100 protein-coding genes, 3 pseudogenes and 2 riboswitches (1 of these 105 running past the window's edge) are annotated in these 115,343 nt (G+C 61.5%); of the genes and pseudogenes, 63 read left to right on the top strand and 40 right to left on the bottom strand.

All coding sequences use genetic code 11. The features are described from left to right. From recB to G3N94_RS06125, 7 genes are all read left to right on the top strand, one after another. On the top strand, positions 1–3,785 hold the 3' portion of the coding sequence (recB, locus tag G3N94_RS06155) for an exodeoxyribonuclease V subunit beta (protein WP_205791211.1). It extends 4 nt beyond the left edge of the window; 3,785 of the gene's 3,789 nt are visible here — the last part of the coding sequence; its start codon lies off the left edge, out of view; the stop codon is at positions 3,783–3,785. Continuing rightward, the gene (recD, locus tag G3N94_RS06150; RefSeq protein ID WP_205791210.1) at positions 3,782–5,917 is read left to right on the top strand and encodes an exodeoxyribonuclease V subunit alpha; all 2,136 of its coding nucleotides are present in this window, start codon (positions 3,782–3,784) and stop codon (positions 5,915–5,917) included. The genes recB and recD overlap by 4 nt, the downstream gene beginning before the upstream one ends. 31 nt (positions 5,918–5,948) lie before the next feature. Next, positions 5,949–7,499 (top strand): hypothetical protein, encoded by a 1,551-nt coding sequence (locus tag G3N94_RS06145; RefSeq protein ID WP_205791209.1) that lies wholly within the window; start codon positions 5,949–5,951, stop codon positions 7,497–7,499. A 78-nt stretch (positions 7,500–7,577) separates the two neighbouring features. Next, positions 7,578–7,991, top strand: coding sequence for a hypothetical protein (locus G3N94_RS06140; protein WP_205791208.1), 414 nt, complete (start codon positions 7,578–7,580; stop codon positions 7,989–7,991). Positions 7,992–8,005: 14 nt separating this feature from the next. Next, the gene (locus G3N94_RS06135) at positions 8,006–8,830 is read left to right on the top strand and encodes a Sir2 family NAD-dependent protein deacetylase (protein WP_205791207.1); all 825 of its coding nucleotides are present in this window, start codon (positions 8,006–8,008) and stop codon (positions 8,828–8,830) included. 69 nt (positions 8,831–8,899) lie between these two features. Beyond that, positions 8,900–8,983: riboswitch (ZMP/ZTP riboswitch) on the top strand. 20 nt (positions 8,984–9,003) lie between these two features. Beyond that, positions 9,004–9,636, top strand: a complete 633-nt coding sequence (locus G3N94_RS06130; RefSeq protein ID WP_205791206.1) for a LysE family translocator — start codon at positions 9,004–9,006, stop codon at positions 9,634–9,636. Between the two features lie 39 nt (positions 9,637–9,675). Continuing rightward, entirely contained in the window at positions 9,676–10,635 is a 960-nt protein-coding gene (locus G3N94_RS06125; protein ID WP_205791205.1) for an alpha/beta hydrolase, read from the top strand. A 71-nt stretch (positions 10,636–10,706) separates the two neighbouring features. On the opposite strand, the gene G3N94_RS06120 is transcribed toward G3N94_RS06125, so the two are convergent. Continuing rightward, the gene (locus G3N94_RS06120; RefSeq protein WP_205791204.1) at positions 10,707–11,255 is read right to left on the bottom strand and encodes an alpha/beta hydrolase; all 549 of its coding nucleotides are present in this window, start codon (positions 11,253–11,255) and stop codon (positions 10,707–10,709) included. A 118-nt stretch (positions 11,256–11,373) separates the two neighbouring features. Here G3N94_RS06120 and G3N94_RS06115 point away from each other — a divergent pair, with 118 nt between their 5' ends. Together G3N94_RS06115 and G3N94_RS06110 are read left to right on the top strand one after the other, a co-directional pair. Further along, complete coding sequence (locus G3N94_RS06115; protein ID WP_205791203.1) at positions 11,374–11,829, top strand: Lrp/AsnC family transcriptional regulator; 456 nt, start codon at positions 11,374–11,376, stop codon at positions 11,827–11,829. A gap of 94 nt (positions 11,830–11,923) precedes the next feature. After that, the gene (locus tag G3N94_RS06110) at positions 11,924–12,205 is read left to right on the top strand and encodes an antibiotic biosynthesis monooxygenase family protein (RefSeq protein WP_205791202.1); all 282 of its coding nucleotides are present in this window, start codon (positions 11,924–11,926) and stop codon (positions 12,203–12,205) included. Here the strand turns inward: G3N94_RS06110 and G3N94_RS06105 are convergent. The 7 genes from G3N94_RS06105 to G3N94_RS06075 form a co-directional block, all read right to left on the bottom strand. Next, on the bottom strand, positions 12,198–12,761 hold the full coding sequence (locus tag G3N94_RS06105) for a hypothetical protein (protein ID WP_205791201.1): 564 nt from the start codon (positions 12,759–12,761) through the stop codon (positions 12,198–12,200). The genes G3N94_RS06110 and G3N94_RS06105 overlap by 8 nt on opposite strands. Before the next feature lie 60 nt (positions 12,762–12,821). Further along, complete coding sequence (locus G3N94_RS06100; RefSeq protein WP_205791200.1) at positions 12,822–13,376, bottom strand: GNAT family N-acetyltransferase; 555 nt, start codon at positions 13,374–13,376, stop codon at positions 12,822–12,824. An 82-nt stretch (positions 13,377–13,458) separates the two neighbouring features. Next, positions 13,459–14,418 carry a transporter gene (locus G3N94_RS06095; RefSeq protein WP_205791199.1) on the bottom strand — a complete coding sequence of 320 codons (960 nt, stop codon included), beginning with the start codon at positions 14,416–14,418 and terminating at the stop codon, positions 13,459–13,461. Positions 14,419–14,454: 36 nt separating this feature from the next. Further along, a complete protein-coding gene (locus G3N94_RS06090) occupies positions 14,455–15,009 on the bottom strand; it encodes a flavin reductase family protein (protein WP_205791198.1) in 555 nt (184 codons plus the stop codon). 5 nt (positions 15,010–15,014) lie between these two features. Then, positions 15,015–16,253, bottom strand: coding sequence for a styrene monooxygenase/indole monooxygenase family protein (locus G3N94_RS06085; protein WP_205791197.1), 1,239 nt, complete (start codon positions 16,251–16,253; stop codon positions 15,015–15,017). A 64-nt stretch (positions 16,254–16,317) separates the two neighbouring features. Continuing rightward, positions 16,318–17,106, bottom strand: a complete 789-nt coding sequence (locus G3N94_RS06080) for an SDR family oxidoreductase (RefSeq protein WP_205791196.1) — start codon at positions 17,104–17,106, stop codon at positions 16,318–16,320. Positions 17,107–17,146: 40 nt separating this feature from the next. Continuing rightward, positions 17,147–18,394 carry a dienelactone hydrolase family protein gene (locus G3N94_RS06075; RefSeq protein ID WP_205791195.1) on the bottom strand — a complete coding sequence of 416 codons (1,248 nt, stop codon included), beginning with the start codon at positions 18,392–18,394 and terminating at the stop codon, positions 17,147–17,149. A 351-nt stretch (positions 18,395–18,745) separates the two neighbouring features. Between G3N94_RS06075 and G3N94_RS06070 the strand changes: the two genes are divergently transcribed. After that, positions 18,746–19,771 (top strand): AraC family transcriptional regulator, encoded by a 1,026-nt coding sequence (locus G3N94_RS06070; protein ID WP_205791194.1) that lies wholly within the window; start codon positions 18,746–18,748, stop codon positions 19,769–19,771. A 168-nt stretch (positions 19,772–19,939) separates the two neighbouring features. Further along, positions 19,940–20,266 (top strand): hypothetical protein, encoded by a 327-nt coding sequence (locus G3N94_RS06065; protein WP_205791193.1) that lies wholly within the window; start codon positions 19,940–19,942, stop codon positions 20,264–20,266. A gap of 248 nt (positions 20,267–20,514) precedes the next feature. Here G3N94_RS06065 and G3N94_RS06060 read toward each other — a convergent pair whose 3' ends face one another. Together G3N94_RS06060 and G3N94_RS06055 are read right to left on the bottom strand one after the other, a co-directional pair. Continuing rightward, entirely contained in the window at positions 20,515–21,033 is a 519-nt protein-coding gene (locus tag G3N94_RS06060; protein WP_205791192.1) for a hypothetical protein, read from the bottom strand. 163 nt (positions 21,034–21,196) lie between these two features. Next, the gene (locus tag G3N94_RS06055; RefSeq protein ID WP_205791191.1) at positions 21,197–22,126 is read right to left on the bottom strand and encodes a LysR substrate-binding domain-containing protein; all 930 of its coding nucleotides are present in this window, start codon (positions 22,124–22,126) and stop codon (positions 21,197–21,199) included. Positions 22,127–22,237: 111 nt separating this feature from the next. Here G3N94_RS06055 and G3N94_RS06050 point away from each other — a divergent pair, with 111 nt between their 5' ends. Both G3N94_RS06050 and G3N94_RS06045 read left to right on the top strand, forming a co-directional pair. Beyond that, positions 22,238–23,152, top strand: a complete 915-nt coding sequence (locus G3N94_RS06050) for an EamA family transporter (protein WP_241021624.1) — start codon at positions 22,238–22,240, stop codon at positions 23,150–23,152. A 1-nt stretch (position 23,153) separates the two neighbouring features. Then, the gene (locus G3N94_RS06045) at positions 23,154–23,861 is read left to right on the top strand and encodes an RraA family protein (protein ID WP_205791189.1); all 708 of its coding nucleotides are present in this window, start codon (positions 23,154–23,156) and stop codon (positions 23,859–23,861) included. Between the two features lie 125 nt (positions 23,862–23,986). On the opposite strand, the gene G3N94_RS06040 is transcribed toward G3N94_RS06045, so the two are convergent. Then, positions 23,987–25,219 (bottom strand): adenylate/guanylate cyclase domain-containing protein, encoded by a 1,233-nt coding sequence (locus G3N94_RS06040; protein WP_205791188.1) that lies wholly within the window; start codon positions 25,217–25,219, stop codon positions 23,987–23,989. 292 nt (positions 25,220–25,511) lie between these two features. Between G3N94_RS06040 and G3N94_RS06035 the strand changes: the two genes are divergently transcribed. The 10 genes from G3N94_RS06035 to G3N94_RS05990 all read left to right on the top strand — a co-directional run bounded on the left by G3N94_RS06035 (position 25,512) and on the right by G3N94_RS05990 (position 36,837). Beyond that, positions 25,512–26,225, top strand: a complete 714-nt coding sequence (locus G3N94_RS06035; protein WP_205791187.1) for a DsbA family oxidoreductase — start codon at positions 25,512–25,514, stop codon at positions 26,223–26,225. 33 nt (positions 26,226–26,258) lie between these two features. Further along, a complete protein-coding gene (locus G3N94_RS06030) occupies positions 26,259–26,915 on the top strand; it encodes a DsbA family protein (RefSeq protein ID WP_205791186.1) in 657 nt (218 codons plus the stop codon). 850 nt (positions 26,916–27,765) lie between these two features. Continuing rightward, positions 27,766–28,764: an NADPH:quinone oxidoreductase family protein gene (locus G3N94_RS06025; protein WP_205791185.1), complete on the top strand. Its 999-nt coding sequence runs from the start codon at positions 27,766–27,768 to the stop codon at positions 28,762–28,764. A gap of 66 nt (positions 28,765–28,830) precedes the next feature. After that, the gene (locus tag G3N94_RS06020; protein WP_205791184.1) at positions 28,831–30,519 is read left to right on the top strand and encodes a class I adenylate-forming enzyme family protein; all 1,689 of its coding nucleotides are present in this window, start codon (positions 28,831–28,833) and stop codon (positions 30,517–30,519) included. Beyond that, positions 30,516–31,304 carry a glucose 1-dehydrogenase gene (locus tag G3N94_RS06015; protein WP_205791183.1) on the top strand — a complete coding sequence of 263 codons (789 nt, stop codon included), beginning with the start codon at positions 30,516–30,518 and terminating at the stop codon, positions 31,302–31,304. Before G3N94_RS06020 ends, G3N94_RS06015 begins: the two co-directional genes overlap by 4 nt. Before the next feature lie 136 nt (positions 31,305–31,440). After that, positions 31,441–32,817, top strand: coding sequence for an MFS transporter (locus G3N94_RS06010; protein WP_205791182.1), 1,377 nt, complete (start codon positions 31,441–31,443; stop codon positions 32,815–32,817). Next, entirely contained in the window at positions 32,814–33,713 is a 900-nt protein-coding gene (locus tag G3N94_RS06005; protein WP_241021623.1) for a MaoC/PaaZ C-terminal domain-containing protein, read from the top strand. Before G3N94_RS06010 ends, G3N94_RS06005 begins: the two co-directional genes overlap by 4 nt. Then, entirely contained in the window at positions 33,710–34,480 is a 771-nt protein-coding gene (locus G3N94_RS06000; RefSeq protein WP_205791181.1) for an enoyl-CoA hydratase-related protein, read from the top strand. Before G3N94_RS06005 ends, G3N94_RS06000 begins: the two co-directional genes overlap by 4 nt. Positions 34,481–34,495: 15 nt before the next feature. Beyond that, a complete protein-coding gene (locus G3N94_RS05995; protein WP_277398510.1) occupies positions 34,496–35,386 on the top strand; it encodes a class II aldolase/adducin family protein in 891 nt (296 codons plus the stop codon). Between the two features lie 122 nt (positions 35,387–35,508). After that, entirely contained in the window at positions 35,509–36,837 is a 1,329-nt protein-coding gene (locus tag G3N94_RS05990) for an MFS transporter (RefSeq protein WP_205791179.1), read from the top strand. Positions 36,838–37,023: 186 nt separating this feature from the next. Here the strand turns inward: G3N94_RS05990 and G3N94_RS05985 are convergent, their stop codons facing one another. The 6 genes from G3N94_RS05985 to G3N94_RS05960 form a co-directional block, all read right to left on the bottom strand. After that, positions 37,024–38,316 carry a porin gene (locus G3N94_RS05985; RefSeq protein WP_205791178.1) on the bottom strand — a complete coding sequence of 431 codons (1,293 nt, stop codon included), beginning with the start codon at positions 38,314–38,316 and terminating at the stop codon, positions 37,024–37,026. Between the two features lie 92 nt (positions 38,317–38,408). After that, positions 38,409–40,076, bottom strand: coding sequence for a cation acetate symporter (locus G3N94_RS05980; RefSeq protein ID WP_205791177.1), 1,668 nt, complete (start codon positions 40,074–40,076; stop codon positions 38,409–38,411). Continuing rightward, positions 40,073–40,393, bottom strand: coding sequence for a DUF485 domain-containing protein (locus tag G3N94_RS05975; RefSeq protein WP_205791226.1), 321 nt, complete (start codon positions 40,391–40,393; stop codon positions 40,073–40,075). The genes G3N94_RS05980 and G3N94_RS05975 overlap by 4 nt, the downstream gene beginning before the upstream one ends. A 124-nt stretch (positions 40,394–40,517) precedes the next feature. Continuing rightward, complete coding sequence (locus tag G3N94_RS05970) at positions 40,518–41,744, bottom strand: FAD binding domain-containing protein (protein ID WP_205791176.1); 1,227 nt, start codon at positions 41,742–41,744, stop codon at positions 40,518–40,520. A gap of 13 nt (positions 41,745–41,757) precedes the next feature. Further along, positions 41,758–42,228, bottom strand: a complete 471-nt coding sequence (locus G3N94_RS05965; protein ID WP_205791175.1) for a VOC family protein — start codon at positions 42,226–42,228, stop codon at positions 41,758–41,760. A gap of 587 nt (positions 42,229–42,815) precedes the next feature. Then, on the bottom strand, positions 42,816–43,538 hold the full coding sequence (locus tag G3N94_RS05960) for a TetR/AcrR family transcriptional regulator (RefSeq protein ID WP_205791174.1): 723 nt from the start codon (positions 43,536–43,538) through the stop codon (positions 42,816–42,818). 357 nt (positions 43,539–43,895) lie between these two features. Between G3N94_RS05960 and G3N94_RS05955 the strand changes: the two genes are divergently transcribed. Continuing rightward, the gene (locus G3N94_RS05955; protein WP_205791173.1) at positions 43,896–44,438 is read left to right on the top strand and encodes a 2,4'-dihydroxyacetophenone dioxygenase family protein; all 543 of its coding nucleotides are present in this window, start codon (positions 43,896–43,898) and stop codon (positions 44,436–44,438) included. Between the two features lie 39 nt (positions 44,439–44,477). On the opposite strand, the gene G3N94_RS05950 is transcribed toward G3N94_RS05955, so the two are convergent. Then, on the bottom strand, positions 44,478–45,548 hold the full coding sequence (locus G3N94_RS05950) for a LacI family DNA-binding transcriptional regulator (protein ID WP_205791172.1): 1,071 nt from the start codon (positions 45,546–45,548) through the stop codon (positions 44,478–44,480). A gap of 281 nt (positions 45,549–45,829) precedes the next feature. Between G3N94_RS05950 and G3N94_RS05945 the strand changes: the two genes are divergently transcribed. The 6 genes and pseudogenes from G3N94_RS05945 to G3N94_RS42220 all read left to right on the top strand — a co-directional run bounded on the left by G3N94_RS05945 (position 45,830) and on the right by G3N94_RS42220 (position 51,061). After that, the gene (locus G3N94_RS05945) at positions 45,830–46,591 is read left to right on the top strand and encodes an SDR family NAD(P)-dependent oxidoreductase (RefSeq protein WP_205791225.1); all 762 of its coding nucleotides are present in this window, start codon (positions 45,830–45,832) and stop codon (positions 46,589–46,591) included. A gap of 36 nt (positions 46,592–46,627) precedes the next feature. Then, positions 46,628–47,740 carry a glycerol dehydrogenase gene (locus tag G3N94_RS05940; RefSeq protein ID WP_205791171.1) on the top strand — a complete coding sequence of 371 codons (1,113 nt, stop codon included), beginning with the start codon at positions 46,628–46,630 and terminating at the stop codon, positions 47,738–47,740. 50 nt (positions 47,741–47,790) lie between these two features. Then, positions 47,791–48,753, top strand: coding sequence for a cyclase family protein (locus G3N94_RS05935; protein WP_205791170.1), 963 nt, complete (start codon positions 47,791–47,793; stop codon positions 48,751–48,753). A 239-nt stretch (positions 48,754–48,992) separates the two neighbouring features. Beyond that, complete coding sequence (locus tag G3N94_RS05930; RefSeq protein ID WP_241021622.1) at positions 48,993–50,381, top strand: MFS transporter; 1,389 nt, start codon at positions 48,993–48,995, stop codon at positions 50,379–50,381. 91 nt (positions 50,382–50,472) lie between these two features. Beyond that, a pseudogene (locus tag G3N94_RS43155) lies at positions 50,473–50,694 on the top strand (hypothetical protein); the annotation flags it as partial. Between the two features lie 103 nt (positions 50,695–50,797). Continuing rightward, positions 50,798–51,061: a hypothetical protein gene (locus G3N94_RS42220; protein WP_241021621.1), complete on the top strand. Its 264-nt coding sequence runs from the start codon at positions 50,798–50,800 to the stop codon at positions 51,059–51,061. A 586-nt stretch (positions 51,062–51,647) separates the two neighbouring features. On the opposite strand, the gene G3N94_RS05920 is transcribed toward G3N94_RS42220, so the two are convergent. The 8 genes from G3N94_RS05920 to gcvH form a co-directional block, all read right to left on the bottom strand. Continuing rightward, the gene (locus G3N94_RS05920; protein WP_205791169.1) at positions 51,648–52,082 is read right to left on the bottom strand and encodes a dihydroneopterin aldolase; all 435 of its coding nucleotides are present in this window, start codon (positions 52,080–52,082) and stop codon (positions 51,648–51,650) included. A 186-nt stretch (positions 52,083–52,268) separates the two neighbouring features. Further along, positions 52,269–53,234, bottom strand: a complete 966-nt coding sequence (gene lipA / locus G3N94_RS05915; RefSeq protein WP_205791168.1) for a lipoyl synthase — start codon at positions 53,232–53,234, stop codon at positions 52,269–52,271. Positions 53,235–53,245: 11 nt separating this feature from the next. Next, a complete protein-coding gene (gene gcvT / locus G3N94_RS05910) occupies positions 53,246–54,373 on the bottom strand; it encodes a glycine cleavage system aminomethyltransferase GcvT (protein WP_205791223.1) in 1,128 nt (375 codons plus the stop codon). A gap of 44 nt (positions 54,374–54,417) precedes the next feature. Next, positions 54,418–55,794, bottom strand: coding sequence for an L-serine ammonia-lyase (locus tag G3N94_RS05905; protein ID WP_205791167.1), 1,377 nt, complete (start codon positions 55,792–55,794; stop codon positions 54,418–54,420). A gap of 180 nt (positions 55,795–55,974) precedes the next feature. Beyond that, on the bottom strand, positions 55,975–57,228 hold the full coding sequence (gene glyA, locus G3N94_RS05900) for a serine hydroxymethyltransferase (RefSeq protein WP_205791166.1): 1,254 nt from the start codon (positions 57,226–57,228) through the stop codon (positions 55,975–55,977). Between the two features lie 350 nt (positions 57,229–57,578). Then, positions 57,579–58,109 carry an ACT domain-containing protein gene (locus G3N94_RS05895; RefSeq protein WP_205791165.1) on the bottom strand — a complete coding sequence of 177 codons (531 nt, stop codon included), beginning with the start codon at positions 58,107–58,109 and terminating at the stop codon, positions 57,579–57,581. 11 nt (positions 58,110–58,120) lie between these two features. Then, the gene (gcvP, locus tag G3N94_RS05890; RefSeq protein ID WP_205791222.1) at positions 58,121–60,991 is read right to left on the bottom strand and encodes an aminomethyl-transferring glycine dehydrogenase; all 2,871 of its coding nucleotides are present in this window, start codon (positions 60,989–60,991) and stop codon (positions 58,121–58,123) included. Positions 60,992–61,026: 35 nt separating this feature from the next. Next, a complete protein-coding gene (gcvH, locus tag G3N94_RS05885) occupies positions 61,027–61,398 on the bottom strand; it encodes a glycine cleavage system protein GcvH (protein WP_205791164.1) in 372 nt (123 codons plus the stop codon). Between the two features lie 134 nt (positions 61,399–61,532). On the opposite strand from gcvH, the gene G3N94_RS05880 reads away from it, so the two are divergent. Next, on the top strand, positions 61,533–62,399 hold the full coding sequence (locus tag G3N94_RS05880; RefSeq protein ID WP_205791163.1) for a LysR substrate-binding domain-containing protein: 867 nt from the start codon (positions 61,533–61,535) through the stop codon (positions 62,397–62,399). Between the two features lie 244 nt (positions 62,400–62,643). Here G3N94_RS05880 and G3N94_RS05875 read toward each other — a convergent pair whose 3' ends face one another. The 5 genes from G3N94_RS05875 to G3N94_RS05855 all read right to left on the bottom strand — a co-directional run bounded on the left by G3N94_RS05875 (position 62,644) and on the right by G3N94_RS05855 (position 67,309). Further along, complete coding sequence (locus G3N94_RS05875) at positions 62,644–64,311, bottom strand: cation acetate symporter (RefSeq protein ID WP_205791162.1); 1,668 nt, start codon at positions 64,309–64,311, stop codon at positions 62,644–62,646. Further along, positions 64,308–64,472, bottom strand: a complete 165-nt coding sequence (locus tag G3N94_RS42215; RefSeq protein ID WP_346778656.1) for a DUF485 domain-containing protein — start codon at positions 64,470–64,472, stop codon at positions 64,308–64,310. The genes G3N94_RS05875 and G3N94_RS42215 overlap by 4 nt, the downstream gene beginning before the upstream one ends. Positions 64,473–64,750: 278 nt before the next feature. Continuing rightward, a complete protein-coding gene (locus tag G3N94_RS05865; protein ID WP_205791161.1) occupies positions 64,751–65,977 on the bottom strand; it encodes an FAD binding domain-containing protein in 1,227 nt (408 codons plus the stop codon). A 13-nt stretch (positions 65,978–65,990) separates the two neighbouring features. Next, the gene (locus tag G3N94_RS05860; protein WP_205791160.1) at positions 65,991–66,461 is read right to left on the bottom strand and encodes a VOC family protein; all 471 of its coding nucleotides are present in this window, start codon (positions 66,459–66,461) and stop codon (positions 65,991–65,993) included. Between the two features lie 125 nt (positions 66,462–66,586). Further along, positions 66,587–67,309 (bottom strand): TetR/AcrR family transcriptional regulator, encoded by a 723-nt coding sequence (locus G3N94_RS05855; protein WP_205791159.1) that lies wholly within the window; start codon positions 67,307–67,309, stop codon positions 66,587–66,589. A gap of 381 nt (positions 67,310–67,690) precedes the next feature. On the opposite strand from G3N94_RS05855, the gene G3N94_RS05850 reads away from it, so the two are divergent. The 12 genes from G3N94_RS05850 (at position 67,691) to G3N94_RS05795 (ending at position 81,438) form a co-directional block, all read left to right on the top strand. Beyond that, on the top strand, positions 67,691–68,413 hold the full coding sequence (locus tag G3N94_RS05850; protein WP_205791158.1) for a glucose 1-dehydrogenase: 723 nt from the start codon (positions 67,691–67,693) through the stop codon (positions 68,411–68,413). Positions 68,414–68,628: 215 nt separating this feature from the next. Further along, positions 68,629–69,636, top strand: coding sequence for an LLM class oxidoreductase (locus tag G3N94_RS05845; protein WP_346778655.1), 1,008 nt, complete (start codon positions 68,629–68,631; stop codon positions 69,634–69,636). Positions 69,637–69,763: 127 nt separating this feature from the next. Then, entirely contained in the window at positions 69,764–70,675 is a 912-nt protein-coding gene (locus tag G3N94_RS05840) for a LysR family transcriptional regulator (RefSeq protein WP_205791156.1), read from the top strand. Positions 70,676–71,196: 521 nt separating this feature from the next. Beyond that, positions 71,197–72,321 carry an alkene reductase gene (locus tag G3N94_RS05835; protein WP_205791155.1) on the top strand — a complete coding sequence of 375 codons (1,125 nt, stop codon included), beginning with the start codon at positions 71,197–71,199 and terminating at the stop codon, positions 72,319–72,321. 467 nt (positions 72,322–72,788) lie between these two features. Next, a riboswitch (glycine riboswitch) is annotated at positions 72,789–72,878 on the top strand. Positions 72,879–73,027: 149 nt separating this feature from the next. Continuing rightward, positions 73,028–73,258 (top strand): hypothetical protein, encoded by a 231-nt coding sequence (locus tag G3N94_RS05830; RefSeq protein ID WP_205791154.1) that lies wholly within the window; start codon positions 73,028–73,030, stop codon positions 73,256–73,258. A gap of 193 nt (positions 73,259–73,451) precedes the next feature. Continuing rightward, positions 73,452–74,504: a low specificity L-threonine aldolase gene (locus G3N94_RS05825; protein WP_205791153.1), complete on the top strand. Its 1,053-nt coding sequence runs from the start codon at positions 73,452–73,454 to the stop codon at positions 74,502–74,504. A 695-nt stretch (positions 74,505–75,199) separates the two neighbouring features. After that, on the top strand, positions 75,200–76,297 hold the full coding sequence (locus G3N94_RS05820) for a branched-chain amino acid ABC transporter substrate-binding protein (protein ID WP_241021630.1): 1,098 nt from the start codon (positions 75,200–75,202) through the stop codon (positions 76,295–76,297). 299 nt (positions 76,298–76,596) lie between these two features. Then, a complete protein-coding gene (locus tag G3N94_RS05815; protein WP_205791151.1) occupies positions 76,597–77,547 on the top strand; it encodes a branched-chain amino acid ABC transporter permease in 951 nt (316 codons plus the stop codon). An 18-nt stretch (positions 77,548–77,565) separates the two neighbouring features. Then, complete coding sequence (locus G3N94_RS05810) at positions 77,566–78,735, top strand: ABC transporter ATP-binding protein (protein ID WP_205791150.1); 1,170 nt, start codon at positions 77,566–77,568, stop codon at positions 78,733–78,735. Between the two features lie 20 nt (positions 78,736–78,755). Continuing rightward, positions 78,756–79,529, top strand: a complete 774-nt coding sequence (locus G3N94_RS05805) for an ABC transporter ATP-binding protein (RefSeq protein WP_205791149.1) — start codon at positions 78,756–78,758, stop codon at positions 79,527–79,529. Next, positions 79,529–80,245 carry an ABC transporter ATP-binding protein gene (locus G3N94_RS05800; protein WP_205791148.1) on the top strand — a complete coding sequence of 239 codons (717 nt, stop codon included), beginning with the start codon at positions 79,529–79,531 and terminating at the stop codon, positions 80,243–80,245. The genes G3N94_RS05805 and G3N94_RS05800 overlap by 1 nt, the downstream gene beginning before the upstream one ends. An 821-nt stretch (positions 80,246–81,066) precedes the next feature. Beyond that, positions 81,067–81,438: an enoyl-CoA hydratase-related protein gene (locus G3N94_RS05795; protein WP_277398509.1), complete on the top strand. Its 372-nt coding sequence runs from the start codon at positions 81,067–81,069 to the stop codon at positions 81,436–81,438. A gap of 162 nt (positions 81,439–81,600) precedes the next feature. Here G3N94_RS05795 and G3N94_RS05790 read toward each other — a convergent pair whose 3' ends face one another. Continuing rightward, positions 81,601–82,674 carry an alcohol dehydrogenase catalytic domain-containing protein gene (locus tag G3N94_RS05790; RefSeq protein WP_205791146.1) on the bottom strand — a complete coding sequence of 358 codons (1,074 nt, stop codon included), beginning with the start codon at positions 82,672–82,674 and terminating at the stop codon, positions 81,601–81,603. Between the two features lie 543 nt (positions 82,675–83,217). On the opposite strand from G3N94_RS05790, the gene G3N94_RS05785 reads away from it, so the two are divergent. Then, a complete protein-coding gene (locus G3N94_RS05785; protein ID WP_205791145.1) occupies positions 83,218–84,111 on the top strand; it encodes a LysR family transcriptional regulator in 894 nt (297 codons plus the stop codon). A gap of 142 nt (positions 84,112–84,253) precedes the next feature. On the opposite strand, the gene G3N94_RS05780 is transcribed toward G3N94_RS05785, so the two are convergent. Then, positions 84,254–85,192, bottom strand: a complete 939-nt coding sequence (locus G3N94_RS05780) for a nuclear transport factor 2 family protein (RefSeq protein ID WP_205791144.1) — start codon at positions 85,190–85,192, stop codon at positions 84,254–84,256. A gap of 12 nt (positions 85,193–85,204) precedes the next feature. After that, complete coding sequence (locus G3N94_RS05775; protein WP_346778653.1) at positions 85,205–86,182, bottom strand: TIGR03571 family LLM class oxidoreductase; 978 nt, start codon at positions 86,180–86,182, stop codon at positions 85,205–85,207. 151 nt (positions 86,183–86,333) lie between these two features. Between G3N94_RS05775 and G3N94_RS05770 the strand changes: the two genes are divergently transcribed. The 5 genes from G3N94_RS05770 to G3N94_RS05750 all read left to right on the top strand — a co-directional run bounded on the left by G3N94_RS05770 (position 86,334) and on the right by G3N94_RS05750 (position 91,946). Next, the gene (locus G3N94_RS05770) at positions 86,334–87,311 is read left to right on the top strand and encodes a LysR family transcriptional regulator (protein ID WP_241021619.1); all 978 of its coding nucleotides are present in this window, start codon (positions 86,334–86,336) and stop codon (positions 87,309–87,311) included. A gap of 129 nt (positions 87,312–87,440) precedes the next feature. Then, positions 87,441–88,463: an LLM class oxidoreductase gene (locus G3N94_RS05765; RefSeq protein WP_205791142.1), complete on the top strand. Its 1,023-nt coding sequence runs from the start codon at positions 87,441–87,443 to the stop codon at positions 88,461–88,463. A gap of 48 nt (positions 88,464–88,511) precedes the next feature. Continuing rightward, the gene (locus G3N94_RS05760; RefSeq protein ID WP_205791141.1) at positions 88,512–89,636 is read left to right on the top strand and encodes an alkene reductase; all 1,125 of its coding nucleotides are present in this window, start codon (positions 88,512–88,514) and stop codon (positions 89,634–89,636) included. A gap of 444 nt (positions 89,637–90,080) precedes the next feature. Continuing rightward, complete coding sequence (locus G3N94_RS05755; RefSeq protein WP_205791140.1) at positions 90,081–91,196, top strand: alkene reductase; 1,116 nt, start codon at positions 90,081–90,083, stop codon at positions 91,194–91,196. Positions 91,197–91,562: 366 nt separating this feature from the next. Then, on the top strand, positions 91,563–91,946 hold the full coding sequence (locus G3N94_RS05750) for a DUF4437 domain-containing protein (RefSeq protein ID WP_205791139.1): 384 nt from the start codon (positions 91,563–91,565) through the stop codon (positions 91,944–91,946). 41 nt (positions 91,947–91,987) lie between these two features. Here G3N94_RS05750 and G3N94_RS05745 read toward each other — a convergent pair. Continuing rightward, positions 91,988–93,083 (bottom strand): annotated as a pseudogene (locus tag G3N94_RS05745) (PLP-dependent aminotransferase family protein); the annotation flags it as partial. Positions 93,084–93,142: 59 nt separating this feature from the next. Here G3N94_RS05745 and G3N94_RS05740 point away from each other — a divergent pair. After that, positions 93,143–93,595 carry a cobalamin-dependent protein gene (locus G3N94_RS05740; protein WP_241021618.1) on the top strand — a complete coding sequence of 151 codons (453 nt, stop codon included), beginning with the start codon at positions 93,143–93,145 and terminating at the stop codon, positions 93,593–93,595. A gap of 137 nt (positions 93,596–93,732) precedes the next feature. Here the strand turns inward: G3N94_RS05740 and G3N94_RS05735 are convergent, their stop codons facing one another. Further along, positions 93,733–94,641 carry a LysR family transcriptional regulator gene (locus tag G3N94_RS05735; RefSeq protein ID WP_205791137.1) on the bottom strand — a complete coding sequence of 303 codons (909 nt, stop codon included), beginning with the start codon at positions 94,639–94,641 and terminating at the stop codon, positions 93,733–93,735. A gap of 112 nt (positions 94,642–94,753) precedes the next feature. Here G3N94_RS05735 and G3N94_RS05730 point away from each other — a divergent pair, with 112 nt between their 5' ends. After that, on the top strand, positions 94,754–95,857 hold the full coding sequence (locus G3N94_RS05730) for an alkene reductase (protein WP_205791136.1): 1,104 nt from the start codon (positions 94,754–94,756) through the stop codon (positions 95,855–95,857). 108 nt (positions 95,858–95,965) lie between these two features. Here the strand turns inward: G3N94_RS05730 and G3N94_RS05725 are convergent, their stop codons facing one another. From G3N94_RS05725 to G3N94_RS05715, 3 genes are all read right to left on the bottom strand, one after another. Further along, complete coding sequence (locus tag G3N94_RS05725; RefSeq protein WP_205791135.1) at positions 95,966–96,502, bottom strand: cytochrome b; 537 nt, start codon at positions 96,500–96,502, stop codon at positions 95,966–95,968. Next, complete coding sequence (locus G3N94_RS05720) at positions 96,499–97,599, bottom strand: catalase family peroxidase (RefSeq protein WP_205791134.1); 1,101 nt, start codon at positions 97,597–97,599, stop codon at positions 96,499–96,501. The genes G3N94_RS05725 and G3N94_RS05720 overlap by 4 nt, the downstream gene beginning before the upstream one ends. A gap of 206 nt (positions 97,600–97,805) precedes the next feature. Beyond that, positions 97,806–99,008, bottom strand: a complete 1,203-nt coding sequence (locus G3N94_RS05715; RefSeq protein ID WP_205791133.1) for a 3-oxoadipyl-CoA thiolase — start codon at positions 99,006–99,008, stop codon at positions 97,806–97,808. Between the two features lie 497 nt (positions 99,009–99,505). On the opposite strand from G3N94_RS05715, the gene G3N94_RS05710 reads away from it, so the two are divergent. The 9 genes from G3N94_RS05710 to G3N94_RS05670 all read left to right on the top strand — a co-directional run bounded on the left by G3N94_RS05710 (position 99,506) and on the right by G3N94_RS05670 (position 111,642). After that, positions 99,506–100,738, top strand: a complete 1,233-nt coding sequence (locus tag G3N94_RS05710) for a CoA transferase (RefSeq protein WP_205791132.1) — start codon at positions 99,506–99,508, stop codon at positions 100,736–100,738. Between the two features lie 601 nt (positions 100,739–101,339). After that, on the top strand, positions 101,340–102,989 hold the full coding sequence (locus G3N94_RS05705; protein ID WP_205791131.1) for an AMP-binding protein: 1,650 nt from the start codon (positions 101,340–101,342) through the stop codon (positions 102,987–102,989). A 76-nt stretch (positions 102,990–103,065) separates the two neighbouring features. Next, entirely contained in the window at positions 103,066–104,199 is a 1,134-nt protein-coding gene (locus tag G3N94_RS05700) for an acyl-CoA dehydrogenase family protein (RefSeq protein WP_205791130.1), read from the top strand. A 26-nt stretch (positions 104,200–104,225) separates the two neighbouring features. Next, positions 104,226–104,993 carry an SDR family oxidoreductase gene (locus tag G3N94_RS05695; protein WP_205791129.1) on the top strand — a complete coding sequence of 256 codons (768 nt, stop codon included), beginning with the start codon at positions 104,226–104,228 and terminating at the stop codon, positions 104,991–104,993. 7 nt (positions 104,994–105,000) lie between these two features. Further along, positions 105,001–105,801 carry a 2-ketocyclohexanecarboxyl-CoA hydrolase gene (gene badI, locus G3N94_RS05690; RefSeq protein ID WP_205791128.1) on the top strand — a complete coding sequence of 267 codons (801 nt, stop codon included), beginning with the start codon at positions 105,001–105,003 and terminating at the stop codon, positions 105,799–105,801. Continuing rightward, positions 105,798–106,568: an enoyl-CoA hydratase-related protein gene (locus tag G3N94_RS05685; protein ID WP_205791127.1), complete on the top strand. Its 771-nt coding sequence runs from the start codon at positions 105,798–105,800 to the stop codon at positions 106,566–106,568. Before badI ends, G3N94_RS05685 begins: the two co-directional genes overlap by 4 nt. A gap of 174 nt (positions 106,569–106,742) precedes the next feature. Continuing rightward, positions 106,743–108,578 (top strand): acyl-CoA dehydrogenase, encoded by a 1,836-nt coding sequence (locus tag G3N94_RS05680; RefSeq protein ID WP_241021617.1) that lies wholly within the window; start codon positions 106,743–106,745, stop codon positions 108,576–108,578. Between the two features lie 409 nt (positions 108,579–108,987). Then, positions 108,988–110,502 (top strand): acetyl-CoA hydrolase/transferase family protein, encoded by a 1,515-nt coding sequence (locus G3N94_RS05675; protein WP_205791126.1) that lies wholly within the window; start codon positions 108,988–108,990, stop codon positions 110,500–110,502. A 201-nt stretch (positions 110,503–110,703) separates the two neighbouring features. Beyond that, the gene (locus G3N94_RS05670) at positions 110,704–111,642 is read left to right on the top strand and encodes a LysR family transcriptional regulator (protein ID WP_205791125.1); all 939 of its coding nucleotides are present in this window, start codon (positions 110,704–110,706) and stop codon (positions 111,640–111,642) included. Between the two features lie 78 nt (positions 111,643–111,720). On the opposite strand, the gene G3N94_RS05665 is transcribed toward G3N94_RS05670, so the two are convergent. After that, positions 111,721–112,182, bottom strand: a complete 462-nt coding sequence (locus G3N94_RS05665; RefSeq protein ID WP_205791124.1) for an Lrp/AsnC family transcriptional regulator — start codon at positions 112,180–112,182, stop codon at positions 111,721–111,723. A gap of 185 nt (positions 112,183–112,367) precedes the next feature. On the opposite strand from G3N94_RS05665, the gene G3N94_RS05660 reads away from it, so the two are divergent. From G3N94_RS05660 to G3N94_RS05650, 3 genes and pseudogenes are all read left to right on the top strand, one after another. Then, positions 112,368–113,465, top strand: coding sequence for a branched-chain amino acid aminotransferase (locus tag G3N94_RS05660; RefSeq protein WP_205791123.1), 1,098 nt, complete (start codon positions 112,368–112,370; stop codon positions 113,463–113,465). Between the two features lie 518 nt (positions 113,466–113,983). Beyond that, positions 113,984–115,105 (top strand): branched-chain amino acid ABC transporter substrate-binding protein, encoded by a 1,122-nt coding sequence (locus G3N94_RS05655; RefSeq protein ID WP_205791122.1) that lies wholly within the window; start codon positions 113,984–113,986, stop codon positions 115,103–115,105. Positions 115,106–115,207: 102 nt separating this feature from the next. Continuing rightward, positions 115,208–115,343 (top strand): annotated as a pseudogene (locus tag G3N94_RS05650) (branched-chain amino acid ABC transporter permease LivH); the annotation flags it as partial.

Here is a 115,343-nt window from a genome sequence, read left to right as displayed (position 1 = left end):
ACGCGCCGATGCCAACCCCGACCCAAGCGCCACAGCCGCTCGACCCGCTGCGCTTCCCGCTGTCCGGCCGCAGCCTGATCGAAGCCAGCGCCGGCACGGGCAAGACCTTTACGATCGCGATGCTGTACGTGCGTCTGGTGCTCGGACACGAGCCGTCGGATGCGCAACCGAAACCGCTGACGCCGCCCGAAATTCTCGTCGTCACGTTCACGGACGCCGCGACCAAGGAGTTGCGCGACCGGATCCGCGCGCGGCTGAACGAGGCCGCGGCCTGTTTCCAGGTCGCGCCCGATGCGGTGAAACCGCTCAATGCCGGCAAGACGGACCTGCTCCACACGCTGCGCAGCGAATATCCGCCCGCGGACTGGCCCGCATGTGCACGCCGGCTGCAGCTCGCGGCCGAATGGATGGACGACGCGGCTGTTTCGACGATCCACGGCTGGTGCAACCGCATGTTGCGCGAACACGCGTTCGACAGCGACAGCCTGTTCAGCCAGACGCTCGAAACGGACCAGGGCGAACTGCTGGCCGAGGTCGTGCGGGACTACTGGCGCACGTTCATGGCCCCCCTCGACGTGAGCGATGCAGCGGCCGTTGCGAAGTGGATTCCAGGCCCCCGCGCATTGCAGGCGCAACTGCGCAACCTGCTGGCACTCGCGTCGCAGTTGCCGGCCGCTGCCGCGCCCGAAGCGTCGCTGAAGGCGTCGCGCGACGAGCGCGCCATTTGCCTCGCACGCATCAAGGCGCCGTGGCATGCGTGGCCTGCCGGGATGACGGCCGTGCTCGATCACGCGCGGGATCAAGAGCATTTCAGACGCTCGAACATGCGCAAGGGCGACTGTGACCGCTGGACCGACGCGCTGCGGGAATGGGCCAACGATCCGGCAAGCGAGAAGCCGTCGCTCAATAGCGGCTGGACCAAGCTGACGCCGGGCGGACTCAAGGACGCGTGCGTGGAAGGCGCACCCGTTCCAGCGCATCCCGGGTTCGTCGCGCTCGAGACGCTGAACGCCGAACTCGACGTGCTGCCGACGGCCCGCGCCGCCGTGCTGTCGCATGCCGCGCAATGGGTGGCCGAGCGCTTTGCGGCGGAACAGGCCCGCCGCGCGCAAATGGGTTTCGACGACCTGCTGACACGCCTCGACGCGGCGCTGCACGGCCCGAACGGCAAGCGTCTGGCGGAAGTGATTCGCCAGCAGTTTCCGGTCGCGCTGATCGACGAGTTTCAGGACACCGATCCCGTCCAATACCGCATCTTCGACGCCGTGTACCGCGCGGACGCCGACACCCCGTGGCGCGCGCTGATCCTGATCGGCGATCCGAAGCAGGCCATCTACGCGTTTCGCGGCGCGGATCTCCATACGTATCTCGCCGCACGGCGCTCGTGCGACGGCCGGCTCCATACGCTCGCGAAGAACTTCCGCTCGAGCGACGCCATGGTCGACGCGACGAACCACTGCTTCGATGTGGCGGAAACGCGCGCCGGCGAAGGCGCATTCCTGTTCCGGCGCAATGGCGACAACCCCGTGCCATTCTCCGCCGTCAGCGCGCAAGGCCGTGCCGACACGTTCGTCATGAACGGCGCCGCGCCGCGGGCGTTGACCGCCTGGTGGTTGCCGCCCGCCGATGACGGCAAGCCGACGAGCAAGACCGCGTATCTGGAACGAATCGCGGCGAGTTGCGCGACGGAGATGGTGCGCCTGCTCAACCTGGGTCAACGTGGCGACGCGGGGTTTGCCCGCGACGACGGACTGCAGCCGCTGCGGCCCGCCGACATCGCGGTGCTCGTCAACAACCGCGGCGAGGCCGACGCGATCCGCGGCGCGCTGGCCGCGCGCAATGTGCGATCGGTCTATCTGTCCGACCGGAGTTCCGTGTTCCAGAGCGCGCAGGCGGCCGAGTTGCAGCACTGGCTCGCCGCGTGTGCGGATCCCGACGACGGACGGCTCGTGCGCACCGCACTCTCGACGGCCACGCTCGGGTTGAGCTGGGCGGCGCTCGACGCGCGCTTCGGCAACGAGATCGCGTGGGAGGCGTGCGTGCTGCAGTTCCGCGGCTATCACGAATGCTGGCGACGTCAGGGCGTGCTGCCGATGCTGCGCCGGTTCCTGAACGATTTCGGCGTGCCCGCGCGCCTGCTCGGCACGCATGCGGACGGCCGCCAGGGTGTGGCGGGCGGCGAGCGCATCCTGACGGATCTGCTGCATCTGGCCGAGCTGCTGCAGCAGGCGAGCGCGATGATCGACGGCCTGCATGGGCAGATTCGTTACCTCGCCGACCAGCGTGCCGCGTCGGACGAAAGCGATGCAGGCAGCGACACGGTTCAGACGCGCCTCGAGAGCGACGGCGATCTCGTCAAGGTCGTGACGATCCACAAATCGAAGGGGCTCGAATATCCGCTCGTGTTCCTTCCGTTCGCGTGCGCGCACCGCCCGGCGAAAACGACGGACATGCCGCTCAAATGGCATGACGAACACGACGCGCTGCGCGTGTCGCTGGACAGCGAAAGCGACGTGGTCGACAGGGTCGATCGCGAACGCCTCGGCGAGGATCTGCGCAAGCTCTACGTGGCGCTGACCCGCGCCTGTCACGCGACGTGGATCGGCATGGCGCCACTCGACGAACTCGAACGCACGGCGATCGGCTACCTGATCTGCGGAACGGAGCCGCTCGCGGCCGGCGAGCTGGAAAGCCGTCTGCAAACGGTGCTCGGTGCATCGGCGGCTATCGCCGTCGTTCCCGCGCCGGATCCCGGCGACGAACGATTCGCGCCGCGTGCCGAAGAAGCACGCCACGGCGCCGCGCGGCAGTCGGCGCGCGTGGTGCGCGAACCGTGGTGGATCGCCAGCTATTCGAGTCTCCGGACGACCGGGCAAAGCCATCGCGAGCACACCGCGCCGGACACGCCGGGCGAAGACGGGTTCAACGAGGCGAGCGATGCCGAGCGCGATGTCGACGACGAACAGGCTGCGCAAGCGCTGCGCGATGCGCTGATGTCGCAGGCGAACGCCAGCACGCTGCACGATTTCCCGCGCGGATCGGAGCAGGGCAGCTTCCTGCACGATCTGCTCGAGTGGGCTGCAGCACACGGTTTCGCACGGGTCGCTGACGATCGCGACGCGCTGCGCGAAGTGGTTGCGCGACGCTGCAGCGTGCGCGGCTGGGCGCGCTGGATCGAACCGCTGACCGATTGGGTCACGCAAATCGTGTCGACGCCGTTCGTGCTGACGGGCGGGCACGGGATCGAGCCGACGTCGATTGCGCTGTCGGCGCTTTCGACGTCGGTCAGTGAAATGGAGTTCTGGTTCGCGGCGCAGCACGTCGATACGGCAGCGCTCGACCGGCTCGTGTGCGCACACACGCTGGACGGGGCCGAGCGTCCGCCGCTCGAGCCCGCGACGCTGAACGGGATGCTGAAGGGCTTCATGGATCTCGTGTTCGAGCACGAGGGCCGCTATTACGTTGCCGATTACAAGTCGAACTGGCTGGGCGCCGACGATACGGGCTATACGACGGAGAAGATCCGCGCGCAGATGCTGCGTTCGCGCTACGAGCTTCAATACGTGCTGTATCTGCTCGCGCTGCATCGCCTGCTGAAGGCGCGGCTGCCGGATTACGACTATGACGAGCATGTCGGCGGCGCGATCTACCTGTTCCTGCGCGGCCTGAATGCGTCGACCCAGGGCGTATACGCCGAGCGGCCGCCGCGCGAGCTGATCGAACGGCTGGACGCGCTCTTTGCGGGCACAGCCGACATCCAACATCCTGAAACGGAAGTCCAATGAACGCGACGTTTTCCGATGCGCCGGTTGTGGCGCGTCACGACCGGGCCTCCCGCGAGCAGATGGCGCAGTTGCTTGCCGAATGGGTCGCATGCGGGTGGTTGCGTGAGGTCGATGCGGCGTTCGCGCGTTTCCTGGCGCGCGAGGCACCGGATGCGCATGCGCTGCTGCTGCTCGCCGCCGCGCTTGCGAGCCACCAGCTGGGGCGCGGTCACGCGTGTCTCGATCTGCAAGCGACGCTCGCCGATCCGGCCTTCGTCCTGTCGCTGCCGCCCGACGGCCTTGCGCCGCGCGATACCGATGTCGATGCCGAGGCAGCCGCCGTGCTTCCGTCGCACGTGTTGGCCGGTGTCACGCTCGCGCACTGGCAGGCCGCGCTTGAGCACGGCGATCTCGTCGGCGACGGGGCCGGCGCGACGCCGCTGGTGCTGACGGGCACGCGCCTGTACTTGCGCCGTTACTGGCAGTATGAGCAGAGCGTGTGCAGCACGCTCGACGAACGCCTCGCGATGTCGGCGCAGCTCGCCGATGCATTGCCCGACGACCGGCTGCGCGATGCGCTTCGCACGCTGTTCCCGCCTCGACAAGCGCAAGCCGGCGAGGCTCGCGAGCCGCGCGCCGACTGGCAGAAACTCGCATGCGCGCTCGCTGCGCGCAGCGCGTTCAGCGTCATCACGGGCGGCCCCGGCACGGGCAAGACGACAACGGTCGTCAAGCTGCTCGCGTTGTTGCAATCGCTCGCGCTGATGGCCGGCAGCGACGGGCGAGCATTGCGTATTCGTCTCGCGGCGCCCACCGGCAAGGCCGCCGCGCGCCTGAACGAATCGATCGCGGGGGCGGTCGCGCAACTGCCGCTTGACGACTTCCCGCACGGCGACGCGGTCCGCGCGGCGATTCCTGTATCCGTGACGACGCTGCATCGGCTGCTCGGCACGCGACCCGACTCGCGGCGCTTCCGGCATCACGCGGGCAATCCGCTATCGCTCGACGTGCTCGTGATCGACGAAGCGTCGATGGTCGACCTCGAAATGATGCACGCGGTGCTGTCGGCACTGCCCCCGCGCGCTCGGCTGATCCTGCTCGGCGACAAGGACCAGCTCGCGTCGGTGGAGGCGGGCGCGGTGCTCGGCGAGCTGTGTCAGCGCGCGCGTGCAGGACATTACATGCCGCAGACGCAAGCCTGGCTGCAGCAGGTGACAGGTGAACAGGTCGGCGAAGATCTCGTCGATCCGGCCGGCAGTGCGCTCGATCAGTCGATCGCGATGCTGCGTTTCAGCCACCGTTTTTCGGAGAAAAGCGGCATCGGCAAACTGGCAGAGGCCGTCAACCTGGGCAAGCCGGCCGAGGTCGCCAAGGTATGGGCGCACGGTTACGCCGATCTCGCGTTGCTCGACTGCTCGGAGAAGAACGACGCGGCGCTCGGCGCGCTGGTCGTGGACGGCGTCACCGGTGACGCTGCCGACAGCGGACCAATCGACGGGAACGGGCGGCATGGCTATCGCCACTACTTGCAGACGCTCCGCCATCAGAAGCCGTCATTCGGTGCGGACCCGGCCAGCTTCGACCGGTGGGCGAACGCGGTGCTCGCTGCGCATGGCGAATTCCAGCTTCTGTGTGCATTGCGCCGCGGCCCGTGGGGCGTCGAAGGGCTGAACCGGCGCGTCGAGCGTCTGCTTCATGCGGCGAACCTGATTGCACCCGCCGGCGAATGGTATCTGGGGCGCCCGGTGCTCGTCACGCGCAACGACTACGAGCTCGGCCTGATGAACGGCGACATCGGCATCACGCTCGCGCTTCCCGCGCCGGACGGCGAGATGCGCCTGCGTGTCGCATTTTCGGCGGGCGACGGATCGGGGCGGATCAAGTGGGTGCTGCCGAGCCGTCTGCAGGCCGTCGAGACCGTGTTCGCGCTGACCGTGCACAAATCGCAAGGCTCGGAGTTTGCGCACGCGGCGCTGGTTCTGCCCGACACGCTGAGCCCCGTGCTCACGCGAGAACTCGTGTATACGGGCATCACGCGCGCACGCCGGTTTCTGACGATCGCGAGCGCGGGCGGGCGATCGATCATCGAGCAGGCGGTGCAGAAGCGCGTGCTGCGCGCGAGCGGGCTGTCGGCCGGGTTCGATGTGCGCTGATAACCATTCCAATCGTTGAGGAAAAGTATCGATGGATCGCAATGCATTTCTTGCGCAATCTCAGGTAGCGGAGTTCGTGACCTGGCTTGTCGAGCATCTGCCGACACTGCCCGTACACTTGCGTTTTGCCCGCAGCAAGTTCGTTCCGGGCGGGCTCGATATCCGCGTGAACGGTATCGAAGCCGTGCTCGCGCAGTACTGCTGGCGCAGCATGTGGATCGATCCGGACACGGAGAGACGGATCGAATCGCAGGACTGGACAACGACGCGCGCGTCTCTTCAGCGGTTGAGCGTCATGCTGCGCGAGGCCGTCGCCAATGGCAACGACGAGCGAGCTGGCGCGGTCGCGCGCGAGATATTGCGCTGGGGCGGCGTGTTCAGTGCGATTCCGTTCATCGAGTCGAAGGTTCGGCAACGCGCATTCTGCACGTACCTGCAGTCGCTTGCGCCGCTGTTCGCGCTGGATGGCTCGCAGACGACCGACGACCTGCACACGCGCAACGTCGAGCGCTTCGACGCCGGGCTGACCAAGGTGCACGCGCTGTTCGATACGACAGGATCGCCGATCTACGACAGCCGCGTCGGTGCCGCGTTGGCGATGCTCTACGAGCTGTTTCGGCGAGATGCCGAGCGCATCGGCGCTCGATACGATCCGCTCGGGTTCCCGTCGGGACAGGCGCGCGGCGCGCAGATTCGCGATCCGGGGGATTTGGGATTCACTGCAGCGCCGCAGTTCTACACGAATCAGGTGCCGCGAGAGTGTTGGGCACGCTGGCAAGTGCGCGCGGGCTGGATCATCCGTGCGGTGCTTGAACGAAAGGCGTTGTTTGCGAGCGAACCGCACGTCGACGGTGCTGACCCGATCGCGGCGCAGAGTCATGCGTTCGAAGCCGCACTTTTCATGATCGGTTATGATATCCGGAGCGTGGCCGGTGGCAATGGCGGTGGGATCGTCGTCCCTGACGACGCGCCGATGGTACCCGACGAAGGCGGAAACTGGGTGCCGACGGGGCATCCGTTTAGCAAGGTACTGGGCGCATATTGTGCCTATCGCGAAACCAAACCGGCGAATCCCGATGCGGACGGCTTCAGGCAATGGCTCAACGCACCGACGCACGCCCCTTTGTACAACGCGTTCGTAAAGAACTTCCAGGCCTACTGTTATCCGTTCGGTGAACGGGAATTCAATCTGCACGAGCGCTCTCTCAAGGATATTCAGTCGATCGAGCGCGGTGGCGAGGACGGCCTGATCGTGGCGAACTATGCAGAGTCCGAATTTATCGCTGGTGACGAGCGCGAACAGGTTTGCGTTGTTTGCGCGGGGCTGGCCGGGTATTGCGAGCTGGTCGAAACGACGGCCGACGCGCGCAAGCAACGCCTCATCAAGTCAGGCTTCGCGGGCACGATCAATTCGGCGGGCACGCTGATATCCGTCGGACGGGGCGTCGGCCGGCATTTCGGCTTGCTGGACGAGCGGGACCGCCCGACGGCGCTGTTCTTCCGTTTCTTCGGCGACGGTTTCGACGACTTTCGCAACCGGCTGGGCGTCGACCGCGACGGCCGAGACCTCGGCCCTCGCTGATCGGCTGCGCCGCATCGGGACGGGAAATGTCCCGATGCGGTGGCAACATGACGTGATCCTTTTCCACGGAGACACGCCATGCCACGCATGATCGAGCATATCGACGCAATCGCGCGCCGCAACGCACGCGATACGCTTTACGTCACGTTCTTCGACGACCCGGCGGGCGAGCGTTCGCCGTACCACTGGCAGGACCATCCGGCACGAGCGGCGCTCGTCGCATGGCTCGACGCGCGCGGCATCGCGTGGACGGAGTGCGGCGAGGTGGCGGACGAGCGCGTGATGCGAAGCTATCGCGGATCGATCTACATCGACCTGCCGTTCGACCGCGACGACGCGACCTACCGCGCGCTCGAAGCGTTTCTCGAATATCCGGACGGTTCGCTGCGTTTCCCGCATATCTGTTTCAACGTGATCGGCCTCGACTACGCACGCAAGAACGCTCACCACGACGAGCCCGGGTTCTGGGATCGCTGGGCCGACAATTTCTGAACGGGGGCACGACCTTGAACGACCAACACGATATCCGCCGCGCGGCGGACTGGATCGCCAACGCGGACGGCATCGTCATCGCGGCGGGCGCAGGCATGAGCGTCGATTCCGGGCTGCCGGACTTTCGTGGCACGGGCGGGCTCTGGACTTCGCTTCTGCCTGCCGGAATGAGCGAGCGCGACGTCGGCTCGCTGACCCAGGGCGACTGCTTCGTCGACAGACCCGTCGACGCGTGGCGATTCTACGGGCGCGCGCTTCAGGTATGCCGGCACGCGAGCCCTCATGCCGGTTACGCGATGCTGCGGTGTTGGGCACAGCGCGCGCGTGACGGCGCGTTCGTGTTCACGAGCAACGTCGACGGCCATTTCCAGTCGGCCGGCTTCGACGAGGACAGGGTGCTCGAATGCCACGGCACGATCAACGTCATGCAATGCGGCGAACCGTGCGGCGACACGATCTGGTCAACTGGCAACACGATGGATGACGTCGACGTCGATACGCTCGATGCATCCGGTTTGCCGCGCTGCCACGGATGCGGAGGGCTCGCGCGACCGAACTTCCTGATGTTCGATGATCAGCGCTGGATCGGCACGCGAACGTCGCGCCAATGGGCGCGCATGCAGGATTGGCTCGGTTCGGTCGCGCGGCCGGTCGTGATCGAAGTAGGTGCCGGGACCGCCGTGCCAAGTGTGCGGATGTTCGCCGAATCCGTGCGCGGGCCGCTGATCCGCATCAATCTCGATGCCGGCGATGTCGCGGTCGATCGTGTCGGGGTCGGCATTCGGGGGCGGGCGCTCGCGGTGCTGAGCGCGATCGACGACGCGATGCGGGCCGTGTGATCGATCGCCGTGAGCGGGATCCCATACGTGGCCGTGGGCGTCGCGGAAACAGAAGACGTGCTAGGATCTCTGCACTCATGTGACTGGCGCATACAGATAGGGCACTATCGGGGAGCGTGAGGTTGTTGGCCGCCGCGCGCCTGGGCATTACCTGCTACCTTTGGAGATGGGTCATGCCTGATTTCACGCAATTGCTCATGTTCGCTCTTGTGGCGTTGGGGATGGTGATAACGCCGGGGCCGAACATGATTTATCTGATTTCCCGCTCAATTTGCCAAGGTAGACGCGCGGGCCTCATTTCGTTGGGAGGCGTTGCGCTGGGCTTTGTGTTCTATATGCTCTGTGCGGCATTCGGAATCACGGCTTTCGTATTTGCGGTACCTTACGCGTACGACACGCTTCGCTTTGGCGGTGCTTTGTACCTTCTGTATCTTGCCTGGCAAGCGGTCAAACCGGGCGGACGGTCCGCGTTTGCAGTGCGCGACCTACCGGTCGATACGCCAACGAAGCTCTTTGGCATGGGTTTTGTCACTAACCTGGCGAATCCCAAGATCGCCGTCATGTATCTGTCTCTGCTTCCCCAGTTTATTACGCCAGGACACGGCAGTGTCCTTACCCAATCGCTGGCGCTCGGCAGCGTTCAGATTTCGATCAGCCTCGCGGTGAATGCACTGATCGTCGTGACAGCCGGATCGATATCTATCTTCCTGTCAGGACGCCCGTCGTGGCTGTCGGTGCAGCGCTGGCTGATGGGCGGCGTTCTGACAGGTCTGGCGGTCCGGATGGCGTGCGAATCCAGGAAATAGCAACGACTCGCTCTAGCGCGTCCCGCACATCATCTACCGATGCCCCAGCCAAGCTACAAGACGGAAAGCTATTGGAAGCAGTACCAATCGTTTTTTCCCGCACATGCGCGAGTAACCGCCGCCAACGGCCCTAATGAAGAGCGGCTCCCCTGGAAAGGAGCATCGATCCATGTTGATCGATTTCCCTGCGCTGCATCGCCGCTGACGGTGATCGTCGTGCATGGAGGCGGAGGGTATGGCCGGCTGTTCGCGCCGATTGGCAAGTTGCTGCACGGCGCCGGCTACGAGGTAGTCGCTCCGGATCTACCGGGATATGGATTGAGTCAGGCGCCTGCTTCACTGGTTACTTACGAGGCGTGGACCGACTTGCTATGCGATCTGGCATCCATCGAATACCGGAACACTGGGCGGCGCGTCGTGTTGTGCGGCGGAAGCCTTGGTGGCTATCTGGCTTACCTGTGCGCTGCGCGAATGGGTGACGGTCCGATTGCTGGCGTGATCGCCACAACCCTTGCGGATCCGCGCTCGTCGCTGGTGAAACGACAGTTTGCCCGCAACGCGCTGGTGCGCCACGTCATGATGCCCCTGTTGCCCTTCTGCACCCCTCTGATCGGCAGACTGAGACTGCCCGTGAAGTGGTTTACCAAAATGGGCGCGATGTCGAACGATCCATCGCTAAACCGGCTCGTTGCCGAGGATCCTAATGGCGGCGGCGTACGTGTGCCAGTCAATTTCATGCAGTCGATTTTCGCCGTGCGGCCGGACATTGAGCCCGAGGACTTCGACCACTGTCCTGTCCTGCTGGCACACCCCGAAAACGACCGCTGGACGAATTTCGAATCGAGCCGGCAGTTCTTCGACCGCATCAAGGGCGAGAAGAGATTGGTGATGCTGGAAAACTGCGGTCACTTTCCGGTGGAGGAGCCTGGCATCGCACAACTGGAGCAGGCTTCGATCCGATTCCTGCGGGAGATTGCCGGCAACCGATCACGCTCGTGACAGCGTGACATTGGTTCGTTGTAACGGTCAGCGACGTACTCCCGCGATGATGAATCCGGGCAACTTGCCAGTCAGGTAGGGGCGCTCGCGTCAAAATTCTGCAGGAGCCGGTACCCGTCAGCCCAGTCATCCAGTTGGCTGGCGGCATTCAAATGTCCGCGTGCTCCGACGTCGAGAAATTCGCTACCCCATGTACTGGCACAGGACTGTGCATAACCGATTGCCGCATAGGGATCGTCGTTGCTCGCAACCACGATACTGGGAAATGGCAATCCTGCTGACGGTACGGGCGAGAACCCGATGCTGAAGGCGCTGGGAAAGGCTGATGTCGAAGGGTCCGGAACAGCGACGAGCAGTGCCCCTCGAATGGCGGCCGCGTGACGCGTGGCCCAATGCACCACCGCGAGGCACCCGAGACTATGAGCGACGATGATCGTATCAGGACCAAGAGCCGCCACTTCGCGATCGATTGCCGCTACCCATTCGTCGCAGACGGCGTGATCCCAGTCTTCGATCTTCATGCGGCGCCAGTGCCCCGGCTTTGCAGCCTCCCAGATACTTTGCCAGTGTGTTGCTCCCGAATTGCCGTGACCAGGCACGGTCAGAACGCGTCGACTCATGTTTAGCCTCCCTGAATGAGTATCCAGTGTAAAAGCCGATGGTCTCTATTAGAATGGCCGAACCAATGAAATCGTTGCCCACAGGCTTCGAATGCACGGAATTGACGGGTATGCACGAATGAAACCTAAGCAGGTGGAACTGGATCGACTCGACTGGCGCATTATCGAGGCGCTGCAAACGCATGCGCGCGTGACGAATACCGAGCTAGGCAAGCAGATCGGATTGTCGCAACCAGCGGTTAGCGCCCGGATCAGGCGACTCGAGGAGCAAGGCGTGATCGAAGGTTACTCGGCAAGAATCAACGCCGGGCTGGTTGGTCGCGACATCTCCGCGCTAATCCGCCTGCAAACGAATCACGCGCAGATTACGAAATGCCTGAAAGCTTTCGCGACGATGCCTGAGATCATCGAGGCTCACCGCATCACGGGCAACGATTGCTTCATTGTTCGTGTGGTAGCGGGAAGAATGAAGCAGCTGGAAACCGTCATCGACGCGCTGGCCAGATTCGGACCTGTGACGACCTCGATCGTCCTGGCAAGCTATCCGCCCAAGGCGATTGGTGAAATCAGGTAGTACATCAATATGCAGCGACACAGCGCATCGCAGCGCAAGGTATGATCCCTGTCATTCAACGACACACTGACAGGAGGAAAGCGTGATACTGGAAATGGCTCATATCGACGTACTCCCGGGAACCCAGGCGCAATTCGAAGCGGGCGTGAAAAATGCGCTGCCGTTGTTTGCCCGCGCGAAAGGGTGCGGCAGCGCGGAATTGCACCGGATCGTCGAGCACGAGACTCGCTATGTGCTGATCGTGCGGTGGGAAACCGTCGAGGATCACACGGTGCACTTCCGGCAGTCGGACGATTTCCTCGAATGGCGGCGGCTGGTCGGGGCCTTCTTCGCCAAACCGCCCGAGGCCGTTCACACGGAAGTGGCCGTCAAATAGTTGGCGCGCCGATGCCTTGAAGCCGCTCACGCAGCGATTCGAGCAGCGCGTCGACCTGGGCAATCAGGTTTTCACGGGTGCCGATCACGACCTGGATGCCGTCGCGCCCACTGTCCACGGCATGGACAGCGAAGGTATCGGTGAAGCGCCAGCCTTCGACAAAATCGCCGCGCTCGCCTCCCAGATTCTGCCATTCTCCGGGCGGCGACCGGACGAACTCGCGCAATTCGCGCTGCACGTCGTCGAAGGTGCCGTAACTGATCGGCGTGTAGCCGAATCTGGCATAGTGCGCGGCGACATGCATCTTCAGCGTGTCGATCGCCTGCGGAAAAATCTGCACGAGGCGATCGGGTGCGAGCTTGATCAGGTCGACGGGCAGCCACCATGGACCATCTTCGGCGAAGCGGTTGCGGCTATTCTCGACGAGCGCACCGCAAGCCCTGAGTTCGGCAACGGCCTCGGTGCGCGTTTCCTCGATGAGCGCAGTCGCGTCCAGCCAGAGCGTCGGCATTTCGACGATATCGGGCGTGTATCTCAGTTGCGGATGTTCGGACATGAATCGTTCTTGCTAACGTCTTGTTAACGGCGAGCGGTGTAGCGCTCGATCCGCAATCATTCACCGGCAGGCGCGCGAATATATCAGCGTGTCCGCGTCGTTGAACCGGACCGGTTCAGGGTTTGCATAGCCAGCCTTTTCGGCCACGCGAATCGACGCGACATTGCCGGGTGAGATCAGGCATACACTGTGCTCGAAGCGGTGTTGTTCATCCAGCCATGCGAGCGCGCACGTCAGCGCTTCGGTCGCGTATCCGTTGCCGTGCGCCCAGGTCGCAAGTGCCCAGCCGGCCTCCGGAATGCCCCGAATCGACGGCTCCAGCGCCCGATGGAAATCGGCAAAGCCAAGATCGCCGACGTAACGCCCGGATGCCTTCTCGCGAATCGCCCAGTACCCGTAGCCGATCAACGGCCACAGTCCCCGATACGACAGCATGCGCATCCAGGATTCCCGTGGCGTCGAAGGCGTGCCGGCACCGATATGCGCGACGACCGCGGGTTCCGTCCACATCGCCGCGAGCGCGTCGAAGTCGTCGACCGTATGAGCTGCAAGAACGAGGCGCGCGGTTTCGAGAACGGGTGCGGTGCTGACGGGGGACGGGGCATTCGTCGTCATCGTGGCTTGGGCGTGGGTTGACGGGATCGCGGCGCGTGCGCGCAGCAGCGGCTACGATACAGCAAAAGGCGCCACCCGCGCGTCAATCGAAATGGTGCACATAGCGCAGCACCATGCGCGTGCCTTGCGGCCGGTTGCGCGCATAGACCTCGAAGTACGCGTTGAACATCAGATGATCTTTCGGCGAGAAGCTGTACATCGCGCCGGGGCCGATCGCCCATACGGCTTCTCGCGTGCCGGGCACATCCTGGCCGTTTTCCTTCATGTCGGTGGTCTGGCGCAGCCAGTATCCGTTGAGGCCCAGACGCAGACCGGGACGAACCTCGTACTCGGTCGCGAAGTTCGCATGGATCGCCTGGCCCGCCTGGGTCGAGGTCACGTCCGGGCCGAGCGAAGTCGACGGACGATGGTTGGTCGCATTCCACAGATAGTGCAGGCGCCATGACACCGTCCACTTCGGCGTCAGCCAGAACGTGGCCGCCCAGTACGGATCGAACGACCAGAAATGGCTGCCCGGGTTGATCGCGCGCGACGCGTCGTATGCGCCGGTCGGCGCGATGAACTGGAATTCCACGCGCTGGGCAAAGCGCGGCCCCTGCGCGCCCATCACCGGATCGAACTGGATGAACGGACCGATCAACAGATCGCCGAAACCGGCGCGCGAATTCAGCGCCACGTTGCCGATCCCGTCGTCCGTATGCACGGACGCGACCCATGGCAGGATCACGTCGAGCCCCGGATGCAGCCCCGCGAACGTCAGCGGCGACTGATAGACGAGCTGGCTCAAGCCGGCGAACACATCGATGTCCTGCTTCGGCAGGCCGACCTTGTTGCCCGCATTGTCGTTGATGCGGCCGGCCGTGTAGTACTGCAAGTACTGGGTGCCGTACCATCCGGAGCCGGCTGGCGGCATCCCGTCGAGAAAGCTCGTCATGCCCAGGTTGACGCTCGGCAGGTCGGCCGCATCGGCCGGAGCGGTTCCGGCAATGCAAGTCGTCAGCACGAGGCCTGCGATGGCAAGCGGGCGAAAGCGGTATTTCATCTGAATCACCTCCTTCATATTTATTTGCATGACTAATTAAACGGGACAAGAAAGAGCAGGGTGAGCCGCGATCGCACGGTACTGCCCCGCGTGGAACACCAGCGGTGCCTTGCCGAACGCGTCGAATTGCTCGATCCGGCCGATGAAGATCAGGTGATCGCCGCCTTCGTACTGGCTGACGTTGCGGCAGACGAAGCGCGCGCTTGCGCCTTCGAGGCAGGGCACGCCGCCTGCGCCGGATGCCACGTGAAGCACGCCGTCGAACTTGTCGGCGTGGGGTGTCGCGAAGCGGCGCGACAGGTCGATCTGGTCGTGCGCGAGAATGTTGATCGCGAAATGGGTGGACGCGACGAAGTCCGCGCAGCTCGGCGCGGCTTTGCGCAAGCTCCACAGCACGAGGGGCGGGTCCAGCGACAGTGACGAGAACGAGTTGGCGGTGAGACCGACCTTGCGTCCGTCGGCCGCGCGCGTGGTGATCACGGTGACGCCAGTCGGAAACTGCCCGAACGCGGCGCGCAATTGCGCCGGGTCGACGGCCGGCCGGGCGGTGGCGTCGAGATCGGCCGAATCGTGCATGACGATGGTTTCCATGTCGTTCACTCCGAACGCGCACTGTGTTCGCGAATCAGCGCCGCGCACGCCGACGGCTCGAACCACCACGGCGAGAACTGGCGCGGATCGTCGAAGCCGTTGGCGATCGCCGCGGCGAGTGACGGCATGCTGCCGGCCGCGCCGAGCAGTTCGAGGATGTGCGGCGGCGGCGGTGTGAGCAGCGAGTTGGTCCAGCGCACGACGTGCTGCGCATAGGCCCAGTAGCGTTCGAAGGTGTCATGCATCCAGTCTTCGCCGAACGGCGCGGATTCACGCGAGAGGATCGCATCGAAAACCACCTTCGCGCATTTTGCGGCGTTGTTCGATCCCTGGCCGGTGATCGGGTCGTTGACCACCACGGCATCGGCCATGCCGAACACCGTGCGGCCCGACGGCAGGCGGAAGAACGGCTTGCGCACCGTCGGCGTGAAGCGCCCGGACAGCGTGCCGTTCGGGTCGGTGAGCTCGACGTCGCGGCACCGCTCGAATTCCCATGGCACATATTGCTGCAGGAACGACAGGCTTTTGTCGAGATGCTGCTCGGGCGTCTTCACGTCGGCCCAGCAGTCGAGCGGGCCGCCCGGAATGCCTTCGAACACCATGATTTCGCATGGACCGCTCGTGGTGAGCGCAGGGAACACGAAATACTCGCCGATGCCCGGCAGCAGGTTGAAGCGCACGCGCGAATACGGCTGGCTCGGTGTCATGCCCTTCACGTAGGTGAGGGCGAGCGCGCGCTGCGGGCGGCCGAACGCGCTGCGCGCGTCGTCACGGCCGAGCAGGTTGACGATTTCACCCTTGCCGGCCGCGAGCAGCACGAGATCGTGGCTACGGGCCAGTTCCTCGAGTTCGGGCACGCCGACGTCGCAGATGCGCACGTCCGCGCCACGGCACCGGACGGCTTCGAGCCAGTCAGCCATCTTGATGCGCTGGTCGACGGACTGCGCATAGCGGGTCAGCCGCGACGACCAGTCGATCGCCTTCAGGCCGTTGCGGTCCGGATGCGGCACCGCGACGCCGATGCCCTCGACGGCAGGACACGCTTCTTCCCACGTGTTCAGGCCGAGATCGCGCTCGATCTGCAGCGCGGTATGGAACATGCACTGGCTCGACATGACCTTGCCGGTGCGGATCTGCTCCGCGTCCCGGTTGGTCGCGAGCGTGACCTGGTAGCCCTGGTCGAGCAGGGCGAAAGCGAGTTGCAGGCCGGACTGGCCGGCGCCGACGATGGCGATGCGTCTCATGAGAAGGTCCTTGATTGATGGCGTTCCAGTCGGAACAGGTTCGATGGCCGGCCGTGGGCCGCGGTCATTCGGCGAGCCGCGGAATGGCCGGCACGGCCTGCTCGGGGCCCATTGCGGAATAACCGCCGTCCACCGCGTAGTCAGCGCCCGTCACGAAGCTCGCGGCGTCGCTGCACAGGAACGTGACCACCTGCGCGACTTCCGACGGATCGCCGACACGCCCGAGCAGATGGAACGGCGCGGCGACGCGATCGGTTTTCGCGCGGTCGCCGTGGGTCAGTTCGTCCATCACGCGCGACCACGTCCATCCCGGTGACACCGAGTTGACGCGAATGCGATCGGGCGCGAGATCCATCGCCATGCTGCGCGTAAGCTGGCGAATCGCCGCCTTGGACGTCGGATAAAGCCAGCGGCCGGTCTGTGCGCACTGCGCGGAGATCGAGCTGAAGTTCACGATCGCGCCGCCGCCGCGCCGCGCCATGTGCGGATGCACGGCTTTGGCCAGCATCGCAGCCGACACCACGTTGACGTCCATCGCCGCGAGCCAGTCGTTGCGATTGGCGTGGATGCCGTTGTCGACGTAGCTGCAGGCCAGATTGACGAGCACGTCGACCGCGTCGAACCGTTCGACGATCGCCGAGACCGCGTGTTCGATCGCACGGTCGTCGGTGATGTCGGTGGCGATGAACATTCCGTGTGCGCCGAGGGTTTCCGCGACGCGCGCGCCGTTTTGCGCATCGAGATCGAGCACCGCGACGCGCGCACCGGCGCGGCTCAGATCCTGCGCGACAGCGGCGCCGATCAGCGTGGCGCCGCCGGTGACGATCGCGACTTTGCCAGCAAGGACAGTCATGGGGTGTCTCCGGGAAACGGTAGGTGAGGGCAGCGCACGGTCAATGGCGGTGCGGCGACGGTGCGCTGTGCTGCCAGCGGCGCATCAGTCCGTTCGACGGAACGGTTTCGTCGAGCAGCTTGCGGGCCGTTTCGGCACCCGCGACCGGCAGGCCAGCGGGGTCGAGCAGGCCGATCTGCACGAGCACGCTGGCCTGGTCCCAGTAGATGTGCTCGTGATAGAGCTTGTCGCCGCGGAACTTGACGATCGCGACGAGCGGGATCTCGACGCGCTTGCCGGTGGGCGCGACACCGGGCAGCATCCAGTCGATCTCGGTGGTGTGCGTGAAGCAGAACAGCAGTTCGTCGACGATCTGGCTTGCGCCGATCGTGCGCGAGATCGGCGTGATCGTCGTGTCGGGCGGATTCGCATGCACGAAGTGATGCGTGTAGAAGCGTTTGAGCTCCTCGTAGCCAACGCCCCCCGTGAGCGTCGGAATGTGATTCACGTAGGGGTCGGCCACCATCGTGGCCATCGTTGCGTCGACGTTGCGCGTATCGAATTCGTGCTTCAGGTGGACTTCCCAAAGCGCCGAAAGGTCGTAATGCGGGCCGAGCGTCCGGCGGAATGCGGCGATCGTGCGCTCGTGCGCCATCACCGCGGCTGCCTTGTCCCAGTGATCGCCGCCGACGCGTGCGAACGCATGATCGACGCCGGGATAGACATACACTTCGATATCCTGATGGTCGGACAACGCTTCGGCGATGCGCTGTTGCGCGTCGGGCGGGCAGAAGCGATCCTGTCCGGCGATCTGCAGCACGAGACGCCCGCGCAGGTGAGCCGCCTCGTCCAGTGCATGCTCGATGCCTACGCCGTAGTAGCTGACCGCGCAGGCCACGCGCGGCAGCCGACATGCAGCGAGGTAGGCGAGCTTGCCGCCGAGGCAGTAGCCGAGCACGCCGGCCTCGCCGGTGCATTCGGGCATTTGCGTCAGCACGTTCAGCGCCGCGCCGATGTCCTCGACCCCCTTGTTTTCGTCGTACTGCCGGTAAAGTGCCATCGCGCGCTCGAAATCGGCTGCGGAGTCGCCGAGTTCGATGCCCGGCGACTGGCGCCAGAACAGGTCCGGCACGAGCACCGTATAACCTTCCTCGGCAAGGTAGTCGGCCGCTTCGCGCATCGTCGCGTTTGCGCCGAAGATCTCGTGACACAGCACGATACCCGGCCCCTTTCCGGTGGCCGGCGTGCTCAGGTATGCGCGAAACGTTCCGCCGTCCGGCGATGGAATGTCGATATAACGTCGTTTCATGTGTCCCTCCGTCCCGTTGATGTTTGTGACGGGCCTAGTATTGGTGGACGAAACTGGCGCTTCTATCCGCTTTCTTCGGTCGGTGTCCGTGAATTCCGGAAACCTGACGATCCGGCGGCCGGGCCTGCCCAGTCGCATGCCGAACTGCGGGTATATGCGGATACGGACGCCCCGCGCAGTTTTCTACGATGCGCAAATGGTCCGCTTCTTGCGTTATCTGCGCGGGACTTGCGTTCTATCAGGCCGGACTGTCCGGATACTCCGGACCTTATCCGGGTCGTGTGACCGGATTCGCCGGATCGGGAACGCATGCACCGTGCGGGTGCAATCGAGCATGACGGGAGAACTTCGATGGCGCATTTTTCCGGGACGGGCTGGCTTGCCGAGGCCGCTTGTTTCAACCAGGGCAACCTGCTGCTGAAGTCGAACGATTTCGACGAGGTGCGCGCGCGCGTCGGGGATGTCTTCAAACCTCATCGGCTGACGCTGACCGGGCATACGCGCGAGTTGCACAGTTGCCTGCATCACGCGCGCTGCGGCGACCTGTCGCTGAATCTGCTCGACTACGGCAGTGAAGTCAGCATCGAGCCGGGACCGCTCGAGAACTTCTTTCTGCTGCAGATCCCGCTGCGAGGCCAGGCGGAGATCGTCTGCGGGTCGAAGCACTTCATTTCGTCGCCGGGCACGGCGTCGCTGATCTCGCCGACGCTGTCGCTGAAAATGCGCTGGGGCGATGCCTGTCCGCAGGCGATCCTGCGCATCGAGCGCGAGGTGCTGGAGCGGCATGCGGCGCGACATCTCGGCGACGACCGGCGCTCGCCGATCGAGTTCGACCCCGAGTTCCCGTTGTCTTCGTCGCAGGGCGCGTGTCTCGCGCAACTGCTGCCGATGCTTGCCGACGTGATCGCCTCGGATGCGCATCCGTTGCGTCATCCGCTGGCATTCGAGCAACTCGAATCGACGCTGCTCAACATCCTGCTTTACGGCCACCCGAACAATGTGCGCACGGGTGCGCGACGCATGCCGACGGCACTCGCGCCGTTCTATGTACGGCGGGCCGAGGAGTACATCCGAACGCATCTGCACGAATCGCTGACGATCGAACGGCTCGCCGAACTGGCCGGCGTCAGCCCGAGCACGCTGTTTGCCGGGTTCCGGAACCGTCATGGCACGACGCCGATGGCTTACGTGCGGCAGCTTCGGCTGCAGCATGTGCGCGACGAGCTGCTCAGCGAGCAGACGCCGGGGCTCGCGTCGGTGACGGACATTGCGCTGAAATGGGGATTCGCGCACCTTGGGCGCTTCTCGATCGACTACAAGCGCGCGTTCGGGGAGTCGCCGTCGGCAACGCTCAGGACGCGGCGGGTGCGGTGTTGAGGATGACCTACACTATAAGCCCACCCTTCGCGGGCGAGCTTGCCGCTTTGGCGCAATGCAACATTCCTGCGATCCGGCTGAAGCCTGCGAACGGCGACTTTCAGGGCCGACGCGGCGCCCTGCGCTGCGTCGGCTCGTCTGAAGCGGAGGCTTCGAAAGGAGATCATCATGTTGCAAGCGAGTGAAATGCAGCAACGCTTCACTCATCTTCAGCAAACGGTCAGCGAGGCATCGCGGACTTGCCACTCGGACAAGACGATCCCGAAGGATCTGATGAACTGGATGGATGAGTTGGACAGGGAATGCAAGTCCGGCAAGAAGATCATGTCATCCCATGACGAAGATCGCATCCGGCAATGGGTCGACGATCTCGAGCGGATTGGCGATCGAGCCGAGCGGGCTTGCATGCAGGCTGGCGGCCTCGATACCCGGGTAAAGAATGCAGTGAGCTCGATGCACTCGGAGCTTTCGGACCTGAGGCGGCAACTGCACTGAGCGTTTGGGAGATCCCGGTCCGGGCTGCAGGCTCCTCCGTACGGCGTACGGACATCCAGGGGTTTTCGCTGTATGGAACGGGTAAGCCGCAAGAGGGTTTACGCGTCTCGAATGCGTGATTTTCGGGTAGTAAGATCAACCGTCCTGTTGGACAAGGGTTTCTCTCAGCGAAGTTCGCCCGCAGATCGCGGGCTTTTTTTTGTTCGAGACGGATGTCGTGCGGAACGGGGGGCGTCGTCGCCCGGCTATCAGATCGCGTCGAGCCGCTGCGCGATCATCGCCAACAGGTCGCGCCGCACCATGATCCGTCCGTCCGGTAGACACCCGGCCGACGCGTGCATCGATCGTCCGAGTGCGTCGAGCGCCGAGCCGGTGTCGAGCGCGCCCGCGACCGCCCAGAAGCCCGAGCGTCGGTGCGGCAACTGGCTCGCGTCGCCGGCGAACAACGCGATTTCGGTACGTGTGCCTGCGAGCGACCGGTTCAGTGCGCCGTTTGCGCCGATACAGTTCCAGCAGAATCCGCCCGGCCGATGCGCGGTCGGTTTGACGACATGCACAACGATGTCGTAGCCGGCGGCCGCGCGGTCGCGGGCGATCCACCAATCCAGGCGGGGGTGCAGCGACCGCAGTCCCGCGAGCCATGTCTGCGCGTCGCGTTCGTCGATGCCCCATAAGCTCAACGCGACCCGAAGCACCGGCCCGCGACTATGCGGAGCACGCGCATTCAACGCATCGCTGATGTTGGGCTTACCGGTGGGTCGGGTCATCGGTTCGATCCGCGTCGCGCTTGCGCACCAGAGCGCAAGCAAAGACAACTTTGGCGTACCGGCCGATGTATCTCAATGTCAAAACATGGTGCGAATCGGACGCGAGCCCGAGCTGTTGATCTGCGCGTCCAGACGTGAACGGAACTGAACCGCGCCGGATTGCTTACGTTGAAAGGCGTGCGTTAAGGACGGTCGCGGATTCCTGTTCCTTGCCTTCTGGTGTGCCAAGTTCCAGTGTATGAATCAGGAATCGCTGCAATGTCGCGGCAGCAGATGTCTGGTCATCTGCATCCGTACAGGTGAACAGTCCGAAGCTGGCGGCCGGGGGGGTCGGCAATCCAAATTCACGCGGATCGAGCGCACGCATCGTGCCGCGCAGAATATTCCTGTCGAGCAACACCGCGATTCCCAATCCTGCCTGAACAGCCGACTGAATTGCGGACAGGCTCGTGCTCGTGCAAACGACTTTCCACACGATACCGGCTTCGCGCAGTGAAGCAAACACTTTGTCCTGCCAGGGGCAGCCACCTGCGAACGCGACGATGGGAACCGGAGTATCGCCGAAACGCATTTCCGTCATGTCTGTTGCTGCCCAGCGAAGCGGATGCTGCCACGTGACAATGGGTTCTGCATGAATCAATGTGGGATCGCCGATCACGATATCGAGCTTGCCTTTAGCGAGCTGCTGCGACAAGGCTGGGCTCGTGTCGATCACGATTTCGAGCGTGACGTTTTCAAAGGATGCCGCGAACTGTTTCAGCGCATGCGGCAAATGTCCTGTGGCGATGTCCTCGAGCATGCCAAGCCTGACCGCGCCAGAAATCTCTTCTGCATTGAGTGCGGCGCGCGCGGCCAATCCGACGTTGAGCAACTTGTACGCGTAGGGGAGCAGCACATTGCCTGCCGCCGTCGGTTTGACTCCGCGCGGTGAACGTTCCAGCAAGCGTTGACCGACTTCTTCTTCCAGCCGGCGCAACGCCATGCTGATGGCGGCCTGCGTTCGATGCAGCACCACGGCCGCGTCACTGACGCCGCCAGTTTCAACCACGGTGACGAACGTGCGCAGGAGCGTGCTGTCGAGATCGCGGATCATAAATATCCCTGATGCGACGATAAAAAATATGAGCTTATACCAAGGCGATTAGTCCCGTTACCATCGAGCACACATTAACTGGTATGCCCTGCGATGCGCGATCGATCGAGTATGACCCGGCCCGTGGTGATGGCGGATTTTTCTTCCTGGCTGTCGAAAGCCATTGCGCCGCTGTTCTGCGTTGTTTCGATGTCCAGCATCCAGCTGGGCGGTGCGCTTTCGCGGCCGGTATTAGCCGAATACGGCACTGCCAGCACAACTTGGTTGCGTCTATGCGTCGCTGCGCTGGTGCTCGGAATGGTGACTCGGCCGCAAATTCGTACCTATTCGCGCCAACGCTGGCTTGCGGCCATCATCCTGGGTAGCGCGATGGCCGGAATGACGCTGTGCTATTTCGAGTCGGTCAATCGCGTGCCGCTCGGTCTCGCCGTGGCGATCGGTTTCCTCGGACCGCTTGCCGTCGCGACGATTGGCGTGCGCCGGCCCACGATGCTCGTCTATCCGGTGCTTGCCGCGCTGGGCGTATGGCTACTGGCCCGCCGCGACGGGATCTGGGTCGTGGATGAGCCCTGGGTTCTCCTTTTCCCGGTCGGCACGGCGTTGTGCTGGGCGGCCTATATCGTATTGTTGAAACATGTCGGCCAGCAGTTTGATGGACTTGAGGGTCTGGCCATCTCATTGATCGTCGCGGCTGTGGTCATGACGCCATTCGGCCTCGAACAAAGTGGTGGGCATATCTCCGGCAGGCAACTGTTGGACGCCGCGTGGTTGGCTCTGCTCGTGCCGTTGTTGCCATACGTGCTTGAACTCAGCGCGCTGCGGCGCATGCCATCCGCATCATTCGGTATTTTGATGAGTGCGGAGCCGGCGATCGCAGCAGCGATTGGTTTCATCGTCCTGTCGCAGCCGCTGACACCACTGCAGATCGCCGGCACCTTGTGTGTAATCGGTGCCAGTATCGGTTCGGTCGTACAGGATCGGGACCTGCGAGGCGAAAATCAATCAGCGTCATCTGACGAGAAATGACATGGATACCGTACAGCTTCAGCGCACCTATCTCGACCTCACGACACCTCACGTCGCCGATGCGTGCATGCGTCTGGGTGTTCCGGTACGCTTTGCACCTGCGAGCACGCGCCCGTTGTGGGATGGCACGCATCTGAGTGGCCGCGTCAACCCGGTACGGCACTTCGGTAGCGTCGACGTGTTCCTCGAGGCCATCGATCGCGCGGCGCCGGGCGACGTGATGGTCGTCGATAACGGTGGCCGACTTGACGAAGCGTGTGTGGGCGACCTGATCACGCTGGAGGCGAGCCGCGCCGGGTTCGCGGGCATCGTGATCTGGGGCTTGCACCGGGATACGCAAGAACTGCGCACGATCCGTTTGCCGTTCTTCAGTCTGGGTGCAGTGCCCGCCGGACCGCAACGTCTCGATCCGGTAGATGCGGAAGTGCTCTCATCGGCCCATGTTGGCGAGCATCTCGTCACTTCGAATGACTTCGTCTTGGGCGACGATGATGGTGTTCTGTTTGTCCCGCTTGACAAGGCCGGTGCCGTCGCAGAGCTTGCCATTACGATTCGCGACACCGAGCGCCAGCAGGCGACCCGTATGCAACTGGGTACCAGCTTCAGGAAGCAGGCACGTTTCGACGAGTACATCGCGGCACGAAACGCCGATGCAAACCTCACGTTCCGGCAGTACCTTCGCTCGGTTGGTGGTGCGATCGAGGAGTAAGTCTCCATAGGGAAGGGCAAGAGGGAGCTGTGCTGACGTTGAACGCAGTCCCTCCAATACAAGGTCGGATTGCTTACCGACTAATAGATGCGTTGCGCGCGTCACCGCCACGTACAGCAATCGCATCAGGCATCGCTTCGGCCGGACAGAAACCAGGTGTGCAGCTTGCCGATTCCCTTCGCCTCGATCGTCCCGCGTTCTTCGAACACGAACGGTTCACCCAACCGGTGCCGGGTCGCATCCGTTACCTGCACCCGTCCCGCCACACCGTGGGATTCCATCCGGCTGGCCGTGTTGACCGCATCGCCCCACAAGTCGTAGATGAACTTGTGCTTGCCGATGACGCCAGCCACCACCGCGCCGCTGTTGATCCCGATGCGCATCTGCAGGTTGTAGCCGCGGCGCTGATTGAAGCGCGTCAGCGCGTCGGTCATGTCCAGCGCCATATGCGCCGCGCGCGCCGCGTGATCTGCGGCCGGCTCCGGCAGCCCAGCGGCTGCCATGTAGGCGTCACCGATGGTCTTGATCTTCTCGAGGCCACGGATGTCGGCGAGGGTATCGAATTCACTGAAGATTTCATCAAGCACGCTCACCAACCGCTCGGGGCTCATGCCCGCCGAAAATCGCGTGAACGCCACGATGTCCGCGAACAGAACAGTCACTTCCGGAAAGCTGTCGGCGATGACTTCGGGGATGCTGTCGGCGAGCAGTGCGTGACGTGCCTTCAGCCGTTCTGCGATCGGATAGGGCAGCAAATTGAGGAGCAGCCGCTCCGACACCTTCTGCTCGGCCACGAGCTTGTCGTAGAGGTGCTGAAGCTCGTCGTGCTGGCGACGGATCAGTTCGCGGCTTGCCTGCAATTCCTCGTTCTTTCGAGCAATCTCGGCTTCGGCGCGCTTCTTTTCGGTGATATTGCGGCCTTCCGGCAGCAGAAACACGACCTTGCCGCTCTGGTCCTTGATGGGCAGGAGCGAGAAGTCGACGACGATCGTCTCGTCACCCGTTGCGTGACCGTAGATTTCGACGTCGCAGCGGACGAACTCCCCGTCGCTTGCGCGTCGGATCAGCTCCCGCAGCAAAGCCTGGGTCTGCGGCGAAACGAGCCACCAACGCGTCTCCCAAAACGGCTTGCCCTGAACATCGTCCATCCGCAGGCCAACCGCTTCGAGCGCTGCCCGGTTGGCCTCGAGGGTCATGCCGTTCGCGTCCAGCAAGCCCACGAACTGGTACATCTCATCCACCATGACGCGTGCGAGCTTGTCCCGTTTCGTCTGGAGATTGTCCGTCGCGCGGAGCCTGACATTGCGCACGCAAAGCTCCGGCGCGTCCGAAAGCGGCTCGAGGTTGAGGTTCGACATGCTTCACCTCATGCGAAAGCGGCGTTGTGTACAGGACATGCATGTCGTCTGTCCGGGCGGCTACAGATCCTGCCTCAATCCTAGGAAATCCTGGCGATCAAGAATGTGCGATTTGCGTTTCCCGGGATTCGGGGTCCGCATCGTTCTTTTCTACAGCAGATCAACCTCCCTTTCTTTCCTCCTCTGCGTCAGCGGTTTGCGCGGGATGCAACGGCCCGTTGCGTCCCGCTACCGTTCTAAGAGTGCCGGTCAACGTCTAACCTAGAGTGGTCGCAACAATTGAGGAAAAGTCATGAAACGACTGTCTGTAAAGATCACATACGACTTCATTTGCCCGTGGTGCTGGATCGGTCACCGAAATCTTGCGTTGGCGCTGACGGACGTTGCCGAAGCCACCGAACCGGAAATCTCCTATCTGCCCTACGAACTCAATCCGTCTATGCCGTCGACCGGTGTGGACAGAAAGGAGTATCGCACCAGGAAGTTCGGGAGCTGGAACCGCTCGTTGCAAATGGACGCGCAGGTAGCGGCGGCGGGGAAGGCGATCGGGATCGACTTCAACTATGACAAGGTCGCGATTACGCCGAACACATTCCGTGCGCATCGCTTGATGGATTTCGCTCAAGGAAAGGGCGACCCGAAACGAACCGACGATCTGTTCGAGGCGATCTTCGCGGCTTACTTCACACGAGGCGAGAACATCGGGGAGGTCGACGTGCTGGTCAACGTCGCGCACGAAGTCGGATTCGACGCCGATGAGGTTCGGGAATTTCTCCTCAGCCGTCGAGGGGAAGATGATGTCCTGGCCAAGGAGGTCGACGCGCAGTCAGCGGGTGTTCGCGGTGTCCCGTTGTTCACGATCGGCGGCGCGACGATCCACGGTGCTCAACCGGCCCGTGTGCTGAAAGAGGTAATGAGCGCTGAGATTCAGACCGTTACTTCCGACGACGAGGAACTTGGCGAGGCCGACGGTTGCAGCGGTGGCACGTGCAAATTTGGTGGATAGGCGGAACGAACCTGATCAATATCGAGAATTGAAATGGACAAGACTATCAAGCTGCACTACGTCTATGACCCGTTTCGTGGCTGGTGTTACGGCCTGGCGCCGCTGTTGACGGTTGCAGCCGAAACTGACGGCGTAGAAATTGTTCCCGACTCTGGGGGGATGCTGGCCGGCGATCGCGCCCAAATGATGTCCGCCGATTGGCGAGCGTTCATTCGTCCGCACGAAGAGCGAATCACCGCGCTCAGCGGCCAGAAGTTTGGCGAGGCTTACACGGGAAAGGCGCAGTTCGACTATGACATTCTGCTGGATTCGGGGCCGCCTACTGCAGCAATGATCGCGGCGGAAAAGGTCGGAAAAACGGGGCTGGCGATGTTGAAAAGATTGCAGATCGCATACTACGTCGAAGGGCGGCCGATCGCGAATCGTGACGAGATCATCCGTGCCGCGGCGGAAATCGGTCTCGACTCGTCAAAATTCGAACAGGCTTTCGATCATGCCAGCGAGAACTTGGACGAGCATTTTTACGAGTCGCAGGCATTGCTTGAGAAGCTGCGAGGCCAAGGATATCCGACCCTCGCCATAGAGAAGGGCGGTGTGCTTCGCAAGCTTCATCTTGGGCACGTGTTCGGAAAGCCAGACCTGTTCCGCGAGCTTCTGCGCGACGAAGTCGCTCCCGAAAAAGCGGAGTAACGCAGTATCGGATGGTCATTGAAGTACAAGCCAATTCACGAAAAAAACGCTTCGACGACCATCGCAAGACGCGGAACGACGGCCAGGTCTCTGGTGTGGCCGACACCGTCCAGGCGGGCGCAATCGACTGATTCTCGCGCCATTTCTTATGGGCTAGTCGGACGAGCAGATGGATGTTCGTCCGACGTCTCGATGAGCGGAATTTGTCAATGAATCGATTTTCCGATTACCGCCTTGCGCGTGATCGTTACGATATCAGAGGTCGTTCGGCGCACAGGGCTTGATTCACCTGTCGGCGGACGTGATCGCCTGCCTGATTACCGTCACGTCTGTGATGCCCCCCACGCGCACCTCCCTGAACGCGGTGCGCCTCGTCGAACGCACGCCCTTGATGCCGGACATGGTCTCGCGCAGCGCGCGAGTGTCGTCCGGAAAAACACACTGTGTGTTTGAAGGTCCACGGCGTGCACACCCGGAAGACAAACGCCCTGACGTAGCACCCATGTCGAAGTCGATGAATTCATTAAGGAATTCATGACCTTTCCGTTTGGCATGGTACTTGCGAATCAGATGCAGGCATGCCCGTCGACTGTCTGATGCATGCGGAGTTACTGAAGTGCCGCTCCGTAGCCGATTACGGTAATCGTGGCGTGCTTCCGGCACGCGGGATTGACGGCGCTCGTCTGGCGACGAATGGCGGTCCGTAAGAGGAAGCATGTGACCGGCGGGATTCAGCCAGAGCTGACTTGCGGATGATCCATTCCGAACGAAGAAAGACGTCAACGTACCTGTGCGACGAAGAAGCGGGCTGAAGTGCACACGCCTTTCTCATTTCAACAAAGGTCGATTCATGCGTAGCTATCAAGTATACGAACACGGCGAACCGTCGACGATGCGTCTCGAGGACGTGCCGGACCTGATACCGGGTCCCGGACAGATCCTGGTGGATGTGGAGGCTGCGGGTATCAACTTTCCGGACATTCTCACGGTTGCCGGCACGTATCAGTTGTTACCGCAACGTCCGTTCGCACCGGGAAAGGATTTTGCCGGTGTGGTGCGGGCCATCGGCCCGGACGTCACCGAATACCTCCCGGGCGATCGAGTGATGTCGCAAATCGAATTCGGCGCGCTTGCGGAGCAGGCGCTTGCCACCGCCTCGCAGTCATTCCGCGTACCGGACGAGATGGCGTATCAGGCGGCGGCGGCCATGGGGCTCGTCTATCAGACGGCGTGGTTTGCGCTGATCGAGCGTGGCCAGTACAAGACCGGGGAGACGGTGCTGGTCGGTGGAGCCGCCGGTGGTGTCGGCCTCGCGGCCGTCCAGCTTGCGGTCGGCCTTGGCGCGACTGTTATCGCGGCCGTCCGGAGCGATGCGGAAAGAAAGGTCGTCCTCGAATCCGGCGCTCATCACGTGATCGACTTGTCCAACGGCAATCTACGCGACAGTGTGCGCGAACAGGTTTATGCCGTCACGGACGGGCGCGGTGCGGACGTCATCCTTGACCCGCTCGGCGGCGAGTTCTTCCACGGGGCCATTCGAGCGACCGCCTGGTGTGGTCGCGTGGTCGTCATCGGGTTCGTCGCGGGCGATATCCCTTCGGTGAAGGTCAACTATCTGCTGCTCAAGAACATCTCGGTGGCCGGCCTGCAATGGAGCGACTACCGCGATCGCGCACCTGAGAAGGTGCGTGCAGCGCAGGAAAGCATTTTCGGGCTCTGGCGTGCCGGCTGCGTGCGTCCCGTCGTCATGCGCGCATTCGCGTTCGAGGAAGCTGCGGAAGCGATGACGCTCGTCCGGAACGGCGATGTGCGCGGCAAGGTCGTCGTCAACGTCAGAAGCCCCGCCTGATTTCATTCGGAACGGCGAATCGACGCCGATCGATTCGGAAAAACAAAACTAGATCTGGAGACGGAAATGCGTTCGAACATGCTGACACTGCATGATCCGATGCTTGCGCGCGAATACTACGCTCGAGGCGTGTGGCAAAACGATACGTTGTACACAATGGCTCGAAAGCATGCCGACGCGCGGCCGGCAAGCTATGCGTTGCGCGATTCGCGCGAGCGGTTGACATGGCGAGAACTCACGCGTTGGGCAGACGCCGTGGCGGCCGACCTTCACGATGCAGGTGTGCGGACCGGAGACCGCGTGGCCGGATGGCTTCCGAATCGCGTCGAATGCGTGGTGCTGATGCTTGCCTGTTCACGCAACGGCTACATCTGTACGCTGTCGTTGCATCAGAATCACACGGTCGACGAGGTGCTGTCGCTGCTCGACCGTTGTTCGGTTGCGGCATTCGTGGGACAGATCGGATATGGCGCCGACTCGAACGTGAAAGATATCTTCGCGCATATCGGGTCGATCGGTAGCGTGCGACGCGTCTATGCATTTCCGCATCGGGACGGGACGACGGACGAGCACCTGCGCGCGTTCCCGACCAGCGAACCGCCGGTGACGCAGCAGCCGGTCAACGACAATCCCGACAAGGTGATCTATCTCGCATTCACGTCGGGAACGACCGGGCAGCCCAAGGCCGTCATGCACAGTGACAACACGTTGCTGGCGAATGGGCGGGCGATGGTGGCCGATTGGGGGCATATGCAGGATCTGATCATGTACTGCCTAGGGCCGCTCAGCCATCACCTGGCGACGGTCGGGCTGGAGCAGTGCCTCGCGTGCGGATGCGAGTTCGTCGTGAACGACTTGCGAAAGGGCGAACATCCGCTCGACCGGATCATCGCGTCGGAGGCTGGCTACCTGATGGGCGTGCCGACACACGCGATCGACATCCTCCGCGAGCTGGACGCACGTGGACTCGACCGGCTGGGTGACGTCAGCGTCTTCTATCTGTCCGGCACTGCCATTCCGGCCGAGCTTGCACGTCGTCTCGCGGCACGGGGCATCAAGCCTCAGAACACGTACGGCATGACCGAGAACGGTTCGCATACGTCGACGGTCCCGACCGACGATATCGACACGCTGATTCGGACGGTCGGACAAACCGTGGGGCGCGGGAATTCGTGCTACGAGCTCCGGGTCTTCCGTGCGGACGACCGCGATGTCGAAGCCGAACCGGGAGAAATCGGCGAAATCGGCGGGCGAGGCGCGTCGCTCATGCTCGGCTATTTCAACAATACGGCGGCGACCCAGGCGTCGTTTAATGCCGGCGGCTGGTTCATGAGTGGCGACCTCGGCCGATTCAACGAGCGCGGAGACCTGGAGATCGCGGGACGGTCGAAGGATCTGATCATCCGTGGCGGTCACAACATCTACCCGGCGGAGATCGAGGGGCTTGCGTTGAGACATGCGCGCGTCGTAAAGGCAGCCGCATTTCCGGTCGACGACGAACGCCTCGGCGAGAAGGTGTGCCTCGGCATCATCGCGTCTGACGGGGACCCGGTCGATGCTTACGACATCCTCGTTCACCTGTTCGAAGCCGGACTGTCGAAATACGACATGCCGGAGTACTTCATCTGCGTCGACGATTTCCCGCTGACCGCAAGCGGGAAGATCCTCAAGCGCGAACTGTCGGCCCAGGTGAGGGGCGGGCGGCTCGTGCCTCAGCCGGTGCGCTGGAACGGGATTCGCGAGGTGTCGGCATGAACGGAATCCATTCCGAGCACCCGGCTGCAATGGTCGATCTCGCCGGAAAGGTCGCGCTGATTACAGGTGCCGCATCCGGAATCGGTCGTGCCCAGGTCGACTTGTTTCTGGCGGCGGGCGCACGTGTGGTTGCGGTCGATATCGACCGCAACGGCCTTGAGCGCATGTCGACCGTCGAATCACGCGCAGGGCGACTGCTTTGCGTGAACGCGAACCTGACCGTCGTCGACGATATCCATCGCGTCGTGGCATCGGCGATCGAGGCGTTCGAGAACGTCGACATCCTGTGCAACACAGCCGGCGTGCTCGACGATTTCAGGGACAGCCTCGAGACGGACGAAGCGCGTTGGGATCGGGTCTTCGACGTCAACGTCAAGTCGCTGTATCGCATCACGAATGCCGTGTTGCCGCACATGATCCGACGCCAGGCGGGCGTGATCGTCAACATGGCTTCGATTGCCGGACTCAAGGCGGGCGCGGGCGGCGCGGCCTACACGTCGAGCAAGCATGCGGTGCTCGGCTTCACGCGGCAGCTTTCCAGCGACTATGGCCGGTTCGGCATCCGCGTGAATGCGATCTGCCCCGGCATGATCGACACGGCGATGACCCGCGCCGTGCTCGACGACGAGGATTCGGCACGCGTGCGGGCACTCAAGCGCGTACCCGCAGGGCGCCTGGGGCGGCCGGAGGATATCGCTCGCGTCGCGCTCTTCCTGTGCGGGCCTGGTGCCGATTTCATCCATGGCACGGCGATCGTCGTCGATGGCGGACTGACCGTGAGGTGAATTTGCCACTGGCCGGAGCAAATGCCGTCGGCTCAAGCACCGATCGGCAAACCGGGTTCGCGTGTCGCGATGCCAGCAAGCGGTACCGCTGCGCATGGCTGCCCGTGAGCCATGAAGAACACCATTGGAGACAAGCATGCGCAGCTCGAACGGAATCTCGACGCGTACCGGCATCATCAAGGTCGCGGTAGCCAGCTTCATCGGCACACTGATCGAATACTTCGATTTCTTCCTGTTTGGTACGGCCGCCGCACTCGTTTTTAACAAGATCTTCTTCCCGAACCTGAATGCGCTGACCGGCACACTGGCGTCATTCGCGGCATTCGGTGCGGCATTCGTCGCCAGGCCGTTGGGCGGGATCATTTTCGGGCACTTCGGCGATCGGCTCGGACGCAAGGCGATGCTCGTGATCAGCCTGTCGATCGTGGGGGTATCCACGGCCATGGTCGGCCTGCTGCCCACCTATCACCAGGTGGGAATCCTGGCACCGGTGCTGCTGGTGTTCTTTCGCATCCTGCAGGGCATCGCGATCGGCGGGGAGTGGAGCGGTGCGGTGCTGATGGCGGTCGAGCATGCGCCGCCGCGCAAACGGGCGTTCTACGGAAGCTGGCCGCAGTGCGGGATTCCGGCCGGGCTCGTGCTGGCGACGGCATCCTTCTACCTGGTCCAGAAACTCCCCGCCGACGACATGATGAGCTGGGGCTGGCGCGTGCCCTTCATCGGCAGCGCGGTGCTGGTGCTGCTCGGCCTCTATATCCGCATGAAGATCGAGGAAACGCCTGCGTTCGCCGCGGTGAGGGAGCACAAGCAGGAAGCGCGCTTTCCCGTCGTCGACGTGGTCCGAACCGCGCCCAGGCCGCTGCTCGTGACGATCTTTGCGATCGCGTCGCCGAACATCCTGTTCTACCTGGCGACGGTGTTCATCCTCCGTTACGCGCCCGAACGCACGGGAATTTCCAGAGACATCGTATTGGGCGCGATCTGTGCGGCCTCGTTCGTGCAGATCTTCACGATTCCGCTGTTCGCATTGCTGGCCGACCGGTACGGGCGTCGCCCGGTGCTGCTGGTCGGCTCGCTGCTCGTTGTCCTGTCGGCCTATCCGTTCTTCTGGCTGATCGACAGCGGCAAGCCGGTATTCGTCTTTCTGGCGTTGATGCTGGCGCTGCCCCTTCTGCATGCCAGTACCTACAGCCCGATTGCGAGCTTCATGCCGGAGCAATTTGAAACGCGCCTGCGTTACACGGGGTCCGCAATCGGATATCAAGTCGGCGGCCTGATCACGAGCGGGCCCGTCCCGTTTGTCGCGGCAGCATTGTTCGCGTCGAGCGGTGCGTCGTGGCCGCTGGCGCTCTACATCATGATCGGCGGGCTGCTTTCGCTGATAGCCGTCGCCGCTGCCCGCGAAACGTATCTCGAGAATATCGCGGTTGCCGACAGCGACGGAGGACATGCGGACATATCGGGGCGCGACGCCGCGCCAGAGATCGGCGCCACGATCAATTCCCTGCGATGACACGAGAACGGAGGAGTGAATTGGCTATCGACCACGCCGCCTTGGCGAACTGGACATTCGCAGATGTGCCGCATCGGTATACGAAGCGGGACACGATTCTCTATGCGCTGGGCGTCGGAGCCGGCACAGTCCCGCACGATACCGACGATCTCCCATACGTCTACGAAGAGGCGTTGAGCGCGTTGCCGACCATGGCCGTCGTGCTCGGCTACCCGGGTTTCTGGATTCGCCGGCCCGAAACGGGAATCGACTGGCGCGCCGTGCTGCACGTCGAACAGAAACTGGTCGTTCATCGACCGATCCGTGCCGAAGGAACGGTTGTCGGGCGGACGCGCGTCGTCGGGCTTTACGACCGCGGGCCGGACCGGGGTGCCGTGTTGACGACGTCCCGTGACATCATCGACGCGGATACCGGCACGCCGATCGCATCGGTCACGAGCACCGAGCTCTGTCGAAGCGACGGCGGGTGGGGCGGGCCTGCGTTCCCGCGCGTGGAGAGAGAACCGATGCCCACCGAGGACGCGCATCGAAAGATTCCACTCCGCGTCGCGCCGAATACGGCGTTGATCTATCGCCTAAGCGGCGATGACAACCCGCTGCACGTCGATCCGGCCGTCGCTGCCACGATGGGATACGAACGCCCGATCCTGCACGGCCTGTGTTCGTTCGGGATGGCCGGGCATGCACTCGTCCGGGCGATCGCAGGAAACGATCCGGGCTCGGTGCGCGAGATGCGCGTTCGCTTTACCGCCCCCGTCTATCCGGGCGACGACCTGATGCTCGACTTATGGCAATCACAACCGGCCGCTGTTCGGTTCCGGGTACGTGCCCCGTTGCGCAATGCGGTCGTCATCGACGACGGGTACTTCAGGATCGACGCGGGAATGGGCTCATGACACTCCGGTTTACTACATGCGAAGTCCGCAATCAGGTACTCGTAGTCACCATCGATCGTCCTGATTTCCGGAATGCACTGAATGTCGATGCGCATCACGAGCTCGCGCGGATCTTCGACGGCTTCGAAGCAGACGCATCGCTACGGGTGGCCGTCGTTACCGGACGGGGGCCCCAAGCGTTCTGTGCGGGCAGCGACATCAAGGACGATCTCGACCCGGCGAAGAAACCGCTTTCCGGATTCGCGGGGCTCAGCCGGCGCTTTCAGCGGCGCAAGCCTGTCATCGCGGCGGTCAACGGCGTTGCGCTAGGCGGCGGCGTGGAGATTCTTCTCGCATGCGACCTTGCCGTTGCCGCGGATACCGCGCGTTTTGCCCTTCCCGAGCCGAGAGTCGGTCTCGCTGCGATCGAAGGCGGCCTGCAGCGCCTCGCGCAGCATATTCCGGTGAAGTTCGCGATGCAGATGCTGCTGACTGGTGCGTCGATCGACGCGGAAACCGCGCTGCGCTTCGGGCTCGTAAACGAAGTCGTACCGCCGGATCGGCTCATGGATGCGGCGATGCGCTACGCGACGTCGATTCTCGAATGTTCACCGGTTGCGATTGCCGCCACGATCGAGGTTGTCGGCCAAACCCCCGTGATGGCCGGCGTTGCAAATCCGGCGCTTTGGGCACATCCGGCGATTAGCCGCCTCTGGTCCAGTCGCGATGCGAAGGAAGGAGTCGACGCATTCATCGGCAAGCGCTCACCGGTCTGGCGAGGCGAGTGACCTTGCCCGTGTCGCTTGAGAGCGCGACACGCATCATCGTCGGAAGGGGCGGGCGTTGCACTGACGCCCGTTCATGCGCATACGTTTCGAGCATGTCAGGACAATCAAAAGGAGACAACGATGGCATACGAATACAGTGACACGGAATGGAAGATTCGCTGCGAACTCGCAGCGCTGTACCGGGTGATCGCGTATCACCGGATGACCGACCACATTTACACCCATATCAGCGCACGCGTTCCCGGTACGGACGCACACCACTTTCTGATCAACCCGTACGGCCAGATGTTTCATGAGATCACGGCGTCCAGTCTGGTCAAGATCGACATGGACGGCAACATCGTGGACGCACGGTCCGACCGGCGTCAACGTGTGAACAAGGCGGGCTTCATGATCCATTCGGCCGTGCACATGGCGCGACATGACGTCGCCTGTGTAATCCATACCCACACGGCAGCCGGGATTGCCGTTTCTGCACAGGAGGAGGGGCTGCTGCCGATCAGCCAGCATGCGTTGAAATTCTACGGACGACTCTCGTACCACAACTACGAAGGCATCGCATCGGACGCGGACGAGCGTGCCCGATTGGTCTCCGATCTCGGCGATAACAAGGCGATGATTCTCCGCAACCATGGGCTTCTGGCGGCAGGCAATACGGTAGCGGACGCGTGGACCGTCATCTATTACCTGGAGCGCGCGTGCCAGGCCCAAATTGCAGCCCTGGCAGGCGGCAGCAAACTGATCTATCCGCCGGAAGTCGTGCGCAAGCATACGTCCGACCAGTTCGCGAAGCTCGATATCGCGGATGACGCGATCGATACCGGAGGAGTGCAGAGCTATCAGCAGGTCGGGTTCGACGCCGCCGTCAGGCTTGTGGAACGCGAGCTGCCTCGTTACGACAGTTGATCCGACGGACGCATTCGAACGCCCACCACAACAAGCTGCCCGGCAGGGCGATACCCGGCTCGTACAGTCGAAGCCGGTATCGCCCGTGCCCGGCGGCAACATATGCGAAGGATGGAAGAGACATGGATGCCGTCGATCAACGTTGCATGAGCAAGGTCTTGCGGCGATTCTTGCCGTTGCTGCTTGTCTGCTATGTCGTTTCCCATCTTGACCGCGTCAATGTCGGCTATGCCGCGCTGACGATGAATCAGGATCTAGGATTGTCCAATGCCGCGTTCGGGCTCGGCGCGGGACTGTTCTTCATCACGTATTTCGCGTTCGAGATTCCTTCCAATATTGCATTGCAACGCTTCGGTGCCCGTCGCTGGATCGCCCGCATCATGTTCACCTGGGGAATCCTCTCGGCGGCCATGGCGCTTGTCCAGGGCGAGATGAGCCTGTATGCCGTTCGATTGCTGCTGGGCGCCGCGGAGGCCGGCTTCTTCCCCGGCATCATCTTCTTCCTGACGCTCTGGGTGCCGAGTCGCTGGCGAGCGACTTACGTCGGCACGTTCATGGTGGCGATACCAATGGCAAGCGTCATCGGGGCGCCGGTATCCGCGTTTCTGATCAACGGTTCCGGTTTTTGGGGACTCAAGAGCTGGCAGACGATGTTCATCGTCGAGGCGATGCCCGCGCTGGTCCTGTCACTGGTGGTGTTCAAGGTGCTACGCGACAAACCCGAGGGTGCCGAGTGGTTGAGCGACGAGGAGAAGCGCTGGCTGGTCACGACACTCGCCGCCGAGCGGGCGCATGGGGGCGGGCATCGGCATGAAAGCATCCTGCCGATTCTCCGAGACGCGAAGCTGTGGGGGCTCGCGTATATCTACTTCTGCCTGGCCGGCATTTCATACGGGTTGGCGTTCTTTCTGCCGCAAATCATGAAGGAGGCGCACCTGAGCATCATCCAGACCGGTTTCGCGACTGCTGCTCCGTTCCTGATCGGCGCCGTTGGGATGGTGCTGTGGGGGCGCAGTTCCGATCGCCATCAGGAGCGCCGCGGCCATGCTCTCATCGCGCTGGGGCTGGCTGTCGCCGGTCTGATAGCGGCAGTGTTTGTCCCATCGCCGATCGCAAAGATCGTCGCCTTCTCCGTTTCCGCGCTCGGTCTGATGTCGGCGCTGCCGGTCTTCTGGACCTTGCCGAACCTTCTAACGCGGTCGACCGTAGGTGCTGCCGGCATTGCAATGATCAGTTCGATCGGCAATCTGTCCGGGTTCGTGCAATCCGTTTTGATGGGCGTCATTCGCGACAGGACGGGGAGCTATAGCGCCGGCTTGCTGCTGATTGCCGCAGTCGGTGCGGTGGGGCTCGTCGTTCTGCTCCGGATGAGCAGGCGGATCGGGCGCGGCAGCGAGAACGAGCCATCAGGCCATCGTGAGGTCGGCATCGAAGGCGCTCCGCCAGTCTGATCGACGCGTCCTGTCGGTGCCTCGGAATCGGTTGATTGAGCTGCAAACCGCCCCGAACGCTTCACGGATAACGTTGCCGCATTGGGGATAGCTCGAAGTCTGGTCGCACTGCATTCGGATCAGATACATCCCGCTTCATTATGCCGAAGCGGGATGCTCGTAGTTCTCTGAACTGGCCGATCGATCTCAGAACCGGTGGGTGATACCAACCGTATCGACGAATTGCTGACGCGTGGACGACGGTGTCATTCCGTTGACGGAAGCGACTGCCGTCTGTCCGAGTGAGTCTACGCCGGATGCCCGTTGATACGCGCCGACCATATAGACGTCGGTGCGCTTTGACAGAAAGTAGTGAACACCGGCGTTCACTTGATTGTAGTGGGCTTTGTTTGTATTCGGACCGCTCGTTGTCGTGTACGCATACGATGCCGAGACAGAGGTTTCCGGCAAGACCCGGCAGGAAGCGCTCAGTTCAATCGTGTTGAACGCGGCGCTACCCTGATATCCGAGCGGATTCGGACCGGAGGCCGAGCCAAGGCCGACAAAACGCGTATTGGTATAGAGCACGCCGAGCGTCGTACGACCGAGCGTATAGGCTGCCCCGGCACCGAACACCTCCTCGCGATGCGCGGACGCGTAACCGGCGATGACGGGGTTCTTTTCCGGCGTCGTCGCGGACCCGAGCGATCCGATATTGTTGGCGGTGACGCCGCCGGCATTGGGCTGTCCGCCCCACATCGAGATGTTCGGGTCAAACGCGCTCAGGTATCCGATGCCGACCTTGAGCGGGCCGCCTGTATATCCGGCGCCGACCGACACGACCTGATTCGTGGACATGCTTCCGGCAACTCCACCAAAGGCATACATCGCGTTGGCGGAGAAGCCGTTCCAGATCGGTGAAGAGATTTTCAGTGCGTTGTTCTGGCGGACGGTCAACCCGAGATTGTCGATGTCATCCGGATGTGCGGTGATGAAGCCGCCCCATTGGCTGACCGGTGTCAAAGGGAACAGATAATCTGCGAACGACGAGTATTGCCGCCCGGCCGTGATCGAGCCGATCCGTCCGTTCGACAGGCCAACGAATGCCTGGCGACCGAATAGCAGACCACCCTGACCGAGCGCACCATTTGTAACGTTGAAGCCGTTCTCCAGCGTGAAGATCGCGTTCGTTCCGCCGCCCAGATCTTCAACGCCACGAAAGCCGAATCGGCTGCCGATGTACGCCGAAGTCGATGCGTCTTGCATCGAAAACTGATGGGCGCCGTGGAGCACGCCACCGGCCTTGTTGGTTTGCGCATTGCTTACGTAGACGAGTGCTGGATCAATGATGCCGTAAAAGGATACGCTGCTTTGAGCGAATGCCATCGGCGTGACGCCCATGGCGGCGAGTACCGAGAGCGCTGTTGCCGTCTTGATGGGGGGCGGCGTTTTTTTCAGGCTGTTGCCCTTGTTTCGAGGGCGAGAAGTCGAGGACGTCATCCGGATCTCCTAATGTCGATGTTGTCTTTTATGGTCAAGCAACGGAGCGCAGAGCAGTGATTCCGCCGCATAAGCGCTCCGCTGAACGTGCGTCAGTGATTTGCGGGGATGGGCGAGGGCGAGCCTGTCTCGCATACCACGAGTTGATCGTCGAACATGGCGCGTTCGCGGTTCCCGTTCGCCGAACGGTCGGTCACGGAGAACAGCCAGATGCCGGAAAAAGCAGCGATGATCGAGAACAGGGCGGGGTATTCATACGGATAGACTGCGTGGCTGTGACCGAGAACCTGGACCCAGACCGTCGGGCTGAGAATGGTCAGGACGACCGCGGTCAGCAACCCCAGCATGCCGCCCATTACAGCGCCTCGTGTCGTGAGGCCGCGCCAGTAGATCGACAGCAGCAGCACGGGAAATGTCGAACTCGCGGCAATCGAAAAGACCAGGCTGACGACGAACGCGATGTACTGGTTTTCGAATGCGATCGCCAGCAAGGTCGCGAGTACGCCCAACACGAGGGTCGTGATGCGCGAAACGTTCAGCTCTTCCTTCTCGGTTGCGCGTCCTTGCCGAAACGCATTCGCATACAGGTCGTGGGACACTGCCGATGCACCCGCCAGCGTGAGCCCCGACACGACCGCCAGAATGGTCGAGAACGTGACCGCGCAGATGAATCCCAGGAAGAGGTCGCCACCGACCGCATGCGCCAGATGGATAGCGACCATGTTCACACCGCCGATCAGCGCGCCCTGGCCGTCGTGGTAGGTCGGGTCGGACGACACGAGCGCGATGGTGCCGAAGCCGATGATCACGATCAACGCATAGCCGATGCCGACGATGCCGGTTGCATGAAGAATGCTCTTGCGTGCCTCCTTCACATCGGCAACGGTAAAGAAGCGCATCAGGATGTGCGGAAGTCCGGCGGTACCGAATATCAATGCCAGGCCGAGCGATACGGCTGAAACCGGATCATGAATCAGCCCGCCCGGGCTCATGATCGCATCGTGTCCCGGGTGTGCCTGCACGGCGGCTGCGAAGAGGGCGTCCGGGTTGAAGGTGAAATGACGCAACACCATGAACGCCATGAATGCGCATCCCGAGAGCAGCAAGACAGCCTTGATGATCTGGATCCACGTCGTAGCGAGCATCCCGCCGAAGAACACGTAGACGACCATCAGCACGCCGACGATGATTACGGCCGGAAGATAGTGAATGCCGAAGAGCAGTTGAACGAGCTTGCCGGCACCGATCATCTGTGACACGAGATACAGCAGCACGATGACGAGTGAGCTGATCGCGGAGAACGTTCTGACCGGGCGCTGCTGAAGGCGGTACGATACGACGTCAGCAAAGGTGAATCGTCCGAGATTGCGCAGTGGCTCTGCGATCAGTGCGAGGATGATCGGCCAGCTCGCGAGGAAGCCGACAGAATAGATGAGCCCGTCGTAGCCTTTGGAAAATACCAGCGATGAGATGCCGAGCAGCGATGCGGCCGACATGTAGTCGCCGGCGATTGCCCAACCGTTCTGACGGCCGGTAATCTTGCCGCCGGCCGCATAGTGATCGGCGACCCCGTTGTTCTTGCCGGCAGCCCAACGCGTGATCACCAGTGTCGCCATGACGAATGCGATGAACATCGCGATGGCGATCGGATTGCGCGTCTGATGCGACGCCGTCGAGACCGGGCCGCTGATGGCCGGGCTAGCCCATGCTAAGGCCGACGGAAACACCGCGACGCACGGCAGCATTTTGACGATCTTCATGATTGCTCCTTGCGACGAATGGCGTCGAGTGCGGCGTCAAAAACCGTATTGGCACGGTGCACGTATATCGCGACCAGGGCGAACGTGAACCCGAGCATGCCGACGCCGATCGGAATGCCCCATGTGGTCGGATGGCCTGCAACGATCGGCGTGCCCAATACGCGTGGCGCGAGCGCGATCAGCAGAATGAATGCGAAGTAGGCCGCGAGCATGCTCACGGTCAACGTCCATGAAAACCGGCGCCGGCTCCGTACGAGCTGACGAAACCGAATGTCGGCGAGAATCGCCGGTGCCGTTGCCGGTCCTTGTCTCGGCATCGAGGGCTGAGCAGCACTCGAATACGCCGTCGCGTTTGTCATCGTCTTCCTCCAGGTGGTGGCTAATCGTTTCGATGCGGCGGTACCGGCTCTGACGGCCGGTTAGCCAATCCGCACGTTTGCATCAAAGTTGCGGGGCGACCGCTGTTTCCCGCATGACTGCTTCGGGAGTCCGGTACTTCTCGGCCATGTCGCGCTCGATCTGGCTTTTCATTTGTGCCTGCATGTATGCACCGAGGTGGCGGGCATGTTCGACGATCGCCGTGCCGAACTGCAGGCGCTGATGCTCGTAATCCGCGAGCGCGTCGCCGATGCTGGCGCTTGTGGCCAACGAGCGCGCAAGTTGCATCGCGTCTCCAGCCGCTTTGGTGACACCCATGCCGCAATGCGGACGAGCGACGAAGGCGGCATCGCCGAGCAGTACGACGCGATCAAATACGAGTCGCGTTGCCTCTAGGTCGTAGATCGGCTGGAACAGCGGCTGCTTCGTCTTGGCTACAACTTCCGAAAATTCCGGAGACAGGAGGCCGTGTGCCGCGTCGCGCATGTCGGCGAGGACATCGGCGCGAATCAGGTGCGGCGGAATGCCGTTCGCGTGGTATTTGCCCGTCGCGTCGGTCAGCAGATCACGCAACGCGACCGTTTCGTCGGTTGGCCGGTACCACACGAAGTTGTAGCGGCGTTCTCCGGGCTGCGTGCTGTTGCCCGGGCCCGCGACCGGATAGCCGAGCATTTGCTCGCCGGACGGAAGGCAGAAACCGAACTTGTCGAAGAGGGTGTCCCATGTTTGCGGGGACAAGTCGCGTTCGTCGACCAGTCCGCGCCACGCAATGTAGCCGGCATACTGCAAGGGCACATCGGGCAGGAATTTCTGGCGGATCGCCGAGCGAAACCCGTCGGCCGCGACGACGAGGTCAGCCTGCAGCGTGTCGCCATCGGACAGTTTGACTTCGGCGTGGCCTTCGAAGCTGACGACGTCCTCGACGATGGCGCCCGATCGGTAGCACGTGTCGGGCAGTGCGGAGCGCAGGACGTGAAACATCTTGCTCCACGCCGTGAGGGTCTGCGTCAACGGACACGTGCCAGCTGAACTGCCGTCCGCATTCAGCGTGATCCGGCTGTGCACCGTGACGCCGATGTCTTCATTGACCACGACGCCGGCCGCAGTCAACGCATCGAACAGTTCGGGATGCGTGACGATGCCGGCGCCGCGCCCCGAGAGTTCATCGGGCGAGCGCTCGAGAACGGTAACGTTCCAACCGCTTCGAAGCAGCAGGTTTGCCGCGAAAAGTCCGCCGAGCGAGCCGCCGACGATGAAAGCCTTGCGGCTATCGGTGTGGTTGCGTTGCATTTTGGACTCCTCCTTACTTTTCCGTGGTGGCCGCCGGCGTGGCTTGCTTGAGTGCGATTGCCTCGTCTGCCGGGAAATTCACTTCGATGGTCACGCCCGACGGATCCTCGACGAACACTTGATGCAGGCCGAGACTCGGGACCGTACGGTCGCGCCACGCGTAGCCGGCATCGCGCAGCTTCGTCCAGAATTGTTCGAGGCCGGTCGCGAGAAACGCGATGTGGTCGACGGTGCCCGTGCCCGTTTGCGGTAGGTCCTTGTCGCCGAGATAGGCAATCAGCCCTTCCGGGTCGTTCGGGTCGATGCCGATGATGTGGACGACGCCGAACTCGGATTCGTCATCGCCGTTATAGAGCCAGATGCCCGGAAAATTGAACGGGGGACGGAAGCCCTCGCGGAAGCCGAGAACCTGCGTATAGAACTGCCTCGACTTCTCCAGATCGGTTGTACGGATCGAGTAGTGGGCAAGCTTGGTGATGGTCATTTGCGCTTCCTTAATTTATCAATCGATAAGTTATCGTTTGATAAATTATAGGGCGAGTCGATTTTTCGTAGAGCGAGATGTGCGTCGGTGTTTACCCGTTATGGGGAGTGAACAGGTGACAGGCTATGGGTCTTGGTCCAACCCAGTGCGATGGGCCGGATGTGTGATGACTTGCCACCAGCGACACGAAGTTCGAGCGTTCGACTCTGTCCGATGGACTGTCGACCGGGTGGCGAGAACCTGTCCCGCCGTGATCGGTGATTGCGCCACCCTGTATGTCAGGCATGGCGTGCGTGACGCACATCGAACGATGGTGGCAGCATGCTGCACGATCGTCGGCCGATGCCAGCAGACGAGAACATCTGGCGAAAGGATACTTCTGGAAGCAATGATCAGAAGCGGCACAGACAGCAGCGGAAAGCGTTCAGAATCCGGAGCGGTGGAGCACGGCGGCACTGAGCGTCGAGCGGATCAAGCGTCTTGCGTGCACGCCCTGACAGATTCGCTGATCGCACATCGAGGGCGAGCGATCCGACCGCGGCGCAGGCAAACGAGTACGGAGAAGTTGATTGCGGATTGGGTGAAACCTATGCGGACTTGCGGCGCGACGCGCGTGACGGCGCACGCATCTTTTTCAGCGTTGCCGGCGTTCCGTTCAGGAACACGTCGACCTGTCGATCGACCAGCGTATCGACGTCTTCCGGTACGGGCAACCCGTATACCCACATTCGAACACCGATATAAAAAATGCTCGCATGGAGATTCCAGATCAGCTCGATCTCGGCGTCGAGCTGAGCCTTACTCGCCGGGTCGGGAATGTCATAGGCACTGCGCAGCTCACGCAAAACCGGCAAAAAGACGCGCTCGCGCAGCTTCGTCAGATATTTCGTGTTGATGCCTTCTCGACTGAGGCCTGCGAAGATGAAGGTGCGTATCCATTCTCGCTGGAGAATGGTGTGTGCATACGACCGATAGAATCCTGACAGGCGCTCCTGCAGCGGAATCGTGCGGTCCGAGATCTGCTTTTCCCAGGTGGGGTCCCACTTGTAGATTTCGCTGTATACGCGATCGATGAGGGCATCCTTGCTCGGGAAATAACGATACAGCAGGGGCTGCGTGACGCCAATCTCGCGGGCCAGTTCGCGCGTGCTGCCAGAAAAGCCGTGCGTTGCGAAATGCTCGATCGCCTTGTCCACGATCTGCTGTTCGCGTTCCTCGGGAGCAAGGCGCCGCCCGACCGTCGAACTCGCGTGCTTCACCGGCTCCGGGTGAGCGGGGGTGACGGAACTGACGCGCTTGGGCTTTGGCATGATTGGGCTCCTGATCCGCTGTCATTGTTATCTATCGGTCGACAAATAGCAACTTGGGCCATCGCTGGAAAGCCGCTGGGGCTGCCCAACCGGCGGGGGACGATCGATACACGTTAGCTGGACGTCCGCACGGCGCAGGGCGCCCGATTCCCGGGCGCCGGAGGGGCGCCGATCGACGACCGGCGCGGCCTTCACGGTCGTTCGGTTCATGAGTGTTTGAAAATATGAAGCGCTTCAAATATACTGACAACCCAAGCGCTTCCGAAACAAGATTGGCGCTCTAAATATGAAGCGCTTCATATTTGGCTGAATGAAGCGTCCCTCACTACCGTCTCGATGTTCACCCGGAGCTCAACGATGTCCACTACGCTCGAACGCAAACCCGACGAACTCGCTGTCCCGTACGCATTGCCGCAGGTCCCTTTCATGTCTCCGGATATCGTTCACCCCGGCGTCCTGGGCAAATGGCTGGAAGACGACAATCTGTGGGTGCCGACGACGCAGACCGTCTCGTTCAAGCCGCTGCTGCTCTGTGCAAGCCAGGGTTACTACGTGAATCTGCTGCGGGTGCGTCAGGCCGGCGTTCTTTCGCGCCATCGGCATACCGGCCCGGTTCACGCAATCGTGCTGAAGGGACGCTGGTACTACCTGGAGCATGATTGGGTGGCCGAGGAGGGAGGTTATGCCTATGAGCCTGCCGGGGAAACGCATACGCTTTACGTGCCCGAAGGCGTCGACGAAATGATCACCTGGTTTCACGTAACGGGCGGTTATACGTACGTCGACCCGCAAGGCGTCGCAGTCGGCTACGAGGACGTATTCACGAAGATCGAGGCCGCCCGGCGGTACTATGAAAAAGCCGGTCTTGGCGCCGACTACGTGGAGCAGTTCATCCGATAAGGTCGTCGTTTATGGGGAGAGCGCCATTCGGCGCTTTCCTCATGCCTGCTTGCGTGTGCGCCGAGGCGTGGCTGGGCGTCGGACGCTGGCGGGAACGTCGCCGAGGCTGTCGCGCAACACGATTTCCGCGGCGACGGCTTGCGGGTCGTCGAAGGTGCGCTTTTCTGCCAGGCCGACGATGCGTCGCGCGGCGAGGACGCCGATTTCCCGCGTCGGGACACGGATGGTCGTGAGAGGCGGCTTCATGATGGCTGCCAACTCGATATCGTCCATCCCGGTGATCGACATGTCTTCCGGGACGCGAATGCCGTGCTCGCCGCACTCGTGCAATGCGCCGATCGCCTGAAGGTCGGTGTGGCAGATCAGGACGGTCGGCCGCTTGTCCATCGCGATGACGCGGCGTACCCCGTCGCGTCCGCCTTCGATCGAAAAAGGCTCCTCGATCACGCAGTCCGGATCGAGTTCGAGTCCGGCTTCCTTCATTGCATCCGCTATGCCGGCCACGCGCTGGCGCGCTCGCTTGTTATGTTCCAGAGAGCCGCAAATCGTCGCGATGCGCTCATGTCCTCGTTTGAGGACCTCCTTCGTCATCAGGTAGGTCGCCTGCCGATTGTCGAAGTGGATGCACTCGCCATAGCGCGGCTCGTCGTTTTCCCAAGTCAGGACGAGCGGGATACGTCGCTGGCGCATCAGGTCGAACACCCGGTCTTCGTGCGCTGTCCCGACCAGGACGACACCGTCCACGCCGCGCTCGACCACCGCCTTCACGACGTCGTACTCCCGTTCAGGGTTGTATTCGTGGCTGGCAAGCACGACCTGGTAATTGAAATCCCACAGGGTGCGCTGGAGCGTATCGAGGGACTGGACGAACGCCGGGTTGTGCATCGTCGGATAGATCGCGCCGATCGTCCGGGTCTTCCTGGAAGCGAGCGCGCGCGCGGCGCCGTTGCTCACATAGCCGAGTTGCTCCACGGCGCGCTTGACCAGGGCAAGCGTCTTCGGCTTGACCTGGTCCGGCACGGAGAGGGCGCGGGACGCGCTGCCGAGCGAGACTCCTGCGAGCCTCGCGACATCCTCGAGGGTTGGGCGGGGGGAGTCGAAATCTTTCATGACTGCAATTATTGCAAAGTTGAAGACCCGGATTAGTCATTGTGCCCTACGGGTAAACGTGCGTCGACAGGGGCTGACGCTGAGCCAATAATTGAAGCGCTTCATATTTGTGTGAGACATCGAACCTCCATCGTTTCAGGATTTTTCAGGGTGGCTTGTTTCATTACAAAAATGAAGCGCTTCAATAATGCTGGAATCATAGCCGATTCCAGCGATCGACATGGGTTGTGCGGACCGCCGCGAAGCGAGTCCGCCAGCGTGCAAAACAGTACGGTGACGAAATGAATCATCAAGGGCGAGTTGTGTTGGTGACGGGCGGGGTCGGCGGTATCGGCTCGGCGATTGTCGAGCGGTACATCAGCGCCGGCGCACGCGTTGGCGTGGTGGACTTTGACGAGCGGCTCGGGCGAGAGAAGGTCGATCAGTGGCAACGAAATGGCGCCGACGTGCACTTCGTGGCCGCCGAAGTCGGCAAGTACGAGGACTGCGAGCGTGCCGTGGACGCTGTGTCCGCCGCGTTCGGATCGATCGATACACTGGTGTTGAATGCCGGCATCTCGCCGAAACACGACGGCTCGCCGAAGCGCATCTTCGAGATGGACCAATCCGAGTGGGCGCGTGTCGTCGACGTCAACCTGAACAGCGCGTTCCATTTCTGCCGCGTCGCGTCGCCTGCGATGGTGAAGAACCAGTTCGGCCGAATCGTGATGATGTCGTCCGTCGCCGGCAAGGCATATCTCGACATCGTCGGCGCTCACTACAGTGCGACGAAAGGCGCGCTCATCGCGTTCACCCGTCACCTTGCCGGTGAGCTGGGGCCGCACGGAATCACAGTCAACGGCCTGTCTCCCGGCCGCATCGACACGCCGTTGCTTCGTACCGTCTCCAGCGACGCTAATTCGGCCGTGGTGAACGCTACCCCGCTGCGTCGCCTTGGGACCACGGATGAAGTCGCGGCCGTCTGCGCGTTCCTGACTTCGATGGATGCGAGCTTCGTGACAGGTCAGGTGATCGACGTGGCCGGCGGCTGGCTGATGACCTGACGCGGCAAACCCGGTCCAACAAGCGAGGATTCAGAGATGCTACGTACGATGGGATTTCCGGGCCAGTATGTCCAAGGCCCGGATGCATTGCTCGAGTTGGGGCGTGAACTCAGCAGGATGGGGTTTCGGCGCCCGTTGACACTATGCGACGCGATCGTCGGTGAGAAGGTCTGGCCGGTTGCCGAGCGCGCGCTGGCCGATGCCGGGCTCGCTCATCGGCGCATCGCGTTTCCGGGCGAATGCTCGAAATCCGCGATCGACGCTCTTGTTGTCGAGGCAAGGCCCGTGGAACCCGACGTGATGGTCGCCCTGGGCGGCGGAAAGACCATCGACTCCACCAAGGGCGTGGCGGCCAGCCTCGGGTTGCCAGTGGTGATTTGCCCGACCGTGGCTTCGAACGATTCGCCGACCAGTCGCCTTATCGTGCTGTACGACGACCAGCATAAGGTAACCGGAGTCGAGTATCTGACATGCAATCCGGCGGCCGTCATCGTCGATACGAAGATCATCGCGCAAGCACCCGCGCGTTTCTTTTCGGCAGGGATCGGTGACGCCATCAGCAAGAAATTCGAGGCGCGCCAGTGCCACGGTGCAGGCGGCAAGAACTCCTTCGGCACGCCGGCGCTGCATACCGCGCTGCTGCTCGCCGATGCAACCTATGACACGCTCGTCGAACTCGGACCAACCGCATATCGGTCGGTATCTGCAGGGCAGGTCGATGAAAGCGTGGAGCGCGTGGTCGAGGCGACGGTGCTCTTGAGCGGCATCGGTTTCGAGAGCGGCGGACTTTCCCTCGCGCATGCGCTGATCCGCGGGCTGACGGCAATTCCCGTGATGGCCGCGGCGCTGCACGGTGAACTGGTCGCATTCGGTACGTTGGTTCAGTTGCTGATCGAGAAACGCAGCGACGTCGAGGTCCGCGCGCTGCTCGAGCTGTTGCTTGCCGTGCACCTGCCCGTCACTTTCGATCAGCTCGGACAGTCCGCACCGCTTACGACCGACGAAATGTCGATCGTCGTCGGCGCGACGCTCGCAACCCGCTACAGCAGCAACATGTTGCCCGCGCTGACGGCGGATCGCCTGGCGGAAGGACTGAACCGCGCAAACCAGATCGGTCGACTAGCGCGGCTGTCACACGAAAACACGTAATTCCAATCATCGCATGTCACGGCATGCACCATCGCAGCACGGAGGAAGACATGGAAGCCAGGAACGTACCGCACGTTCGAGAACTGCTCGCAGACTCGCCGAAGAACTGGGGGAAGTGGGGGCCCGACGACGAAGTCGGCGCATTGAACTATCTGACGGCCACGGAAGCGCTCAAGGGAATCGCGACCGTGAAGCAGGGCAAGTCGTTCACGCTTCAGGTGCGCATGGGCGATCCGGACGGCGATCCCGTGTGGCCGGGGCGTCAGGGCGCCAAGCGTATGAACGTGATGGACCGCGGGCAATATTGCTGCGGCAAGGGGCCGAAATTTCCCGGTTCATATCAATATGCAGACGACGTCATGTTCATGTATCTGCAGGGTTCGACGCAGTATGACGCGCTTGGCCACGTCTGGTACGACGATCAGATCTGGAACGGCTACGACGCGGAGACGACGATCGGTAGCCTCGCGAAGGCGAGCGTGTGTCCGATCGGCGAGCGCGGCGTCGTGGGGCGCGGCGTGCTGATCGACATCGCGCGCTACCGCAAGAAGGAAGTGCTAGATCCGGGTGAGACGTTTACGCATCTCGATCTGATGGCCGCGGCCGATGCGCAGGGCGTTTCGATCGAGAAGCGCGACATTCTCGTGATCCGCACCGGGTGGATCGGCTCGTTCTACAAACGGGATCGCGCGGAATTCTACGCAAACTTCAAGGAGCCTGGCCTCACGTACAGTCGTGAGCTCGTTCAGTGGTTCCACGACATGGAGATCCCGAATCTCGTTACGGACACGATCGCAAACGAAGTGACGACCGATCCCGTTTCCGGCGTCGACTTGCCGTTGCATAACGCACTGATGCGGAACCTGGGCATCACGATGACCGAAATCGCGCAGCTCGATCCGCTTGCCGACGATTGCGCGCAAGACGGGCAATACACGTTTCTCTATACGGCCGCACCGTTGAAGGTGGTCGGCGGGACGGGCGCGCCGGTGAATCCGGTCGTGCTCAAGTAGGCGCGCGACGACGAACCGACTCGCGGCGCAGTGGCGGACACATGACCGTCGGCCACGCGCACTCGTGCTGTTTCAGGTAATCGACACGGGAGACGTGCAGCAACGACGATGGCCCAACCGATGCGCGTCGATGCAGTCGTTTTATGAAGCGCTTCATTTGTTCGTCGGCAGTCACGCGCAATGACGCGTATTTCGCAGAGCGGCCGCCACCCTGATAGAAGAGAAGAGGAGAGGAGTACATGGAAACGATGGATAGCGGAGCGGCGCCGGCGCGCGCCGGATCGGCGACGGGCACGCGCAAGATCGCGAAGGAATCCTGGATGGCGTTGTTGCTGCTGTGGCTCGTCTACGCGATGGACGCCAACTCGCGCCAGATGTTCTTTGCCGTCTTACCCTCGATCACGAAGGAATTCGGCACGAGTGCGACGACGATCGGGCTGTACGCCGCCATCATCACGATGTCGACCGCACTGATCGCGATCCCGGCGATGGTGTGGGCTGACAAGGGCGGGCATGGCTGGCGGCGCAAGTACCGTCATCTTCCGATTGTCGTCGGCTACACGTTATTTACATTCCTGACGGGGTTCAATCTGTTGACGGGAACGCTGGGCGTGCTGATTACGTTGCAGGTTCTGTCACACGCGTTCGGCGGAGCAGGCGAATCGATCGAAGTCACGTCGCTTGCCGAATGGTGGTCGAAGGAGCGGCGAGGTCTCGCGCTCGGCATTCACCACACGGGGTATCCGTGGGGCACGTTGTTGGGTGGGTTCGCCATCAGCGGACTGTTGAGCATCTACGGACCGGAGAACTGGCGTATGGCCTTTTTGCTGTTCCCGATCCCGATGATCATCGTATTCGCGATGTATTGGTGGTACTGCAGCGAGAAGCGATATGACCGGTTGCATGCGCATATCGCTGCGGCAGGCGAGACGCCCCCGCTGACGGCAGACCTCGAGCATGGAGCGGGCGCCCCGAAAGGCTCGTTCGGGGTTGCGATGAAAAATCCGAATATCTCCGTCATCGCACTGGTCTCGCTGCTGGCCATCGTCGGGTATTTCGGCATCAGCTTCTGGTTGCCCCAGTATCTGGCGTTCGTTGCGCACTACAACTTTGCGGAGGCTGCCGCATATAGCGTGCTGTTCACGATCACCGGGGGGATCGGCCAGATCGTCTGGGGATGGATTTCGGATCGCATCGGCCGCAAGCTGTGTCTGATGGTGGTGTTCGTCTGGCTCGCAATCGGAATGCTGCTGTTCAAGTATTCGTATATGAGCCTGGGAACCCTGATCGCGATCCAACTCTTTGCCGGATGCGCGCTGAATGCGCCGTACACGCTCGTCTATGCAATCGCGTTCGATTCGACCAAGCCGGGCACGACGGGCATCGCCGGCTCCATCATCAACGCAGGCATCTATCTTGGTGGATTCGGACCGTTCGTGATCGGCGCGCTCATTGGTGCGGGCGGTGGCTTCGGCTCCGCGTCGGGCTACAACAACGCACTCCACTTCATCTCCGGGCTCATGGTCGTCGCTTTCGTCCTGACGGCATTGTTCACGCGCGAAACCACCGGATGGTTCCGCGCCCATGACCGCGCGCTCGTCAGCAAGCGAACCTGCAATCTCGTCTAGCTCGACATCGATCGAGGTGAAGGGTGGGCACGATCGGCTTCGGGAACGTCCGTGAGCCGGTCGTGCCCGCCACCGATTTGCCACCGCACATATGGGCGACTATATTCGAAAGCAATTTATTTACTCACGAGTAACATCGGCTGTTGACCTCGCACGCTCAGCCGATCGATTGCCGGTCATGGACGACACACAACAGGTCCGGTCGCCCAGGGCGAAGAAACACGAGCGGGAGCGCGAACGTGAAGGCAAACGTGTGGCCGTGCTGCGGACCGCGGCGCAAGTGCTCAACGAGAAGGGTTTTCACGCCGCGTCGCTGGACAAAGTCGCGGAGCGCATGAACGTTACCAAGCCGACGCTACTACTACGTCAAGAGCAAGGACGAGATACTGTTTCCGTGTGTCCGTATCGGGTTGCGGATGATCCGCGATGCGATTGCCGAAGCGTCCGAATCCGGCGGCACTGCGATCAACAAGCTTGCGGCAGCCATGCGCCGCTATGCCGAATCGGTCACGATGGACTTCGGCAAGTGCGTGATATGTGGGGGTGAGGAGCCGCTTCCACTGGACCGCCGTCGAACATTGCGTCGGTTGAAGGCTGAAATCGATCATGAATTCCGCCATCTGATCGAGCTGGCGATCGCCGAAGGCACCCGAAATTGCCAACCGATTCCGATAAAGTAACAGCATTGAAGGTGATGTCGACAGCAATTTCCCGACTGCGGGACTGTGGGAAAAGTAAGGAGGAGGCATTGGCCGAGTTAAGGAAATACTGGAAAGCACCTAAGAAAGCAAGCGATGGTTAATCTGAGTGATTGGTGACGATAGCCGAGTCGCCGAGTCACCGCGTTCCTGGTCGCTTGCAAACTGTTGCTGCACCCGTTGCTCGCGTGAACGCTCGCACGATTCGTCTTTGGTCTTTCGACATTTTCGACGCAGGCCGCAGTGCTGCTCGCCGCGCTTCCGGCCGGCACGGGTTCCTTCATGCTTGCGGAAATCTATCGAAGGGAGGCTCACGTGTCGTCGCAAACCATTATCGTCTCCACCATCGTATCGGTCGTGACGATTTCAGTTTGTGTCGGCTTGTTCCAACGACCCCTATCGTTGCCTGCAAGACATTGTGGGATCGCACGCGAGTCGAGTGGGATTGTGATATCGCTCGAACGCTTGAGGTCACCAGCACGACTCGTGCGCGAACGTGATTATGCAGTTTCGCGCGCCTAACGTATCTCAAAAACGAGTGTTGAATATTGATTGCGTGGCCGGGAATTCACACGGCGGTCGTAGCGCGTTCTGCCACATGACGTGCCTGCCATCGCAGGAAGTCACAACGGGTCCACTGCAATCGCACGCCGACACGTTCGGCAGACCGGATCGCGTGCGGCTTGTAGAGGGTCAGCAGCGCGCGATCGAGCATCGCGTAGCGCTGAAATGACAGTCCAAGGAGGTCGGCAGCGAGACACTCCACAAGATCAGTATGCGTCTGCTCGTCGAGGTAGGTTCGCAGCATTTGGCAGAACGCGTCGTAATCGAGGCAATCGTCGATGTGCTCGGGCAGCGCGTGGCTGCGGCAATGTAGGATTGCGTCGATCACAACCGACTGCGCAGACCGTTCGTGAGCGTAAATGCCCACTCGCGTCTTGGCGTGCAACTGATCGATCACGACCTCCCATTCGATTGCGGGAAGTCCTTCTGGTTGATTCATTGAACCGTGTCCTCACTATGGAGTGTCGCGCAAAAAGGTGCGGCCGCTAGCCAATATGGCTGTGCGGCATTGATCGGCAGCGGGTGGCAGTATTTGGCGAAGCGGTGAAGCACGACGACCCGCAGCTGGCTGCCGCAGTCGTCACTGAAAATCGTCGTGCAGCGATGCAGGGGAGATCGCTAATATTCACCGATCTGCCAGGTGCTCCTCAGCGTGATACGAAGAGTGCACGAGTGCACCAGATGCGACATGAGTGAACCCTAACGACAAGCCTAGCTCACGGAACTGCTCGAACTCGTTGGGCGTCACGTAGCGCCGTACTGGTAGATGATGGGGGCTCGGCTGCAAATACTGGCCGAGCGTAAGTACATCCACGTCATGCTCGCGCATGTCGCGCATCACCGCTTCGACTTCGTCGACTCCCTCGCCAAGCCCAAGCATCAAACCTGATTTCGTCGTGACATCGGGGTGTCGTGATTTGAAATCGCGTAGCAGGCTCAGCGAGTGCGCGTAGTCGGCGCCAGGGCGTGCCTGCCGGTATAGTCGCGGTACTGTTTCGAGATTGTGGTTGAAGACGTCGGGGGGCGCTGCGGCCAGCGTGTCGAGCGCAACCTGTGCTCGACCGCGAAAATCAGGCGTCAGAATTTCGATGCGGATGCCTGGGTTCATTCGCCGCGCCGCTTCGATACACTGTACGAAATGCGCTGCGCCACCGTCACGCAGATCATCGCGATCGACCGATGTAATCACAGCGTACCGCAGCTTCATCGCCGCAATCGTGCTGGCGAGATTTTCCGGTTCCTCGGCGTCGAGCGGATTGGGGCGTCCATGGCCGACGTCACAGAACGGGCAGCGGCGCGTGCAGATGTCGCCCATGATCATGAACGTCGCGGTGCCGCTGCTGAAGCATTCGCCGAGATTCGGACAGTTTGCTTCTTCGCAGACGGTGTGCAGACGGTTCTCTCGCAGGACCCGGCGCAGCCTCTTTACATCGGCGGCTTGGCCGAGCGGAATGCGTAGCCATTCCGGTTTGCGTAGATACTGGTCTGATTGAGTCGGCGCGATCTTGATTGGAATGCGCGCGAGCTTGTCGGCGCCGCGCAATTTGACACCAGTGGGGCGCCTGGGCGAAGTGGTCGAATTCGTGGTCATGATGTGCCCGGTCAGCCGCGATAGTAGCGTTGCGGTACGAACGGTGTAGATGTCACCACGACCTCTACGTCCTTGCCGCGCACTTCGGCAAACAGCCGTGTACCGGGTTCGGCGAAGGACGTCTCGACGTATCCCATCGCAACCGGCCCCCCGTACGAAGGGCCGTAGCCGCCGCTAGTCACTTTGCCGATCACACGCGCGTCACCGTCGCGCAGCACGGCGCTTTCGCGTACCGGCACGCCGGCGGTCGGCACGAGGCCAACGCGCTTTTTGGGTGCGCCGACCTTCAGGTGCGCCGCAATCACCGGGTAGCCCGGAAATCCACCGGCGCGTTCGCCTCCCGGTCGACGCACCTTCGACATCGCCCACACGAGACTAGCTTCGACAGGGCTCGTCTCGAAGTTCATATCGTGCCCGTACAGGCATAGTCCGGCTTCCAGACGCAGCGAATCGCGGGCGCCAAGTCCGATTGGGGCCACAGCAGTATTCTTCAGCAACTCGAGTGCAAGTGACTCCGCATTGGCAGCCGCAACCGAGATCTCAAAGCCGTCTTCGCCGGTATAGCCGGAGCGGCTCACGGCGCAGGTCATCCCCGCAATGTCGAACGTGCCGATATCCATGAAGCTCATTTGAGCAGTCTGAGGTGCGTACTGTGCGAGTACCGTCGTTGCCTCCGGTCCCTGAAGGGCAAGGAGTGCGCGGTCGTCGAGCGATTCCACCATGCAGTTGTCGAGCTTCTCGACCATCCATGCGAAGTCTTGGTCCTTGCAGGCCGCGTTGACCACGACGAACAGATGATCGCCCGCGTTGGCCACCATCAGGTCGTCGAGAATCCCGCCGCTGTCGTTCGTGAAGAATGCGTAGCGCTGACGCCCAGGCTGCAGCCCGATAACGTCGACAGGCACAAGCGTCTCGAAATCCGCCGCCGCGTTCGAGCCGGTGATACGAATCTGGCCCATATGCGACACATCGAACAGACCTGCCTGCGCGCGAGTATGCAGATGTTCCTTCAATACCCCGGTCGGGTACTGCACGGGCATCTCGTAGCCGGCGAATGGCACCATCTTCGCACCGAGCTCGCGGTGCAGGTCATACAACGGCGTTTTTTTGAGCGGCGACGCAGTAGTTACATCAGTCATTTCTTCCTTCTCCTGTGTTCTGCTGGACGGAGGCGTTATGCGTCTCAGCATTCGATAACATTCACCGCGAGCCCGCCGCGCGCTGTTTCCTTGTATTTGGTCTTCATGTCCGCGCCGGTATCGCGCATCGTCCTGATCACTTGGTCCAGCGACACGAAGTGCTGACCGTCGCCTCGCATTGCCATGCGAGCCGCATTGATGGCCTTGATCGATCCCATCGCGTTGCGCTCGATGCATGGCACCTGCACGAGGCCGCCGACCGGATCACAGGTGAGTCCCAGGTTGTGCTCCATGCCGATCTCCGCGGCGTTCTCGACCTGCGACGGGGTGCCGCCCAGTACTTCGGCAAGTGCTCCCGCCGCCATCGAGCAGGCGACGCCGACTTCGCCCTGGCAACCCACCTCTGCGCCGGAAATCGAAGCGTTTTCCTTATAGAGAATCCCGATCGCACCGGCGGTCAGCAGGAAGTTCACGACACCGACGTCGTTCGCCCCGGGCACGAAGCGCGTGTAGTAATGGAGCACGGCGGGAACGATGCCGGCAGCACCGTTGGTAGGCGCCGTGACGACGCGGCCGCCGCTTGCGTTCTCCTCGTTGACCGCGAGCGCATAGAGATTGACCCAGTCGAGCACAGACAGGTTGTCGCGCATGTTCGCCTCAGGATTGGCGGACAATTTGCGATGCAGCGCTGCCGCCCTGCGTTTCACCATGAGCGGCCCGGGCATCGTGCCTTCAGTCGTGCAACCGCGCGCAACGCAGGCCTGCATGACATCCCAAATCCCTAGGAGCTTTGTGTGGACGTCGGCCTCGTTTCGCCAGGCACATTCGTTGGCCATCATCAACTGGCTGATCGACATGCCGTGGGTCGCGCAATGCGCAAGCAGTTCGCGGCCGGACCGGAACGGGAACGCGAGCGCCGTCGAATCGGCTACGATCCGGTCGACGCCGGCTGCATCTTCATCGACGACGAAGCCGCCGCCAATCGAGAAATAGACCTTGCTGCGCAGTTCATTCCCGTCGACATCAAGCGCGACGATGCGCAACCCGTTCGGATGAAACACCAACGCGCGCCGGTTGAACACCAGATGCTGCTTCTCGACGAACACTATGCGCTTCCGTCCAAGCAGATTCAGGCGCTGCTCCGACCGGATCGCAGCAAGGCGCGCATCGATCGATTCGACGTCGACGGTGTCCGGTTCCGATCCTTCGAGTCCGAGCAGGACGGCCTTGTCGCTACCGTGTCCCTTTCCGGTCGCGCCAAGCGATCCGTACAGTTCGACGCGGACCGTTGCGGTTGCGTCCAACAGGTTGAGATCGCGCAGGCCGGTGGCGAACTGCGCGGCCGCACGCATCGGTCCAACGGTGTGCGAGCTCGACGGCCCGATACCTATCTTGAACAGGTCAAAGACACTGATCGCCATGATTACCCATCTCGCTTATCTGAATGTGCGGATCCTTGAGTCCGCGCCGTAGATTCTTCCATCGTGCAGATGCTCCCGTGTAAGCAGAGCGTTCATCCTTGTCATTGCTTCAGTCGACTTCAGAGAACGCATCCGGGAGCAGCGGCGCCCGTAACCTGACGCCCGCTGCGATGAATTGGTCTACAACTCGTACACCGGGAAGTGCGCGCAAAGCGCCTCGACATGATTACGAACCTGCGCGATGACTTCGACGTTGTCGATGTCGTCGAGAATGTCGCAGATCCAGCCCGTTAACTGCCGGACTTCAGCTTCGCGGAATCCGCGCGTGGTGACCGCCGGCGAGCCAATTCGGATGCCGCTGGTGACGAACGGCGACTGCGGATCGTTCGGCACGGTGTTCTTGTTGACGGTGATGTTCGCGGCGCCGAGTGCCGCGTCGGCTGCCTTGCCGGTGATCCCCCGGGCAGTGAGGTCGACGAGGAACAGGTGATCATCGGTGCCACGCGATACGATCTGATAGCCACGCTCGACGAACACAGCTGCCATGGCGCGGGAATTGGCGAGCACCTGCTTCTGGTACTCAGCGAAAGCCGGCTCGAGCGCTTCCTTGAAAGCGACTGCCTTGGCTGCGATGACGTGCATCAGAGGTCCACCCTGGGTGCCCGGAAACACCATCGAGTTGATTTTTTTCTCGATGTCGCCGTTCACACGACCGAGGATGATGCCGCCACGGGGACCACGCAGCGTCTTGTGGGTGGTGCTGGTGATGATGTCGGCATATGGCAGCGGGTTGGGATACATTCCTGCGGCCACGAGGCCAGCCACGTGAGCCATATCGACGAACAGCAGCGCGCCCACGCGGTCAGCAATTGCGCGAAAACGAGCGAAATCCAGGTGCCGTGCGTACGCGGAAAACCCGGCGACGATCATCTTCGGTTTGCATTCGACGGCCTGGGCTTCGAGCAAGTCGTAGTCGATCACGCCGTCGTCCGTCACTCCGTACTGCACAGCGTTGAAGATCTTTCCCGAAAAGTTGACCTTTGCGCCATGCGTGAGGTGACCGCCATGGGCAAGGCTCATGCCGAGAATCGTGTCGCCCGGGGAGAGAAGCGCCAGATAGACCGCCGCATTGGCCTGCGAGCCAGAGTGTGGCTGAACGTTGGCCCAGTCTGCGCCGAATAGCTGCTTGACCCGATCGATCGCAAGCTGCTCGACCACATCGACATGTTCGCAGCCGCCGTAGTAGCGCTTGCCGGGGTAACCCTCGGCGTACTTGTTGGTGAGCACGGTACCCTGCGCCTGCATCACTCGCGGGCTGGCGTAGTTCTCCGACGCGATGAGCTCAACGTGGCTTTCCTGGCGCTGGCACTCGCCTTGGATCGCACCCCAGAGTTCCGGGTCGAAGTCGGCGATCTGCATCGATTTCTTGAACATTTGATTCCTCAGAATGGTATGCCCGGGCGGCCGAGACCGTGGGCGGAGCAACATTGCCTGATCACGCGGGACAAGGTTTTCAGGCCACCGCGATCACGGATAAAATTAGTACTATTAACTACATAATTCTGCGAGATTCTTTCCTTACGCCCGCCGCGGTGCCGGTGAGTACCAATCTCCGGCATGCGCCAGTTTGCGGTCCACCAGTGGCGACCCACGGGGTTGCCGTAATCCGGTCAGGCTACGGCTGTGCGAAACCGAACTGCTTACCCGTAAGGTATCCTCACGCGGGCAACGAGGTGCAGCGCTGCCCGCGATATGGCTCTACTTCCGGCACGACGCGAACTGGATTACTTCACCGCATCTTCGTCGAGATTGATATCCACCATCAGCTCGTTTTCCAGGGCTTCCAGGTCGGTGCGCAAACTGGCGAGCTGCACGGATTCCGGGATGGCAATCTCGATCAGCGCGCGAAACAGCGGTTCGCCGCTAAACGATGCGCTTTCGCGCGTGGTTTCGAGTCTGTCGATGCTGGCACCATGGCGAGCGAGCACGGCGGAAATGTCGCGCACGATACCGGGCCGGTCGTGACCGACCAATTCAAGTTTCGTGCCGTGCCTATGAACCGTCACGTCCGGCACGTGGCCGCGCTCAACGGTCAACTGCAGTCCTTCTCCTTCCACTTCGCGCAGCGCGGCTTCCAGCTCGGCGACTGAGTCCTCAGAGATATCCAGCCGCACGATGCCGGCGAACTTCCCGGCCAGCTGAGCCATGCTGCTTTCCATCCAGTTCGCACCGCAAGCCGTGGCCCGCGCTGCAAGCGCGTTGACCAATCCCGGACGGTCGGTTGCGATCAGCGTGATTACAAGGGAAACATTCATTTGAGCGCTCCTCAGGACTGTTCGTAATCGGAAATCGGCGGACACGCGCACACGAGGTTGCGATCGCCATAGACATTGTCGACCCGACCGACCGGCGGCCAGTACTTGCTGGCGCGCAGGCTCGCCAACGGGAACACCGCCTGCTCGCGGCTATACGAGTGTGTCCAGTCTCCTGCGATGTCGGCAGCAGTATGCGGCGCGTTCACGAGCGGGTTGTCCTTTGCATCGAGTTCGCCGTTGCCAACCTTCTCGATTTCGTTGTGGATCGCGATCATCGCATCGCAGAAGCGGTCCAGTTCTTCCTTCGATTCGCTCTCGGTCGGCTCGATCATCAGCGTGCCCGGCACCGGGAACGACATGGTTGGTGCATGGAACCCGAAATCGATCAGACGCTTCGCGACATCGTCGACAGTGATGCCAGTTTTTTCCTTCAACGGTCTGAGGTCGAGGATGCACTCGTGCGCGACCATGCCGTTTTCGCCGCGATACAGGACCGGAAAGTAAGGCGACAGTCGCCGGGCAATGTAGTTGGCGTTGAGAATTGCCACCACGCTGGCCTGACGCAGTCCATCGCACCCCATCAAGGTGATATAGGTCCACGTAATGGGCAAGATGCTGGCGCTTCCCCACGGGGCAGCCGAAACCGCGCCAATACCGTCCAAGCCCGCGGTGCCGTGTCCGGGCAGGAACGGAGCGAGATGCGCCTTGACCCCAATCGGGCCGACGCCTGGTCCCCCGCCACCATGCGGGATGCAGAAAGTCTTGTGCAGGTTCAGGTGAGATACGTCACCACCAAATTGGCCCGGAGCGCACAGTCCTACCATGGCGTTCATGTTCGCGCCGTCGATGTACACCTGGCCGCCATGAGAGTGAACGATGTCGGCGATCTCGCTGATCGACGTCTCAAACACACCATGCGTTGACGGGTAGGTGATCATGATAGCTGCCAGCTTCTCGCCATGTTGATCGGCCTTGGCCTTCAGATCAGCGACGTCCACGTTACCTTTTTCATCACAGGCGACAACCACCACGCGCATACCGGCCATTCGTGCGGTTGCGGGGTTCGTGCCATGCGCGGAACTGGGGATCAGACATACGTCACGGTATGACTCGCCGCGGCTCGCATGGTAGGCACGAATCGCGAGAAGCCCCGCATACTCGCCCTGCGAACCGGCGTTCGGTTGCAGCGAGACCGCGTCGTAGCCGGTACAGGCGCACAGCATCTGCTCCAGCTCTGTAGTCAGTAGCTTGTAGCCCGACACTTGGTCGGCCGGCGCAAACGGATGCAGGCCGCCGAACTCCTGCCACGTGACCGGAATCATCTCCGTCGTCGCGTTCAGCTTCATCGTGCACGAGCCGAGCGGAATCATCGTCCGGTCGAGCGCAAGATCCTTGTCTGCCAGAGCGCGCAGATAGCGCAGCATCTTGGTCTCCGAATGGTGCATGTGGAACACCGGATGAGTCAGGATTGCCGACTCCCGCACCAGTTGCGGTGGAAGAGCGTCTCCGGCATTACGCTCGAGCGCCTCGAAGTCTGGCACGGTGGCACCGGCAGCAAACACGGTCCATAGCGCTTCAATGTCACTGCGCGTGCTAGTTTCATCGAGCGAAATACCAATGGTTTCGGCATCGACGTCGCGCAGATTGATTGCATGACTGCGTGCGACGGCATGCACGGTGGCGGCGTCTGGCACCGTCACGGTCAGTGTGTCGAAGAAATGGTCCGTCACGACCGTCGCCCCGAGCTGGCGCAGGCCATCGGCGAGAATCACGCTCAGGCGATGCACGCGACGTGCGATCGTCTTCAGTCCATCCGGGCCGTGATAGCACGCGTAAAGGCTGGCCATCACTGCGAGCAGGACTTGCGCCGTGCAGATGTTGCTGGTCGCCTTTTCCCGGCGGATGTGTTGTTCGCGAGTTTGCATCGCGAGTCGGTAGGCCTTGTCGCCGTGCCGGTCGACCGATACGCCGACGACGCGGCCGGGAATATCACGCTTGTGCGCGTCGCGAGTCGCAAAGTATGCCGCATGCGGGCCGCCATATCCGAGCGGGACGCCAAAGCGCTGCGTCGTGCCGATCGCGACGTCTGCACCGAATTCACCCGGAGCCTTGAGCAGCGTGAGGCTCAGTAGATCGGCAGCTACTACCACCAACGCTCCCTTGGCATGCGTTGCGGTTGCGACAGCCTCGTAGTCATGCACCTGCCCGCTGCTTCCTGGGTACTGCAGCAACACACCAAAGCAGTCGAGGGGCTGCAGATCGGTTTCATGGTCGCCGACGACGACCTCGATGTTCAGCGGATTGGCACGGGTTTGCACGACCTCGATGGTCTGTGGGTGACAGTCACGCGATACGAAGAACACATTTGATTTGCTTTTTGACAGGCGCTGGGCGAAGGTCATCGCCTCTGCTGCGGCAGTCGCCTCGTCGAGTAGCGAGGCGTTTGCGATTTCCATGCCGGTAAGGTCCGATACCATCGTCTGGAAATTCAGCAGCGCTTCGAGCCGACCCTGCGAGATTTCCGGCTGGTATGGCGTGTAGGCCGTGTACCAGGCCGGGTTTTCGAGCACGTTGCGCAGGATGACCGCGGGGGTATGGCAGTCGTAATAGCCCATACCGATGAACGACCTGAAAACAGCGTTCGTATTGGCGATCTTGCGAAGCCTCGCGAGGGCTTCGGCTTCGGTGCAGCCGTTGGGAAGGGCGAGGGGCGAGCGCCACCGAATCGGTGCCGGGATCACCTGGTCGATCAACTGGTCGGTGGAGTCGAGACCGAGCGCATGCAGCATCGCGCGGATTTCAGCATCGTCAGGCCCGATATGACGTCCGACAAAGTCGTCGTGCTGTTCGAGTCGGGTGAGCGGCGTACGGATGTCGTTCATGTTCATGGCGTGGGCGATCTTTCGAAGGCGACCAGTCAGGCCGTCAACCGGTCGTAGGCGGCCTGATCGAGCAGTTGTGATAGAGCAGAGGAATCGTCGAGGCGAATCCGGAGAAACCAGCCTTCCCCGAGCGGGTCGTCATTGATCGAGGAGGGCGCGTCAGCCAGCGCCGTGTTGACGGCGACGACGGTACCGGCGAGCGGCATCTTGAGTGCCCCTGCGGCCTTGACCGATTCGATGACGGCAGCTTCCTCGCCCGCCGCAAAGTGCACACCGATTTCCGGAAGCTGGATATAGACGATGTCGCCCAGGCTGCTCTGGGCAAAATCAGTGATGCCAACCGTTGCCTGATCATTGCCATCCAGACACAGCCACTCGTGATCTTCGGTGTACATGAGCGTACCCATGTGGACTCCTTAAAGGTTGTTTACAAAATTCCGGGCTGACGTCGCACCCGGTGGAAATAATGGTAGCCGGGCGTTGACATTTAGCAATTTTATTATTTAAATAAAATCATTTGCGTTTGAAATGAATTGCTACGATGATCAATATCCCGACCGAGCTGTTGCGGACCTTTGTCAAGGCGGTGGACATGGGTAGCTTCACCCGCGCGGGCGAGGTGGTAGGACGAACGCAGTCGGCCATCAGCCTGCAGATTCAGCGACTTGAAAAGACGCTCGACGCGCAGTTGTTCGTACGGGGTACCCATCGCGTCAGGCTGACCGAGGAAGGCGAGGCGCTTATTGAGTACGCGAGAAGAATGCTCGCGTTGAACGATGAAGCCGTCAGCTCGCTGCGCAAGCCTCAGGTTGCCGGGGCGGTGCGTCTCGGCGCGCCGCACGAATACGAGGCGTCGCTGCTTCAGGTCATTCTCGGCAAGTTCGCGCAGTCGCATCCTGGCGTGATGCTCGAAGTGACTTGTGATCTGAGCAAGAACTTGCTCGAGCGACTGGCCAAAAGCGAATTTGATCTTGTGATGGCGCTTCATGACGACCCCCATGACTCTACGGGCGTGCGGGTGCGCACGGAGCCTCTCGTGTGGGTCACCGGACCGGATCACGGACGTCACGAACAGCGTCCGCTGCCGTTGGTGGTTGCGCAGCAGCCCTGCATTTACAGAAACCGGGCGTTGCAAACATTGAATCGCCTCGAAGTACCCTGGCGCATCGCCTACACCAGTTCCAGCTACAGCGGCATTACTGCCGCTGTACGCGCGGGCCTTGGCGTGACAGTGTTGGCCGGGAGTACGGTTCCGGACGGTGTGCGCGCTCTGGAGGCGCGTGACGGATTGCCGGAAATGGGGCATTTGGACGTCAGGTTGCACAGTGTGCCGGAACGCATGACAGAAGCAGTGCGTCGTCTTGAGGACTACATTGCCACTAGCCTGTTGCACGAGGAAAGGGGCTGACGCGGTCCGCGTCCGACGGGCTTCCCGGTAGTCGACCAGTTGGCGACTGCAAGGTGTGGGCGCTGGTCGCTTCTCGTGATCATGGTGATTCATTTGCATTTGAGGCCGCCATTGGCTGTCGCCGACTATGCACGAACTGGGCCTTTCGCCAGTGCATGCATCGCCCAGATCGATTCAGATTGATCGATGGCCGGCCGGGCGGATGGCCTCTGATGCGACTGGGGCCCGACCTGTCGATCGCGCATCAGCTTTTCGCGTGAGCGGTCGCTGGTTCAGCGGTTTCGCACGTCACGAGCTGATTGTCGAATAGAGCACGTTCGCGATTCGCGGCCACCGAGCGATCCGTCACCGAAAACGCCCAGATGCCTACGAAAGCCGCGATGATCGAGAAGAGCGCTGGGTATTCGTACGGATAGACTGGGCGGCTATGTCCCAGAACCTGTACCCATACCGTCGGACTCAGTACGGTCAGAACGACTGCGGTCAGCAAACCAAGCATTCCGCCCATGACGGCGCCTCGGGTAGTGAGGCCACGCCAGTAGATTGACAGCAACAGTACGGGAAACGTCGAGCTCGCAGCAATCGAGAACACCAGACTGACGACGAACGCGATGTACTGGTTTTCAAAAGCGATCGCCAGTAAGGTCGCCAGTGCGCCGTGCACCACCGTGGTGAGGCGCGACACGTTCAGCTCCTCCTTGTCCGTGGCACGGCCACGTCGCAACGCGTTCGCATAAAGATCGTGAGATACAGCGGAAGCGCCCGCCAGCGTCAATCCGGATACCACCGCCAGGATCGTCGAGAACGTCACGGCGCAAATGAAGCCCAGGAAGACGTCGCCGCCGATCGCATGCGCCAGGTGAATCGCCACCATGTTGACGACGCCGATCAGCGCACCGTTGGCGTTGTGATAGCTCGGGTCGGTCGACACGAGTGCGATGGTGCCAAATCCGATGATCACAATCAGCGCATAGCCAATGCCGACGATGCCGGTCGCGTGGAGGACGCTCTTGCGGGCTTCTTTCACGTCCGCCACGGTAAAGAAGCGCATCAGGATGTGCGGGAGGCCGGCTGTTCCGAAGATCAGGGCGAGACCGAGCGATACCGCCGAGACCGGATCGTGAATCAGGCCTCCGGGGCTCATGATCGCCTCATGATGCGGATGTGCCTGCACAGCTGCGGCGAAGAGTGCGTCCGGGTCGAATGCGAAATGACGCAGCACCATGAATGCCATGAAGGCACAACCCGAGAGCAGCAGGATGGCCTTGATGATCTGGATCCACGTCGTGGCGAGCATCCCGCCGAAGAACACGTACACGACCATCAGCACGCCGACGATGATGACGGCAGGGAGATAGTGGATGCCGAAAAGCAATTGCACGAGTTTGCCGGCGCCGATCATCTGCGAGACGAGATAGAGCAACACGATGACGAGCGAGCTAATTGCGGAGAAAATTCTTACCGGACGCTGCCGGAGTCGGTATGAGACGACGTCGGCGAACGTGTAGCGCCCCAGATTGCGAAGTGGCTCAGCAATCAACGCCAGAATGATCGGCCAGCTTGCGAGGAAGCCGATCGAATAGATGAGCCCGTCGTAACCGTTGGAAAACACCAGCGACGAAATACCCAGCAACGACGCGGCCGACATGTAGTCGCCCGCAATGGCCCAGCCATTCTGGCGGCCGGTGATCTTGCCTCCGGCGGCATAGTGGTCGGCGACACCATTATTCTTGCCGGCCGCCCATCGCGTGATGACCAACGTTGCGACCACGAATGCGAGAAACATGCCGATGGCAATCGGGTTTCGCGTTTGATGTTGGGTGACCGAGACGGGGACGCTTATGACTGGCGTTGCCCAGGCACCGGGGGTGAAAAACCCAACTAGCACTGGCAATGCTTTGTGGAAGTTCATGATTGATCCTCCCGACGAATAGCATCGAGGATGGCGTCATACACCGCGTTGGCGCGATGAACATAAATGGCGACCAACGCAAACGTGAACGCTAGCATTCCCAAACCTATAGGAATGCCCCACGTGGTCGGATGGCCGGTAACGATCGGGGTCCCGAGCACGCCAGGTGCGAATGCGATCAGCAAGATGAAAGCGAAGTACGCATGCAAGCATGCTGCCGGCCACCGTCCAGGAGAATCTGCGCCGCCGTTTGACGAACTGACGAAACCGGATATCACCCGCCGTGAGCGGGACGATTGGATGTCCCTCTCCCTGCATTGCAGATCGGGAACCTTCCGGACAAGCTGCCACGTGTGTCATGCGCAGTCTCCTGATGTGGCGAATCGTTCCGATGCGGCAGCACCGGCTCTGTCGGCCGGTTACGCCTGCCGCACGTTGGCTAGATGATCGGAGCTACCGCCGTTTCTCTCATAACGGCCTCCGGGGTACGGTACTTCTCTGCCATATCCCGTTCGAGCTGGCTCTTCATCTGAGCTTGCATATAGGCGCCCAGGTGGCGAGCATGTTCCACGATCGCCCCCCCGAATTGCAGGCGCTTTCGTTCATAGTCCGCCAGCGCTTCGTGAATGTCGTTGCTTGCAGCAAGCGATTCGGCGAGCTGCACCGCATCGCCGGCGGCCTTGGTGACACCCATGCCGCAATGAGGGCGAGCGACGAATGCGGCATCGCCGAGCAATACGATTCGATCGAACACAAGCTGTGTTGCCTCGAGGTCGTAGATCGGCTGAAACAGCGGCTGCTTTGTTTTATGGACCACTTCCGCGAATTCCGGCGAAAGCAGATCGTGCGCGGCTTCACGCATGTCTGCGAGCACGTCGGGGCGAATCAGGTGTGGCGGGATGCCGTTCGCATAGTAATTGCCGTTTGCGTCTGTCAGCAGATCTCGCAGCGCAACTGACTCGTCGGTCGGCCGATACCACACGAAGTTGTAGCGACGCTCGCCGGGCCGCGTGCTGTTGCCCGGGCCGGCCACGGGGTAGCCCAGCATCTGTTCGCCAGAAGGGAGGCAGAAGCCGAACTTATCGAACAGCATCTCCCATGCTTCCGGCGTCAGCTCGCGTTCGTCGACGAGCCCGCGCCACGCAATGTAGCCGACGTACTGCAATTCAACTTTGGGGAGGTAGGTCTGGCGGATATTCGAGCGAAACCCGTCGGCCGCGACGACGAGGTCGGCCTGCAGCTTAGTGCCGTCGGACAGCGTTACTTCAGCGTGGTCCGCAAAGCTGGATACGTTCTCCACGATCGCGCCCGAGCGGTAGCAGGCGTCGGGCAGCGCAGAACGGAGCACGTGGAACATCTTGCTCCATGCAGTCAGGGTCTGCGTCAGCGGACAGGATCCGGCAACGCTTCCATCCGAGTTCAAGGTAATTCGGCTGTGCACCGTGACTCCGATGTCCTCGTTCACTTCGACGCCGGCGGCCTCCAGCGCTTCGAACAGTTCCGGATGCGTCACGATACCGGCGCCACGTCCGGCGAGTTCATCGGGCACACGTTCCAGGACAGTGACATCCCAACCACTGCGGAGCAGCAAATTGGCAGCGAAGAGACCGCCCAGCGACCCGCCGACGATGACAGCTTTGCGGCGATCCGTTTGATTGACTTGCATTTTCGCCATCTCCTTACTTGTCCGCCGCTTCAGCCAACGGCGTTTGCTTGAGCGCAAGTGCTTCATGTGCGGGAAAGTTCACTTCGATCGTTACGCCGGAAGGGTCCTCGACAAACACCTGATGCAGGTCGAGGCTCGGGACCGTACGGTCTCGCCACTCGTAGCCCGCGTTGCGCAATTTGGCCCAAAAGTCTGCGAGCCCAGTCGCGAGAAACGCGATGTGATCAACGGTCCCCGTCCCGGTCTGCGGCAACGTCTTGTCACCGAGGTACTCGACGAGTCCGCTGGCGTCGTTCGGATCGACACCGATGATGTGGACAACGCCGAATTCGGACTCGTCGGGGCCGTTGTAAAGCCAGATGCCCGGGAAATTGAACGGGGGGCGGTATCCTTCGCGGAAGCCAAGGACCCTGGTATAGAACTGACGCGACTTTTCGAGATCCGTCGTACGGATCGAGTAGTGCGCGAGTTTGGTGATCGCCATCGCCTTCTCCTCAATTTATCGATCGATAACTAATCGGTCGATAAATTATAGGCCGGCGACTGACCGATGTGCAGCGAAATGAATCAGTGTTTACCCGTCACTGGTTTCCAGATCGGGGGGATGGATCAGGCAGACTTACGACGCGTCGCTCGAGGTGTCTCGCGCATCTTTTTCATCGTTGCGGGGGTACCGTTCAGAAATACGTCGACTTGACGATTGACCAGTGCGTCCAGATCCTCGGGAACTGATAAGCCATACACCCACTTTCGGACCCCGATATAGAAAATACTGGCGTGCAAGTTCCAGACGAGCTCGATTTCTGCTTCGAGCTGGGCTTTATTCGTGGGGGCAGGAATGTCGTATGCCGCGCGCAGTTCGCGCAAGACGGGCAGAAAGACTCGTTCGCGAAGCTTGCCGAGGTACTTCGTATTGATGCCTTCGCGGCTGAGACCGGCGAAGATGAAGGTCCGAATCCATTCGCGCTGGAGAATCGTGTCCGCGTACGATTGGTAAAAAGCCGAGAGCCGTTCTTGCAGGGGGATGGAGCGGTCCGATATCTGCTTCTCCCAAGTCGGATCCCACTTGTAGATCTCGCTGTACACGCGATCGATTAGCGCGTCCTTGCTTGGGAAATAGCGATATAGCAGGGGCTGCGTGACGCCGATCTCGCGGGCTAATTCGCGCGTGCTGCCGGAAAAGCCGTGTGTCGCAAAATGCTCGATTGCCTTGGCGACAATTTGCTGCTCCCGCTCCTCAGGAGCCAAGCGTCGTCCGGACGTGGTTTCCACGCGGTCAGCCGAATCCGTCTCTGTGGACGCGACGTTTTTGGCACGCTTGGGTTTCAGCATAGTGGGGCTCCTGATCACCAGTCATTGTTATCTATCCCCCGACAAATAGCAACGTCGCCGGCTCCGGGGGAGAGGCGGAGGCCGCACATTTCTCTGCCGCGCGAATCGGGCGACACAGGTGCGGGCTGGCACGGATCGCGCGGCGTCTGTATAGCCGATATGTCCCCTCGCTGCCAGGCTGAAATCGCGTCGTCGTCGATGCTGGCGTTCGGCTGCTAAGCGAACTGAACGACAGTATGAAGGTTGCGTTGCGCGAACAGTAGGCTGCTAATGGTCGATCGATAAATAAAGGTTGCCTTATTTATCGAGTGATGTATAGTGGTCCTTGGCTCGACTCCATTTGGGTTGACGCTTCTGGACAAACATCACTAGGAGGAGAACATGATGCGGCTCAAAGGCAAGGTGGCTCTCGTGTCGGGAGCATCGAAGGGCATGGGTGCCGAGATCGCCCATTTGTTTGCGCGCGAGGGTGCGATTGTTGTCGCGGGCGATATCGTTGAGCCTGTGAAGCCACACGCCGAGGGCGTTGAACACTATCGGCTCGACGTAACCAAGGAGGAAGACTGGGCGAATATTATCGAGGCAACCCTTCAGAAGCACGGTCGGGTCGACATATTGATCAACAATGCCGGTATCCTGGCATACGAGCCGATCGACAGTTGCAGCCTTGACGCCTGGCACAAGATGATCGCAGTTAACCAGACCGGCGTTTTCCTTGGGATGCGCGCTGTTCTTAAGCCGATGCGCAAGCAGAAAAGTGGTTCGATCGTCAATTTCTCTTCGATCTGGGGGAATACGTCTGTCGAGGGTGCGCATGCGTATCACGCTTCCAAGGGCGCGGTTCGCAATATGACTAAAAATGCAGCGGTCACCTATGGGCCGGAAGGTATTCGCACCAACTCGGTCCATCCCGGGCTGATCGAAACACCGATGACGGAGCATCAGGATGCCGACCTTAACGCATCCCTCATCGCTGCTACGCCATTGAAGCGAATTGGCAAGCCAATTGATGTCGCTAACGGCGTGTTGTTCCTGGCGAGTGACGAGGCGAGCTATGTGAACGGCGCCGAGTTGGCTATCGACGGTGGATATCTGGCGCGCTGATGGTGAACAACTGATCGACAGGTGGTGCCGCGAATGGCATGCGTGACCGTCAACGCTCACGAGATGTCGATATCGTTTCTGTTCGGGGTCGAATGATCCCGGGCAGAAGTTTTGTTCAATCGAGTTGACGATGCATGCCCGGCTTCGAGTCCAGGCTTTCCAGGTGTGTTGGTCCTGCGGCAATGCTGCAGGCAATTTTACGACCGTACTACTTCGTGGAGTGTATTGTGGTTGCAGCACTGGGCTTGGGGGGGCAAGCGGTTGCCGGATTGGCGGGTTATTCCCGTGTATTCGCTCCTCGGCGTCTCACCATAGGGTTCATCCTACCGTTAGAGGGATATCCGGACAGCCCAATGCCGACGATGACGGACCATGCGGACATGACCCGGTTGGCGGATGAATTGGGATTTGCCGCCCTCTGGGCGCGAGATGTCCCAACGTTCGACCCGCTGTTTGGGGACGTTGGGCAGATCTTTGATCCGTTTACGTACCTGGGCTTTTTGGCCGCAAACACGTCAAGGATTGCACTAGGGACTGGCAGTGCAGTCATTACCTTAAGGCATCCGCTGCTTCTGGCAAAACAGGCAGCATCGATCGACCGCATGACCAATGGCCGCTTGCTGCTGGGTGTAGCTTCCGGCGACAGATCGGTTGAGTACCCGGCGTTTGGGCTGGGCGGCGAATTCGAGTCTCGTGGCGATCGGTTTCGTGAGGCTTTCGAGTTGTTACGTCTTGCGGCCGAGCAAGACTTTCCCGTTGGTGACTTCGCGCGCTTCGGGACGTTGAACGGTCGCGTCGATACGATCCCGAAACCGATTGCGAGGAAGATCCCGATGTTCGTGACGGGGCGGAGCAGACAGGATGTCGATTGGATCGCCAAGAATGCGGATGGCTGGTTCTTCTATAACGTGGGTCTTGAGCGTGTCTCCTTGATCACGGAGACCTGGTTCAACGCTGTTACGCGAGTCGGCGGCGAAGGTGTGTTCAAGCCATTTTTCGAAGGACTGTTTTTGCAGCTGGAAGGCGACCCGAACTTTCCGCTGACCTCGATCCCGGCCGGGATAAGAGTCGGGAGAAACGGATTGATTGGCTATCTCGATACGCTTCAGCGCGCCGGCGTCAATCATGTTGCATTCAATCCGAAGCCTTCCCGACGTCCGTTCAAGGAGATTCTGCAGGAGCTTTCGGAGTTCGTGCTGCCGAATTTCCCGTCGCTCGGTTGAGCCGGCTCATGAGTCAGGTAGCGCAGGTGCTCTGAAGTTGGATGCTCGGGGGGGCGGGTGTCGGGTGCGAAATGCGTCCGTTCGAGCGTTGTGATGCCGCGGCGCCAAAGCGCCTATGGAGTAGTTGATGGACCGATTTCAGGCAATGCAGATCTTCGTTCACGTCATCGACGTCAACGGATTTGCGAAAGCTGCTGACAGGTTGCAGCTTGCCAGGCCAGTCGTCACCCGGGCTGTCAAGGATCTTGAGGCGCGGCTTGGCGTGCGGCTTATCAATCGAACAACGAGACGTCTCCATCTGACCGAGGAGGGGCGGCTTTATTACGAATCTGCTGTCAAGATTCTGAGCGCCGTCGACGAAAGTGAGTCCGTGTATCGCTTGGGGACTGCCAGGCCGACAGGAACATTGCGCATCGACATGCAGACATCGATCGCGAGGCATCTGATCGTTCCTAAGCTCGCCGAATTTCGAGACCGGTACCCTGAGGTCGATCTGATCGTCGGTACGGCGGATCGGATCGTGGACTTGATCGAGGAGGGCATCGATTGCGCTATCCGCGTCGGTGCGTTGCGCGATTCGACGATGATCGCACGACAGGTCGGAGTGTTTCAGCGCGTAACGGTGGCTTCTCCCAATTACCTGGAACGCGCCGGTACGCCTGAAACCTTGGATGACCTCAATGATCACAAGGTTGTGTACTACACGTCAGGCAAGGGCGTTCGACCACCGTCGTTCGACTTTCAAACGGAGGCAGGGCCGACCACGATCCGGATGACCAGCAGCATTCAAGTCAATGATTCGGATACGTATATCGAGCTGGCGAAGGCTGGCTTCGGAATGGTTCAGCCTGCGCGCTTTGCGGTAGCTGACGAGTTGAGCCGCGGGGAACTGGTAGAGGTGCTTCCGCAGTATCCGGTGCCGCAAAAGCCAATTTCGGTCGTGTATCCACAGCGCAGCAACCTTGCCCCCAAGTTGGCCGCCTTTATATCCTGGGTAGCCGATGTGTTCGAATCCTGCCGGGAAACACTGGATGCTTGAACATTCTTTGGCTGGACGCTTGTTCCAGGCAGATCCTCCACGCGGATGGTCCATGCATATCGTGCGTGATTTACGTGATGGTCGGAAGATCTATCTCTGGTTGCAAGCCCTTGGGTTGGACCAGGTACTTTCGACTTCGCGTGGGGCCCCGAACATATGACCGTGCCGTTGTCTCTTCGCGATGCCGCGCCGAATGCTGGCCGCCTCGGTAGCCGGATGATCGGAAATTACCGCGGCGACGCAGGGTCGTCGACCTAAACACGAAGATCCGCCTCGCGGGTCGGGCCGACGAGTCGGTTGCGGCTTTATTAGCAAAATTGCTAATTATCAGTTTGTCGTTTGCTGCTTTAACTCCCTGAAGGCAGCGCATATAGTCTCTATCAGATAACAGGGGAATGCGAATTTTGAGAGCGTTGTTACGCCCCTGTATTTATCGTTCGATCACTTGTATTCCGTGTCGGCATGTTGAACCTGCTTCAGGTTCCTGTCTGATTCACCCGGCTTCATCAAGGAGAACCTGAATGGCTTCGCTTTTTGACCCTTTTGATCTCGGCGCAATCCACCTTCCCAACCGAGTCGTCATGGCTCCGTTGACGCGTTGCCGTGCAGACGAGAACCACGTGCCGACCGAACTGATGGCGCAATACTATGTCCAGCGTGCCAGCGCCGGGCTGATCATTTCGGAAGCGATCAACATCACGCCGAACTCGAAGTCGTTCGAGTTTTCACCGGGTCTCTATACGCAGGAGCAAACTGAAGGCTGGCGACGCGTCGTGGATGCTCTGCACAACGCTGGCGGACGCATTGTTGCTCAACTCTGGCACACCGGTCGCGCCAGCTCGTTTGCCCTGCTCGAAGGCAAGGAGCCGGTGTCGCCGTCGGGTGTGAACGACGATCTGCATGAATTGCATGTGTGGGGGCAGTTGCAGAACGGCGTGTACACGAAGATTCATGCGACGCCGTCGCGTGCGATGACGCTCGAAGAGGTCCAGGCGGCCGTGCAGGAGTATCGGCGTGGCGCCGAAAATGCCATGAAAGCCGGTTTCGACGGTATCGAAATTCATGCGGCTAATGGCTACCTTCCCCATCAATTCCTGTCGCCGACGATCAACCAGCGCGACGATCGCTACGGTGGCTCAGTCGAAAATCGAGCTCGATTCCTGCGTGAAATCCTCGAGCAGGTTTCTGAAGTCGTTCCGCTGAATCGGATCGGGGTTCGGATTTCACCTTTCGCAGCCTACAACAACGTACGGGATCCGGATCCGGCCAAGACATACAAGTACGTCGCCCAGATGCTGGAGGATTTCGGCGTCGCTTATCTGCACATCGGTGACACCAACGGTTGGTTTGATCGCCCCGATCTGCCCAAGATTCTCGATATCGTCCGCCCCGCATACTCCGGGTCCCTGATTGTCAACGGCGGCATCGGCGTCGACACGGCAAAGGCGCTTGTCGAAGATGGGGTGACCGATCTGGTCGCGTTCGGGCGTGCATTCATCGCAAATCCGGACTTGGTGGAGCGTGTGAAAACCGGCTCGCCGATCGCGATGCCTGCTCTGACGGACTGGTACGGTGGCTCCGAGAAGGGTTACGTCGACTATCCAACGCACACGCCGGGCATCGAGAGCGCGTACGCCACGCGCTGACGGTCGCCTGAAATACCGTGTTCAGAGCGTCTTTTCCGTTAGTGCGTGAAAAGATGATTTGGACCGCGAATCTTCAGTGTGGTGAGAAAAACTCGGCTCCAATAGCGAGCTCATCCGGCGTCTCGGCTTCCGATGCTCAATCGGCGGACGAAGGCGCATTGGTGATGGCCTCCAGTTGCGAGGCTGTCGCGGTTCTCAGTATGTACGAGGCCGCGGCAGCCTCGCTTTGTTGCGTAAAGAAAATCCAGAAGAAATCTCGCGGCCTCCGGAAAGTTGTCGCGCAACTGACATCGAAATTCAACATCAAGTGCTGGATGTCGGATCGCAATGGAAAGTTTCCGGGAACGAGAAAAGCTATGCAGCTTCTTGCAAATAGTAAGGAATCCATATGCATTGAGGTTCGAAATATTTGTGCTGTGAGACCTTGTCAGCGTATTTTGACTCCGTTATGTTGGAGGCGTTCTTTCAAATGCAGCACGGGAGAGATCGTCCTTCTCGACGACGCCGACGGAGCAACCGCCCCGGAAACTCTCAGGCAAAAGGACCGTGCAGCGAGAACATCTGGAGAGTGGCGCTTCGTGCGCCCACCGAAGGGGAGCCGTCACCGTCATCGGTGTGCGAGCGAAACTCTCAGGTACATGGACAGATGGGGCATCCGTGTCGACTCCAATAGTCGACGGTGCTCAACATTTGTCTGGACCATGTCATGTCGGGAATCGCCAGAATCGGTGCTGAAGGCATGGGCGTCGCCATCACGGACGCTTCCGCCTGGCAACGCATCCTGTTCAAAACCAGGGCGCGTCGTCGTTTTGCCGTGATGAAAATGTCCTCTCCTCACGAAGAACACTTGCCCGAGCTCGACGCGGAGCTAATGAACAGGCGCTTTGCATTACTGAATTGCGTCAGGCGGGTGTTCGCGCATAACGCATCGCCTTGACTGAACCTTTGGCGCAGGCTCTGAAAAATTGGATCGATCGCCGAATTCGTTCGCCTGAATCGCCGTCTGCGTGCGATCACATTCGATGCGGTGTTTGTGGCCAAAAAGCAGACCATCTGATCAAACGGGCGGTGGCCTCGGAAACTGGAAGCATCAACCAGGCACGATGACGAAACGACGTAAGGAAGTTGACATGAAAGTTACCAAGCGTTCTCCGGCGTTGAACTTCAAGAGTGACAATGTCGCAGGTGCGTCGCCAGAAGTGATCGACGCGATTCTTGCATGCAACTCCGGGCAAGCGAATCCATACGGAGGCGATGACTATACCGCTCGTGTCGTGAGTCGATTCAGCGAGATCTTCGAGCGACAAGTTGACGTCTTTTTGGTGTCGACCGGCACTGCCGCGAATGCGATAAGTCTGAGCGCGATGACACCACCGTGGGGAAAGGTGTTTTGTCATCCAGAAAGCCACATCAATACCGACGAATGTGGGGCCCCGGAGTTTTACACCCATGGCGCAAAGCTTGCTCTCGTTGATGGGCCTCTCGGCAAAATAGAAGTAGCCAAATTTCGCGAAGCGGCCCGCTTCATAGCGGGCGACATCCACACGATGAAGCCGTCTTGCCTGAGTATCACGCAAGCAACGGAAGTGGGCAGCGTATACACACGAGAGGAAATCGGAGCGCTCGGTCAGGTCTGTCGCGAGTCAGATTTGAAGTTTCACATGGACGGCTCGCGATTCGCTAACGCGCTTGTTTCGCTCGGCTGCTCGCCCGCAGAACTGACGTGGAAAGCGGGCGTAGATGCCTTGTCGTTCGGCGCGACAAAGAACGGCGTTCTTGCTGCCGAAGCTATCGTTTTGTTCAACCGGGCACTCGCGCCGGAGGTTGCTTGCCGTCGCAAGAGAGGCGGTCATCTCTTCTCGAAGATGCGCTTTCTGTCGGCTCAGATGGATGCCTACCTGGCGGACGATCTCTGGCTGCGTAACGCTCGAAACGCGAATGACATGGCGCATCGTCTGGGCCTCGGTCTAAGAGAAATGGACGTCGAGATTTTGGGCGGCAGTGGTGCAAACATTGTCTTCTGCCGTTTGCCAGCCTCGGTCATCGAGTCGCTACTGCGGGAAGGGGTCGAGTTCATTCATGATCGATGGGGGCCGAATGTGGTCCGGTTCGTGACGTCATTCGCGACCACGAGCGAGGACATCGATTGTCTCCTTTCGCATTTGAAATGCGCTTCTACCTGATGCGGGAAAACCATCGCTCGGATGACAGTGGGCGAAGCATTCCACAACACCCGGGCCGGAGGGGCGATGAACAGCAAGGCGCCCCCCGCCCTCAATAATTCGGTTGGTTGTACGTCCTGAGAAAGGTGCGGCGCTCAACCGAATGCAGACTGCGGAGCCTCAATTCCAGCGGACTCGTGTCTGCGCTTCGGATGACCCAGGTTCTATCGGGGGATAGGAAAATGGCGTACATATGTATATCCGTTTGGCGCCGTGCGTGATCTGGATCTTGTAGAGAATGAGAACAGTTATAGGCTGGTCGAGATGAGATTGGTGTGGAAGGTCAAATAAGTAGTACTGAAAAATTATCTGATGTCAGATTCAAATGAGCTTCGCTTCGATGTTTGTCCTTAAGGAGGATTTGCATATGAGATGACGAACCGGAAGCATCTCAATGATGGCCAGAGGAGGAGACTCGATCGCGCGTCAGAACGATGCGGGTCGTATGTAGATCACGGTTATTTCAATAGGCGGCGCTCCGGATTGTCGAGGAAGCACGTGAGAACGTTGCGGCAACCGATGGATGCGATACATGGATCGACGATTGAAGTGCGTAACTGCTTGTTGGTCAAACCGCAACATTTCGTGAGGTGGTGAAAATGGGCAAGAGCGAGAAGCTTGGTCGCAGCTTGGCGACTGTAGGATTTGTTGGGGCAATGGTCACGGTGTGCGCTGGAATTGCGCATGCCGACGATACTGTCAAGATTGGCGTGGCGGCTCCTTTGACAGGGCAGGCTGCCTATCAGGGCAAGGATTTGCAGAACGGTGCCCAACTGGCCGTTGACCAAATCAACGCAGCAGGCCTGTTGATTCGAGGTCAGAAGGTCAAGCTTGTACTGGACGCGGAGGACGATGCTGGAGACCCGCGTCAGGCGACTCAGGTTGCGCAAAAGCTTACCGACGCGAAGATCGTTGCCGTGATTGGCCACTTGAATTCTGGTACCACGATTCCTGCATCGAAGATCTACAGTGACGCCGGGATTGTTCAGATCGCGCCGACCGCCACTAACCCTGCATATACTCAGCAGGGCTTCAAGACTACGTATCGCCTGGTTGCGACTGACGCCCGGCAGGGCCCGTCATTGGCGGATTACGCTAGCAAGGTTCTCAAGATAAAAACGGTTGCGATCGTAGACGACGCGACAGCATACGGACAAGGCCTCGCAGTCGAGTTCGAGAAGGGGGCAAAGGCCAACGGCATAAAGGTCGTGTCTCACGACGCGACCAACGACAAGGCGACGGACTTCCGCGCGATCCTCACGAAGATCAAGGGCGAGCGGCCGGATGCCATTATGTTCGGCGGCCTCGACGCGGCCGGTGGACCGTTCGCCAAACAAGCGAGGCAGCTCGGCATGCCGATGAAGATTCTCGCGGGCGATGGCGTATGTATTTCTGATCTGGCCAAGCTTGCTGGCGACGCCGCCAGTAATGTGATTTGCTCGATCGCGGGTGCGCCGCTGGAAAAGATGCCGAAGGGTCCGTCGTTTGCGCAGAGCTACAAGGCGCGTTTTGGCAACGCACCGGTCCTCGCTGCGCCGTTCACCTACGATGCTGTGTATGTGATCGCGGATGCGATGAAGCGAGCACAGTCGACTGCACCTGACAAGATTCTTGCCGCGATGCCATCCACCAACTACCAGGGCGTGCTGGGTGACATTCGTTTCGATTCGAGGGGCGATCTGCGTCAGGGCGTCATTTCGCTCTACAAATATGTCGACGGGAAGCAGATGTTGCTCGACACCGTGAAGTATTGACACTGTCGCGTCACAGAGCCGGACCGGTGTGCGTGCGGGTGATGCGAGCGCACCGGTCGCATGCTCGCTCTTGTCGTGCGTCGGTGGTGATTGGAATTCGAACATATCAGCGGTGAATTGTCGATATCGGGATGTAGTTCGCGTATCAATTTTCGCTTCAGTAATGTATCAGTGCTACTCGACCGCGTTGAACGCACGGCTTGCTGCTGCTTATTTTCAAGAAAGGCGATTGGGCATGAATAAGTTGTCGTGCTCCGCCTGGATTCGTGACGAGGTAGAGAGACTTCTCGGATTGAGCTATGGACATTCTCATTCAGCAATTGCTAAATGGCCTGGTGCTGGGCAGTGTGTACGCCATCATCGCATTGGGCTACACGATGGTTTACGGCATTCTAGGCATCGTCAACTTTGCGCATGCCGACGTGATGATGATCGGCGCGATGGTCGCGCTGTCGGCCATCACCGTGCTGCAAAATCATTTTCCTGAACTGGGCAACGTTGCGACGCTGACGATCGGTTTGGGCATCGCCGCGGTCGTCTGTGCGTTTGTCGGCTTCACGATCGAGCGGGTCGCATATCGGCCGCTGCGCCGCGCGCCGCGTCTCGCGCCTCTGATCACCGCACTCGGTGTATCTATCTTGCTGCAGACGGCTGCGATGATCATCTGGTCGCGCAACCCACTGCCGTTTCCGCAATTGCTGCCGACCGACCCGATCAACGTGATCAAGGCGACCGACACGACGTCGGGCGCCGTGATCTCGGCGACCGAAATCGTGATCATCGCGGTGGCGTTCATCGTGATGGGCGGCCTGCTGTTGCTCGTGCACAAGACCAAACTGGGACGCGCAATGCGTGCGATCGCGGAGAACCCGAACAATGCGAGCCTGATGGGCGTGAACCCGAACTTCGTGATCTCGGCGACGTTCATGATCGGCTCGGCGCTCGCCGCGCTGGCCGGTGTGATGATCGCGTCCGAATACGGCAACGTGCACTTCTACATGGGCTTCATTCCCGGGTTGAAGGCATTCACGGCCGCGGTGCTGGGCGGTATCGGCAACCTAGGCGGCGCAATGGTTGGCGGAATGATCCTCGGCCTGATCGAGCAGCTCGGTGCCGGCTACATCGGCAATCTCACGGGCGGCGTATTTGGCAGTAACTACCAGGACGTGTTCGCCTTTATCGTGCTGATCATCGTGCTGGTGTTCCGTCCGTCGGGCCTGCTGGGCGAACGTGTCGCGGATCGCGCGTAACGGAAGGGGAGCAAGAACATGACATCCATTCAACCGATCGAAACCTCGACGACGCTCGTCGAAGAACGCAACACCGCGAAGACCGTCACCATCGGCATCCTGACCGCGGCGTTCGTGATTGCCGCGCCGATCATCATCGGCGCAGCAGGCGGCAACTACTGGGTCCGCGTGCTCGACTTCGCGATGCTGTACGTGATGCTCGCGCTGGGCCTGAATGTGGTGGTCGGCTTCGCCGGCCTGCTCGACCTCGGCTACATTGCGTTCTACGCGGTGGGCGCATACACGGCAGCGTTGTTGAGCTCGCCGCACCTGACCACGCAGTTCGAGTGGATCGCGAACCTCGCGCCCGGCGGGTTGCATGTGCCGTTCCTGATCATCGTGCCGATCGCGATGGCGATCGCCGCGATCTTCGGGATCCTGCTCGGCGCGCCGACGCTGCGGCTGCGCGGCGACTACCTCGCGATCGTCACGCTCGGCTTCGGTGAGATCGTGCGGATCTTCATGAACAACCTCGACCGTCCGGTGAACATCACGAACGGCCCGAAGGGGATCACGGGGATCGATCCGGTGCACGTCGGCGACTTCAGCCTCGCGCAGACGCACTCGCTGTTCGGCATCCAGCTGCCGTCGGTCTACATGTACTACTACCTGTTCGTGCTGTGCGCACTGCTGGTGATCTGGACCTGTACGCGCCTGCAGCACTCGCGCATCGGCCGCGCATGGGCGGCGATCCGCGAGGACGAGATCGCGGCGAAGGCGATGGGCATCAACACCCGCAACGTGAAGCTACTTGCGTTCGCAATGGGCGCGTCGTTCGGCGGCCTGTCGGGCGCGATGTTCGGCTCGTTCCAGGGCTTCGTGTCGCCGGAATCGTTCACGTTCTGGGAATCGATCGTGGTGCTCGCCTGCGTGGTGCTGGGCGGCATGGGCCATATCCCGGGCGTGATCCTGGGTGCGGTGCTGCTCGCAATCTTCCCGGAATTCCTGCGCTCGACGATGAGCCCACTGCAGCACGCACTGTTCGGTCATGACATCGTCGATACCGAAGTGATCCGCCAGGCGCTGTATGGCCTCGCGATGGTGATCATCATGCTGTACCGCTCGGAAGGCCTGTGGCCGGCGCCGAAGCATGAGGACAAGATCGCGAAACTGGCGAAGCGCGACGTCAGGAAGCCGGTGCGCGCATAAGGACGGGGGAGAATACACACATGAGCAATCCAATCCGACTGTCCGTGAAGGGCGTCAACAAACGTTTCGGCGGCCTGCAGGCGCTGTCCGACGTCGGCCTCGAGATCAAGGAAGGCGAGATCTACGGGCTGATCGGCCCGAACGGCGCCGGCAAGACGACGTTCTTCAATGTGATCACGGGCCTCTACACGCCCGATTCGGGCGAATTCAAGCTCGACGGCGCGGAGTACAAGCCGACCGCGGTGCACCAGGTCGCGAAGACGGGCATCGCGCGCACGTTCCAGAACATCCGCCTGTTCGGCGGGATGACCGCGCTCGAGAACGTGATGGTGGGCCGCCATGTGCGCACCAAGCACGGGCTGCTCGGTGCGGTGTTCCAGACGCCGGCGGAACGCCAGGAAGAGCGCGAGATCAAGGAGCGTGCGATCGAGCTGCTCGACTACGTCGGCGTGCTGCGGTACGCGGACTACACGTCGCGCAACCTGTCGTACGGCCACCAGCGCCGGCTGGAGATCGCACGTGCGCTGGCGACCGACCCGAAGCTGCTCGCGCTCGACGAGCCGGCGGCCGGGATGAACGCGACGGAGAAGGTGGAACTGACGCGCCTGCTCGACAAGATCCGTTCGGACGGCCGCACGATTCTGCTGATCGAGCACGACGTGAAGCTCGTGATGCACTTGTGCAACCGGATGACGGTGCTCGATTACGGCAAGGTGATCGCCGAGGGTCTGCCGCAGGACGTGCAGAAGAATCCGAAGGTGATTGAGGCATATCTCGGCGCAGGGGTGCACTGATGGCAGCGGCAATGTTGAAAATCAAGGGCTTGCAGGTCAACTACGGCGGCATCCAGGCCGTGAAGGGCGTTGACATGGAAGTCCGCCAGGGCGAACTCGTGACGCTGATCGGCGCGAACGGCGCCGGCAAGACCACGACGATGAAGGCGATCACGGGTCTGAAGGCGTATTCGGCGGGCGACATCGAGTACGACGGCAAGTCGATCAAGGGCGTGCCGACGCACGAGCTGCTCAAGCATGGCCTCGCGATGGTGCCGGAAGGCCGCGGGATCTTCGCGCGGATGTCGATCCTCGAGAACATGCAGATGGGCGCGTACCTGCGCAACGACGCGGACGGGATCAAGAAGGACGTCGACCGGATGTTCGGCTTTTTCCCGCGGCTGAAGGAGCGCGCGACGCAGCTCGCGGGCACGCTGTCGGGCGGCGAGCAGCAGATGCTGGCGATGTCGCGCGCGATTCTGTCGAAGCCGAAGCTGCTGCTGCTCGACGAGCCGTCGATGGGCCTGTCGCCGATCATGGTCGAGAAGATCTTCGAAGTGGTGCGCACGATCTCGAAGGAGGGCATCACGGTGCTGCTGGTCGAGCAAAATGCGCGCCTCGCGCTGCAGGCAGCCGACCGCGGCTACGTGATGGACTCGGGCACGGTCACGATGGAAGGCGACGCGAAGCAGATGCTCGACGATCCGAAGGTACGGGCCGCGTATCTCGGGGAGTGAGCACCACGCACGATGAAAAAAGCTGCATGCGTGGTCGAGCATGCAGCCAATACTTCAACGAGTACCCGGAATGTACGGTGCACCGCGTCAATATTCGGATGGATTGAAGACAGTTACCTCATCACAAACGTTATCGGAAGATATTGCCGGAAAACGAAAAAGGCTCGCTCAAGGAGCGGGCCTTTGAAGAGGTGAGGCGGAGAGCATACTGCGGAACAACGTCCAGACCGGTAAGTCCCGTCCCCTGTTTTCTGTCGCCGGATATGAACCGGCTGGAACACCAAAGTAGCTGTAATTTCGTGGGCGCTGCAACGCGCCGTGGCTCAACGTGGCGAAATGGTGCACCCCAATTGTGTAATCCAGGTAGTCGTACTCCGTCGTATCCGACTGCGTCAGGCTCGAGTGACGCTATGTCGCGAAGAAAAACTCGTCGTCGGACGCTGGCAATCGCCGACACCGTGCCGTGATCCCTTTCCCACTGCTCTGCGCGCGCTGGCCGGGCGCGCGGCACCTCAAGACTCGTGCTTGGTCTAGACAGAACCGCTTCGGCACGCGCGCGGGCCTCGTGCAGTTGCGCTGACAACCCGTGACTTCGGTTCACCTGAGGTGATTTGGCGCAACCCGGGTATCACTCACATGGGTCAGCGATCTAATTGCAAGTCATTGATTTTACGGTGGTTATCTATCGCTCTTTCTAGAGAGGCCAATTTCAATGCAAATCTCGTAGCGAAAGGCCACCTTTTCTGCAACTAATGCTCAGAGAAGTTCGCAGAAAAGGTGGCTAAACCGTTGATTCGCATGGGCGTGCGAGGCCATGTATTTTGCGAACCTACAACGGGAGCGGCACATACCGCTTGCCGCACATCGTCGGACTCAAGCAGGCGATGGAGATTGCGCTGTTGGGCGATCGTTTCGACGCGCAACGGGCGCTGGAATTGGGGCTGGTCAACCGTGTCGTGCCCGCGGGGGGGCTGGTCGATACCACGCGCGCCCTCGCGGCATGCCTTGCCGCAGGTCCGACACGCGCGCTCGGCCGGACGAAGAGATTGCTCAACGACTCGTTGAACCGCACGCTATTTGAGCAGTTGCTCGCGGAACAGGAGAGCTTTGCAGCGTGCGCCGTGGAAACCGATTTCGCGAACGGCGTGCAGGCCCTCGTCGAGAAGCGCAAGCCGCGGGTCGAAGGCCGTTGAATCCCCGAGCCGAACCATGGACCTCGCGGGGCCGGCAGTCGGGACCGGAATGACCTGACCAGCCGCAGGCGCCGCGTTCCAGCGTGCAGGCGGCAGAGCCGCTTGAACGATCAAGCGGTCGAGCGCGGGGCGGTTCGGTCATTCACGAGACGTCGAAGCCGATTATGGTTTCAGCGCGAGTTTCACGACACCATCTCGTTGATGGCCGAACAACTCATAAGCCTCGACAACATCGTCGAGCGAGTAGTGGTGTGTCACGAGGTGATCGAGCTTGATACGCTGGCTCGACACCACGTTAAGCAGTCGGCGCATGCGCTCCTTGCCGCCCGGGCAGGTCGACGTCACGATGCGCTTGTTGGCGAGGCCGGCGCCAAAGCCGTCCAGCGGGATCGGGATGCTCTTCGAATAGATGCCGACGCTCGAGATCGTGCCGCCCGGCCGCGTGACGTTGACGCACGTTCCGATCGTCTCGTCTCGGCCGAGACATTCGAGGGCGACGTCCGCACCCACTCCCTGCGTGAGTTTCATCACTTCCTCGACCACGTCACACTTCGTCGGATTGAGCAGAACGTCCGCGCCCATCGTCTTCGCCTTCTGCAGCCGCTCTTCGACCGGATCGACCGCGATGACGAGAGCTGCCCCCATGAGCCGTGCGCCACTCGTCGCACAGAGGCCGATCGGGCCCTGGGCGATGACGACGACGACGTCGCCAATCTTGATGCCGGCGGATTCGGCCGCGGAGAAGCCCGTGCTGACGATATCGGGAATGAGCAGAACGTCCTCGTCCGTCAGGTTTTCCGGGATCAGCGCGAGGTTTGCCTGCGCGTCGGGCACGACAAAATACTCGGCCTGGCAGCCATCGAGATAGTTGCCGATCTTCCATCCGCCGGCGACCTTCCAGCCACTTGGCGATCGGCTGCCGCATTGGGAGTGGAAGCCCATCAGGCACGACGAACACTGCCCGCACGGCGTGACGGCCGCGCACAGCACGCGCTGGCCTTCCTGGTAACCCTTTACCTGGGAGCCGAGCTTTTCAATGATGCCGATCGGCTCGTGGCCGAGCGTCAGCCCTTTCTCGACCGGATATTCGCCCTTGAGGATGTGAATGTCGGTGCCGCATATCGTCGTGGTCGTGATGCGAATGAGTGCATCAGTCGGCCCGATGTCCGGAATCGGCTTGTCCTCGAGCGCAATACGGCCGGGCTCGATGAATACGGTTGCTTTCATGGTTGCCATCTAGCTCTCCTGTGAACAGCGCGCATCTCCATGCAATGCGGGACCGGGAAGTATCCGCACGAGATGCATGAACTTTCTTGCGATACCGATCAGAAAAATCGCAGCGCCCGCCATCTCTCCACTGATGGTCGGTCGTCGCCGACGTGACATTGCAAATGGGGTGATCGGGCACGGGAATGCACGAAGGCGATTGAGGACTTCGCTCGCCTCGGTATCGGTCTCTCCTTCTTGCCGACACTTAAGTGATCGGTTGATAAATTATAGTGATGAGCCGACAATAGAGGCACGTGTCGACGGTAGGTGTTTACCCCTTCGAGCGCGGATCGACGCATGGGCTTGCGTGTTCGTGCGTCGATTGTTAGCAGTATTGCTAACGATTATTTAACGACGCACACCATGAGCCCGGGGCGTGCTGCCGCCTGGTCCAGGCGACGCGCACGTTGTGCCCGATCAGGCAGTCGTACGGATCAGCGTGGCAGTTGCGTCTCGAGACGAGGCTGCGCAAGGTGCCAGTGGGAGTAGTCAATGGATAAATTTCAAGCCATGCAGATTTTCGTTCGCGTCGTCGACGTGAACGGTTTTTCGAAAGCGGCCGATACGTTGCAGCTTGCGACGCCGGTCGTGACACGCGCGATCAAGGACCTGGAAACGCGCCTGGGTGTGCGGTTGATCAATCGCACGACAAGAAAGCTGCACCTGACCGAGGAAGGTCGGCTCTATTACGAGTCCGCGGTCAAGATCCTGAGTGCCGTCGACGAAAGCGAATCCGTCTACAGGCTGGGCGTCGCGAAACCGACCGGTACGCTGAGGATCGACATGCAGACGTCGATCGCGAAATGCGTGATCGTTCCCAAGCTCGCGGCGTTCCGGGAGCAGTATCCGGGCATCGACTTGATCATTGGCGCAACGGACAGAATCGTGGACCTGATCGAAGATGGCGTCGATTGCGCGATTCGCGTCGGCGTGTTGGGCGATTCGACGATGATCGCGCGTCAGATCGGCGTATTCAAGCGCGTGACGGTTGCGTCTCCGGACTATCTGAAGCGAGCAGGGATACCGGAAACGCTGGACGACCTGACCGATCACCGAGTCGTCTATTACACGTCGGGCAAAGGCGTTCGGCCGCCGACGTTCGATTTCCAGACCGACGCCGGACCGACCACGATTCGAATGACCAGCAGCGTCCAAGTGAACAACTCGGATACCTATATCGCGCTGTCGAAAGCGGGTTTCGGCCTGATTCAGCCGGCGCGGTTCTCAGTCAGCGAGGAACTGCGGCGCGGCGAACTCGTGGAAGTGCTGCAGAAGTATCCGGTGCCGCAGAAGCCGATCTCCGTGGTGTACTCGCAGCGCAGCAACCTTGCACCCAAGCTGTGCGCGTTCCTTTCGTGGGTGTCCGGTGTATTCGAGTCCTGTCAGGAAACATTGAATGCATGAGTGCGGGACGGCATGCGCGGCCGCGTCAGCCGGACGCGCATTCGTCCGGCGTTGCCAACGCGCACACTACGCCAGTCAATGACGGGCACGCTGTCTTCGGCCAGCGTACGAGCCTTTACGGTGCCGCCCGCTGGTTCCTTCGTCACGCGCTGAACCAGCCGGGAAAATACGCCATGCGCTCGATTTTCCATGTGTCGTCATGTTCTTTCACGAGGCGGATACGATAATGCGCGCCGTACCACCGTTTGCCGGTATCGTCGCCGGTGCGGCCCGGCATGATTCTGCCGAGCACCATTGTCGCGTGATCTCCGTCCGGTCCGATCTCGATGCTGAGCGGTTCACCGTTGTGCTGCATCCACGTCCAAGGCATGCGGAACGCCTTTAACGTCGTCATTAGCTCGCGACGTCCCTTCAAGTGCCCCATGGGTGTCAGCTCGGCCTCTGCTTGCTCACTGAAGGCCGCGGCGAAAAGCACGAAGTCGGCTTGATCCAGTGCCCATGCGTAACGAAACCATGCGTCGGCAATCGCTTGTTCGTCGCTGTCCGGGAGCGACGACTCGGGAACGCGATGCCACGGGGCATCCAGTTCGCTGACGATGACTGCCGGCGCGTCTCCGGGTTTCCGGGCGCGATCCGACGGTGGCAGCTTCCATCCGGGCAACGAAGCGGCGTCGCCCTGGACCCAGTTCAACTGGATCCTGATTTCGCGAATCAGCGGTTCACCGTGGCGTGTTTCGACAGTCAGGACGACGACGCCGCCGAATTCCGTGACCGCTGAGTCGCGAGGCGCGGTGGCCGGGCGAACTTCACCGTGAACGTAGGCACTGACGACGGCGCTGTCACGATCGGCACGCGCGACGCGATTGGTTGCCGCGATGCGGGCGGAACTGGAGCCTGAAAACTCGTTGCGCAGCAGCGCGATGACTTTGTCCTTTCCATGAACATGTCCGCGGTGGCTGCTGAACAGTGCGACGTTTTCGTCGAGCAAGCTGCCGACCGACGCAACGTGAGGATCAGCCCATGCATCGACGAATGCATCCAGCGTGTCGAGCAATTGACTGCGTGAAGTGGCTGACGACATTGAATTTCTCCTTTACTCGGCCGGAAAGTGCGGCAGGACGAATTCCGCGAGTTCTGCCAATGCTTCTTCCGCCGGCCGGCGCAGAGGCTTGAGATTGAGCGTGACGTGGCTGCCCCCCTGGGCCTGCTGCCTTTTCCACAACGCGATAAGTGCGTTGCGGCCGATCCGGATACCGTTGGCAACGTATTGCATCGGCTCGTTCGGGTTGTCCGAGAGGTCGAAGAACGCCGCATAGCCGTAGCGCCGCATCCAACTGCCTTCGTGACTCGCACGCCACATCTGCAGCAGGTCCGGGATGCGGTTGAAATCGCTCAGGTGCCAGATCCAGCCGTCGCTGTGCGACGCGATCCACCGCAAGTCCTGGCGTGCGCGGTCGATGACGAGCATGGGCATGCGTTCGCGAGCGGGTTTCGGCACCATGTCTATGTCGCCTCGCAAGGTGCCGTAATGCCGGGTCGTGGCGCGAGGGAACGATTGTTTCGTGACGGTCTTTATCAGGTCGAATGCGTCGCGATAGCGTTCCCCGCGGTTTTCGTACGCGACGTTGAACGCCGGGTATTCGATCGCGCGATCTCCGCTCGACAGGCCGAGCAGCAATCGCCCGTCCACCAGCTGGTCGACGGACACTGCTTGTTTGGCGACGCTGAGCGGATCCCGAAGCGGCAGGACGATGCCGGCGGTACCGAGCGCGATTTTGCGGGTGTGCGCCGCAAGGAAACCCGGGTAGACCATCGGATCCAGCATCTGCCCGGTGTCGCCGAATTGCGGATCGTAGAACGGCACGTCGCGCATCCAGAGAGCGGAGAATCTCGCCTCGTCCGCGATGGTCGCCAGCCGCTGGTGGTTGTCGAGCGTCGGGAACGGCGACTGCGGATAACCCTCCAGCGGCATGATGAAACCGAAGGTCAACCGCCGGGGTTGAAATACCCGACGGTATCCCGGATGTGCCTGCAGTTCTGCAGGCAAGGGCCCGATAGGGGGCTGATTCACGATCTGACTCCGGTCGAGGAAGAGGCATGGATCCTCGACAGTCATGCGGGCGTGTTGATGCTCGCACTGCTCATGTCGAAGTCCTGCCTCGATATGATTCGTTTCTGGACAGGTTTGAAGGATACGGCGATGATTGGGGACATGGATTCCCATGTCAGGGAACGCCGCTTTCCATTTACATCGCGAGGCATTGGCTACCTTGGAACCCAACCGATTCGGTGATATCTCCGCATTCGTGGCGGCGGTGAAGGCCGGCAGTTTCACTGCGGCTGCGTCGTCGCTGGGCGTGACTCGCTCGGCCGTCGGCAAATCGATCCTGCGTCTTGAAACGCGAATGGGTGTACGCCTGCTCAATCGCACCACGCGGACGTTGAGCCTGACCGACGAAGGGCGGGTTATGTACGAGCGTTGTCATCAGATCCTGCAGGACCTCGATGAGGTCGACGCGCTGATGGCTCAGCGCCGGGGCAAACCGACCGGCACACTCAAGCTGACGGCACCGCTGTCGTTCGGCCAGCGTCACGTGCTGCCGGTCCTGGATGTGTTTCTGAAGCAGTGGCCCGATTTGCGGGCCGACATCTGGTTTACCGATCGGTTCGTCGATCTGGTCGACGAGGGGTTCGATATCGCGGTCCGGATCGGTACGCCGAAAGACGATTCGCAAATCCTGACCCGGACCGTGGGCTCCCAGCAGTTCGTCGTCTGTGCGTCGCCGGACTATCTTGCCCGGCGCGGGACACCTCGCATTCCGCAGGATCTGGAAGGGCACGATACGATCGTTCTGATCAGCGCGGAACATCCTCGAGCGTGGCGATTCGATATGTCCGACGGGCCCTATGTATTCGACAAGCCCGGGCGCTTGAATATCGATAGTTCCGAGGCGATGCGCGAGGCTGCGCTGGCCGGCTTCGGTCTCGTTTATTTGCCGACCTACATCACGGGAAACGACCTGCGCGCCGGTACGCTCGTGGAGGTGCTGAGCGCCTATCGCACCGCGCCGGATCCCATTCGCCTGATCTATCCGAGCAAACGCCATTTGTCGCCGCGCATTCGCGCATTCATCGACCTGCTCGTGGAGTCATGGTCCGCCGGTGTCCCTTGGGAGCGGGTAACGCCTGCCGCCAACTAGCACCGGCGCAAGGAGGGGCACATCGACGATTGGGTCCTTGAGGGACCGGGTTCGGGTCACATTGGCCAATTTATCCCGCTCGCGGAATCAATGACACTGTGGGTCATGCGAAACCACGAGGTCATAGCCATGACTGACTCCCTTGCCGCGGTCCCATCGGTTACGGACACCGATACCTCTACTCCCCATCCTGCGCTCCAGCAGCATCCGGGCTTCCAGCGTCTGTTCCGACCGAGCGCGCTGACCCTTGGCCTGATTCTGCCGCTCGAAACCCATCCGGGACGACCCGCGCCCACGATGCGAGGCCACGTGCAGATGGCACAACGCGCGGAGGCGCTGGGATTCGGTGCGCTGTGGATGCGCGACGTGCCGTTCTACGATCCCCATTACGGGGATGTCGCGCAGATCTTCGAGCCGCTCGTCTACATCTCGTATCTGGCCGCGGCCACGCAGACCATTGCGCTCGGCACCACTGGAATCGTGCTGCCGACCCGCGAACCGCTGAATCTCGCGAAGCAGGCGACTTCACTGGACCAACTGAGCGGCGGTCGTCTGGTGCTGGGCCTGTCGTCCGGCGACCGCTACAGCGACTATCCCATGTTCGGTATCGACTACGAGAGCCGTGGCGATCGTTATCGCGACGCGTATGCCGTGTATCGAAGCGTATCCGAGGAGCGCTTTCCGCATTTTGAATCGGCCCGGTTCGGCGGCTCGAACGGCGAACTGGATCTGGTGCCCAAGGCACCGTTCGGACGGGTTCCCGCGATCGCCGTGGGGCAGGCGCAGCAAAGCATCCAGTGGCTTGCGCATCATCTCGACGGCTTCCTGGGCGCCGCGCCCAATGTGGACCGGCTCGCGCAGTTCGGTGTCGACTGGCGCACCCAAGTCCGCCTCGCTGCCGGTGACGACGCGTTCAAGCCCTGGGGGCTCGGGGGCTATCTTGATTTGAGCAACGACCCGGACGTGCCGTTCCAGCGGATCTCCGGCGGATTTCGTGCGGGGCGCAACGGGTTGCGGGCGTATCTGGCGGCAGCCCGAGAGGCCGGCGTCTCGCACGTTGCGCTCAATCCGAAGGTCAGCCGCCAGCCTTATGACGAGATCCTCGACGAACTGGCCGCATATGTTCTTCCGGATTTTCCTTCGCATATCTGATCAAAATAGGGCGCAGGAATCCCTGCGTCCATTCGTGGAGTATTCATCATGCCGTCGTTGTTCGATGCTTACGATCTCTCTGGCCTGCGGCTGTCCAACCGTGTCGTCATGGCGCCGATGACGCGCGCACGTGCAGTTGATACCGTTCCGCCGGCGCACATGGCAACGTACTATGCGCAGCGCGCCGGGGCCGGACTGATCATCACTGAAAGCGCTCAAGTGTCAGTGCAGGGGCGCGGCTACTTGTGCACGCCGGGGATCCACACGTCGGCGCACATTGCCGGCTGGAAGCGGACGACCGATGCGGTGCATCGCGCGGGTGGACGCATTTTTATCCAGCTCTGGCACGTCGGCCGAGTTTCTCACGCGTCACTGCACGACGATGGGCAGCGCCCGGTTTCGTCGGTCGCCGTGCGCGCCGCTAATACGTTCGTCCAGGCTTACGGCAACGATGGCTTGCCGGCACAGGTGCCGACGAGCGTACCGGTTGTACTGGACGTCGCCGGCATTCGGCAAGTGATCGATGATTTTCGCGTGGCGGCCCGTAACGCGATGGCCGCGGGATTCGACGGCGTCGAGATACATGCCGGAAACGGTTATCTGTTCGAGCAATTCATCAACGCCGGCCTGAACACGCGCGCCGACCTGTACGGCGGCCCATCGATCGACAACCGGCTGCGCCTGCTGCTCGAGACCGTGGATGCCGTCAGCGAAGAAATCGGCAGCACCCTCGTCGGCGTGCGCGTGTCGCCCTACGCACGCCTTGCAGATCTGCACGCATTCGACGGGGAAGACGCAACGTGGCTCGCACTCGCGGATGCACTTTCGCAGCGCAACCTGGCTTACGTACATGCCAGTCATCTCGGTACGGCGGCATTCCAGCAGGTGTTTCGACATGCGTATCGCGGTACTTTGATGCTGGCGGGTGGCTTTACGGCGGAAACGGCCCGGCAGGCGATCGAATCCGGGCAGGCCGACCTTGCAGTGTTCGGGCGTCCGTTCATCGCCAACCCGGACCTGGTCGAGCGATTCCGTCATGGATGGCCGTTGGCGGAAGCCGGGAAGGACGCGTTTTACGGCGCGGGGACGCGTGGCTACATCGATTATCCAGCCTATTGTCCGGATACAGGTCAAGATGCGGAGGCGGTCGAGGTGCAGGAAGGCGTCGAATAGCCGCACCGTGCATGTCGGTCCGATGCGTGTCTCGACCGGGCGTCATTGCATGAATGCGCATATCGCGAGCGAGGTGGCCGCCGCCCCGTTGCCTTGCACGCAATGTAGCGTTGCGTATCGGGTGCATTCCCCGAGCAGGCATCGGCGCATATGCTCGTCGCGGTAGTCGCTCCCGGGCTTCAGGCGTGAACCGCGCTTCCGGCAAGCGCTCCGACGAGACCGCCTCGATTTTGTTAGCAATTTTGCTAATGATCAGTTGGTCTGTCACGGCTTTAACGCCGGTCGGGCAATACATATAGTTTCAGTCTGATGGTGGAGAAGGGCACTTTCCGGCGCTGGCGCCACACCCCTTTATTTATCGTCTGATTAATTGAATGGCGAGTCGATACAGGATGCCGATTTCGTGCGCCTGCGACTCGCCTGACTCATCAAGGAGAAAACTGAATGGCTTCGCTTTTTGATTCTTTTGACCTTGGCGCAATCCGGCTCCCGAACCGGGTCGTCATGGCTCCGCTGACGCGTGCTCGCGCAGACGAGAACGATGTTCCGACCGAGATGATGGCGCAGTACTACGCCCAGCGCGCGAGTGCGGGTCTTGTGATTTCCGAGGCAATCAACATCACGCCGAACTCGCAGTCGTTTGAGCGCTCGCCGGGCCTCTACACGCCCGATCAGACGGAAGGGTGGCGCCGCGTCGTCAATGCGATGCACGAAGCGGGCGGACGCATCGTCGCTCAACTGTGGCACACCGGCCGCGCCAGCTCGTTCGCGCTGCTGGATGGTCAGGCGCCCGTGTCGCCTTCCGGCCTGAACGACGATCTGCATGAACTCCATGTCTGGGGGCAGCTGGAAAACGGCGTATACACGAAGATCCACGCGACCCCGTCGCGCGCCATGACGCTCGACGAAGTCAAGGAGGCCGTGCAGGAATATCGGCGCGGTGCCGAAAATGCGGTCAAGGCCGGATTCGACGGTGTCGAGATCCACGCTGCGAACGGCTACCTGCCGCATCAATTCCTGTCCCCGACGACCAACGAGCGCGACGACGTATACGGTGGCTCGGTCGAAAATCGCGCCCGTTTCCTCCGCGAGATCATCGAGCAGGTGGCGGAGGTCATTCCGCTGAATCGCATCGGCGTTCGGATTTCGCCGTTTGCCGCGTACAACAACGTGCGGGACCCGAATCCGGTCGAGACGTACAAGTACGTTGCCGAGATGCTGGAATCGTTCGGCGTCGCGTATCTGCATATCGGCGATACCAACGGCTGGTTCGACCGTCCGGACCTGCCCAAGATTCTCGAGATCGTGCGTCCCGGCTTCTCCGGACCGATCATCGTGAACGGCGGGATCAGCGGCGACAAGGCCCAGGCACTGGTCAGCAGCGGGGACGCCGATCTCGTCGCGTTCGGACGAGCGTTTATCGCCAACCCTGATCTGGTCGATCGCCTCAAGGTTGGTGCGCCGATCTCGATGCCGTCGCCGATGGACTGGTACGGTGGTTCCGAGAAGGGGTACACCGACTACCCGACGTACGCACAGGCCGCAAGCACGGCGCAGTAAGCGACCGAAGCTGATCGGGCCGCGAGACGTCTGCGGGCCCGATGCCTGAGACGTCTCCTCGACGCCACCGATTTCGACCCGACGAGCATGCGCGGACGTCAGCGGAAATCGTGTGTCGTCGGGGGCCGATATGGCAGGGCAGTAGAGAGAGAACGAGCTCGGTTGTAGCGGCAGTCGGCCTGCACCGAGCCGCGGCTGCCTCGTCAGGGAGACTGGTGTACGTCGGGAACTTGTTGATAGCGCGTGGCTGCAGCCGATAGGGGTCGCAACATCGCCGGATTGGACGTCCTTGTCCGTAACTGAAGTGTTGTTTCAGCGTACAGGTAGGCGGTTTTCGAATTGCATTGTCACGCAAGGAGAGGTGAAGTGAGCAATCAAGAAGTGAAAGTCGTCGACACGAACATGATTCCGTGGGAACTGCTTGATGTTCCCGAACTGAAGGCCACGATTCCGCAGAAGCTGTGTGTCGTCGACGAGGACACGGGAATGTCCGTTGCGAAAATTTGCTACAAGGCCGGCTTCACGAACGTTTCCCACTGGCACAACTGTGCGCACGGGATGTACGTGCTTGACGGCATTCTGGTCACGAGCGCTGGCTCGTTCGGTCCGGGCAGTTTCGTGTGGTTCCCGGAAGGCACAACGATGTCGCATGGCGCGCAGGCCGACAACGATGTCACATTCCTGTTCATCACGAACAAACCGTTCGATATTCACTACACGCATCTCGACGGAACTGCGCCCACGAAGTAAGCAAGGTCCGGCCGGGATTGCCGGCAGGTGCGAACTGCGGACTACAGCGTCGCCCCGTATAGATGGTGGGCGTCGGTCAGCGCATCGGCTACGAGCTGCAAGCCGCCCCGGCACTGCTCCCGGTCCTGCGGCCCGCCAAGGCAGATGCGGATCGCCGCTGGTGGGTTTCCGTCCGTCGAGAACGCGGCGCTTGCCACCGCGGCGACGCTACGGCTGCGCAAATGCTGGGCCAGATCCGACGCACTCCACAGGCTCTCGCGAGGAATCGGTAGCCAGAGATGGAAGCCGTCAGGATGCGCATCGAACGGCCACGCATCGAGCACCCGGCCGGCGATCGCCTGCCGTGCATGGGCCTCCGATCGAATTGCTGCCAGCATCTCGCTCGCCGTTCGGTCGTTGATCCATTCGGTGGACAGCAGCGTTGTGAACGGACTCGGCATCACCGTCGTGGCGCGCAATGCGCCGGCGATACGTTGTGCCTCGCGCGCCGTCGGCGCCAGCAGGTACGCGATGCGCAATCCGGCGCCCAGGTTCTTCGACATGCCCGTTACGTACTAGGTCAGCTCCGGTGCCAGCAATGCCAGTGGCGGCAGCGCGCTCTGTGGCAGCATCGCGTAGGCGTCGTCCTCGATGATGGGTACGTTGTAGCGCATCGCGACGTCGGCCAGCGCTTCGCGGCGCCTGAACGGGATCGTCACCGTGCCCGGGTTCGGAAGGGTGGGGTTGCAATACAGCGCGGCAGGCTGTCCGCTTCTGCTGAGTGATTCGAACGCATGAGGCAGCGCCCGTCGTCATCGCGTGGCAGCGGCTGCAACTGCACTCCCAATCGAGACGCGATCGCCTTGATGCCGGGGTAGGCGAGCGAGTCCAGGCAGATCGAATCGCCACGGCGCGCCGGTCGGGAGATGAGCGCGACGAGGGCGCTATGGATCCCCGGACATACGAGCACGGCATCGCCGCTGCAGCCGGGAAGGCGATTCGCCAGCCGGTCCTGCCGGCGGCGCGGTCCGCCGGCGTGCCGCCGAAATCCTGATATCGCATCAATCGATAAGGATCAGCCGCGTTGAATAATGCAGCCGCCGATTCCTGCAGTCGCTTGGCCATTTCAGGCGGCTCCGGCGGCATGTTCATCGACATCCGTTGCGGTTGTGGGTGCCGGAGAGAGTGCCTACGACGAGCGGAGGCAGGAAGACGCGTTGTGGCTGGCGACCAAGAATCGAGCGGAGCTGCTGTCGAAGCGTATTGGACGCAAGCCGCGAATTCTGATCGCCAAGCTCGGACAGGACGGACATGACCGTGGTGCGGCTGTCGTCGCGTCCGCCGGTTACGACGTCGTTCGTATGCCGCTGTTTCAGCAACCTGCATCGGTTGCTGCTGCGGCCGAAGCCGCCGACGTCGACCTTGTCGGCATCTCGTCTTTGTCGGGTGCACACCTCGAACTCGTCGATGCCGTGCTTCGCGAATTGGTCGCGCGCGGGTCGACAATTCCGGTCGTGTTGGGCGGAGTCGTTCCTGAGCGGCATGCCGAACAACTTAGGAATCGGGGTGTGGCGGCGACCTTCGGGCTTGGCGTGCCGCTCGTTGTCGACACGCTATGTTCATGTGTTGAGAAGATGTACGATGGGGCCCTCGCGAGCGCTCCCATCTGATGTCGAGATTCAATTCAAGATGGCAGTCGAGATGTGAAGGATTTGGAAAGGCTGACCGGCGCAGTTCGGCCAGGAGCGGACATATTTTCTGAACGTTGATGTCCGCTTATGTGCAGGGTGAGTGCGGACGCTCGGGCTTACTGAAGCGATTCGCTGGCGCCGGTGTGAGCGGCAAACATGTCGATGAATGCTCTGATTCGCGGCGAGAGATATTTCTTGCTCGGATACATAAGCCGGATGGGCTCCGGCTTGGGGCGGAAGACCTCCAGCACCTCTACGACTTGCCCGCTGATCAGATCAGCGCCAACGACATAGCTGGGTAAGTACGCAAGTCCGGCGCCCGAAAGCACCGCGTTGCGTATTGCCTCAGCGTTATCGGCCATAAATCGTCCCGGACCTTCGTAAACGACCTGCTCGCCTTGATCCTGAAGTTTCCACGCGAGCGCGTGGCCAGCGCTGTGAAAGAAGATCGAATCGTGCGCCCCCAACTCCTTCGGGGACGCCGGCGTTCCACGCGCCGCTAGGTACGAGGGGGCCGCGCACACCATGTACTGCTGCCACCCCACAGTTCGAGTCAGGACTTCTGAGTTGGTTTTCGGATGGCCAATGCGAATTGCAATGTCAAACCCCTCCTCGATCAAGTCAGTGAATCGAGGCGTGAGCGAAAGCTCGGTCCGCACTTTGGGCCATTTCCTCAGAAAAGCATTGATCACCGGCACAACGTGTCGTTGGCCAAGTGCCACAGGCGCCGTGATTTTCAGCGTGCCGGTCGGTTCGCGCCTTCTTGATGCGACAGCCGCATCAACGTCCTCAAGCTCTTCCAGAACTTGCGCCCAGCGCTCGAAGACGACACGGCCTTCGTCCGTCAAGCTAATGGATCGCGTGGTTCTGTTCAGGAGGCGGACCCCCATCGACTCTTCGAGTCGGCTCACACTCTTTCCCAGCGCTGAGCGGGTGAGCTTCATCGACGCGGCCGCAGCGGTGAAACTGCCGTGCCTGACGACCGACACGAAGGTGGCGATATCGGCGAATCGTTTGGGCTCCATGAGCCATCCCTCCAGAGTCTGTTCATCCCATAACTGGGGAATTATATTCGCTAGTTTTGAGCATACGATGCATATGTGTTCTTTTTAAGCGCCAATCCAATGGCGAAAGAAAGTGAAATTTCCGAAGCTCTTTACTCCCCTTCGCGTTGGCGCAATCACCGTCCCCAACCGAGTGCTGATGGCGCCGTTGACTCGACTGCGCAGCTCTGAGCCTGGAGACGTTCCAACGTCATTGATGGGCGATTACTACGAGCAGCGCGCCGGCGCGGGACTAATCATCTCTGAAGCTACACAAGTCTCGTTCCAAGCCAAGGGCTATTCAGGCGCGCCGGGCATACACACACCGGAGCAGATCAACGCGTGGCAGACGATCAACCGCCGTATCCACGATGCAGGCGGGCATAGTGCGGTTCAGCTGTGGCATACCGGTCGCATCTCGCATGCATCACTTCAGCCGGGGGGATTGCCTCCCGTTGCCCCATCTGCCGTTTCGCCGCAAACCAAGACTACGTTGCGCACAGCTGATGGCTTTGCTGTACGCGTAGAAACGTCATTTCCCCGCGCGCTCACGAAGCCTGAAATTGCCCAGATCGTTTCTGACTTTCGGCAGGCAACGAAGAACGCCCGTGAGGCGGGCTTCGATCTGGTCGAAATTCATGCCGCACACGGCTACCTTCTGCACCAGTTCATGTCACCGTTCGCAAATAAACGTGACGACGAATACGGTGGGAGCGTGGAGAACAGAAGGCGTTTTGTGCTGGAGGTTCTGGACGCGGCCATTGATGGCTGGTCGTCCCAACGGATTGGCATCCGTATCTACCCCCTTGGCCAGTTCAACGGTATCGACGGTGGAGACGAACACGATGATGCCGCCATCGGGCTAATTGATGAAATCGCGACACGTAACCTGGCATATCTTCATGTGTCGGAGCCGGATTGGGCAGGAGGAAAGCCATTCAGCCCCGAGTTCCGTAAGGCCATCCGTTCGCACTATCCGGGCACGATCATCGCCGCTGGCGGATATTCTGCAGAGAAGGCAGAGGCGCTAATCGAAGAGGGGCTGATCGACGCGGTCGCTTTCGGCCGGGCTTACATCGCGAATCCTGATCTGGCATATCGACTGAAAGCTGGCGCGCCACTCAACCCGCTTCGGGATGAATTTAAGCAGGGGGGCGGAGCGGAAGGGTATACGGACTACCCGAGATGGGTCGCCTGATCAACTGACGGTGCGCAAGAACCTGTAAGCGAAGGCCGGAGAACCCGCCAGACCGTCACCCGGTCTTTTCGGGACCCAATCGGTGATGTGCCGGCGAGCGTCTCGCGATCAACGCACGGGACCACTGGCCATCGAAGAAAACACGCCATCCCGGCGCACCCATGCGTGGTGCAGTGCTGCGCATAGATGGGCGATCACCGTCGCGAACAGCAAGAAAGCGAGCCATACATGAGCCAAATGCAACCGAGCATAGGCAATCGGACTCGTCGGCAGAATCGCGGGCAGACGGACGTTACCGTAGAGCTTTACGGGAACGTCGCCAGCCGACAGCATGGCCCAGCCGAGCAGTGGCAGACCGATCATCAACGTGTAAAGCAGCAGGTGGGACCCGTGAGCTGCTGCGATCTGCCATCGCGGCAGATCGGCAGGTAGTGCCGGCGATCGGCCGGACAGACGGTTTGCGATGCGCACGAGCGCCAGCGCACCGATTGCGATGCCCAACGGACGATGCAGATCGAGCAGCCATGGGCGCAGCGATAGCGACGCGACCATGGCAACGCCAATGAACAACATGGCGACGATCAGCACCGCCATCGACCAGTGCAACAGGCGGGCGAGTCGGTTGAAATGGATGGGGCGGTTCATCGGCGAGCTTCCAGTCCGGTGGCGTCGGATGCCTGTCCGCGAGCAATCTCGCGTTCGCGGCGGTTGTAGGATTGGGCGTAGACGGCAGAACGTGCCGCCAGGACCGGATCGTCGGAGGGTTCGATTCCGTGCGGCAGGACCAGCGGATCGTAGTTGACGTCGCGGCATGCCCCTGTTGCCTGCGGCGTGAGCCCGTCCAGTTCCAGTGTCCCGGCAATCACCTGTGCGCGCTCTTCCGGCCACGGGCGCGATGGGTCGTCGACAGGGTCGCCGGGAGCGGCCAGTGTGACCACGAGATCCCAGCGCACGGGGCCGAGTGTCAGGCGGCGCGCGATTTCCTCGCTCAGGTAATCGGCATCGACGTGCGCACGCTGCTCGGCAGTCATCGCCACGAATGGCGCCTGCGGCCGCATCGACCAGCGGACGGTGTGTCGCGTCCCGTCGGTCGCCACGAAGCGGAACGCATCGACACCGTTGAACTGCGTGTTGGCCCAGCTACTCGGCCAAGGGGCCGATTTCGCCCATGCGTCGTAACGGCGCGCTTCCGGATGTGCCGCGTAGAAGGCGCTTAGCTTTGCCGGGTCGGGTTTGCCGGTCGCCGGATCCGGCGCCGCTGCGAGACGCTGTTCGTAGAATCCTTGCGGCGAGGATACCGGGAAAAACGGGAAGCTGTTCATCGCCATGCGCCATTGCTGCCCGTCGTCGGTCCGAAGCAGCAAGGCCAGGCTTCGGACGCGCTGGGCGGCGTCGGGCGCGTGCGGATCGGCGCCGGCAATCGAAAGACGTCCGAGTACCGGCACGTCGGCTTGCCGGAACACGCGAGCCGATGACAGTGACGTCACCGCGGATGCAGGATGGAAGCGGCCGGTCACGCACACGCCCTTGCTGTGCGCGCGGCGGAAGCCGGCATACACCTTCCCGTTGGTCTGCTCCATGACGTCGGTAAAGCGCGCAGCCGTGATTTGATTGCCGATCCATCCGGCGGACCAGGCCCACGCTGCCGTCAAGGACGCGCCGATCGCGGCGATCGCAACGAGCGGCAGGACGATTCGCCGGGGGCGGGTTCGGGATGCCCGGGATCCGAGCGGGTCATGCATGGTGATCTCTTGGAAAAGACGGGATCGAATGATACCGACGAGGTCTTGTTGCGAGTGTCACCGGAAACGGGGCAATCGCTGCACGGCGGCGCGCGACCGATTGCGCCGGATGGCCGACGGGGTGGCAGGGACGCGCGGCGTCACGACCGTGAGCGGTAGCAACACCCGATCGCGCCGGTGCTGCCACCCCGCCGGCTAATCCGGCGTTACACTCGCTCGATGACTACGGCCAGCCCCTGACCCATGCCGATGCACAGGCTCACGACTGCGTACCGCCCGCCGCGTCGCTCGAGTTCGCGCGCTGCGTTGAGCAGGATCCGTGCGCCCGACGCGCCCAGCGGATGACCGACCGCGATCGCGCCGCCATTCGGGTTGACGCGCGGGTCGTCGAATGCCACGTTCAGCAGCTTCAGGCAGCCGAGGACTTGCGTGGCGAATGCTTCGTTGATCTCGATGACGTCCACATCGCCCAGCGTCAGCCCGGCGCGTTCCAGGGCCTTCGGGATTGCGTAGGCCGGGCCGATCCCCATGACGCGCGGCTCGACGCCGACCGCGGCGCCGGCAAGGATCCGTGCCATCGGCTTGATGCCCGCGGTCTCCCCGATCGCACGATTGCCGACGAGCAATGCGACAGCGCCGTCGTTGACCCCTGATGCATTACCCGCGGTCGTGACGCCGCTAGCTTGCAGCGCACGCAGCGTCCCGAGCGTTTCCACCGTAGTGTCGGCACGCGGGTGTTCATCGATTTCGATCACTTTCGGCGGCGTCTTCTTGCCGGTCGGCACGGAGACCGGAAGGATTTCACCCGCGAGGAAGCCCGATGCCTGGGCCGCGGCGAACTTCGCCTGCGACGCTGCAGCAAAGCGGTCGCTGTCCTCGCGCGTCAGGCCGAGCTCGCTCGCCACGTTGTCGGCTGTCTGCGGCATCGTGTCGGCACCGAACTGACGCTCGATCAGCGGATTCGGGAAACGTGCGCCGATCGCCGAATCGTAGACCTTGAATTCGCGACCAAAGGCCGCCTCGCTCTTGGCAACGACAAACGGTGCGCGACTCATGCTCTCGACGCCGCCCGTGACATAAAGCTCGCCTTCTCCGGACGTGATCGCGCGCGCCGTGTCGAGGACCGCGGCGAGGCCGCTCGCGCACAGGCGATTGACGGTCTGGCCGGGCGTACTCGGCGGCAAGCCTGCCAGCAGCGCGGCGTGGCGAGCCACGTTGCGGCTGTCCTCGCCGGCCTGGCATGCACAACCCAGCACCACGTCTTCCACCTGGTCGGCACGAAACGGACTGTGTTCGAGGACGTGCCGGATGACCGTCGCGACAAGATCGTCGGGACGAACCGGGGCGAGCGCGCCGGCGACGCGTCCGAACGGCGTGCGGAGTCCGGCGTAAAGGTAAGCATCAAGCATGGTCGATTCCTTGAAAGACACTGCATTTGCGAAGACCGGCACAAGGGCGGCTAAGGCCTGTCGGCGGCATGTCGACGCAGCATGGCCGACGTCTCGAGCGCCACGGTTTCGAAGCAACCCGTGACGCGCCGGGCGACCGGCCGCATCGGTACTCGACCTGCGCGGTTCGCCCGGCGGCCAGGTGTCCGCCCATGGTTGCCGCATTCTAGCGCACTCACAGCAACAATAGCATGATCATGATGTTTATTTTTGCAGATGCACTCGGGTAATCCAGATATATGCAGTTTAAATTTCAATGAGCCATAGTTCTCAAATCTACAATATGTAATGTACTTGACGTATATTTCGCGCATGACTAGCATCCTGGGCAGACGGTGGTGGCGCGCACGGCGAACCGGAACGACACGGCCGGTCCGTCGATCGTGACGGCGCCACCCCAACCGTCCACGCGGCCCGGATCGCGCGGCCACCCCTCATCGATTGCGTTCATACCTGCCATGGAAGCCACCGAAAGCATCTTTTCGACGCTGAGAGTCGTCGACTTCGCAAGCTACGTCGCGGGCCCTGCTGCCACGACCATCCTTTCCGATTTCGGCGCGACCGTCGTCAAGATCGAACCACCCGGCGCGGGCGACCCCTATCGCCATTTCTACAAGGCGCCGCCCAATCCGGCGAGCGACTACAACTATCCGTGGCAACTGACCAATCGCAACAAGCAAAGCCTCGCTCTGGATCTCAAGTCGCCGGATGCGCGAGACGTGGTGACCCGGCTGATCAAGTGGGCCGATGTCGTCGTCGTGAACTTCCCCCCGAGCGTCAAGGAGAAGCTCGGTCTCACGTATGAGGCGCTTTCCGCACTGAACGAGCGGCTCGTCTACGCCGATATCACCGGATACGGCGCGAACGGACCGGAAGCCAACAAACCCGGATTCGACGTCACCGCGTACTGGGCCCGCTCCGGGCTGATGGACATCACCCGGGACGGGAACAGTCCGCCTGCCGTTCCGGTTCCGGGCATCGGCGATCACGCGACCGCGTGCACGCTGTACTCGGCGATCGTGACGGGCCTGTATCGGCGCGAAAAGACCGGCAAGGGCAGCCACGTCACGACGTCGCTGATCGCCCAGGGTGCGTGGGCGTCCGCGATGTGGATCGAGGGCGGGTTGAGCGGCGCCCGGATCGATCGAGCGCTGACCCGCGAGGCGCCGCAAAACGCATTGTTCAATCCGTACCGGACCGCGGACGGTCGCTGGTTGATGCTCATCCTGCTGCAGGAGAAGGACTGGCAGGGGTTCGCGCAGGCCATGCAGCTGTCGTCCCTGTTGACGGATGCGCGATTCGCCGACAGCGACGCGCGCGCAAAAAATGCTGGCATCCTGGTCGGCCTGCTCGACCACGCATTCGCCCGGCATCCGCTCGCGTACTGGAAGGCGCTGTTCGACGAATGTCGTGTGGTCTACGGTGTCGCGCAGAACATGGAGGAGATCGTCGACGACGAGCAGATGTATGCGAACGATATCTTCGTGCCGCTGGTGGACCCGTGCGGCGATGCCAGCCACACCGTCAGCAGTCCGCTGCAGATTGCCGGTGTGAAGAAGGTCGCGCCGCGCAGGGCGCCTGATCTGGGTGAGCACAGTCGCAGCGTTCTGCGGCAACTAGGTTACGACGATCGCGAAATCGAGCGATTCATTGCCGACCGGGCGGTCGTGCAGGGCACGCCCGCACGCTGACCACCCGGGGCGCCCGCGTGCGCCGGTCGCCGCCACGGTGCGTCCCGACGCACGGCCCACGGTGGCGGCGACCGATTGCTCGACCTTTCCCATGGCGGTCCGACATTCGAGACACGAGGACCCTGGCGAAATCGTCGTACGCATCCCTGTTCGACATGCCTGTCCGGAATTCGTGGGCGGGCACCGTTCGCATCCTCGCTGCCAATGCCGGGCTTGCGGCAATCGCAGAAGCGTCACTTCCCCTTTCCCGCCTCGATTCCGGCGCGTCGTTGCGCCCGTCGTACTGCACGAGGCAGGCATCGGCACCAGAAGCGACATATACATGTCATTGATGATGGCGTTTGTGCACAGCAATACGCGAAAATAACCGGATCATCGTCGAAATACATATCAAGTACTTGACATATATAAGTGGGTGGACGACTATGTAATCGTCGCTACTCACTGCCGACCGGACAGCGTCGATGCACTACGGCCGAGGGCAGTGAAGTTGGACCTGATCCGCGGCGGAGACGTCGCCGCCGGAGCGAATACGCCGCGCGCGATCGACGATGGCCACGCGGTCGGCAGTTTCTTTGTGACGAGACCAAGAGAGCGAGACATGAGCAACAAGTTCGACGTGGGACTGGACAGGAATCCGGCCAACTACCAGGCGATGACACCCATCGTGTTGCTCGACCGTGCGGCCGACGTCTTCCCCGATCGCACCGCCGTCATCCACAAGAACCAGCGCTACACGTGGCGTGAATATGCGCAACGTTGCCGGAGTCTCGCCCGCGGCCTGATCGGCGCCGGCATTCAGCGCGGCGATACGGTCTCGATCCTTGCGACGAACGTGCCGGCCATGCTTGAAGCGCAGTTCGGCGTGCCGATGTCCGGGGGCGTGCTCAATTGCATCAACATCCGGCTCGATGCCGCCGGCATTGCGTTCATCCTGAAGCATTCGGAAACGCGTTTGCTATTCGTGGATCAGCCGTTCGCGGATGTTGCCCGTGAAGCCATCGCACTGGCCGGCATGCACATCGACGTCATCGATATTCGCGACGACGATGTCCCCGATACGGTGCCGGTCGGCGCAATCGAATACGAAGCCTTTCTGGCGCAGGCTCCAGGCGATGCGCAGGTTCTCTATCCGGACGACGAGTGGGATGCGATCGCGCTGAACTACACGTCGGGCACGACCGGCAATCCGAAAGGGGTCGTGTATCACCATCGCGGCGCGTACCTGAATGCACTCAGCGCAGTGATCTATGCCGGACTGAACGTCGGCACGCCCGTGTATCTCTGGACGCTGCCGCTCTTTCACTGCAACGGCTGGTGCTACGCGTGGGCACTGGCGGCAGTCGCCGGCACGCACGTCTGCCTGCGCAAGGTCGTGGTCGAGGACATCTACGACGCACTCGCGCGGCACGGCGTGACGCACTTCTGCGGGGCCCCGGCGGTGCTGAGCGCGCTGGTGGCCGGCAAGCCCGCCGACTGGACCCAACCTGCCGCGCCCATTTCGGTCGTTTGCGCCGGTGCATCGCCGCCCGTCGGCGTCATCAAGCAGACGGAAGCGCTCGGCTTCAAGGTGATCCACGTGTACGGCATGACCGAGCAGCACGGGGTCAACACGGTATGCGTATCGCAGGACGAGTGGAATGACTTGCCGCAGGACGAGCGACTTGCCCGGATGGGGCGCCAGGGTGTCCGTACCGCTGTCGCTGGCGAACTGATCGTCGCCGACCCGAAGACCTGCGAGTCGGTTCCCCACGATGGGAAGACGATGGGGGAAGTCATGTTCCGCGGCAATCTCGGTATGAAGGGCTATCTGAAGAATGCCGAGGCGACGCGGGAAGCCTTCGCGGGCGGATGGTACCGGACAGGGGACCTCGCGGTGCGCCACGCGGACGGCTATATCGAGATCAAGGATCGCTCGAAGGACGTCATCATTTCCGGCGGCGAAAACGTGTCCTCGATCGAGGTCGAAGAGGTGCTGTGCACGCACCCCGCGGTGATGAGCGTCGCCGTTGTGGCCGTGCCCGACGAGAAATGGGGCGAAGTGCCGTGCGCGATCATCGAACTGCACCCGGATCACGCCGGCCAGGTTACGCAGGACGACGTCATCCGCTTCTGCCGGGCGAAGCTCCCGGGCTTCAAGACGCCCAAGCACGTGATTTTCGAACCAATAATCAGGACTGCTACCGGGAAGATCCAGAAATTCGCGCTTCGCAAGCATGCCGCGGAAATCATTGCTGCGCGGCAGACGTGAAGCGCAACGCATAGGCGCGGGTCCCCGAATGTCGTGTCCGGACCCGGTTCATCACCTGACGATCAAGGATAGGAGCATGCACCTCAATCAGCAGCAATCGGCGTGGCAGGCTGCAGCACGGTCTTTTGCCGAGCGCGAAATCGCGCCGCTCTCCCGCGAGATGGACACGACCGATGTCTTTCCGACGGAGCTGTTCAGGAAGATCGGCGAAAGCGATTACTTCGGCTTGTCCCTGCCGGCCGAATATGGCGGCAAGGGCGCCGACATGGTGTCTGCCGCGTTCGCACTGGTCGAAATCTCGACAGCCAACGCGAGTGTCGGATTCACGCTCGATGCGCACTGGCTATCGGCCGAGACGATCCTGCATTTCGGTTCGGAAGAACAGAAGCGCAACTATCTTCCGAGAGCGGCGCGCGACATGCTGTGTGCGTTCGCACTGACCGAACCATCCGGCGGCTCGGATGCCGCCAGCATCCAGACGACGGCCGTGAAGGACGGCGACAGCTACGTCCTGAACGGCACCAAGACCTGGTGCACCAATTCGGCGGTCGCCGGTCTCGTCATCGTGATGGCGAAGACCGACCCGTCCGCCGGAGACAAAGGCATCTCCGCCTTCCTTGTCGAGACCGGCACGCCCGGATTCAAGGTCACCAGAAACGAAAACAAGATGGGCCTGCGCGGCGGCTCCGTCTCCTCCGAACTCTCGCTCGAAAACTGCAGGGTTCACGCAAGCTGCCTGCTCGGGAAGGAGGGCGATGGATTCCTGGTCGCGATGAAGGGCCTCGATATCGCGCGGATCTGCATCTCGGCCGTTGCCATCGGCACGGCCGAAGCCGCGTATCGATACGCGAAGGCGCATGCGAAGCAGCGCAAGGCGTTCGGTGCGCCGATCGCCAGCTTCCAGGGCGTCCAGTTCAAGGTTGCCGACATGGCAATCGGCATCCAGGCCGCCCGGCTGCTGTTGTTGCAGGTCGCCATGATGGCCGACGGCGGCATGAATCATCGGAAGGAGTCGGCGATTCTCAAGGTATTCGCGTCCGACCTTGCGATGCAGGCCGCTTCGGAGGCCGTCCAGATCTACGGCGGCAACGGCTACAGCAAGGACTATCCCGTCGAACAGCTGTTTCGCGACGCGAAGGTGCTCCAGATCGGCGAAGGCACCAACGAGGTCCTGCGCATGCTGATCGGCCGGATGGCCTTCGCCGAGTAACGACTATCAACCAAGGAGTATTGGAAATGCGCGGTCTCAAAGACAAAGTCGTCGTCATTACCGGCGCCGCAGGCGGTATCGGCAAAAGCCTCGTGCAGCGCTTCTGCGAAGAGGGCGCTCACGTCGTCGGCCTGGACCTGAGCCAGTCCGGCCTCGACGATCTGAAGAAAGGACTCGATCAACACGCGGAGCGTCTCACGCTGTTGCCGCTGGACATCACCGACCATGCCGCCGTCGTGCGCACGATCAAGCAGGTGCATGGCGATCTGAAGCGGATCGACGCACTCGTCAACAACGCGGGCTGGGACGTCGCGATGCCGTTCCTGGAGACGACCCCCGATTTCTGGAACAAGGTTGTCTCGATCAACCTGATGGGGCCGCTGAATCTCCATCACGCCGTGCTGCCGATCATGGTGGAGCAGGGGGGCGGCAAGATCGTCAACATCGCATCGGATGCCGGCCGCGTCGGGTCGTCGGGCGAGTCGGTCTACTCGGCGTGCAAGGGCGGCATCACGTCCTTCAGCAAGACCGTGGCACGCGAGTGCGCACGCCAGAACGTGCGCGTGAACGTCGTCTGCCCGGGGCCGACCGATACGGCGCTCCTGCGCTCGTTCATGGGCGAAGGCGAATTCGGTCAGAAGGTCTACGACGGGTTGCTGCGCGCGATCCCGTTGAAGCGTCTCGGCCAGCCGGCCGACATCCCCGGCATCGTCGCGTTCCTCACGAGCGATGACGCCGATTTCATCACCGGACAGGTCATTTCCGTCTCCGGTGGCTTGACCATGCATGGGTGATACGAACATGAGCGACTATACCGATATCCTGTACGAAGCCAAGGCGGGCGTCGCCCGCATCACGATCAACCGCCCTGACAAGTACAACGCATTTCGCGGCAAGACCTGCGACGAACTCATCGACGCGATCCAGCGCGCCGGCTGGGACAAGTCGATCGGCGTGATCGTCCTGACTGGCGCGGGCGAGAAAGCGTTCTGTACCGGTGGCGACCAGTCGGCCCATGACGGCGGCTACGACGGTCGCGGCATCATCGGCCTGCCGGTGGAGGAACTGCAGGGCGTCATTCGCGACGTTCCGAAGCCGGTGATCGCACGCGTGAACGGCTACGCGATCGGCGGCGGGAACGTGCTTGTCACGTGCTGCGACCTCGCGATCGCAGCGGAATCCGCCCAGCTGGGGCAGGTCGGCCCGAAGGTCGGCTCGGTCGATCCCGGCTTCGGAACGGCATTCCTGGCACGCGTCGTCGGCGAGAAGAAGGCGCGCGAAATCTGGTTCCTGTGCCGACGCTATACCGCGCAACAAGCGCTCGCGATGGGACTCGTCAACGCAGTCGTGCCGATGAACGAACTGGATGCCGAGGTCGAACGCTGGTGCCAGGAAATTCTCCAGCTTAGCCCGACGGCGATTGCGATTGCGAAGCGGTCGTTCAATGCCGACTCCGATTCGATCCGCGGGATTGGCGGGCTCGGGATGCAGGCGCTGGCACTTTACTACGGCACCCCCGAATCGCACGAAGGCGTCGCGGCATTCATGGAAAAGCGCAAGCCGCGCTTCCGCCCGGCACCTGACGAAGGTTCCGAAGCATGAGCGTCACACTGGAGCATCACGGCGATATCGCAGTCATCACGCTGGACCGACCGCAGGCGATGAACGCGCTGAACGCCGACATGATCGAGCGGATCGGTGCACTGATCGAGGAGGCGGCCGCGTCAGCGCCGCGTGCGCTGTTGTTCAAGGGGGCAGGCGGCAAGGCATTTTGCGCCGGTGCGGACATCAAGGAATTGCTGGATCGAAGCACGAGTGCTCATCGTTCCGCTGCCCGGACCGGTCAATGCACGTTCGCGAAGCTCGATCAGTTGCCCTTTCCGTCGCTGGCCGTGATTCAGGGCGTCGCACTGGGTGGCGGGCTCGAGCTCGCCATGGCCTGCACGTTCCGGATCGCGACGACGGGCACGCGGTTCGGTCTGCCGGAGATCAAGCTCGGTCTAATTCCGGGTTACGGGGGCACGCAGCGCCTGCCTGCGCTGGTCGGCAAATCGCACGCGCTCGAGATGATCGCGAGCGGTCGACTGATCGGCACGGAGGAGGCGGAACGTATCGGCCTCGTCAATCAGGTAGTCGATGCTGGAGATCCGGTCGAGTTGGGGGTGCGCTTCCTCGATGGACTGGGTAACCGCTTCCCGGCCGCGTTGCGCTTGGCCAAAACGGCGGTGGAGAAAGCACTGACCGTTTCGCTCGAAGACGGTTTGCGACTCGAAGCCGATCTGTTCGTTGCCGCAACCCAGACGTCGGACGCGAGCGAAGGCATGCAAGCGTTCCTCGAAAAGCGCAAGCCCGCCTTTACCGGCACCTGATGCGCCACCCGATCCGCGCATCCTGCGCGGGTTCGACCCGACGGTCTCGACGTGTTCGGGCGCCGTCCGGCCGCCCCGGGATCGATCGGTGCGTCGCCGTTACCGGACCGGTCACGCTTGGCATGCGGGCGACGCGCGAGCATCCCGGTTCAACCGGACGCCGCACGACGATGGATGCGCAATACAGACGAAGTCGCTCTCAGGAGACACTCAATGAACCAATACCTGGCTCCGATTCAGGACATTCAGTTTGCCCTACAGGAACTTGCCGACCTGCACGGCATTGCAGCGCTTCCGGGATACGAGGAAGCGACGCCCGACGTCGTGAACGCCATTCTCGAAGAAGCCGGTGCCTTCGCCGCCGAGGTGATCTCGCCGATCAATCGGACGGGCGACCTCGAAGGCGCGCGTCTCGAGAGTGGCCATCCCAGGATGCCGGCAGGGTGGAAGGACGCGTACGCTCAGTTCGTCCGCGGCGGATGGAACGGGTTGTCGGTTCCCGCTGCGCTGGGCGGCCAGAATCTTCCACGCGTCGTGGCGGCTGCCGTGGACGAGATGTGGAACGGCGCCAGCGTCGCATTCGCACTGCTGCCGATGCTCACGCGTGGTGCGATCAACGTGCTCGAGCACGCTGGATCGGCGCAATTGAAACAGAAGTTCCTGCCGCGCATGGTGACCGGCGAATGGACGGGCACGATGGTCCTCACCGAGCCCCAGGCGGGTTCGGATCTGTCCGCCGTGCGCACGGCGGCGCGACCGGCCGGGGACGGCACCTATCGGTTGTCCGGCACGAAGATCTTCATCACATACGGCGATCATGACCTTGCCGAGAATGTGGTTCATCTGGTGCTCGCTCGCGTGGACGGCGCGCCCGCCGGAACCCGGGGGATCTCGCTGTTCGCCGTCCCGAAGCGTCTCGTGAACGACGACGGCACCCTAGGCGCTTTCAACGACGTGAAATGCGTGTCGCTCGAGCGCAAGCTCGGCCTTCATGCGACGCCGACCTGTGTCCTGGCGTTTGGAGACGACGCCGGCGCCGTGGGTTATCTGGTCGGTGAGGAAAACCACGGCCTCGAGAACATGTTCATCATGATGAACGGCGCGCGGTTCGCGGTCGGCCTCGAAGGCATCGGCCTGGGCGAACGCGCGTACCAGCTGGCGCGCGATTACGCGCGAGAACGTGTGCAGGGTGTCGAGACCGGGTCCGGGTCCGGCACCAAGGTGCCGATCATTCGGCACCCGGACGTCCGGCGCATGCTGATGAGCATGAAGGCGCGCGTCGAAGCGATGCGGACCCTGGGCCTCGTCATCGCGGCCAGCATGGACAAGGGGGAAACGCATCCGGATCGCGCCGAGCGGATCTCGCATCAGGCGTTCGTCGACCTGATGATGCCGATCGCCAAAGGCTGGTTCACCGAGGCCGGATTGAATATCGCGTCGATGGGCATTCAGGTGCACGGTGGAACCGGCTTCATCGAGGAGACGGGGGCCGCGCAGTTCTTGCGGGATGCACGGATCACGACGATCTACGAAGGCACGACCGGAATCCAGGCGATGGATCTCGTCGGGCGTAAGATCGGTCGCGACGGTGCCGAGACGATTCGGACGGTGATCCGGTCCATGGAAGAGGCGCAAGCTGCGTTGGAAAGTGCTGATCATGCGGACCTCCGTGCAATCGGCGCGCAGCTTCGTCGGGGCATCGGCGATCTGTCCCGTGCCGTCGATTTCCTGGCCGACACCTACGCGGAAACGCCCAAGCGCGCGCTTGCAGTTTCCGTGCCGTTTCTCGACCTGCTCGGCACCGTGGCATGCGGATGGCAGATGGGGCGCGCTGCCCTGGCCGCCCATCGTCTTCTGCAACGCAACGCCGAAGACGCGACTTTCCTCGAAAGCAAGATCGCGACGAGTCGCTTCTACGCCGAACACGTGCTGCCGCTGTCGGCATCCCACAGTCATACGGTCGTTCATGGCGCCGATGCCGCGCTGGAAATGGTCGAGGACGCATTCTGACGCGACCTTCGCGGTGCAGAGGCGAATCCCGTTTGCAAGCGACGCGACGCACTGCTCGATGCCGTTGATCTGCATCGAGCAGTGCCGCGCAGTTGCGACACCTTCTCTCGATCAATCGTCCATTTTTCGATGCTGACGAACACATCGATCTGCAAGTCGATTGTTACGAAAAGCTGTGCATGGTTTTCTCGAATTCGACATGGAATGCGGCAGCGGCCTGATCCATCATGACGCTCTTGCGAATCATTGGTCCCGCTTAATGGCATCCAATGCATCGCATGACGAACGAATATGGACAGCCATCCTGGCTGCCGGACACGTGGTCAATCGAACTCCGGAGAGTCGGTCAAGCAGCCGGCCGGAAGCTTAAGCGTTCGCTGACTGCGGAATCAGATTCAGGAGAGAGACGATGGAGATGGAACGGATTCGCTGCGACCGATTGCGCAGCCGGGTAACGACGGCAGAGGAGGCCGCCGCGCTGATCAGAGATGGGATGACCATCGGCATGAGCGGTTTCGGATATGCGGGTGATTGCAAGCGCGTGCCGTTCGCCCTGGCTAAGCGTGCCGCGCGCGAAGCAACGCGGGTGACGCTCATCACCAGCGCCTCGCTCGGACACGATATCGACAAGGTGCTGGCCGACGCGAACGTCACGACCCGCCGGATGCCGTTCCAGTCGGATGGAACGCTGCGTCGAAAGATCAACGCCGGGACGGTGATGTATATCGACCAGCACCTGTCCGAAATGGTCGAACAGTTGCGCGGGAAATACATGGGGCCGATGGACGTCGCCGTCATCGAAGCCACGGCCATTACCGAGAGCGGCGGTATCGTGCCGACCACGTCGGTAGGGGCGTCGGCCGACTTCGCGACGATGGCGAAGCGCGTGATCGTGGAGATCAACCTGAACATGCCGATGGCGCTGGAAGGGCTTCATGACGTATACGTTCCGCTCGATCGTCCGCATCGTATGCCGATTCCGCTGATCGCGCCGGAGCAGCGCGTCGGTTTGCCCTTCATCCAGGTCGATCCTGAGAAGATCGCGGCGATCGTCTTCACGCAGGTGAGCGATGCGCCGACGACCCTGCTGCCGTCCGACAAGGACACGCAGGATATTGCGCGTCACCTCAACGAATTTCTGGCCCATGAAGTCCGCACAGGCCGTCTCGCACCGTCATTGCAGCCTTTGCAGGTGGGGGTCGGCACGATTTCCAATGCGGTACTGAACGAAATGGTCGAATCGCCGTTCAGCGATCTTCGGATGTATTCCGAGATCCTGCAGGACAGCACGATCGCGTTGCTCGACTCGGGACGCTTGCGGTTTGCATCGGCATGCGCGATCGCGCTGTCGGAATCGGTCCAGCAGCGCTTCCTGGCCGAGATCGAGCGATACAAGTCACGTCTGGTTCTGAGACCGCAGGAGATCAGCAACCACCCCGAAGTGATCCGTCGGCTCGGCGTGATTGCGATCAACACCGCACTGGAATGCGACATCTACGGCAACGTGAATTCGACCCACGTGGGCGGCACGCACGTGATGAACGGTATCGGTGGATCGGGCGATTTCGCCCGTAACGCGCACTTGTCGGTGTTCGTGACCAAGTCGATCGCGAAGGACGGCGATATCTCGAGCATCGTGCCGATGGTGTCGCACGTCGACCATACCGAACACGATGTCGACGTCATCGTGACGGAGCATGGTCTGGCTGACCTGCGTGGCCTGGCACCGCGCGAGCGCGCAGTGCAGATCATCGAAAACTGCGCGGATCCGCTCTATCGGGACGCACTGCGCGACTACGTGAAGCGTGCCGGCGCAATGGGCGGACAAACGCCGCATGTCCTCGAAGAGGCGCTCGCCTGGCATGTGCATTATCGTGACGGTCGCACGATGCGAACGGTCCTCGCCGCGGATTGCGCGTCGTGACGGAGTCCGATACCAAAGCGCATCGTGCCATGGGCCGGGCATCGGATCGATCGTTTCCGGTGTCGAGCGTCGACTGTATCGCGCCCGCTGCCGATCAATGCGTTCGTCGCGCGTTTTCGCGATCCGGCGCGCGCGCGTTGAACCAGGAGCAAGGGCGAATCGGCTCACGACGCGAGCGGCCAGCAGCACCTGGAAGCCTACATGGACACACTTCAAAACATGCGCGTGTTCGTGCGCGTCGCCGAATCAGGGAGCTTCACTGCTGCGGCATTGAGTCTCGACTTTACGGTCGCGTATACCTCTCGCGCGATTTCCGACCTCGAGCGGCGCCTTCGGGCTCGACTCCTGAACAGGACCACGCGTCGTATGGCACTAACGGAAGCCGGCGAGCGATATTTCCACCATTGCTTGCAGATTCTCGCGCAGGTCGATCAGGCGGAGGCCGAGGTCGGGAAGGCACATGCGCGTCCGTCAGGTAAGCTGCGCGTGCGGGCGCCCGTCGGATTTGGACAACACTACGTGATCAAGGCGATCGGTGGGTATCAGCGCCTGTTTCCGGAGGTGCGGATTCAACTGACGCTCGCCCACGGCTCACTGGATCTGATCGACGAAGGCTATGACATGGCGATCGTCGTTGCCGTGGCGTTGTCCGACTCGGCGTTGATTTCACAGAGAATCGGCGCCGCATTCAGCATTGCGTGCGCGGCGCCGGCATACCTCGATGCCCATGGGATCCCGCGAGATCCGGATGATCTAGTGGAGCATGCCTGCGTCCACCTGAATACGCCGGAGTTTCCGATGAACACCTGGACGTTCGATGGACCCGACGAGCAGAAGTCAGTTCGGCTGCGGCCGGCAATGCTGGAAGTCAATACGCCGGAGGCGCTTGCCGCATGCGTCCGGGAGGGGCTCGGGGTCGGCCTGATTCCGATCTATTCGGCGATTGAAGGACTGCGTAATGGGGAACTGGGCTGGGTACTGCCGGAATACAAGTCCCAACAGATGGGGTTGTACGCGATGTATCCGTCCCGGCAATATGTCGACGCGAAGATTCGTACCTGGGTCGACTATTTGAAGGACACGATACCGTCCATCATGGCGGCCGACCAGGAGGCCGCGCGCAGCTTCGCTCGCGGCTGATCGGTTTCTGTCCGGATGCCACCCCGCCGATCGCGCGCATTCGTCGATCCACCGTGCGCGCGTCGTGTCGACAGGAAATCAGATCGGCAGCGAAGAGGTGAGCTTGATCTGCTGAATCGGAATCTCGGTCTTCACGCTCTGCACACCCTTGATGCGTGTCAGATGATCGATCTGGAGCTGACGGTATGCGTCGAGGTCGGCCGCGACGACGCGAAGCAGGAAGTCGCAATCGCCTGCCATCAGATGGCATTCGACGATCTGCGGGTGCTTTTGTATTTCGGTGGTGAAGTGGTTGACCGTTTTGGCATCCTGACTCGTCAGCCAGATGCGGACAAAGACCGTCAAGCCTGCGCCGACCTTCCTTGCGTTGAGGAGCGCAACGTATCGCTCGATGACACCGGATTCCTCAAGAATGCGCACACGTCGCAAGCACGGCGACGGAGACAATCCCACCGCGTCAGCCAGTTCGACGTTCTGAATACGTCCGTCCTCCTGCAGTTTCCGGAGAATGCTGCGATCGATTTCGTCTAGATTTTCCATGATCGGGGTGTCTCGTCTTTGAGGGTGGCATTCACTGCCACTTCAAGTTGGGTTATGAATGCTTTTATGCCAAACAGGCTGAATAATAAGGCATAAACGCAACCAAACGCTCTTTTTTTTGGGATAGAGTATCAGCTCCAATGAATGGCGGGGTGAACCCGCTGCAAACGAAGGAGCGGACAGAGATGAACACCACCGGCATGCAGACATTCCAGTTCGAACGCAACCCCAGCCCGGTCGAAGCCGACCAGCGCGCTGCATTGCTCGAGAATCCCGGTTTCGGGCGGGTGTTCACGGACCACATGGCGACGATCCGGTATTCGGAAGCGCGTGGCTGGCATGACGCCAAGATCGGTCCGCGTGGTCCGTTCAGCCTGGACCCGGCAACGCTGGTGCTTCACTACGCGCAAGAGATCTTCGAAGGCATGAAGGCCTATCGGTTGCCTGACGGCGGTGCCACGCTATTCCGTCCCGACGCGAACGCCAGACGCTTTCGCAATTCCGCCGAACGGCTTGCGATGCCGTTGCTGCCCGAGGCGCTGTTCGTCGAATCGGTTCGTGAACTCGTCCGTGTCGACAGGGAATGGATCCCGTCGACCGAAGGCTCGGCACTGTATCTCCGCCCGTTCATGATCGCGACCGAGGCCGTGCTCGGCATGAAGCCGTCGCCCGAATATCTGTACTGCGTCGTGGCGACGCCTGTCGGCGGGTACTTCAAGGGCGGCGCGTCGGCTGTCACGCTCTGGGTGTCCGAAAACTACACGCGGGCGGCGCCCGGCGGCACCGGCGACGCGAAATGTGGCGGGAACTATGCGGCGAGCCTCGCCGCGCAGGCGGAAGCCATTCGCGAAGGGTGTGACCAGGTGGTATTCCTCGATGCGGTCGAGCGACGCTGGATCGAGGAACTCGGTGGCATGAACGTTTTCTTCGTGTTCGACGACGGCTCGATCCAGACGCCGCCGCTGACCGGCACGATCCTGCCGGGCATCACGCGCGCGTCGCTGATCACGCTTGCCCGGGATCTCGGCGTCACCGTGCGCGAGGAACCGTATGCAATCGACCAGTGGCAGGCTGACGCGAAGAGCGGGCGCCTCGTGGAGGCGTTTGCGTGCGGAACGGCGGCTGTCGTCACGTCGATCGGCAAGGTGAAAGGTCGCAGCCACGAGTTCACGATCGGGGATGGCACGGGTGGCCCGGTCACCGCGCGTCTCAAGGCTGCATTGCTCGACATTCAGAACGGCCGCGCGGCGGACCACCACAACTGGCTGGATCGCCTGTTCTGAACGATGCGTCGTACGTGCCGCGCAGAATGCCAGGATCCTTCATGAAGATGCCTGGATCCGGGCATCACCGCGGCGGCAAGCGAAGCGGTCGACCTCGTCGGACGTAACGTGATGCTCAATCCATCGCACGCAACTGTGCACCTGCTTGCGGTCGAATCATGATTTGACGCGCTCCCCCGAGTGCGTGGATGCGTTGCGTGTGGGGCACGGTGCCGGGTCACGGCACCAGCCTGCTACGCGAGGCCGGTGTCCGGCAGGTTTGCGTCCGCGTGACCGGCGTTGGGCACCCGACATGGTTTCGACGAGGTGACGTGGCGGTCGATGCCGATATCGGGTGTCGGGATGCGGGCGACTGACGCCTACGCCTGTGCATTTCCTGAGGCCACGGATCGTTCGGATCGCTCGGTACGCTCATTTCGGCAATTGCGCAGTCGCGCCAGATTCCCCTCCGGAGCGACGGTTTCGGCGAGCATGCACATGCTCGCCGTCTCGTCGCGATATTTCATTTCGAACCTATCATGAAGCCTTCTTTCTCTTTCTATCCTGTTGCTGTCGCGACTGCGCTGGCCCTTTGCGGCTCCTACGCGCAAGCGGAAACCCTGAAGATCGCCATTGCCGGTCCGATGAGCGGCTCGGTCGCGCAATACGGCGACATGGTGAAGGCCGGCGCGCTGACCGCGATCGAACAGATCAACGCGGCAGGCGGTGCGGGCGGCAACAAGTTTGAAGTCGTGATGATGGACGACGCATGCGAACCGAAGCAGGCCGTCGCCGTAGCCAACAAGATCGTCAGCCAGAAGATCAAGTACGTGATCGGCCATCTTTGCTCGGGTGCAACGATTCCCGCATCTGACATCTACGAGAACGAAGGCATCGTGATGGTCACGCCGTCGGCCACCGCGCCGCAGCTGACCGAAGGCAAGAAGCGCCACTTCATCTTCCGCACGATCGGCCGCGACGACCAGCAAGGCCCAGCCGCCGCGAAGTACATCATCAACCACGTGAAGCCGAAGAAGGTCGCGGTGCTGCACGACAAGCAGTCGTACGGCCAGGGCATCGCGTCGTCGGTGAAGAAGGACCTCGAAGCCGCGAAGATCCCGGTCGTGCTGTTCGAAGGCATCAACGCCGGCGATTCCGACTACTCGGCGATCGTCACGAAGCTGAAATCGCAAGGCGTCGACTTCGTCTACTTCGGCGGCTACCACCCGGAAATGGGCCTGCTGATGCGCCAGGCGCGCGAGCAGGGCGTGAAGGCCACGTTCATGGGGCCTGAAGGCGTCGGCAACAAGGACGTGACGGCGATCGCCGGCCCGGCTTCGGAAGGCATGCTGGTCACGCTGCCGGCCGACTTCTCGGCCGACCCGGCCAACGCAGGCCTCGTGAAGGCCTTCTCGGACAGGAAGCGCGACCCGAACGGCCCGTTCCAGATGCCGTCGTACGCAGCGGTGAAGATCATCGCCGACTCGATCGCGGGAGCGAAGACGACCGACCCGTCGAAGGTCGCCGCGTACATGCACAAGACGACGTTCGACACGCCGATCGGCAAGGTCGCGTATGACGCACAGGGCGACCTGAAGGCGTTCAAGTTCGTCGTCTACACGTGGCACAAGGACGCGACGAAGAGCATCGCCTCGAACTGACCGCCGTATCTGCCCGCACATCCGCCCCGCCCGCGTACCGGGCGGGGCGCTTTGTATCGCTGATGTGATCGAGTGCCCTTGCGGCCGACTAGAGCGACTTCCATGACAGAATTCTTTCCGCAATTCGCCCAGCAGCTGGTCAACGGCCTGACGCTGGGCGCGATCTATGCGTTGATCGCCATCGGCTACTCGATGGTCTACGGGATCATCGGCATGATCAACTTCGCCCACGGCGAGA

The organism is Burkholderia sp. Ac-20353 (genome assembly GCF_017104785.1).
In the GTDB taxonomy this organism is placed as follows: domain Bacteria; phylum Pseudomonadota; class Gammaproteobacteria; order Burkholderiales; family Burkholderiaceae; genus Burkholderia.
The sequence above is the reverse complement of the archived record's forward strand: the minus strand, read 5'-3'. Positions and strand labels throughout refer to the sequence as shown.

What these genes read in the sequence shown, in the direction of transcription:
- G3N94_RS05965 (WP_205791175.1), bottom strand. Translation starts at nt 42,228, where the DNA reads ATGACCATCACCAAGCTTGCCCACTACTCGATCCGTACAACCGATCTG.
- gcvH (WP_205791164.1), bottom strand. Translation starts at nt 61,398, where the DNA reads ATGGGTACGCTCATGTACACCGAAGATCACGAGTGGCTGTGTCTGGAT.
- G3N94_RS06115 (WP_205791203.1), top strand. Translation starts at nt 11,374, where the DNA reads ATGAAACCTAAGCAGGTGGAACTGGATCGACTCGACTGGCGCATTATC.
- G3N94_RS05815 (WP_205791151.1), top strand. Translation starts at nt 76,597, where the DNA reads ATGGACATTCTCATTCAGCAATTGCTAAATGGCCTGGTGCTGGGCAGT.
- G3N94_RS06140 (WP_205791208.1), top strand. Translation starts at nt 7,578, where the DNA reads ATGCCACGCATGATCGAGCATATCGACGCAATCGCGCGCCGCAACGCA.
- G3N94_RS05720 (WP_205791134.1), bottom strand. Translation starts at nt 97,599, where the DNA reads ATGCATGACCCGCTCGGATCCCGGGCATCCCGAACCCGCCCCCGGCGA.
- G3N94_RS05865 (WP_205791161.1), bottom strand. Translation starts at nt 65,977, where the DNA reads ATGCAAGTCAATCAAACGGATCGCCGCAAAGCTGTCATCGTCGGCGGG.
- G3N94_RS05660 (WP_205791123.1), top strand. Translation starts at nt 112,368, where the DNA reads ATGAACACCACCGGCATGCAGACATTCCAGTTCGAACGCAACCCCAGC.
- G3N94_RS05780 (WP_205791144.1), bottom strand. Translation starts at nt 85,192, where the DNA reads ATGTCGTCAGCCACTTCACGCAGTCAATTGCTCGACACGCTGGATGCA.
- G3N94_RS05715 (WP_205791133.1), bottom strand. Translation starts at nt 99,008, where the DNA reads ATGCTTGATGCTTACCTTTACGCCGGACTCCGCACGCCGTTCGGACGC.
- G3N94_RS05685 (WP_205791127.1), top strand. Translation starts at nt 105,798, where the DNA reads ATGAGCGTCACACTGGAGCATCACGGCGATATCGCAGTCATCACGCTG.
- gcvP (WP_205791222.1), bottom strand. Translation starts at nt 60,991, where the DNA reads ATGAACGACATCCGTACGCCGCTCACCCGACTCGAACAGCACGACGAC.
- G3N94_RS06125 (WP_205791205.1), top strand. Translation starts at nt 9,676, where the DNA reads ATGCCCCAGCCAAGCTACAAGACGGAAAGCTATTGGAAGCAGTACCAA.
- G3N94_RS06045 (WP_205791189.1), top strand. Translation starts at nt 23,154, where the DNA reads ATGGATACCGTACAGCTTCAGCGCACCTATCTCGACCTCACGACACCT.
- G3N94_RS05950 (WP_205791172.1), bottom strand. Translation starts at nt 45,548, where the DNA reads ATGAAAGATTTCGACTCCCCCCGCCCAACCCTCGAGGATGTCGCGAGG.
- G3N94_RS05875 (WP_205791162.1), bottom strand. Translation starts at nt 64,311, where the DNA reads ATGAACTTCCACAAAGCATTGCCAGTGCTAGTTGGGTTTTTCACCCCC.
- badI (WP_205791128.1), top strand. Translation starts at nt 105,001, where the DNA reads ATGAGCGACTATACCGATATCCTGTACGAAGCCAAGGCGGGCGTCGCC.
- G3N94_RS05850 (WP_205791158.1), top strand. Translation starts at nt 67,691, where the DNA reads ATGATGCGGCTCAAAGGCAAGGTGGCTCTCGTGTCGGGAGCATCGAAG.
- G3N94_RS06060 (WP_205791192.1), bottom strand. Translation starts at nt 21,033, where the DNA reads ATGACCCGACCCACCGGTAAGCCCAACATCAGCGATGCGTTGAATGCG.
- G3N94_RS05700 (WP_205791130.1), top strand. Translation starts at nt 103,066, where the DNA reads ATGCACCTCAATCAGCAGCAATCGGCGTGGCAGGCTGCAGCACGGTCT.
- G3N94_RS05765 (WP_205791142.1), top strand. Translation starts at nt 87,441, where the DNA reads ATGACTGACTCCCTTGCCGCGGTCCCATCGGTTACGGACACCGATACC.
- G3N94_RS05945 (WP_205791225.1), top strand. Translation starts at nt 45,830, where the DNA reads ATGAATCATCAAGGGCGAGTTGTGTTGGTGACGGGCGGGGTCGGCGGT.
- G3N94_RS05705 (WP_205791131.1), top strand. Translation starts at nt 101,340, where the DNA reads ATGAGCAACAAGTTCGACGTGGGACTGGACAGGAATCCGGCCAACTAC.
- G3N94_RS05670 (WP_205791125.1), top strand. Translation starts at nt 110,704, where the DNA reads ATGGACACACTTCAAAACATGCGCGTGTTCGTGCGCGTCGCCGAATCA.
- G3N94_RS05835 (WP_205791155.1), top strand. Translation starts at nt 71,197, where the DNA reads ATGGCTTCGCTTTTTGACCCTTTTGATCTCGGCGCAATCCACCTTCCC.
- G3N94_RS05955 (WP_205791173.1), top strand. Translation starts at nt 43,896, where the DNA reads ATGTCCACTACGCTCGAACGCAAACCCGACGAACTCGCTGTCCCGTAC.
- G3N94_RS06075 (WP_205791195.1), bottom strand. Translation starts at nt 18,394, where the DNA reads ATGAAACGACGTTATATCGACATTCCATCGCCGGACGGCGGAACGTTT.
- G3N94_RS05810 (WP_205791150.1), top strand. Translation starts at nt 77,566, where the DNA reads ATGACATCCATTCAACCGATCGAAACCTCGACGACGCTCGTCGAAGAA.
- G3N94_RS06020 (WP_205791184.1), top strand. Translation starts at nt 28,831, where the DNA reads ATGCGTTCGAACATGCTGACACTGCATGATCCGATGCTTGCGCGCGAA.
- G3N94_RS06145 (WP_205791209.1), top strand. Translation starts at nt 5,949, where the DNA reads ATGGATCGCAATGCATTTCTTGCGCAATCTCAGGTAGCGGAGTTCGTG.
- G3N94_RS06105 (WP_205791201.1), bottom strand. Translation starts at nt 12,761, where the DNA reads ATGTCCGAACATCCGCAACTGAGATACACGCCCGATATCGTCGAAATG.
- G3N94_RS06100 (WP_205791200.1), bottom strand. Translation starts at nt 13,376, where the DNA reads ATGACGACGAATGCCCCGTCCCCCGTCAGCACCGCACCCGTTCTCGAA.
- G3N94_RS05935 (WP_205791170.1), top strand. Translation starts at nt 47,791, where the DNA reads ATGGAAGCCAGGAACGTACCGCACGTTCGAGAACTGCTCGCAGACTCG.
- G3N94_RS06055 (WP_205791191.1), bottom strand. Translation starts at nt 22,126, where the DNA reads ATGATCCGCGATCTCGACAGCACGCTCCTGCGCACGTTCGTCACCGTG.
- G3N94_RS05960 (WP_205791174.1), bottom strand. Translation starts at nt 43,538, where the DNA reads ATGCCAAAGCCCAAGCGCGTCAGTTCCGTCACCCCCGCTCACCCGGAG.
- glyA (WP_205791166.1), bottom strand. Translation starts at nt 57,228, where the DNA reads ATGTTCAAGAAATCGATGCAGATCGCCGACTTCGACCCGGAACTCTGG.
- G3N94_RS05930 (WP_241021622.1), top strand. Translation starts at nt 48,993, where the DNA reads ATGGAAACGATGGATAGCGGAGCGGCGCCGGCGCGCGCCGGATCGGCG.
- G3N94_RS05990 (WP_205791179.1), top strand. Translation starts at nt 35,509, where the DNA reads ATGGATGCCGTCGATCAACGTTGCATGAGCAAGGTCTTGCGGCGATTC.
- G3N94_RS06010 (WP_205791182.1), top strand. Translation starts at nt 31,441, where the DNA reads ATGCGCAGCTCGAACGGAATCTCGACGCGTACCGGCATCATCAAGGTC.
- G3N94_RS05980 (WP_205791177.1), bottom strand. Translation starts at nt 40,076, where the DNA reads ATGAAGATCGTCAAAATGCTGCCGTGCGTCGCGGTGTTTCCGTCGGCC.
- G3N94_RS05800 (WP_205791148.1), top strand. Translation starts at nt 79,529, where the DNA reads ATGGCAGCGGCAATGTTGAAAATCAAGGGCTTGCAGGTCAACTACGGC.
- G3N94_RS06025 (WP_205791185.1), top strand. Translation starts at nt 27,766, where the DNA reads ATGCGTAGCTATCAAGTATACGAACACGGCGAACCGTCGACGATGCGT.
- G3N94_RS05655 (WP_205791122.1), top strand. Translation starts at nt 113,984, where the DNA reads ATGAAGCCTTCTTTCTCTTTCTATCCTGTTGCTGTCGCGACTGCGCTG.
- G3N94_RS06110 (WP_205791202.1), top strand. Translation starts at nt 11,924, where the DNA reads ATGGCTCATATCGACGTACTCCCGGGAACCCAGGCGCAATTCGAAGCG.
- G3N94_RS05725 (WP_205791135.1), bottom strand. Translation starts at nt 96,502, where the DNA reads ATGAACCGCCCCATCCATTTCAACCGACTCGCCCGCCTGTTGCACTGG.
- G3N94_RS05895 (WP_205791165.1), bottom strand. Translation starts at nt 58,109, where the DNA reads ATGAATGTTTCCCTTGTAATCACGCTGATCGCAACCGACCGTCCGGGA.
- G3N94_RS05880 (WP_205791163.1), top strand. Translation starts at nt 61,533, where the DNA reads ATGATCAATATCCCGACCGAGCTGTTGCGGACCTTTGTCAAGGCGGTG.
- G3N94_RS05770 (WP_241021619.1), top strand. Translation starts at nt 86,334, where the DNA reads ATGTCAGGGAACGCCGCTTTCCATTTACATCGCGAGGCATTGGCTACC.
- G3N94_RS05840 (WP_205791156.1), top strand. Translation starts at nt 69,764, where the DNA reads ATGGACCGATTTCAGGCAATGCAGATCTTCGTTCACGTCATCGACGTC.
- G3N94_RS05970 (WP_205791176.1), bottom strand. Translation starts at nt 41,744, where the DNA reads ATGCAACGCAACCACACCGATAGCCGCAAGGCTTTCATCGTCGGCGGC.
- G3N94_RS05695 (WP_205791129.1), top strand. Translation starts at nt 104,226, where the DNA reads ATGCGCGGTCTCAAAGACAAAGTCGTCGTCATTACCGGCGCCGCAGGC.
- G3N94_RS06005 (WP_241021623.1), top strand. Translation starts at nt 32,814, where the DNA reads ATGACACGAGAACGGAGGAGTGAATTGGCTATCGACCACGCCGCCTTG.
- G3N94_RS06000 (WP_205791181.1), top strand. Translation starts at nt 33,710, where the DNA reads ATGACACTCCGGTTTACTACATGCGAAGTCCGCAATCAGGTACTCGTA.
- G3N94_RS06050 (WP_241021624.1), top strand. Translation starts at nt 22,238, where the DNA reads ATGACCCGGCCCGTGGTGATGGCGGATTTTTCTTCCTGGCTGTCGAAA.
- G3N94_RS05830 (WP_205791154.1), top strand. Translation starts at nt 73,028, where the DNA reads ATGTCGGGAATCGCCAGAATCGGTGCTGAAGGCATGGGCGTCGCCATC.
- G3N94_RS05985 (WP_205791178.1), bottom strand. Translation starts at nt 38,316, where the DNA reads ATGACGTCCTCGACTTCTCGCCCTCGAAACAAGGGCAACAGCCTGAAA.
- G3N94_RS05755 (WP_205791140.1), top strand. Translation starts at nt 90,081, where the DNA reads ATGGCTTCGCTTTTTGATTCTTTTGACCTTGGCGCAATCCGGCTCCCG.
- G3N94_RS06085 (WP_205791197.1), bottom strand. Translation starts at nt 16,253, where the DNA reads ATGAGACGCATCGCCATCGTCGGCGCCGGCCAGTCCGGCCTGCAACTC.
- G3N94_RS05905 (WP_205791167.1), bottom strand. Translation starts at nt 55,794, where the DNA reads ATGGCGATCAGTGTCTTTGACCTGTTCAAGATAGGTATCGGGCCGTCG.
- G3N94_RS05975 (WP_205791226.1), bottom strand. Translation starts at nt 40,393, where the DNA reads ATGCCGAGACAAGGACCGGCAACGGCACCGGCGATTCTCGCCGACATT.
- G3N94_RS06070 (WP_205791194.1), top strand. Translation starts at nt 18,746, where the DNA reads ATGGCGCATTTTTCCGGGACGGGCTGGCTTGCCGAGGCCGCTTGTTTC.
- G3N94_RS05940 (WP_205791171.1), top strand. Translation starts at nt 46,628, where the DNA reads ATGCTACGTACGATGGGATTTCCGGGCCAGTATGTCCAAGGCCCGGAT.
- G3N94_RS05920 (WP_205791169.1), bottom strand. Translation starts at nt 52,082, where the DNA reads ATGAATCAACCAGAAGGACTTCCCGCAATCGAATGGGAGGTCGTGATC.
- G3N94_RS05760 (WP_205791141.1), top strand. Translation starts at nt 88,512, where the DNA reads ATGCCGTCGTTGTTCGATGCTTACGATCTCTCTGGCCTGCGGCTGTCC.
- G3N94_RS05710 (WP_205791132.1), top strand. Translation starts at nt 99,506, where the DNA reads ATGGAAGCCACCGAAAGCATCTTTTCGACGCTGAGAGTCGTCGACTTC.
- G3N94_RS06040 (WP_205791188.1), bottom strand. Translation starts at nt 25,219, where the DNA reads ATGTCGAACCTCAACCTCGAGCCGCTTTCGGACGCGCCGGAGCTTTGC.
- G3N94_RS06130 (WP_205791206.1), top strand. Translation starts at nt 9,004, where the DNA reads ATGCCTGATTTCACGCAATTGCTCATGTTCGCTCTTGTGGCGTTGGGG.
- G3N94_RS06035 (WP_205791187.1), top strand. Translation starts at nt 25,512, where the DNA reads ATGAAACGACTGTCTGTAAAGATCACATACGACTTCATTTGCCCGTGG.
- G3N94_RS05855 (WP_205791159.1), bottom strand. Translation starts at nt 67,309, where the DNA reads ATGCTGAAACCCAAGCGTGCCAAAAACGTCGCGTCCACAGAGACGGAT.
- lipA (WP_205791168.1), bottom strand. Translation starts at nt 53,234, where the DNA reads ATGACCACGAATTCGACCACTTCGCCCAGGCGCCCCACTGGTGTCAAA.
- G3N94_RS06090 (WP_205791198.1), bottom strand. Translation starts at nt 15,009, where the DNA reads ATGGAAACCATCGTCATGCACGATTCGGCCGATCTCGACGCCACCGCC.
- G3N94_RS05825 (WP_205791153.1), top strand. Translation starts at nt 73,452, where the DNA reads ATGAAAGTTACCAAGCGTTCTCCGGCGTTGAACTTCAAGAGTGACAAT.
- G3N94_RS42220 (WP_241021621.1), top strand. Translation starts at nt 50,798, where the DNA reads ATGATCCGCGATGCGATTGCCGAAGCGTCCGAATCCGGCGGCACTGCG.
- G3N94_RS06095 (WP_205791199.1), bottom strand. Translation starts at nt 14,418, where the DNA reads ATGAAATACCGCTTTCGCCCGCTTGCCATCGCAGGCCTCGTGCTGACG.
- G3N94_RS05790 (WP_205791146.1), bottom strand. Translation starts at nt 82,674, where the DNA reads ATGGCAACCATGAAAGCAACCGTATTCATCGAGCCCGGCCGTATTGCG.
- G3N94_RS05820 (WP_241021630.1), top strand. Translation starts at nt 75,200, where the DNA reads ATGGTCACGGTGTGCGCTGGAATTGCGCATGCCGACGATACTGTCAAG.
- G3N94_RS06030 (WP_205791186.1), top strand. Translation starts at nt 26,259, where the DNA reads ATGGACAAGACTATCAAGCTGCACTACGTCTATGACCCGTTTCGTGGC.
- G3N94_RS05680 (WP_241021617.1), top strand. Translation starts at nt 106,743, where the DNA reads ATGCGCAATACAGACGAAGTCGCTCTCAGGAGACACTCAATGAACCAA.
- G3N94_RS05785 (WP_205791145.1), top strand. Translation starts at nt 83,218, where the DNA reads ATGCAGATTTTCGTTCGCGTCGTCGACGTGAACGGTTTTTCGAAAGCG.
- G3N94_RS05665 (WP_205791124.1), bottom strand. Translation starts at nt 112,182, where the DNA reads ATGGAAAATCTAGACGAAATCGATCGCAGCATTCTCCGGAAACTGCAG.
- G3N94_RS05675 (WP_205791126.1), top strand. Translation starts at nt 108,988, where the DNA reads ATGGAGATGGAACGGATTCGCTGCGACCGATTGCGCAGCCGGGTAACG.
- G3N94_RS06120 (WP_205791204.1), bottom strand. Translation starts at nt 11,255, where the DNA reads ATGAGTCGACGCGTTCTGACCGTGCCTGGTCACGGCAATTCGGGAGCA.
- G3N94_RS06080 (WP_205791196.1), bottom strand. Translation starts at nt 17,106, where the DNA reads ATGACTGTCCTTGCTGGCAAAGTCGCGATCGTCACCGGCGGCGCCACG.
- G3N94_RS05805 (WP_205791149.1), top strand. Translation starts at nt 78,756, where the DNA reads ATGAGCAATCCAATCCGACTGTCCGTGAAGGGCGTCAACAAACGTTTC.
- gcvT (WP_205791223.1), bottom strand. Translation starts at nt 54,373, where the DNA reads ATGACTGATGTAACTACTGCGTCGCCGCTCAAAAAAACGCCGTTGTAT.
- G3N94_RS06015 (WP_205791183.1), top strand. Translation starts at nt 30,516, where the DNA reads ATGAACGGAATCCATTCCGAGCACCCGGCTGCAATGGTCGATCTCGCC.
- G3N94_RS05860 (WP_205791160.1), bottom strand. Translation starts at nt 66,461, where the DNA reads ATGGCGATCACCAAACTCGCGCACTACTCGATCCGTACGACGGATCTC.
- recD (WP_205791210.1), top strand. Translation starts at nt 3,782, where the DNA reads ATGAACGCGACGTTTTCCGATGCGCCGGTTGTGGCGCGTCACGACCGG.
- G3N94_RS05735 (WP_205791137.1), bottom strand. Translation starts at nt 94,641, where the DNA reads ATGGAGCCCAAACGATTCGCCGATATCGCCACCTTCGTGTCGGTCGTC.
- G3N94_RS06065 (WP_205791193.1), top strand. Translation starts at nt 19,940, where the DNA reads ATGTTGCAAGCGAGTGAAATGCAGCAACGCTTCACTCATCTTCAGCAA.